This window comes from Nocardia sp. CA-107356 (assembly GCF_050946365.1).
GTDB lineage: Bacteria > Actinomycetota > Actinomycetes > Mycobacteriales > Mycobacteriaceae > Nocardia.
In genome coordinates this window covers 3,896,169-4,011,511 of the sequence record NZ_CP191992.1, presented here as the reverse complement: position 1 = coordinate 4,011,511, position 115,343 = coordinate 3,896,169, and the positions used below count along the sequence as shown (strand labels likewise).

General features: G+C 64.7%; 106 protein-coding genes and 9 pseudogenes (2 of these 115 cut by a window edge). 63 read left to right on the top strand and 52 right to left on the bottom strand.

Annotated features, from left to right (window positions below; translation table 11 throughout):
• The 3 genes in view from ACQP1G_RS17900 to ACQP1G_RS17890 are tightly spaced (at most 60 nt apart) and all read left to right on the top strand, a layout consistent with a single transcriptional unit that may run on beyond the window.
• Positions 1-131, top strand: partial view of an FGGY-family carbohydrate kinase gene (locus tag ACQP1G_RS17900; protein WP_433205378.1) — the end only. The gene continues 1,351 nt to the left of window position 1, outside the view; only the last 131 of its 1,482 coding nucleotides appear in the window; its start codon lies beyond the left edge, outside the window; its stop codon occupies positions 129-131.
• A gap of 60 nt (positions 132-191) precedes the next feature.
• Positions 192-656: a thioredoxin family protein gene (locus ACQP1G_RS17895; RefSeq protein WP_433205375.1), complete on the top strand. Its 465-nt coding sequence runs from the start codon at positions 192-194 to the stop codon at positions 654-656.
• Positions 653-1,681: a glycoside hydrolase family 172 protein gene (locus tag ACQP1G_RS17890; protein ID WP_433205372.1), complete on the top strand. Its 1,029-nt coding sequence runs from the start codon at positions 653-655 to the stop codon at positions 1,679-1,681. The genes ACQP1G_RS17895 and ACQP1G_RS17890 overlap by 4 nt, the downstream gene beginning before the upstream one ends.
• 186 nt (positions 1,682-1,867) lie before the next feature.
• On the opposite strand, the gene ACQP1G_RS17885 is transcribed toward ACQP1G_RS17890, so the two are convergent.
• The gene (locus tag ACQP1G_RS17885) at positions 1,868-2,824 is read right to left on the bottom strand and encodes a helix-turn-helix domain-containing protein (RefSeq protein WP_433205369.1); all 957 of its coding nucleotides are present in this window, start codon (positions 2,822-2,824) and stop codon (positions 1,868-1,870) included.
• A 1,095-nt stretch (positions 2,825-3,919) separates the two neighbouring features.
• Positions 3,920-4,435, bottom strand: a complete 516-nt coding sequence (locus ACQP1G_RS17880; protein WP_433205366.1) for a hypothetical protein — start codon at positions 4,433-4,435, stop codon at positions 3,920-3,922.
• Between the two features lie 68 nt (positions 4,436-4,503).
• Here ACQP1G_RS17880 and ACQP1G_RS17875 point away from each other — a divergent pair, with 68 nt between their 5' ends.
• The 8 genes from ACQP1G_RS17875 to ACQP1G_RS17840 all read left to right on the top strand — a co-directional run bounded on the left by ACQP1G_RS17875 (position 4,504) and on the right by ACQP1G_RS17840 (position 13,418).
• Positions 4,504-5,526 (top strand): zinc-dependent alcohol dehydrogenase family protein, encoded by a 1,023-nt coding sequence (locus ACQP1G_RS17875; RefSeq protein ID WP_433205363.1) that lies wholly within the window; start codon positions 4,504-4,506, stop codon positions 5,524-5,526.
• Positions 5,526-6,938: a xylulokinase gene (xylB, locus tag ACQP1G_RS17870; RefSeq protein WP_433205360.1), complete on the top strand. Its 1,413-nt coding sequence runs from the start codon at positions 5,526-5,528 to the stop codon at positions 6,936-6,938. The genes ACQP1G_RS17875 and xylB overlap by 1 nt, the downstream gene beginning before the upstream one ends.
• 129 nt (positions 6,939-7,067) lie before the next feature.
• Entirely contained in the window at positions 7,068-8,666 is a 1,599-nt protein-coding gene (locus ACQP1G_RS17865) for a hypothetical protein (RefSeq protein WP_433205358.1), read from the top strand.
• Positions 8,667-8,749: 83 nt separating this feature from the next.
• On the top strand, positions 8,750-10,483 hold the full coding sequence (locus ACQP1G_RS17860) for an N-acyl-D-amino-acid deacylase family protein (RefSeq protein WP_433205355.1): 1,734 nt from the start codon (positions 8,750-8,752) through the stop codon (positions 10,481-10,483).
• Between the two features lie 143 nt (positions 10,484-10,626).
• Positions 10,627-10,809, top strand: coding sequence for a hypothetical protein (locus tag ACQP1G_RS17855; RefSeq protein ID WP_433205352.1), 183 nt, complete (start codon positions 10,627-10,629; stop codon positions 10,807-10,809).
• 205 nt (positions 10,810-11,014) lie between these two features.
• Positions 11,015-11,737 carry a DUF998 domain-containing protein gene (locus tag ACQP1G_RS17850; RefSeq protein ID WP_433205349.1) on the top strand — a complete coding sequence of 241 codons (723 nt, stop codon included), beginning with the start codon at positions 11,015-11,017 and terminating at the stop codon, positions 11,735-11,737.
• A gap of 216 nt (positions 11,738-11,953) precedes the next feature.
• Positions 11,954-12,529, top strand: coding sequence for a hypothetical protein (locus tag ACQP1G_RS17845; protein WP_433205346.1), 576 nt, complete (start codon positions 11,954-11,956; stop codon positions 12,527-12,529).
• Between the two features lie 259 nt (positions 12,530-12,788).
• Positions 12,789-13,418 carry a maleylpyruvate isomerase family mycothiol-dependent enzyme gene (locus tag ACQP1G_RS17840; protein WP_433205343.1) on the top strand — a complete coding sequence of 210 codons (630 nt, stop codon included), beginning with the start codon at positions 12,789-12,791 and terminating at the stop codon, positions 13,416-13,418.
• A gap of 78 nt (positions 13,419-13,496) precedes the next feature.
• Here the strand turns inward: ACQP1G_RS17840 and ACQP1G_RS17835 are convergent, their stop codons facing one another.
• Both ACQP1G_RS17835 and ACQP1G_RS17830 read right to left on the bottom strand, forming a co-directional pair.
• Positions 13,497-14,435, bottom strand: a complete 939-nt coding sequence (locus ACQP1G_RS17835) for a tyrosine-protein phosphatase (RefSeq protein WP_433205340.1) — start codon at positions 14,433-14,435, stop codon at positions 13,497-13,499.
• A gap of 60 nt (positions 14,436-14,495) precedes the next feature.
• Complete coding sequence (locus tag ACQP1G_RS17830; RefSeq protein ID WP_433205337.1) at positions 14,496-16,934, bottom strand: PEP-utilizing enzyme; 2,439 nt, start codon at positions 16,932-16,934, stop codon at positions 14,496-14,498.
• 170 nt (positions 16,935-17,104) lie between these two features.
• Between ACQP1G_RS17830 and ACQP1G_RS17825 the strand changes: the two genes are divergently transcribed.
• The 5 genes from ACQP1G_RS17825 to ACQP1G_RS17805 all read left to right on the top strand — a co-directional run bounded on the left by ACQP1G_RS17825 (position 17,105) and on the right by ACQP1G_RS17805 (position 22,208).
• Positions 17,105-18,598: an FAD-dependent oxidoreductase gene (locus ACQP1G_RS17825; protein WP_433205334.1), complete on the top strand. Its 1,494-nt coding sequence runs from the start codon at positions 17,105-17,107 to the stop codon at positions 18,596-18,598.
• 136 nt (positions 18,599-18,734) lie between these two features.
• Positions 18,735-19,439 carry a response regulator transcription factor gene (locus ACQP1G_RS17820; RefSeq protein ID WP_433205331.1) on the top strand — a complete coding sequence of 235 codons (705 nt, stop codon included), beginning with the start codon at positions 18,735-18,737 and terminating at the stop codon, positions 19,437-19,439.
• Positions 19,440-19,583: 144 nt separating this feature from the next.
• Complete coding sequence (gene hsaA, locus ACQP1G_RS17815) at positions 19,584-20,750, top strand: 3-hydroxy-9,10-secoandrosta-1,3,5(10)-triene-9,17-dione monooxygenase oxygenase subunit (protein ID WP_433205328.1); 1,167 nt, start codon at positions 19,584-19,586, stop codon at positions 20,748-20,750.
• Positions 20,750-21,598, top strand: coding sequence for an alpha/beta fold hydrolase (locus ACQP1G_RS17810; protein ID WP_433205325.1), 849 nt, complete (start codon positions 20,750-20,752; stop codon positions 21,596-21,598). The genes hsaA and ACQP1G_RS17810 overlap by 1 nt, the downstream gene beginning before the upstream one ends.
• Positions 21,599-21,692: 94 nt before the next feature.
• Entirely contained in the window at positions 21,693-22,208 is a 516-nt protein-coding gene (locus tag ACQP1G_RS17805; RefSeq protein WP_433205322.1) for a DinB family protein, read from the top strand.
• A gap of 6 nt (positions 22,209-22,214) precedes the next feature.
• Here ACQP1G_RS17805 and ACQP1G_RS17800 read toward each other — a convergent pair whose 3' ends face one another.
• The 3 genes from ACQP1G_RS17800 to ACQP1G_RS17790 form a co-directional block, all read right to left on the bottom strand.
• A complete protein-coding gene (locus ACQP1G_RS17800; RefSeq protein ID WP_433205320.1) occupies positions 22,215-22,802 on the bottom strand; it encodes a response regulator transcription factor in 588 nt (195 codons plus the stop codon).
• On the bottom strand, positions 22,774-24,516 hold the full coding sequence (locus ACQP1G_RS17795) for an ATP-binding protein (RefSeq protein WP_433205317.1): 1,743 nt from the start codon (positions 24,514-24,516) through the stop codon (positions 22,774-22,776). The genes ACQP1G_RS17800 and ACQP1G_RS17795 overlap by 29 nt, the downstream gene beginning before the upstream one ends.
• 72 nt (positions 24,517-24,588) lie before the next feature.
• Positions 24,589-26,346, bottom strand: a complete 1,758-nt coding sequence (locus ACQP1G_RS17790) for a 2-isopropylmalate synthase (protein ID WP_433205314.1) — start codon at positions 26,344-26,346, stop codon at positions 24,589-24,591.
• Between the two features lie 159 nt (positions 26,347-26,505).
• Between ACQP1G_RS17790 and ACQP1G_RS17785 the strand changes: the two genes are divergently transcribed.
• The 4 genes from ACQP1G_RS17785 (at position 26,506) to ACQP1G_RS17770 (ending at position 29,781) form a co-directional block, all read left to right on the top strand.
• Positions 26,506-27,177 (top strand): FadR/GntR family transcriptional regulator, encoded by a 672-nt coding sequence (locus tag ACQP1G_RS17785; RefSeq protein ID WP_433205311.1) that lies wholly within the window; start codon positions 26,506-26,508, stop codon positions 27,175-27,177.
• Positions 27,178-27,250: 73 nt separating this feature from the next.
• On the top strand, positions 27,251-28,054 hold the full coding sequence (locus ACQP1G_RS17780) for an ABC transporter ATP-binding protein (protein ID WP_433205308.1): 804 nt from the start codon (positions 27,251-27,253) through the stop codon (positions 28,052-28,054).
• Positions 28,055-28,160: 106 nt separating this feature from the next.
• Positions 28,161-28,508, top strand: a complete 348-nt coding sequence (locus tag ACQP1G_RS17775; RefSeq protein WP_433205305.1) for a YciI family protein — start codon at positions 28,161-28,163, stop codon at positions 28,506-28,508.
• Between the two features lie 7 nt (positions 28,509-28,515).
• Positions 28,516-29,781, top strand: coding sequence for an RNA polymerase sigma factor (locus ACQP1G_RS17770; protein WP_433205302.1), 1,266 nt, complete (start codon positions 28,516-28,518; stop codon positions 29,779-29,781).
• Between the two features lie 139 nt (positions 29,782-29,920).
• Here the strand turns inward: ACQP1G_RS17770 and ACQP1G_RS17765 are convergent, their stop codons facing one another.
• Together ACQP1G_RS17765 and ACQP1G_RS17760 are read right to left on the bottom strand one after the other, a co-directional pair.
• Positions 29,921-30,415 carry a hypothetical protein gene (locus tag ACQP1G_RS17765; protein WP_433205299.1) on the bottom strand — a complete coding sequence of 165 codons (495 nt, stop codon included), beginning with the start codon at positions 30,413-30,415 and terminating at the stop codon, positions 29,921-29,923.
• A complete protein-coding gene (locus ACQP1G_RS17760) occupies positions 30,412-30,780 on the bottom strand; it encodes a hypothetical protein (protein ID WP_433205296.1) in 369 nt (122 codons plus the stop codon). Before ACQP1G_RS17760 ends, ACQP1G_RS17765 begins: the two co-directional genes overlap by 4 nt.
• A gap of 21 nt (positions 30,781-30,801) precedes the next feature.
• Between ACQP1G_RS17760 and ACQP1G_RS17755 the strand changes: the two genes are divergently transcribed.
• Complete coding sequence (locus ACQP1G_RS17755) at positions 30,802-31,389, top strand: TetR/AcrR family transcriptional regulator (RefSeq protein WP_433205293.1); 588 nt, start codon at positions 30,802-30,804, stop codon at positions 31,387-31,389.
• 21 nt (positions 31,390-31,410) lie between these two features.
• On the opposite strand, the gene ACQP1G_RS17750 is transcribed toward ACQP1G_RS17755, so the two are convergent.
• Both ACQP1G_RS17750 and ACQP1G_RS17745 read right to left on the bottom strand, forming a co-directional pair.
• On the bottom strand, positions 31,411-32,064 hold the full coding sequence (locus ACQP1G_RS17750; protein WP_433205291.1) for an HAD family hydrolase: 654 nt from the start codon (positions 32,062-32,064) through the stop codon (positions 31,411-31,413).
• A gap of 170 nt (positions 32,065-32,234) precedes the next feature.
• A complete protein-coding gene (locus ACQP1G_RS17745; protein ID WP_433205288.1) occupies positions 32,235-33,248 on the bottom strand; it encodes a GlxA family transcriptional regulator in 1,014 nt (337 codons plus the stop codon).
• A gap of 71 nt (positions 33,249-33,319) precedes the next feature.
• On the opposite strand from ACQP1G_RS17745, the gene ACQP1G_RS17740 reads away from it, so the two are divergent.
• Positions 33,320-34,741: an MFS transporter gene (locus ACQP1G_RS17740; protein ID WP_433205285.1), complete on the top strand. Its 1,422-nt coding sequence runs from the start codon at positions 33,320-33,322 to the stop codon at positions 34,739-34,741.
• 70 nt (positions 34,742-34,811) lie between these two features.
• The gene (locus ACQP1G_RS17735) at positions 34,812-35,483 is read left to right on the top strand and encodes a PaaI family thioesterase (protein ID WP_433205282.1); all 672 of its coding nucleotides are present in this window, start codon (positions 34,812-34,814) and stop codon (positions 35,481-35,483) included.
• Here the strand turns inward: ACQP1G_RS17735 and ACQP1G_RS17730 are convergent.
• From ACQP1G_RS17730 to ACQP1G_RS17715, 4 genes are all read right to left on the bottom strand, one after another.
• Complete coding sequence (locus ACQP1G_RS17730) at positions 35,464-36,933, bottom strand: flavin-containing monooxygenase (RefSeq protein WP_433205279.1); 1,470 nt, start codon at positions 36,931-36,933, stop codon at positions 35,464-35,466. The two genes, ACQP1G_RS17735 and ACQP1G_RS17730, sit on opposite strands and share 20 nt — an antisense overlap.
• 264 nt (positions 36,934-37,197) lie before the next feature.
• Positions 37,198-38,367, bottom strand: a complete 1,170-nt coding sequence (locus ACQP1G_RS17725) for a sulfotransferase family protein (protein WP_433205277.1) — start codon at positions 38,365-38,367, stop codon at positions 37,198-37,200.
• A gap of 4 nt (positions 38,368-38,371) precedes the next feature.
• Positions 38,372-39,148: an SDR family oxidoreductase gene (locus ACQP1G_RS17720; protein ID WP_433205274.1), complete on the bottom strand. Its 777-nt coding sequence runs from the start codon at positions 39,146-39,148 to the stop codon at positions 38,372-38,374.
• On the bottom strand, positions 39,148-40,311 hold the full coding sequence (locus ACQP1G_RS17715; protein ID WP_433205271.1) for a hypothetical protein: 1,164 nt from the start codon (positions 40,309-40,311) through the stop codon (positions 39,148-39,150). The genes ACQP1G_RS17720 and ACQP1G_RS17715 overlap by 1 nt, the downstream gene beginning before the upstream one ends.
• A gap of 123 nt (positions 40,312-40,434) precedes the next feature.
• Between ACQP1G_RS17715 and ACQP1G_RS17710 the strand changes: the two genes are divergently transcribed.
• From ACQP1G_RS17710 to cysC, 3 genes are read left to right on the top strand one after another with little or no spacing between them, the layout of a single operon-like run.
• Positions 40,435-41,322, top strand: coding sequence for a helix-turn-helix domain-containing protein (locus ACQP1G_RS17710; RefSeq protein ID WP_433205268.1), 888 nt, complete (start codon positions 40,435-40,437; stop codon positions 41,320-41,322).
• A gap of 32 nt (positions 41,323-41,354) precedes the next feature.
• Positions 41,355-42,287 carry a sulfate adenylyltransferase subunit CysD gene (gene cysD, locus ACQP1G_RS17705; protein WP_433205265.1) on the top strand — a complete coding sequence of 311 codons (933 nt, stop codon included), beginning with the start codon at positions 41,355-41,357 and terminating at the stop codon, positions 42,285-42,287.
• The gene (gene cysC / locus ACQP1G_RS17700; RefSeq protein WP_433205262.1) at positions 42,287-44,125 is read left to right on the top strand and encodes an adenylyl-sulfate kinase; all 1,839 of its coding nucleotides are present in this window, start codon (positions 42,287-42,289) and stop codon (positions 44,123-44,125) included. The genes cysD and cysC overlap by 1 nt, the downstream gene beginning before the upstream one ends.
• Positions 44,126-44,188: 63 nt before the next feature.
• On the opposite strand, the gene ACQP1G_RS17695 is transcribed toward cysC, so the two are convergent.
• Complete coding sequence (locus tag ACQP1G_RS17695; RefSeq protein WP_433205259.1) at positions 44,189-45,121, bottom strand: MerR family transcriptional regulator; 933 nt, start codon at positions 45,119-45,121, stop codon at positions 44,189-44,191.
• A 67-nt stretch (positions 45,122-45,188) separates the two neighbouring features.
• Positions 45,189-46,346, bottom strand: coding sequence for an epoxide hydrolase family protein (locus ACQP1G_RS17690; RefSeq protein WP_433205256.1), 1,158 nt, complete (start codon positions 46,344-46,346; stop codon positions 45,189-45,191).
• 113 nt (positions 46,347-46,459) lie between these two features.
• Between ACQP1G_RS17690 and ACQP1G_RS17685 the strand changes: the two genes are divergently transcribed.
• Positions 46,460-49,306, top strand: coding sequence for an ATP-binding protein (locus tag ACQP1G_RS17685; protein ID WP_433205253.1), 2,847 nt, complete (start codon positions 46,460-46,462; stop codon positions 49,304-49,306).
• 158 nt (positions 49,307-49,464) lie between these two features.
• Here ACQP1G_RS17685 and ACQP1G_RS17680 read toward each other — a convergent pair whose 3' ends face one another.
• On the bottom strand, positions 49,465-50,067 hold the full coding sequence (locus ACQP1G_RS17680) for a TetR/AcrR family transcriptional regulator (RefSeq protein WP_433205250.1): 603 nt from the start codon (positions 50,065-50,067) through the stop codon (positions 49,465-49,467).
• A gap of 91 nt (positions 50,068-50,158) precedes the next feature.
• On the opposite strand from ACQP1G_RS17680, the gene ACQP1G_RS17675 reads away from it, so the two are divergent.
• From ACQP1G_RS17675 to ACQP1G_RS17665, 3 genes are read left to right on the top strand one after another with little or no spacing between them, the layout of a single operon-like run.
• Positions 50,159-51,274: a hypothetical protein gene (locus tag ACQP1G_RS17675; protein ID WP_433205247.1), complete on the top strand. Its 1,116-nt coding sequence runs from the start codon at positions 50,159-50,161 to the stop codon at positions 51,272-51,274.
• 5 nt (positions 51,275-51,279) lie between these two features.
• Positions 51,280-52,314 carry a phosphotransferase family protein gene (locus ACQP1G_RS17670; RefSeq protein ID WP_433205244.1) on the top strand — a complete coding sequence of 345 codons (1,035 nt, stop codon included), beginning with the start codon at positions 51,280-51,282 and terminating at the stop codon, positions 52,312-52,314.
• 20 nt (positions 52,315-52,334) lie between these two features.
• The gene (locus tag ACQP1G_RS17665) at positions 52,335-53,327 is read left to right on the top strand and encodes a 1-aminocyclopropane-1-carboxylate deaminase/D-cysteine desulfhydrase (protein ID WP_433205241.1); all 993 of its coding nucleotides are present in this window, start codon (positions 52,335-52,337) and stop codon (positions 53,325-53,327) included.
• Here the strand turns inward: ACQP1G_RS17665 and ACQP1G_RS17660 are convergent.
• Positions 53,312-53,920: a QsdR family transcriptional regulator gene (locus tag ACQP1G_RS17660; RefSeq protein WP_433205238.1), complete on the bottom strand. Its 609-nt coding sequence runs from the start codon at positions 53,918-53,920 to the stop codon at positions 53,312-53,314. The two genes, ACQP1G_RS17665 and ACQP1G_RS17660, sit on opposite strands and share 16 nt — an antisense overlap.
• Positions 53,921-54,030: 110 nt before the next feature.
• On the opposite strand from ACQP1G_RS17660, the gene ACQP1G_RS17655 reads away from it, so the two are divergent.
• Positions 54,031-55,827: an acyl-CoA dehydrogenase gene (locus tag ACQP1G_RS17655; protein ID WP_433205235.1), complete on the top strand. Its 1,797-nt coding sequence runs from the start codon at positions 54,031-54,033 to the stop codon at positions 55,825-55,827.
• 42 nt (positions 55,828-55,869) lie between these two features.
• Here ACQP1G_RS17655 and ACQP1G_RS17650 read toward each other — a convergent pair whose 3' ends face one another.
• From ACQP1G_RS17650 to ACQP1G_RS17635, 4 genes are read right to left on the bottom strand one after another with little or no spacing between them, the layout of a single operon-like run.
• Entirely contained in the window at positions 55,870-56,415 is a 546-nt protein-coding gene (locus ACQP1G_RS17650; protein WP_433205232.1) for a hypothetical protein, read from the bottom strand.
• Positions 56,415-57,542 (bottom strand): hypothetical protein, encoded by a 1,128-nt coding sequence (locus ACQP1G_RS17645; protein WP_433205229.1) that lies wholly within the window; start codon positions 57,540-57,542, stop codon positions 56,415-56,417. The genes ACQP1G_RS17650 and ACQP1G_RS17645 overlap by 1 nt, the downstream gene beginning before the upstream one ends.
• 51 nt (positions 57,543-57,593) lie before the next feature.
• Positions 57,594-58,034 carry a FixH family protein gene (locus ACQP1G_RS17640; protein WP_433205226.1) on the bottom strand — a complete coding sequence of 147 codons (441 nt, stop codon included), beginning with the start codon at positions 58,032-58,034 and terminating at the stop codon, positions 57,594-57,596.
• Positions 58,031-59,623, bottom strand: coding sequence for a hypothetical protein (locus ACQP1G_RS17635; protein ID WP_433205223.1), 1,593 nt, complete (start codon positions 59,621-59,623; stop codon positions 58,031-58,033). The genes ACQP1G_RS17640 and ACQP1G_RS17635 overlap by 4 nt, the downstream gene beginning before the upstream one ends.
• Before the next feature lie 111 nt (positions 59,624-59,734).
• Between ACQP1G_RS17635 and ACQP1G_RS17630 the strand changes: the two genes are divergently transcribed.
• From ACQP1G_RS17630 to ACQP1G_RS17600, 7 genes are all read left to right on the top strand, one after another.
• Entirely contained in the window at positions 59,735-60,076 is a 342-nt protein-coding gene (locus ACQP1G_RS17630; RefSeq protein WP_433205220.1) for a hypothetical protein, read from the top strand.
• A 158-nt stretch (positions 60,077-60,234) separates the two neighbouring features.
• Complete coding sequence (locus ACQP1G_RS17625) at positions 60,235-61,020, top strand: GntR family transcriptional regulator (protein WP_433205217.1); 786 nt, start codon at positions 60,235-60,237, stop codon at positions 61,018-61,020.
• Positions 61,020-61,247: a 4Fe-4S dicluster domain-containing protein gene (locus ACQP1G_RS17620; RefSeq protein WP_030519968.1), complete on the top strand. Its 228-nt coding sequence runs from the start codon at positions 61,020-61,022 to the stop codon at positions 61,245-61,247. The genes ACQP1G_RS17625 and ACQP1G_RS17620 overlap by 1 nt, the downstream gene beginning before the upstream one ends.
• A 29-nt stretch (positions 61,248-61,276) precedes the next feature.
• Positions 61,277-62,704 carry an ABC transporter substrate-binding protein gene (locus ACQP1G_RS17615; protein WP_433205214.1) on the top strand — a complete coding sequence of 476 codons (1,428 nt, stop codon included), beginning with the start codon at positions 61,277-61,279 and terminating at the stop codon, positions 62,702-62,704.
• Entirely contained in the window at positions 62,701-63,594 is an 894-nt protein-coding gene (locus tag ACQP1G_RS17610) for an ABC transporter permease (RefSeq protein WP_433205211.1), read from the top strand. The genes ACQP1G_RS17615 and ACQP1G_RS17610 overlap by 4 nt, the downstream gene beginning before the upstream one ends.
• Positions 63,591-64,337, top strand: a complete 747-nt coding sequence (locus ACQP1G_RS17605) for an ABC transporter ATP-binding protein (RefSeq protein ID WP_433205208.1) — start codon at positions 63,591-63,593, stop codon at positions 64,335-64,337. The genes ACQP1G_RS17610 and ACQP1G_RS17605 overlap by 4 nt, the downstream gene beginning before the upstream one ends.
• Positions 64,334-67,021, top strand: coding sequence for a fumarate reductase/succinate dehydrogenase flavoprotein subunit (locus ACQP1G_RS17600; RefSeq protein ID WP_433205205.1), 2,688 nt, complete (start codon positions 64,334-64,336; stop codon positions 67,019-67,021). The genes ACQP1G_RS17605 and ACQP1G_RS17600 overlap by 4 nt, the downstream gene beginning before the upstream one ends.
• 154 nt (positions 67,022-67,175) lie before the next feature.
• Here ACQP1G_RS17600 and ACQP1G_RS17595 read toward each other — a convergent pair whose 3' ends face one another.
• A complete protein-coding gene (locus tag ACQP1G_RS17595) occupies positions 67,176-67,541 on the bottom strand; it encodes a hypothetical protein (RefSeq protein WP_433205202.1) in 366 nt (121 codons plus the stop codon).
• A gap of 120 nt (positions 67,542-67,661) precedes the next feature.
• Complete coding sequence (locus tag ACQP1G_RS17590) at positions 67,662-68,246, bottom strand: NAD-dependent epimerase/dehydratase family protein (protein ID WP_433205199.1); 585 nt, start codon at positions 68,244-68,246, stop codon at positions 67,662-67,664.
• Positions 68,247-68,350: 104 nt separating this feature from the next.
• On the opposite strand from ACQP1G_RS17590, the pseudogene ACQP1G_RS17585 reads away from it, so the two are divergent.
• The 4 genes and pseudogenes from ACQP1G_RS17585 to ACQP1G_RS17570 form a co-directional block, all read left to right on the top strand.
• Positions 68,351-68,554 (top strand): annotated as a pseudogene (locus ACQP1G_RS17585) (phosphoribosyltransferase); the annotation flags it as partial.
• Between the two features lie 93 nt (positions 68,555-68,647).
• Positions 68,648-69,121: a hypothetical protein gene (locus ACQP1G_RS17580; RefSeq protein WP_433205196.1), complete on the top strand. Its 474-nt coding sequence runs from the start codon at positions 68,648-68,650 to the stop codon at positions 69,119-69,121.
• Complete coding sequence (locus ACQP1G_RS17575) at positions 69,118-70,203, top strand: tyrosine-type recombinase/integrase (protein WP_433205193.1); 1,086 nt, start codon at positions 69,118-69,120, stop codon at positions 70,201-70,203. Before ACQP1G_RS17580 ends, ACQP1G_RS17575 begins: the two co-directional genes overlap by 4 nt.
• Before the next feature lie 1,394 nt (positions 70,204-71,597).
• Positions 71,598-72,065 (top strand): hypothetical protein, encoded by a 468-nt coding sequence (locus ACQP1G_RS17570; RefSeq protein WP_433205190.1) that lies wholly within the window; start codon positions 71,598-71,600, stop codon positions 72,063-72,065.
• Between the two features lie 85 nt (positions 72,066-72,150).
• On the opposite strand, the gene ACQP1G_RS17565 is transcribed toward ACQP1G_RS17570, so the two are convergent.
• Positions 72,151-72,606, bottom strand: a complete 456-nt coding sequence (locus ACQP1G_RS17565; protein ID WP_433205187.1) for a hypothetical protein — start codon at positions 72,604-72,606, stop codon at positions 72,151-72,153.
• Positions 72,607-72,845: 239 nt separating this feature from the next.
• Here ACQP1G_RS17565 and ACQP1G_RS17560 point away from each other — a divergent pair.
• The 4 genes and pseudogenes from ACQP1G_RS17560 to ACQP1G_RS17545 all read left to right on the top strand — a co-directional run bounded on the left by ACQP1G_RS17560 (position 72,846) and on the right by ACQP1G_RS17545 (position 76,992).
• Positions 72,846-73,951: pseudogene (locus ACQP1G_RS17560) on the top strand (IS110 family transposase).
• 69 nt (positions 73,952-74,020) lie between these two features.
• A pseudogene (locus ACQP1G_RS17555) lies at positions 74,021-75,137 on the top strand (IS3 family transposase).
• Between the two features lie 183 nt (positions 75,138-75,320).
• Complete coding sequence (locus tag ACQP1G_RS17550; protein ID WP_433205184.1) at positions 75,321-75,851, top strand: zeta toxin family protein; 531 nt, start codon at positions 75,321-75,323, stop codon at positions 75,849-75,851.
• Between the two features lie 136 nt (positions 75,852-75,987).
• Complete coding sequence (locus ACQP1G_RS17545) at positions 75,988-76,992, top strand: hypothetical protein (RefSeq protein ID WP_433205181.1); 1,005 nt, start codon at positions 75,988-75,990, stop codon at positions 76,990-76,992.
• A 315-nt stretch (positions 76,993-77,307) separates the two neighbouring features.
• On the opposite strand, the gene ACQP1G_RS17540 is transcribed toward ACQP1G_RS17545, so the two are convergent.
• Positions 77,308-77,442 carry a hypothetical protein gene (locus tag ACQP1G_RS17540; protein ID WP_433205178.1) on the bottom strand — a complete coding sequence of 45 codons (135 nt, stop codon included), beginning with the start codon at positions 77,440-77,442 and terminating at the stop codon, positions 77,308-77,310.
• A 404-nt stretch (positions 77,443-77,846) separates the two neighbouring features.
• On the opposite strand from ACQP1G_RS17540, the gene ACQP1G_RS17535 reads away from it, so the two are divergent.
• Positions 77,847-78,374, top strand: a complete 528-nt coding sequence (locus tag ACQP1G_RS17535; RefSeq protein WP_433205175.1) for a DUF6968 family protein — start codon at positions 77,847-77,849, stop codon at positions 78,372-78,374.
• Between the two features lie 269 nt (positions 78,375-78,643).
• Here the strand turns inward: ACQP1G_RS17535 and ACQP1G_RS17530 are convergent, their stop codons facing one another.
• Positions 78,644-78,808, bottom strand: coding sequence for a hypothetical protein (locus tag ACQP1G_RS17530; RefSeq protein ID WP_433205172.1), 165 nt, complete (start codon positions 78,806-78,808; stop codon positions 78,644-78,646).
• Between the two features lie 43 nt (positions 78,809-78,851).
• Here ACQP1G_RS17530 and ACQP1G_RS17525 point away from each other — a divergent pair.
• The 5 genes and pseudogenes from ACQP1G_RS17525 to ACQP1G_RS17505 all read left to right on the top strand — a co-directional run.
• Positions 78,852-78,920, top strand: a pseudogene (locus ACQP1G_RS17525) (ATP-binding protein); the annotation flags it as partial.
• Between the two features lie 1,487 nt (positions 78,921-80,407).
• Positions 80,408-80,641, top strand: coding sequence for a hypothetical protein (locus ACQP1G_RS17520; protein WP_433205169.1), 234 nt, complete (start codon positions 80,408-80,410; stop codon positions 80,639-80,641).
• Between the two features lie 530 nt (positions 80,642-81,171).
• Positions 81,172-81,753, top strand: coding sequence for a hypothetical protein (locus tag ACQP1G_RS17515; RefSeq protein WP_433205166.1), 582 nt, complete (start codon positions 81,172-81,174; stop codon positions 81,751-81,753).
• Positions 81,711-82,969, top strand: a protein-coding gene (locus ACQP1G_RS17510; protein ID WP_433191780.1) for an IS3 family transposase whose coding sequence is annotated in 2 segments (ribosomal slippage) — positions 81,711-81,984 and positions 81,984-82,969 — 1,260 coding nt in all. Because the reading frame shifts where the segments join, the coding sequence is not laid out codon by codon here. The genes ACQP1G_RS17515 and ACQP1G_RS17510 overlap by 43 nt, the downstream gene beginning before the upstream one ends.
• Positions 82,970-83,282: 313 nt before the next feature.
• The gene (locus ACQP1G_RS17505) at positions 83,283-83,576 is read left to right on the top strand and encodes a hypothetical protein (protein WP_433208604.1); all 294 of its coding nucleotides are present in this window, start codon (positions 83,283-83,285) and stop codon (positions 83,574-83,576) included.
• Between the two features lie 873 nt (positions 83,577-84,449).
• Here the strand turns inward: ACQP1G_RS17505 and ACQP1G_RS17500 are convergent.
• The 3 genes from ACQP1G_RS17500 to ACQP1G_RS17490 form a co-directional block, all read right to left on the bottom strand.
• On the bottom strand, positions 84,450-85,277 hold the full coding sequence (locus ACQP1G_RS17500) for a helix-turn-helix domain-containing protein (RefSeq protein ID WP_433205163.1): 828 nt from the start codon (positions 85,275-85,277) through the stop codon (positions 84,450-84,452).
• Between the two features lie 741 nt (positions 85,278-86,018).
• Complete coding sequence (locus ACQP1G_RS17495) at positions 86,019-86,420, bottom strand: hypothetical protein (RefSeq protein ID WP_433205160.1); 402 nt, start codon at positions 86,418-86,420, stop codon at positions 86,019-86,021.
• Between the two features lie 428 nt (positions 86,421-86,848).
• Complete coding sequence (locus ACQP1G_RS17490; RefSeq protein WP_433205157.1) at positions 86,849-87,838, bottom strand: NAD(P)/FAD-dependent oxidoreductase; 990 nt, start codon at positions 87,836-87,838, stop codon at positions 86,849-86,851.
• A 725-nt stretch (positions 87,839-88,563) separates the two neighbouring features.
• On the opposite strand from ACQP1G_RS17490, the gene ACQP1G_RS17485 reads away from it, so the two are divergent.
• From ACQP1G_RS17485 to ACQP1G_RS17470, 4 genes and pseudogenes are all read left to right on the top strand, one after another.
• Positions 88,564-88,857, top strand: coding sequence for a hypothetical protein (locus ACQP1G_RS17485; protein ID WP_433205154.1), 294 nt, complete (start codon positions 88,564-88,566; stop codon positions 88,855-88,857).
• Between the two features lie 132 nt (positions 88,858-88,989).
• A complete protein-coding gene (locus tag ACQP1G_RS17480) occupies positions 88,990-89,118 on the top strand; it encodes a hypothetical protein (protein WP_433205151.1) in 129 nt (42 codons plus the stop codon).
• Positions 89,119-89,582: 464 nt separating this feature from the next.
• On the top strand, positions 89,583-90,107 hold the full coding sequence (locus ACQP1G_RS17475) for a glyoxalase superfamily protein (RefSeq protein WP_433205148.1): 525 nt from the start codon (positions 89,583-89,585) through the stop codon (positions 90,105-90,107).
• 163 nt (positions 90,108-90,270) lie between these two features.
• Positions 90,271-91,165, top strand: a pseudogene (locus tag ACQP1G_RS17470) (IS5 family transposase).
• Between the two features lie 68 nt (positions 91,166-91,233).
• Here the strand turns inward: ACQP1G_RS17470 and istB are convergent.
• The 4 genes and pseudogenes from istB to ACQP1G_RS17450 all read right to left on the bottom strand — a co-directional run bounded on the left by istB (position 91,234) and on the right by ACQP1G_RS17450 (position 93,105).
• Positions 91,234-92,034: an IS21-like element helper ATPase IstB gene (gene istB, locus ACQP1G_RS17465; protein WP_433208601.1), complete on the bottom strand. Its 801-nt coding sequence runs from the start codon at positions 92,032-92,034 to the stop codon at positions 91,234-91,236.
• Entirely contained in the window at positions 92,031-92,327 is a 297-nt protein-coding gene (locus ACQP1G_RS17460; protein ID WP_433209608.1) for a hypothetical protein, read from the bottom strand. Before ACQP1G_RS17460 ends, istB begins: the two co-directional genes overlap by 4 nt.
• A 160-nt stretch (positions 92,328-92,487) precedes the next feature.
• Positions 92,488-92,637, bottom strand: a pseudogene (locus ACQP1G_RS17455) (Mu transposase domain-containing protein); the annotation flags it as partial.
• Between the two features lie 12 nt (positions 92,638-92,649).
• Positions 92,650-93,105, bottom strand: coding sequence for a hypothetical protein (locus ACQP1G_RS17450; protein ID WP_433205145.1), 456 nt, complete (start codon positions 93,103-93,105; stop codon positions 92,650-92,652).
• 630 nt (positions 93,106-93,735) lie between these two features.
• Here ACQP1G_RS17450 and ACQP1G_RS17445 point away from each other — a divergent pair.
• Positions 93,736-94,131, top strand: coding sequence for a hypothetical protein (locus ACQP1G_RS17445; protein ID WP_433205142.1), 396 nt, complete (start codon positions 93,736-93,738; stop codon positions 94,129-94,131).
• 10 nt (positions 94,132-94,141) lie between these two features.
• On the opposite strand, the gene ACQP1G_RS17440 is transcribed toward ACQP1G_RS17445, so the two are convergent.
• The 5 genes from ACQP1G_RS17440 to ACQP1G_RS17420 form a co-directional block, all read right to left on the bottom strand.
• Complete coding sequence (locus ACQP1G_RS17440; protein ID WP_433205139.1) at positions 94,142-95,245, bottom strand: serine/threonine-protein kinase; 1,104 nt, start codon at positions 95,243-95,245, stop codon at positions 94,142-94,144.
• Between the two features lie 509 nt (positions 95,246-95,754).
• A complete protein-coding gene (locus ACQP1G_RS17435) occupies positions 95,755-96,126 on the bottom strand; it encodes a DUF6907 domain-containing protein (protein ID WP_433205136.1) in 372 nt (123 codons plus the stop codon).
• A 660-nt stretch (positions 96,127-96,786) separates the two neighbouring features.
• Positions 96,787-98,256: a class I adenylate-forming enzyme family protein gene (locus tag ACQP1G_RS17430; protein ID WP_433205134.1), complete on the bottom strand. Its 1,470-nt coding sequence runs from the start codon at positions 98,254-98,256 to the stop codon at positions 96,787-96,789.
• Positions 98,253-98,411 (bottom strand): hypothetical protein, encoded by a 159-nt coding sequence (locus tag ACQP1G_RS17425; protein WP_433205131.1) that lies wholly within the window; start codon positions 98,409-98,411, stop codon positions 98,253-98,255. Before ACQP1G_RS17425 ends, ACQP1G_RS17430 begins: the two co-directional genes overlap by 4 nt.
• 70 nt (positions 98,412-98,481) lie before the next feature.
• The gene (locus ACQP1G_RS17420) at positions 98,482-98,913 is read right to left on the bottom strand and encodes a hypothetical protein (RefSeq protein ID WP_433205128.1); all 432 of its coding nucleotides are present in this window, start codon (positions 98,911-98,913) and stop codon (positions 98,482-98,484) included.
• Positions 98,914-99,056: 143 nt separating this feature from the next.
• Here ACQP1G_RS17420 and ACQP1G_RS17415 point away from each other — a divergent pair, with 143 nt between their 5' ends.
• Positions 99,057-99,371, top strand: coding sequence for a hypothetical protein (locus ACQP1G_RS17415; protein WP_433209605.1), 315 nt, complete (start codon positions 99,057-99,059; stop codon positions 99,369-99,371).
• Positions 99,372-99,483: 112 nt separating this feature from the next.
• Here the strand turns inward: ACQP1G_RS17415 and ACQP1G_RS17410 are convergent, their stop codons facing one another.
• Positions 99,484-100,530, bottom strand: a complete 1,047-nt coding sequence (locus tag ACQP1G_RS17410; protein WP_433205126.1) for a hypothetical protein — start codon at positions 100,528-100,530, stop codon at positions 99,484-99,486.
• Between the two features lie 807 nt (positions 100,531-101,337).
• Here ACQP1G_RS17410 and ACQP1G_RS17405 point away from each other — a divergent pair.
• From ACQP1G_RS17405 to ACQP1G_RS17390, 4 genes and pseudogenes are all read left to right on the top strand, one after another.
• Entirely contained in the window at positions 101,338-101,469 is a 132-nt protein-coding gene (locus tag ACQP1G_RS17405; RefSeq protein WP_433209602.1) for a hypothetical protein, read from the top strand.
• 575 nt (positions 101,470-102,044) lie between these two features.
• Positions 102,045-102,197 (top strand): hypothetical protein, encoded by a 153-nt coding sequence (locus ACQP1G_RS17400; protein WP_433205123.1) that lies wholly within the window; start codon positions 102,045-102,047, stop codon positions 102,195-102,197.
• Positions 102,198-102,866: 669 nt separating this feature from the next.
• The gene (locus ACQP1G_RS17395; RefSeq protein WP_433205120.1) at positions 102,867-103,100 is read left to right on the top strand and encodes a gas vesicle protein GvpG; all 234 of its coding nucleotides are present in this window, start codon (positions 102,867-102,869) and stop codon (positions 103,098-103,100) included.
• Between the two features lie 34 nt (positions 103,101-103,134).
• Positions 103,135-103,315 (top strand): annotated as a pseudogene (locus ACQP1G_RS17390) (ATP-binding protein); the annotation flags it as partial.
• Positions 103,316-103,730: 415 nt separating this feature from the next.
• Here the strand turns inward: ACQP1G_RS17390 and ACQP1G_RS17385 are convergent.
• From ACQP1G_RS17385 to ACQP1G_RS17350, 8 genes and pseudogenes are all read right to left on the bottom strand, one after another.
• A complete protein-coding gene (locus tag ACQP1G_RS17385) occupies positions 103,731-105,566 on the bottom strand; it encodes an acyl-CoA dehydrogenase (protein ID WP_433205117.1) in 1,836 nt (611 codons plus the stop codon).
• A 149-nt stretch (positions 105,567-105,715) separates the two neighbouring features.
• Positions 105,716-106,319 (bottom strand): annotated as a pseudogene (locus tag ACQP1G_RS17380) (carboxyl transferase domain-containing protein); the annotation flags it as partial.
• 317 nt (positions 106,320-106,636) lie between these two features.
• Entirely contained in the window at positions 106,637-107,092 is a 456-nt protein-coding gene (locus ACQP1G_RS17375; protein WP_433205114.1) for a DUF4254 domain-containing protein, read from the bottom strand.
• A gap of 399 nt (positions 107,093-107,491) precedes the next feature.
• Complete coding sequence (locus ACQP1G_RS17370) at positions 107,492-108,559, bottom strand: hypothetical protein (protein ID WP_433205111.1); 1,068 nt, start codon at positions 108,557-108,559, stop codon at positions 107,492-107,494.
• On the bottom strand, positions 108,559-108,939 hold the full coding sequence (locus ACQP1G_RS17365) for a hypothetical protein (RefSeq protein WP_433205108.1): 381 nt from the start codon (positions 108,937-108,939) through the stop codon (positions 108,559-108,561). Before ACQP1G_RS17365 ends, ACQP1G_RS17370 begins: the two co-directional genes overlap by 1 nt.
• Positions 108,940-108,963: 24 nt before the next feature.
• Complete coding sequence (locus tag ACQP1G_RS17360) at positions 108,964-109,761, bottom strand: transposase (RefSeq protein WP_433205105.1); 798 nt, start codon at positions 109,759-109,761, stop codon at positions 108,964-108,966.
• A complete protein-coding gene (locus ACQP1G_RS17355) occupies positions 109,730-110,314 on the bottom strand; it encodes an IS110 family transposase (protein WP_433205102.1) in 585 nt (194 codons plus the stop codon). Before ACQP1G_RS17355 ends, ACQP1G_RS17360 begins: the two co-directional genes overlap by 32 nt.
• 396 nt (positions 110,315-110,710) lie before the next feature.
• On the bottom strand, positions 110,711-111,088 hold the full coding sequence (locus ACQP1G_RS17350) for a glyoxalase superfamily protein (RefSeq protein ID WP_433205099.1): 378 nt from the start codon (positions 111,086-111,088) through the stop codon (positions 110,711-110,713).
• A gap of 123 nt (positions 111,089-111,211) precedes the next feature.
• Between ACQP1G_RS17350 and ACQP1G_RS17345 the strand changes: the two are divergent.
• Positions 111,212-112,125: pseudogene (locus ACQP1G_RS17345) on the top strand (IS982 family transposase).
• Between the two features lie 105 nt (positions 112,126-112,230).
• Here ACQP1G_RS17345 and ACQP1G_RS17340 read toward each other — a convergent pair.
• The 3 genes from ACQP1G_RS17340 to ACQP1G_RS17330 form a co-directional block, all read right to left on the bottom strand.
• Positions 112,231-113,817, bottom strand: coding sequence for a hypothetical protein (locus tag ACQP1G_RS17340; protein ID WP_433205096.1), 1,587 nt, complete (start codon positions 113,815-113,817; stop codon positions 112,231-112,233).
• A 147-nt stretch (positions 113,818-113,964) separates the two neighbouring features.
• Complete coding sequence (locus ACQP1G_RS17335) at positions 113,965-114,504, bottom strand: hypothetical protein (protein ID WP_433205093.1); 540 nt, start codon at positions 114,502-114,504, stop codon at positions 113,965-113,967.
• A gap of 31 nt (positions 114,505-114,535) precedes the next feature.
• A protein-coding gene (locus ACQP1G_RS17330) for a hypothetical protein (RefSeq protein WP_433205090.1) crosses the window boundary here: on the bottom strand, positions 114,536-115,343 show its end. The gene runs 7,922 nt beyond the window's last position; 808 of the gene's 8,730 nt are visible here — the last part of the coding sequence; its start codon lies off the right edge, out of view; it ends in the stop codon at positions 114,536-114,538.

Here is a 115,343-nt window from a genome sequence, read left to right as displayed (position 1 = left end):
TGGAGCCCGATCCGGAGCGCGCAGACATCTACGCTGCGTACTACCAGCGCTACCGCGAGATGTACGAATCCACCAGGCATATCGCGCATTTCCTTGCGGCGGAACAGCACCGATCCGTTCATCTCCCGTAAGCCTCATGCCTATGCGAGGATGCAAAGTTGCCGATAGGACAGTAATCGCGAGGAATCTCGATGCCGACCATGACCCTGACCCGAAACAACTTCGACGCGACCATCGCGAACAGTCATATCGTGCTGATCGACTGGGGTGCGCAATGGTGTGAGCCCTCGCGCCGCTTCGCCGAGGTCTTCGAGGCATCCTCGGACCTGCACCCCGAGATCGTCTACGCCATGGTCGATATCGACGCCGAGCAGCAACTGACGGAAATGGCCGAGATCGAGGCATATCCGACCCTCATGGCATTCCGCGAGGGCATGCTGGTGTATTCGCAGGCCGGGGCGCTGCCCGCCGAATCGATGGAGGAACTGGTGCAGCAGATCCGCTGGCTGGATATGGACCAGTTCCGGCGCGAACTCGCCCAGCTCTCGGCCAGCGTAACGGTCGGCGAACCCGAACAACCACAGACTGGCTTCACTTACCAGAAGCGCGCGGGACACGCCGCGGCGACCGACCGATACGGCTGGCCGGGGCTGTGACCACCTCGGGGTCGGAACTCTGGCGCCTCGATGGCGCACGCACCCGCTCGATCAGCGCCGAGAATCCGACCGGCGCCCCCGGTGCGGGCGGTCGTGCGACCGATGGCACCGGCGCGCACGCGGCGCGCCGACTCGGCCCCGGCTGGAAGATCTCACCGTCCATCCACCTCGGGGCGGGCGAAACCGCAACGCTGGCAGACATTTCCGGCCCCGGCATGCTTCGGCACTGCTGGCTCACGACCGACCGCACCGCGCTCGGGCTACTCACCTTGCGCATGTTCTGGGACGACCAGCCGGAGCCGTCGATCGATCTGCCGCTCGGCGATTTCTTCTGCAACGGCTGGGACGAATTGGCGCTGGTGCGATCGGAGATGGTGGTCGTCGCACCAGCCGGTGGCCTGAACAGCTACTGGCCCATGCCTTTTCGCGCGCACGCCCGCATCACACTGCACAACGGCAGTGACCGCTCGGTTCCGGTCTACTACCAATTCACCTACACCGAGCAGGACGTACCCGTGGCCGCCGGATATCTGCACGCGCTGCGCTGCGCCAGCACACCGCTCGGTGCGCCCGCCGTGCACACCATCCTCGACACGGTGCCCGGACCCGGCCGGTATGTCGGCACCTATCTGGCCATCCGGCCGGGCGCACCGGGCTGGTGGGGTGAGGGCGAGCTGAAGTTCTACCTCGACGGCGATACCACCCATCCGACGCTGTGCGGCACCGGCACCGAGGATTACTTCGGCGGCGCATGGAATTTCGACCTCGACGGCTCGTACCGCACGTATTCGACGCCCTATCTCGGACTGCACCAGGTGCTGCCACCCGACGAGATCTACCGGCCGCAGCAGCGATTCGGCATGTACCGCTGGCATATTCGCGATCCGATCTGCTACCAGCGCGAGTTGCGCGTGACGATGCAGGCGCTCGGCTGGCATGACGAAGGCACATACCTGCCGCTGGAAGACGCGGATATCGCGACGACGGCGCTGTGGTATCAGCGCCCAGTGAGGATCAGCACCTAGTAAAGAGTGTGCGGGCTGGTTTGCTCGGCCCTCGTCGCGTCGATCGGCGCGCCGCATCCATTGCTACCCGACAGCATGCGGCATCCGCTCGCTGCCGACGACCGGCGCAATCAGCCCCGGCAGGCCCTCACGTCACAGCGATACGGTCGAGCCGAGGCGCGGCAGAGTTCACGACAACACGCCTGGTCAACCGTGGCGGACATCGCGCGGGCTGGCGTCGAACCGACGACGGAAAGCCGTGCTGAAGACGCTGGCCGAGCTGAAGCCCAATCCCATGGCAATGTCTGTAATGCTCCGGTCGCGGTAGCCGGGACTGCGCAGGCGCGAATAGGCGAGTTGCAGACGTTCTTCCTTGATCAGTTCACTTGGTGTGGTGCCGGCATGCTGGAACGCGAGCTGGATTTGTCGGAGCGACCAGCCGAGGGCGCGGGCGATCTTCGCGCCTGTCAGGTCGGGGTCTTCGATATGAGTGCGAACGTAGTGTCGGACAGCGGCTTCCACGTCGGCGAGATGGCCGGGGCTGGTGGGCAGGTCGCCGATGATATGCATGCAGAGCAGTTCCACCAGGTGGGAAGAGGCGGTGTCGAATTGATGTCGAGTCAGGTCGCCGCCCTCGGCGAACAGCGCGGCGGCGAGGTCGGCGACCACCCTTCCGAGACCTGACGTGAGGTCGGCAGGAGTGGCGGCCAGCTCCGGCGTGTGGCCCAGGCGCTGGTCGACCTCTCGTCGGGGGATGGTCATCAGCAGTCCCCTGCTGCCATCACCCAGCGAAAATGCGAACGGTCGGTCGATGGTCACCAGACAACCGACACCCGATGGCAGACGCGCGTGTTCGCCGGCCTGCCAGAGGTCCACCTGCCCGGCGGTGGGGAGCAGCAGTCGAAAATCGTCGTCGGAGTCGCCGCGCACGAGTCCGGGGCTACGGTAGTAGGTCACCGCGTCGGACTCCCAGCCGATGAGCTGGTAGTCGGGGGTGCGCCGCAAGGTCGTGCGACCCTCGAAGTCGCTTCCATCCGGGAAGGCATAGCCCAGACGCCGGTGGTAGGAGTTGATCAACTCGGACCAGTAGTCTGCGCGCTCCTGCGGGGCGACGACGCGTGTCGTGGCGTTTTGGACGAAGACGGCCATGTCGTTCACCGTCATCACTTCCCTACTTCGTGATCGGTTCCCGTACCCGAGCACGCCAGCATCCGACGAGTCGGTGTTGGCCAGAATAGTCCGTGGCCGGCGTCATTGCCTCCGATGCCGGATCGTTGCTGGATCGCGGTCCACCCGGCGAACTCAGGATCTATTACCCCCTGACATCGAGATGGCCCCCGTGTCATTCAGTATCCCGACAACCGCCTATTCGTCGGGCACTGGCATCCAGAGCTCAGCGACCAACTGCCCCCGCCGTTACCCGATCCCGTAGCAGCGGCGAGCAGGATGTGCGGGTACGCCGACCGCGGCCACACGTCGACGTCCTCGGTCACCCGCACCGGAACCGCTCCAGGTCCACACCTTTGTGACCGCGGCCAACGTCGTTGTCGGGGCAGGTCAGGGTGTCGGACACTCGCACCTGGAGACGAATCCATCCAGGCTCCGGTGACGACGCTGTCAGCCGATCGACGGCCAGGTGATCCGACGGCATGCCGCGGGAGCTGCGATTTCAAGGCATCGAGCGTGAGACGCGACAATCGGGTCGGTCCGAGCTGTTCGGCTCATCGATGTGGCTCAGGGCTCCAGATACAGGCGCTCATTGGGTAGGCGTGGGTACCTGTGGGTGTCACCAGGGATCACCGCGACATGCTTCGGATAGCGGCGGGCGCGGCAATCTTCTATGAACAACAAAGCCGCAGTGGCGCAAGCCGCGAAATCGAAGCGCACATTACCGAGTTGCACTGTGAGGTGCACATCTGACTCATCGGGATATCGAGACATCCGATTGCCCACATCCGGGCAGTCCATGACTCCTCCTCGTGCACTTGCTGGAGCTGCGTATCCGAGCCACGCTATGAGCCGAACTGTGCGGCGGACTACCTGCTGCGCGAATGAAAGTTTGCACGGAGCGCACACGCCGCACTAACAGAGCGGACACGCCCTGACATCCGGTCGGGCGCCAGCGCTGCGGCAAGCAGCAAGTGGCCGTAAACGCTCGGGCACGTCGCGCATCTGGTCACCGACATACCAACGCGGGCAAGACCTTTGGATACACACCGCGGGGCGCCCCGCAGTTCGAACCGCTTTCGGAAAACGGGCTCAGCGCGGGTCCGGGTCCTCGTCATCTGGAAGGTCCATGGCTAGTAGCTCGTCGGCGCGGGCCAAGGCATCGTCCATCGCCGACTCGATGCCGTCCATGACCGACAACCCGTCCAGCAGTCCGGACAACTCGCGACGGGTGGCTTCCAATTCCGCGACGGCCGGGTCGACGCGATACCACCCGACACTGTCACGCCACCAAGGGTCCTCGTCGATCCACGCCCACATGACATCACGCACCAGCCGGGCGTCGGGGGTGTAGATCTGGTGGCACTCGTCCGCTCCGTCCGCGCGGTGCTCCAGTTCGTAGACGCCATCGGGGAGCAGGCGGGCCTGGATGTAGGCGTGGTCACCGCGGCTGACGACGATCGCGGGGCATTCGGGGTCGGGTGGTTCGTGCAGCAGATCGTCCAGTAGCGGATCCGTCAGGGCGGGCAAGGTGGTTCCGTCGCCCGTGCGGACGTGCACGTCGGCGTGCCGGTCCCGGTCGTCGTTCACCGCGACAGTCTGCCTCATCCGGAAATCCGGGGGCACGGCCGGGCAAAATGCAACGGGAGGCCGGTGTTCGGGTGCAAGGTAGTGCTATGCGCGCGGTCGTGATCGATACGCCAGGGAATTTCTCTGTGCGAACGGTGCCGGATCCGACGCCCGGCCCCGGTCAGGTCGTGGTGCGGGTGGACACGGTCGGGATCTGCGGTACCGATGTGCACATTGCCGACGGCGAGTTCCCGCCGACGCCCTATCCGATCGTGCCGGGTCACGAGTTCGCCGGTGCGGTGGTGGCACTGGGTCCCGGCACCGACATGCGAATCGGCGATACCGTCGCGGTCGATCCGTCGTTGTTCTGCGGCTCATGTCATTACTGTGCGATCGGGCGCGGAAATCTGTGCGAGCGCTGGGGTGCGATCGGCGATACCGTCGACGGCGCGATGGCCGAGTACGTCGCGGTGCCGGCCGCCAACTGCTATCGGCTACCCGAGGCCGTATCGGCCACACACGGCGCGCTCGTCGAGCCGTTGTCGTGTGCGGTGCACGCGTTCGACGTGCTGCCGCGCGCACTCGGCGCGCATTACCTGCTCTACGGAGCGGGCACCATGGGGTTGCTGATGTTGCAGCTCGCGCGGGTCGCCGGGGCCGCGTCGGTTTCGGTGGTCGATATCAATACCGCGCGACTAGAGGTGGCGCGCAAACTCGGCGCGGATGCCACCGCGACCGCCGCCGCCGAACTGGACCGCCCGCAGGGCTGGGAGGTGGTCATCGACTGCACCGGCGCGATCGCCGCCATCGAGGATGGGCTCGGCCGGGTGCGCCGGGGCGGGGTGTTCCAGCAGTTCGGGGTCGCGCCGGGGGCGGCGACCGCGTCGATTTCGCCGTTTCGGATATACAACGACGAGATCACCATCGTCGGTTCGATGGCGGTGCTGCACAGCTTCGGGCGGGCGGTCGAACTCATGGGCAAGGGCGTGATCGATGCGGACACCATGATCACCCATGGCTTCGGATTGCCCGAATTCGCCGATGCGCTACAGACTTTCCGTGACGGTACCGGTCGCAAGATACACATTCGGCCGGGCCAGGATTCGGACAGTACCGGGGTGCCCGCCTGATGGCCACCGTTGCTGGAGTCGATAGCTCTACCCAATCGTGCAAGGTCGTGCGCTGTGACGCGGATACCGGCGAGATCCTGGAGCAAGCGCACGCCCCGCATCCGGATGGCACCGAGGTTCCCGCCGAATCTTGGTGGCAGGCACTGTGTTCGGCCGGTGACGGGCTACTCGATCGGGCCGATGCGGTGGCAGTCGCAGGTCAGCAGCACGGGTTGGTCGCGGTCGACGTCGATGGTCAGCCGGTGCGGGATGCGTTGCTGTGGAACGATCTCCGCTCCGCGGACGCGGCCGAGGAGTTGATCGCCGAACTCGGCGGCCCGCAGGTATGGGCCGAGGCCGTCGGCAGTGTGCCGCTGGCCGCGTTCACCGTCGCCAAGCTGCGCTGGCTGGCCGATCATGAACCGGCACACGCCGACCGGACGCACCGGGTGCTGCTGCCGCACGACTACCTGACCTGGCGGCTGCGGGGTGGGCCGACCGATCGCGCCGTCGAACCGACCACCGACCGCGGCGACGCATCGGGCACCGGCTACTGGTCACCCGCTGCCGGAAGCTATCGCAAAGATCTTCTGGCCCAAGCCTTCCGGGGACGGACGCCGGAACTCCCCCGCGTCGCCGGACCGACCGAAGCGGTCGGACGCACGCCAGCGGGCGCGTTGGTCGCAGCGGGCACCGGTGACAATGCCGGTGCGGCACTCGGTTTGGGCATCGAAGACGGTGACGTCGTGATGTCACTCGGCACCAGTGGCACGGTCTACACCCGGGCCGCTGCGCCCAGCGCCGACGCCACCGGGGCGATCGCCGGATTCGCCGATGCGACCGGTGCCTTCCTACCGCTGGTCTGCACACTCAATGCCGCCCGCGTACTGGACTCCACCGCCGCCCTGCTCGGCGTGGATCTGACCGGGTTGGAAGCCCTTGCGCGCCAGGCACCGCCCGGTGCCGACGGCGTCGTGCTACTGCCCTATCTGTCCGGGGAACGCACCCCGAATCTGCCGCAGGCCACCGGAAGTCTGCACGGTCTGCGACCGGAAACCCTGCGCCCCAGCCATATTGCCCGCGCGGCGTTCGAGGGCATGCTCTGCAATGTGGCCGATGCGCTCGACCGGCTGCGCGCCGCCGGGATCCCGATCCACCGGGTGCTGCTCATCGGCGGTGCGTCCCGATCCAGCCTGGTCGCCGAACTCACCGCCCAGCTCATCGGGGTCACGGTCAGGGTCCCCGAGCCGAACGAATACGTCGCGCTGGGTGCCGCCCGGCAGGCGGCCTGGGTTCTCGGCGGCACGGCGCAACCACCACGCTGGTCCGCACGCACCATCGTCGAGGTTCGCGCACCCAGCGACGGTGGGGCGATCGGTCGGCGGATCCGGGCGGAGTACGAACGCACACGACGGGCCGTCTACCCTCGATGAGTACGCCGGCGAGCAGCGCCGATGCAATACCGGGCGAAACGTCGGTGGACGTCTGCGCGATGTTGTAGTACAAGCACAATCGCCTGCCGTCGAGTGAGGATCGGCGGCACTGCACCCCGGGGGATCGTCATGGAATCCGCGCACCCACAGCGCCGTCGGCTCATCGTCTATGTCGCCGGCCTTTCCGAACCGCCGCATGCGGCCAAGGACCTGTTCAACAAGCTGCGGCATGAGCCGGGATACGGGCCCGACGAGGCCATCTATTGGCAATTCCCGGAGCCGGTCACCCGGTTCAGCCGGGGCAGTTTGACCGCCCGCTGTCGCGATCTCGCCGATCGCATCGACGCGTACTGGACCGGACCGCGCCGGACCGCGGAGATCGTCCTCATCGGACACAGCATCGGCGGGGTCATGCTGCGCTACGCGTTCCTGCAGGCCTTGCGCGGTCTCGACGGCCCGCAATTGGCCTGGGCCGACGCGGTCACCCGCATCGTGCTACTCGCCGCGCCGAACCGCGGGGTAGATCTCAACCGCGCACCCTGGCCGTGCCGGGTGATGGCGAAGCTGCTGGCCCCGCTGCTAGGGACGTTCACCGTGCTCGACATGCTCTGCGGCACACCGTTCATCACCAACCTGCGCATCCAATGGCTGCGCGAGATAGCCGATCTCGGCGATAAGGCGCCGACCGTCGTGCAGGTGCGCGCCAGAAACGATTGGGCGGTGGACCGCGAGGACAGCCGAGATCTGGAATCCCTGCCGACCGGTGCGCAGAAGCTGATGCCCAACTCGACCCACGCCGATATCGCGTGCACCGGGCGCAAGGTTCGCGAGGACTACACCGGGCAGCGCTACGACATCCTGCGCTGGGCCATTACCGAGGATGTCGCCTCCACCGATCCCAGCCCACTGTCCGAGTACGAGGCGAACATCAAGTCGGTCGTGTTCGCACTGCACGGAATTCGGTCCGGCAATGGTGAATGGCCGACCGAGCTCGAGACCAAACTGCACGAGTTGGGGAACGATGTGCTCGTGGTGACGCCGTCGTACGGGCGGCTGTCGGCGTACGACTTCGCGCTGCCGTTCACCCGGCGTCGCAACCTGCGGTGGTTCGCCGATCAGTACAGCTACCATCTGGCGCGGCATCCCGGCGTTCCGTTCCATTTCGTCGGTCACAGCAACGGCACCTATCTGTTCGGACAATCGCTCAAACAGATTCCGGCAATGGAATTCCACAACGTCTTCCTGGCGGGCAGTGTGCTGCCCCGCGAATTCGACTGGGTGCGGTGCGCCGACAGCGGACAGATCCGCACGCTGGTCAATGTGTGCGCGAGCGCCGATAAACCCGTCGCCTGGCTGTGCAGCGCCCTGCGCGGGCTCGGTATGCGCGATGTCGGTGTCGGCGGATTCACCGGATTCGACTCCGTTCCACCCGGCACGCTGCAGGTGCGCTACATCAAGGGCGGTCACGGTGCGGCTCTGATGGACAAGCGGCTGCCCGGTGTCGTCGGTTTCGTCCACGACGGCGAACCGCCCTGCGAAGCCGAGCACACCGAACCAACCGAGTTCTTCGAGCTGATGTCACGTTCGGCGCCCATCGCGACCTGGGTGGCGGGTGCGGCGCTGATCGGCCTCGGCTGGCTCGCCGTCGCCACGCTCGGCCCGCTCATCGGCCTCGGCGTCGTCGGCGGACTGCTCGCGGCCGCCTACACTGGCCTCCAGGTCGCCTGATATTTCGCGAGAGCCCCGCGGCCGTGGGACCATGTAGGCGATACCGGCAGTACCGGATACCCGGATGGATGCGAGGGGCTGAGATGACTCGGTTCGACTTGGTGATTCGCGGCGGATCGGTATTCGATGGGCTCGGCAGCGCGCCGCGGGTCGCCGACGTCGGGATCACCGACGGTAAGGTCACCGTGATCAGCACCTCGGTACTGCCCGACGGTGTCCGGACAATGGATGCGGCGGGCAAGTGGGTGATGCCCGGAATGCTCGACGTGCACACGCATTACGACGCCGAGGTGCTCGGCAATCCCGGTCTCGGCGAATCCGTGCGGCACGGGGTCACCTCCGTGGTGTTCGGCAATTGCTCGCTCTCGACGGTGTACTGCGAGGCCGAGGACTGTGCCGATCTGTTCGCCCGAGTGGAGGCATTGCCTTGGGATGCCGTGCATTCCGCGGTCAAGGAGCATAAGGACTGGGACGGTCCGCACGCCTACGCTCGCGCACTCGCCGCGCGCCCGCTCGGGGCGAATGTGGCCGCGCTGCTGGGACATTCGGATATGCGGGTCGCGGTGCTCGGGCTGGCTCGGGCGGTCGACGCCGCCGCCCGGCCGACCGCTGCCGAACTGGATCGCATGCGGCATATGCTCGGTGCGGCGCTCGATGCCGGATTCCTCGGGCTCTCCACCATCCGCAGCTCATTCTCCAAACTGGAGGGCGTGCGCTTTCCGACCAGGCAGCTGCCATCGACCTACGCCACCTGGCACGAGTACCGGGTGCTGAACGACATTCTGCGGCAGCGCAATCGAATCCATCAGAGCACACCCAACCTCACCGCCCGCGCGGAGATCGTGCGCTACTTCGCCGAGAGCGCGGGCCGCCCTTTCCGCAAACCGCTGAAGACCACCCTCATCGCGGGCATGGACGTCAAGGCCGACCGCACCGTCGCGCGCGCCGCGACCACCGCGGCCTGGATCGCGAATACCGTTGGCGGAGCGGCATTCCGGTGGCAGCATCTGCCGGTGCCGTTCGAGGTGTACGCCGACGGCGTCGACCTGGTGGTCTTCGAGGAATTCGGCTCCGGCGTCGCCGCACTGAATATCCGCGATGTGATGAAGCGCGGGGAACTACTCGCCGACGAGTCCTACCGCCGACAGTTCCGCAAGGACCTCACCAAGAAATTCGGTCCCCGGGTGTGGCATCGCGACCTCTACGACGCGCAGATCGTCTCCTGCCCCGATCCCGAGGTCATCGGTAAGTCCTTCGGCGAGGTAGCCGATGAGCGCGCCATCCACCCGGCCGACGCACTGCTCGACCTCACCGTCGAATACGGCTCGCAGCTGCGCTGGCGCACCGTCATCGCCAACGACCGCGATGAGGTGATGGACCGGCTGCAACGCTCCCCCGTCGTCCAGGTCGGCTTCGCCGATTCCGGCGCTCACCTGCGCAATATGGCCTTCTACAATTTCGGCCTTCGCATGCTCGAGCGCGTGCACCGGCGCGGATTCATGCCACTCGAGACCGCCGTGCACCGGCTGACGGGCGAACTCGCCGACTGGTACGGCCTCGATACCGGCCGCCTCACCGAAGGCGCCCGCGCCGATATCGCGATCATCGACCCCACCGGTTTCGACGGCTCCACCAGCGCCTATGCCGAAGCTCCGGTCCCCGGTATCGCAGGTATGAACCGCATGGTCAACCGCAACGACCATGCCGTGGCCGCCACCATCGTCGGCGGTCATCTCCTCTACGAATACGGCGAATTCGCTCCCGGTTTCGGCACGACCATCCACGCGGGCACCTTCCTCGCTGCCCGAGGGAGCTGACCTATTCGCCTGCGGGTCGGTGGTGGAGACGGGATCACTGCATCGCACCACAAACGGGTCACCCGACTCGTCCTCCGAAATGATGACCTGCGCACCACCTTTCGGCCGACGAACGGCACCCGGCGTGGCGGCAGGATTACAGCATGCAGATACGACTCGCGACCATCTTCGGGGTATTGCTCGTTGTCGGTGGGGCAGCATTGTGGCTTTTCGCGCGGGACACCGAATTCTTCTGGTTCCGGGGTGGGCCACTCGGGGCCGTGCTCGTAGTGGTCGGGGCGATCGACATCGTCAGCGCGCGCAGGACGGACCGGCGGGGGCTTTGACGTGGATGTGCTTCTCGACGATCGACCCGACCGGGTCAGCAGCATCCGTGCACGCGCGAACATCGTTGACCGGGAGATCATTTCCCTCCTCGATTCTCGTGGCGAGACGCGGAGCATCTCCGAGCCGTCGGCTCCTTCGTGGAGCGCTACCCGAACCTCTGGAACGAAACAGTCGTCGACCATCTCATGAGAACAAGAAGGTGCATTGAATACGAGAGTTGGGGCCCGCCCGTCCGCGTCCGAAAACCGCGGAACGACGACCGCCAAGGTCGGCGCAGCGGCATGGGTGGTTGGCGCCGTACAGTTCCTGGTCGCGCAACTGATCGTAGGAGCCGATTGGGAAACGCCCTACAGCTGGAAAAACAACAACATCAGCGACTTGGGTAACGTCCATTGCCAGATCGCGGACGAGTCCCGTCCCCGGTATGTGTGCTCGCCACTGCACAGTGTCATGAACGCGTCCTTCATCGCCCTGGGTGTTCTCCTGCTGGTCGGCCTGCTACTGACCGGTGTCTGCTGGGGCCGAGGAGCGATTTCGCGAAGTGCCCGCATCCTGCTCGGCATGTGCGCTGGCGGGTGGCTCATGGTGGGATTCGTTCCCGCGGACGTCGACGAGAACCTCCACCTACTGGGTGCACTCTTCATCATGGGGTTGGGCAATATCGGACTCGTCTGCGCTGGATTTCTACCGCGGACGACCCCGTTCGGAAGGATGCGGCCCGTCACTGCTGTCATCGCCACCATCGCGCTGTTCGCAGCGTTTCTGTTCTTCGCCCAGCACGGTCCCGTTATCGGGATGGGCGGTATGGAACGAGTTGCGGCCTTCGCCGTGCCGGCATGGACGGTCGTCGTCGCAATCGCCATACTCCGCACTCGTGGCAGAGTCGGTGCGCATCCGGCGCCAGTCGCAGAGAATTCACCCGCATGACTCGCGAATCTCCGTCTCGGGGTTGCGCTCCGCATCCGCTGGGATCACGGGGTTCCGAGAGTCTTTGCACGTGACGAAAGATTCGCCGCGCCCACCGGCCAACCAGGGCGCACTTGCCGCGCCTACAGATACCAGCGCCCGATACGAGCTGACATGGACTGCGAAATGCACACCACTTCAGGTCCGACCGACTACGAACGATCATCAGGAGTGTCGATGAGCAAGGAAAAGACGTGCAGGCTACTGACAGGGTCCGCGATTGCCGCTGCGGCGGTCGGTTTCTCGGTCATCACCGCCTTCCCCGCCTCCGCCGAACAAGGCACAGCCAACGGCATCGACGTCACCATTTCACCGCAGGACCCGACCACCATCCGGCCGGGCGCAACGCCGATGCGCTTCACGGTCACACTGGCCAACACCACAACCACCGACAATCCCGAGGTGGGCTTGGTGGTGTCGCTGGGGCACTGTTCGTGTAATCCGAGCCCCGTCAAGATGATGCCCGCCGGGTCGATGCACATGCTCGATCCTGGTACCAACACCTGGCAGACGGTGCCCTACGTCGCCGAAGGAGGCGGCACCGACTTCCTCACCCGAACCCTCGTCGCCCCGTTCGCCCTCGAGCACGGACAGACCACCACCTACCAACTGGACGTGCAACTCGACACCAACCAGGCACTATCCATCAGCAGCGGCAACTCCTCCATCGACGTGACGATCACCGACCCCGCCACCAACACCGCGATCGGCCACACCCCCACGGCATCGCTGCCCATCACGGTCGAACCCTAGCCCGGCAACACCTGTCATCGCGGCGGCCTGGACCGAAGCCATGGTGACCGAAGCGCATGAACTTGGACTCGGGCAGGTGTAGCAATTCACAAAATGCTCTGGATTCGGCATGACCGCGCGTTCAACCGACTTGGTCCGGCCATCCGCCTGACGTCCAGGTTGCGGACCTGCGCTGCTGGCCGGTACCGATGAGTTTCGGGGTGGAGATTCGTCTCAGGTCATGGGAAGGACTGTATGTCGGACGGTTGAAGGAGGCTTGATGACGGAGACCGAGGTACGTGCGGCGATCGAGGCCGAGCGGAGTGAGTTGGCGGATCTGCTCGGTGGGCTGGATGCCGAGCAGTGGGATGAGCCGACATTGTGCGCGGGGTGGCGGGTGCGGGAGGTCGTCGCGCACAGCACCATGCCGTTTCGGCTGTCCACGCCGCGGTTCGCGCTCGAAATGCTCAAGGCGCGCGGAAATTTCAACAAGATGGCGGATAGGACGGCGCGGGCGGATGCGGCGGCGCTGACGGCCGAGGAGCTGGTAGCCGCGGTGCGGGACAACGTGCATCATCCGTGGAAGCCGCCGGGCGGCGGGTTCGCGGGCGCGTTGAGTCATGACGTCATTCACGGCTTGGACATCACCGTGGCGTTGGGGCTGGACCGGGTGGTCCCGGCCGATCGGATGCGGCTGGTGCTCGGGGCGCTCTCGCCGAGGAGCGTCAACTACTTCGGCGTCGATTTGGACGGGATCGAGTTGCGGGCCGACGATCTCGACTTCAATTACGGCTCCGGGTCCGTGCTCGCAGGTTCTGCTCAGGATTTGCTGCTGGTGTTGTGCGGCCGGACGCTGCCCGCGGGGAGTCTGCGCGGCGCTGCGGCCGAGCGATTCACCGAGACCGGGTAGTGCGCTGCGTGCCGGTGTCGCTGTCGTGGCGACACCGGCACGTCCCGGATCACAGTGCCCGGCAGCGGTATCCGAGGCTCAGTGCTTGGTCAGCAGCTTCGCCCGCAACGCATCCAGCGTCACACTGTCGACGCCGAGCCCGTCACTGAGGAACCGGTCGAACGACCCGTAGGACGTCTGCACCTGGTCGAAGGCCGCGTCCAAGAAGTCGCGCTGCACACCGAGAATGGGCTCCCACAGTGCGCGATCGGTCACCAGACCCTGGGCGACGAGCCCGTCGAGCAGTGCCTTGTTCCCGGCCGCCAGATTGTCATTGGATTCCAGGAAGTCGTGGTAGATCTGTCCCTTCGGCACGTCCAGCGCACTCATGAGGATGGCGGTCATCCAGCCGGTGCGGTCCTTGCCCGCCGTGCAGTGGTACAGCACCGCACCCTGCGCCGTCGCGATGTCGTTGAAGGCCTGCGCGAACTGGGCGCGCGCGGTCGGATTCGAGACGAACCAGGCGTAGTAGTCGCGCATGATCTCGGCGGCCTTACCACCGCCGAGCGCCTCCTGCTGCGCGGCCGGTCCGGCCTGGATCAGTCGCGCCACCATGAGGTAGAAGTCGTTGGCCGGATCGTAGACCGGCTGCTCGGTGCGGCGGATGGATGCCGGGAGCTTATCCGGATCGCGACCGGTTTCGGTCGGGCTGCGGAAGTCGATGACCTGAGTGATGTTGAGCGACACCAGCTTCTGCTGTTCGGTCGCATCGAGTTTTGCCAGTGCGTCGGATCGGTAGACGACGCCGGTCGCGAGCTTGTCGCCGCCCTTGGCCGGGTACCCGCCGATATCGCGGGCATTCGGCGCATGCGCCAGCCCCATCGGCCGGTCGGCCTGGCCCGGAGCACGCAGCACGGGCGCGGCCGGACCCGATAGCACCGGACCTGCCGATACCGGACCTGCCAGCGCCGGGAGAACGCCGACGAGCACTGCGGCCGCGGCCACAAGAGCGCCGCGGAAAGCGCGCGAATTCTTCACGAGGGGTGTTCCTTTCATCATGGACCGCACGTGGTCTGCGGCCCAAGTTCGGCGCCGCGCTCAGTCGGCCAGTAGGCTGACCGTCCCGGCCGCACCGTCCACGCGGACGCGCTGACCATCGGCGAGGCTGGTGGTGGCGGTCTTGGTGTCGACGACACACGGAATGCCGAACTCGCGAGCGACGATCGCGGCATGCGATGCGGAGCCGCCGATATCGGTGATCACGGCGGCGGCGTAGGCGAACATCGCGGTGTGTCCGGTGTCGGTCACCGCGGCGACCAGAATGTCGCCGGGCTCGATATCGTCGTCCAGCGACAGCACCAACTTCACCCGGCCCTCCACCACACCGGCGCAGACACCGATGCCGGTCAGGCTCTCGTCGGCGGTGAGGGCGGCGGCCTCGGCGACCGGTTCCCATTGTCCGGCAATGACATCCGGCATACGGATGGCTTGCATTCGAATCCGTTCCACGCGCCTGCGGGCCACCTTGTCGGCCGCATCCGCGGGGAGGCAGAAGATTTCGTCCAACGTCAGATAGCAGGCGTCATCGATATCGGACAGCCGACCGGCGCGAACGAGCCGATCCGCCCGCTCGCGCACGGCAAGTCGCAGGCAGTGCGTGATCCGGACGACGCCGTCGCGCGCTCGTTCCCGGGCAACGGTGGCTCCAGCGGCCATCTTGGCCGTGCGGCTCGGCGACGGATCCACGGGTTCGCGCTTGGGCGCGGGCATTTGCGCGGCGCGAGCCGCAGCGCTCACCAAGAGTGCGGGCCGGTCACCGAAGGTCGGATTGATCAGCTCGCATTCGCCCGGGCCACGATGTCCGATCTTCGCCAACTCCTCGTCGAGCGCGGCCGCGAAGGCAGGCGATTGCGCCCGCGCGGCGGCGATATCTCCGGCACGCGCCAGCTCGGCGAGATCGGGATCGGCACGGCACACTTCGGCGAGCCGCTCCACCGCGAGCATCGGCTTCGCCGATTCCAGACGGTTCAGGTCGATGGGGACCTCGCCCGCATCCTTGCCGCGCGCGTGGATGGCGGTGGCGGCGCCGGTCATCATCACGCCGATCGCCGCGGCCTGCCATGCCTGGTGTAGGCGGTCACGCCAGAGCAGGGCGCGTACGTGCAACTGCTCATCGGTCAGTGCGCGAATATCGCTGGCGTTCAACGATTCCGCATGCGAGGCGGCATTGATCAGCTCCGCCGTCTTCCCGAAGCGGCGCGCGGTGGCGATGACGCGGGAGGTCGCGCGCGCCGTCGCCAGACTGCTGGCGAGTCCGGTCGGCATCGGTGGCTTCCCGTGCGGCTGTAGGGCGATCTCGGCCGGAATATTGCCGTACGCGTCGCGGCGGATGCTGTCCTCGTCCCAGCCCGGCATATTCTCGGCGGCCAGCACACCGATCGAGGCATTGATATAGATGTGATGGCCGAGGACCGTGGTGACCCGACTCGTCCAGTGCTCCAAGGCGATTCCGTCGAGCGCGATCATCTCGCCCATGGCCTCGTTGCTGAGGCGGATCGCACCGGCCTGCAGGTCGATGGTCAGCGGGGTCAGCGGGCCGGGCAACGCCTCGGAGGTGTTGGTGGCGGTGTGCACCGGGTAGCGTGCGTCGACCCGATCATCGAATTCCCCCTCCAGACCCTCGGGCGCGATATCGGCCAGCGGGTGGTTGTCCGAGGTGGTGGCGCGGGCGGGAATCACGTGCGACGGCAATGCGATAGCGCCGCGGCGGGTGCGGAACCCGCCACCGTCGGACTTGCGACCGATCATGCCGCGCACCAGATCGGCCACCACCTCACGGGCCGTCCATCCGCAGCGAAAGCCCCATTTCTCCTGTGCGACAGTCGGATCCAGCAGCTGCTGCGGGCCGGACCAGCCGGGCACCCAGGATGAGTGCCGCACGCCTGCTTCTCTCAGCATGCGTCGTACCTCCGCAGCGGTGACCACACCGGAGGCCGCGAGGTCGACGATCTGCAGTCCATCGTCGCCCCGACCCGGCGGCAGTGCGGTGGCGGCCAGCACCAGGAAGCGGTCCAGGTCATCGCTGTGCAGCAACTGGAACCCGTCGACTGACCTGGAACCGAGGACCGGCTCCAGTGCACGGCGGGTTTCGTCACCGATCCGGCGCCCCGCTATCGGCGCGGTGCGCACCAGCACGCCGTCCACACCCTGCAGTGCGGCCTCGGCCCGGGTCTCGGTGGGCCGCGTCGAGCGCGTACCGGTGATCACCGGAACCACCACGCGCGCACCGGTATCGCGCGCCGCGGTGGCGATCTGGTCGATGCCATATCCGGCCAGATGCACGACGCTCGCGCATCCGTCGAGCGCTCGCGCACAGGCCGCGGGGTCGGTGGGATCTCCGGTCGTGAACTGCACCCGCGGATCGATGAAGCGATGCCACCGGCGGTCCAGTCCGGCCACTTCGTGCCCTGCGGCCAACAACATGCGCGCCACCGCGCGACCGCTCGGCTCGGTGATTCCGGTGACCAGGACCCGCATCGATTTCCACTCCTCACTGGCGCCGGAATAGGCAAACGTGACGCCGTTCACACACCATCGCGAGTGCGGGACGCGGCGATCGGTTCCAGTCCCACTGACCGGGAGCACCCGACTCGACCACCGAGATCATCGATTCCGCCACCCGGTCCGGCGGCGGAACCCTCGAAGCCATGACGGTCCGTAAACCGGTCGCGCCGCGCGCGGCCGCCGAGGTGAAGTCCTACGACATCGAGACCGACGTACTGGTCGTCGGATACGGCTGCGCGGGCGCCTGCGCCGCATACGAGGCGGCGACCGCCGGAGCCGAGGTTCTAGTGGTCGATCGGGCCGGTGGGCCGGGCGGCGCGTCGGCGATGTCGGGAGGTGAGATCTACCTGGGCGGCGGTACGCCGATCCAGCACGCGTGTGGATTCGACGACAGTCCCGAGCAGATGGCGGCGTTCCTGATCGCTGCGCTCGGTCCCGGTGCGGACCAGCAGAAGATCGTGCACTACAGCGAGCACAGCGTTGGGCATTTCCACTGGCTCGTCGATCGGGGTGTGCCGTTCAAGCCCAGTCTGTGGGATGCGCCCGCATGGGTGCCGCCCACCGATGACGGGCTGATGTGGCTCGGCGAGAACAGTTGGCCCTTTACCGAACTCGCCACGCCGGCCCCGCGCGGCCACCGGCCGACCGCGAATGACTTCGGCGGCAAGTTGCTGCTGGACTGCCTGGTGTCGGCTGCCGAATCCGTCGGTGTGACAGCACAATACGACACCTACGTGACGAATCTGATCGTGAGCGAGGACGGTTCGGTGGTCGGTGTGGTGGCCCGTCGCTACGGCAGCGAACTCACCATCCGGGCGCGTCGCGGCTGTGTGCTCACCACCGGCGGTTTCATCGACAACGACGATATGCTCGCCGCCCACGCACCGCGGCTGCTCGGTCATACCAAGGTCAGCGCGGGCACCGATGACGGCAGCGGTATCCGGATCGCGCAGGCCGCTGGCGCCGCCGTGCGGCATATGTCGGCCGGTCAGGTCGGCGCCTCATTGATCCCCGGCTTCGCCGCGCGCGGCATGATCGTCAACGACCGCGGCCAGCGCTTCGTCAACGAGGACACCTATCCCGGTCGCATCGGCCAAGCCGCGCTGTTCCGCCAGGGTATGAACGTGTGGGTGGTACTCGACGAACAGGGTTATGAGCAGGTGCCCGAGCGTGAGCGCTGGGGTGTGCGCCCGACCCACGTCGCTGAATCGATCGACGAACTCGACGAACAATTGGGCCTGCCGCCGGGCGCACTCGCCGCCACCATCACCCGCTACAACGAATTCGCCGCGCGCGGAGGCGATCCCGACTTCCACAAGGCTCGGCGCTGGCTTCGCCCACTGACACCCCCGCTGGCCGCCATCGACGTCAAGGCAGGCGTGCGCCCGCCATCGGAATCCGGTGACCGCCGCGGCACCGGGGCCTCCGTATTCACCCTGGGCGGGTTGCACACCACCATCGACGGCCACGTCCTCGATATCGACGGCACGCCCATCCCCCGCCTCTTCGCGGCCGGCCGCGCCAGCTCCGGCCTGCACGGCGAGGGCTACATCAGCGGCACCTCCCTGGGCGATGGCACCTTCTTCGGCCGCAGAGCCGGCGCCGCAGCAGCACGAAACCACCCTGTCGGAGGGTGAATTCCGCGGGCAGTCAGGGGGTTCCCGCAACACCTTCCCAGGGGTGGCAAGGCAATTACTTTGCACGCACGGTCGTCTGCGGCAACCATGCATAATCGCTGCTCTTCGGCGTGACCTGTGCGGGAAGGTGAGACGGATGCGGCTGATCATGATCGACGATGACCCCGATGGCGCCGACGCCCTGGCGGAAGCGCTCGAACTCCACGGACATCAAGTGGACCGCAAACACCGCGGTGCCGACCTGCTACTGGCCCACCACGGCTATCACGCCGTCATCCTCGGACTCACCCTGCCGGATATGGACGGCCTGCAGGTACTGCGCAAACTGCGCGAGGTCAGCTCGGTGCCGGTGGTGATCCTCGGCGAACAGGCCGACGAGCGTTCGATCGTGCTCGGATTGCACAGCGGAGCCGACGACTACCTTGTGAAACCGGCGCGCGTCGCCGAGTTGGCGGCCCGGTTGGAAGCGGTGACGCGCCGGGTCGGCGTCGCCACCGTCGCGCGGGGGAAGACGGTGGTCAACGACGACGTCCGGGTGGATCTGGCGGCGCGCCGGGTCGAGGTGGCCGGGCAGGCGGTCCCACTGACCCGGCTGGAGTTCGAGCTATTGCGCGTGCTGGTCGAGCGGCCCGGTATCGCGGTCAGCCGGGAACAGCTCATGGACTGTGTCTGGGGCGATTCGCTGCTCGCGGTATCGCGGAAACTCTATGTCCATATGGCCGCATTGCGCGCCAAACTGGATCGCCCCGAATTGATCACGAATATCCGCGGCTACGGCTACCGATGGGGTCCGGACCCCTACGAGACAGCCGCCGCGGAGAAGTTCCTGCACGCGGTGTAAGGCAGCGGATATCCGCAGCACCCTATGACCTCCCCTGTGTGTTCCGATCACCGGGACTGTTCCCCGCCGCGCTGCCGGCGCCGCCATAGCGTCGGATCTATGGCGCCGTTCGGCGAATCCGAGGAACACAGGAGGACACCCGCAATGACACACAAGGTGCTCGATCGGGTCCGGGATCTGCTCCCGGCGATTCGGGAGCGGGCCGCGGAGACCGATCTGGCGCGGCGGGTTCCCGTAGCGAGCATCCGGGAACTGACCGAGGCGGGGGTGTTCCGCATGCTGCAGCCGTCGCGCTTCGGCGGCGAGGAGGCCTCGCCGGTAGCGTTCTACGAAGTCATTCGCGCGATCGCGTCGGCATGCCCGTCCACTGGTTGGGTGTCGTCGGTACTCGGCGTGCACCCCTGGCAGCTCGCGCTTTTTCCGCTGGCGGCGCAGGAGGAGGTATGGGGTGCGGACTCCGATACGCTCATCTCCTCGTCGTACGCGCCGACCGGTCGCCTCACCCCGGTCGAAGGCGGTTACGAGGTCAGTGGACGGTGGAGTTTCTCCTCCGGCTGCGATCACGCCCAATGGGCGTTCCTCGGCGCACTCGCACCCGACGAACACGGCAATCCCAAGGACTATCTGACAATCCTGGTGCCGCGCGCGGATTATCGAATCGACGACGTCTGGCATGTGGTCGGCCTGTCCGGCACCGGCAGCAACGATATCGTCATCGAGAAGGCCTTCGTACCGCACCACCGCGCCTACAGCGCCACCGAACAATCGCAGCTGCGCGGACCCGGCCAGGAGGCCAATCCAGCTGCGCTGTACAAGATTCCGTTCGCCGGTGTCTTCTCCAACACCATCACCGCGCCCATTATCGGCGCCGCACAGGGCGCGTACGAGGCGCATATCGAGCGGATGCGCGAACGGGTGCGGCTGTCCTACGGTGGGCAGAAGGTCGGCGAGGACGCATTCGCGCATGTGCGGGTCGCCCGCGCGGGTTCCGAAATCGACGCCGCCATCCTGCAGATGGAACACAATATTTCCGAGCAATTGCGTTATGCCGAAGCGGGCGAAGAGATTCCGTACGAGGTGCGGCTGCGCACCCGGCGCGATCAGGTGCGCGGCACCGAACGTGCGATCCAGGCCATCGAGTTGCTGTTCGACAACTCCGGTGGCCACTCGATCCGCAAACCCAATCCGATCGAACGACATTGGCGCGACGCGCACGCGGGCAGTGTGCACGTGATCAACGATGTCGAACGGGCCTTGGCCATGTTCGGCCGCGGCGAATTCGGGCTGCCGGTCGAAGATCGGATGGTCTGATGGACGCGGCGGATACCAGTCGCCATATCACCGTCGACGGGCTGAAACTTCGCTACCACGAGGCGGGTTCGGGTCCACCGCTGGTGCTGTTGCACGGATCCGGTCCCGGGGTGTCGGGGTGGGCCAACTTCGGTGCGAACCTGCCCGTACTCGCCCAACACTTCCGCTGCCTGATCCTGGACCAGCCCGGCTTCGGCGCAAGCGAACGACCCGAGGTATATGAGCGCAACTACCTGCGCATCTCGGCCGACGCGGTGCTCGGGCTGCTCGATCAACTCGCCCTGCCCAGCGTCCACCTGCTCGGTAACTCCATGGGTGGCGCGGTGGCGACGTTGGTGGCGCTCGAACACGGCCAACGGGTCGATCGGCTGGTACTCATGGCACCCGGCGGCGTCGGTGTCAACGCACTGGGACCCGAACCGTCCGAGGGGATTCGGCGGCTGCTCGATTTCACCACCGAACCCACCCGGGAGCGGATGCTCGCTTGGCTACGGACAATGGTGTTCGACGAAGCGGTACTCACCGACGAACTCGTCGACAACCGATTGGCCACCGCCGCGGATCCGGCCGCCATCGCGGCGATCCGCGATGCCTATGCGACATTCGCGAATCCCGCTTTCGCGGAAGCGGTTCCGCTGTGGGCGCGGCTGCGCGCGCTGCGCCATGAGGTGCTGATGCTGTGGGGTCGCGACGATCGGGTCACTCCGGCCGAGGGTGCGCTGCTGCCCTCGCGTCAGCTACCCCGCGCCGATCTGCGGCTGTTCGGCCGGTGCGGGCATTGGGTGCAGATCGAACGCAAGGACGCGTTCGAGCGTGCGGTCATCGATTTCCTGACGTCAGGTTTGTAGCGCCCGGCCCACGGCGGCGTTGACATCATGGTGTCCGGCCGATCTCACGATAATTCGCGAGATCCGATCGTGGGTTCGGCGCTACAGTCGGCCGGTGATATGGACCGCACCCGAGATCACCCGAACCAAACCGCCGCTCATCGCCGATGAGCGGACCATGCTGCAATCCTGGCTCGACCTGCACCGTCGGACCCTACTGTGGAAATGCGCGAGGCTGGAGGCCGAGCAGTTGAAGCGTCGATGTGTCGCACCGTCGACGCTGTCGCTGCTCGGCCTGGTCCGGCATCTCGCCGAATGCGAACGCGGCTGGTTCCGCATCGCGACCCGCGGTGAACCGCTCTACTATCTCTACTGCAGCGAGGACAACCCCAACGGCGACTTCGACGATATCGCCGATGCCGACGCCGCCGCGGATCTCGCGGCGTTGCAGGCCGAGATCGAGTTGGCCGACGCCGCCGTCGCCGACCTGCCGCTCGAGCACGTCTTCACCTATCGCGCCACCGAATACAGTCTGCGCTGGGTTTATGTGCACATGATCGAGGAATACGCGCGCCACAACGGCCACGCCGATTTTCTACGCGAGCGCATCGACGGCGCGACCGGCGACTGAGCCGCGTCAGAACTCATTGCGGCTGACCCAGCCGGCGATCTGCGTGCGCGAGGTGAAGCCGAGTTTGGTGAGTATGTGGTCGACGTGGCTCTCCGCGGTCCGGATCGAAATCACCAGTTCGCTGGCGATATTCTTATTGCTGTAGCCTGCGGCGATCAGCTGCGCCACATCCCGCTCCCGACGGGTAAGGACATCTGCCGCAACGGATTTCGCCAGTTGCGCGGCAGGACGCGGTTGGGTGCCGAGGGCATAGTCGACCGCCTCGTCCAGCCCCAGCGCCGCGCCCGCATCGAAGGCGGAGCGAAACTCCTTCTCGCCCATCGCATCGCGCACCTGAAGGCGCACCTTATCGCCGACGAATTCGGTCATCTCATGGGCGAGCCGCTGGGTACTGCCGCGCCGCACCGTCGACGCGGCACCCATCAGCCGCGCCGCGCGGGGCAGATCGCCGTCGGCGGTCGCCGCCCACGCCAGCCCGTCGAATCCGGAGGCCGTCCACACGCACCGGTCGAACAGCCCGAACAGCTCGACGGCCTTGCGCAGATCGTCGATAGCCTTGTCCTGCTCACCTTTTCGCCAGTGGTTGGTCCCCACCGCCCAGTACCCCAACCCGCCGAGCAGATGCGAGCCGTACTCCTTCGTTATGGTGAGGAACCGGTCCGCGATGGCGCCCGCGCGTTCGTCGTCCAGCACCAGCGCGCACATAGGCGAACGCCAGGCTCTCCATCTCGACTCCGTGGTGCGCGCAGGCGCGCGCACTGTCGGACGCGGCCTCGGCGATATCGAGCGCCCGCGTCGGATCGTCGCTGGCGAATGCCAACAGCGCGGACAGCAGGGCATGTTCGACGACGACGTCTTCGGCATCGAGTTCGGTGGCGATTTCCAGACATTCACCGGCGAATCGAGTGGCCGTTTCGGGATCCGACAGCATAGCGGCGATCACCGAGGCGGCGGCCAGCGCACGCGCCCGATCCTTCGTATGGTCGAGATCCTTGTCCAGGGCTTCCAGGAGCCAGCGATAGCCCTCCAGCAGGAATCGGTAGTGCTCCCAGTACGGCCGCAGTTCCGTCGCGATTTCCAGTGCGCGATGGGCACTTTCCGGGTCGGCGAGCGAGAACTGCAGTGCCGCGCGCAGATTCGGATGTTCGCGGGCGACTTCGCGGAACCAGGTGACGTCCTCGCTGCCCCAATACGCGATCCGTCCGCGCCGCGCGACCCGGTGGTAGTGGTCGCGATGGCGTAGTCGCACCGCCCGCTCACCGCCGTGCGCGATCAGCCGCGCCAAGGCGAACTGGCGCAGCGGCTCGAGCATCGTGTACCGGCCGGTGCCGTCGGTGTCCTGTCGATGGCCCAGGACGGATTTGTCGACCAAACCGGTCAGCGCGTCCAGCAGCGCGTCCGGTGGATCGACGATGCAGACGGCCTCCGCGGCCTCGAGATCGAATCCGCCGGCGAAGACCGACAGCTGCTCCCATAGATGCTGTTCATCGGGGGTGCACAGGTCGTAGCTCCACCGGATCGCCGCCTCGAGGGTCTGCTGCCGCTCCGGCGCGGTCCGCAGTCCGGCGGTGAGCAGCCGCATCGCATCGTCCAAGCGCGCGAGCACCTGATCCGGCGTGAACACCCGCAACCGCAAGGCCGCCAGTTCCAACGCCAGCGGAATGCCCTCGAGGCGACGGCAGATCGCCGCGAGGGCCCCGCGGTTGGCCTCGGTGACCTCGAAGTCGGGGTTCGCGGCGACAGCCCGATCGATCAGCAACCGCAACGCGTCGCTGTCGTCCTGGGCCGGGCGAGGTGCCTCGGCATCCTCTGCCACCGCCGGCACCGCAAGCGGCGCCACCGGCATGACCTGTTCCCCCGACACCCCGAGCGGCTCGCGACTGGTCGCGAGGATCCGCACTTCCGTCGTCGCCGGAATCACTCGATCTACCAGGGCCGCGCACGCGTCGATCAGGTGCTCGCAATTGTCCAGGATCAACAGCAGACTCTTGTCCGCCAGATAGTCGGTCAGACTCACCACCGGCGACCTGGTGTCATCGCGCAGACCCAAGGTCTGCGCGACGCTCAACGCCACCAGCTCCCCGTCGTGCACATGCGCGACCTCGACCAACCACACACCGTCCGGAAAGGCGCGCCGCACTGCCTCCCCGACCCGCCGACTGAGCCGGGTCTTCCCTACGCCCCCCGGCCCGGTCAGCGTGAGCAGCCGCGTACTGGACAGCAGCTTGCGCGCCGTGGCGACCTCGGCGCCACGACCGACGAAGCTCGTCACCTCAGCGGGGAGGTTCCCTGTCTCGTGCCGCACCACGCTGCATACCTTTTCACGTGCGGCCGCCGTCCCGGGCATTTTGACCGAGATGTCGCATCCGCGGCCCTACCGCTAGTAGACCACCAGCGAATTCGCGGCTCGAATGACGGCGGCCAACGAGGCCGCGAGTACGGAATCGCTGCGTCCGCAGGCCCATCCGGTGCGCTCGCCGCTGCGGTACTCGAGGTAGGTGATCGCGGTGCCACTGTTCCCCGCGCCTATCGACTGCTGGGTCAGGCCGAGCACCTCGACCGGATGGCCGACCCGGGCCAACGCCGCGGTGAGCGCCTCGATCGGACCGACGCCGCGATGTTCGGTGGGCCCGCCGATGGTGAGTGTGACCTCGGTCAGTGCGTCGGCCCCCGCACCCGTGGTCCACCATTCCCGCAACCCGACCGCCCCTGTCGCGGTGTCCAGATATGTCGCCTCGAACAACTCGAGCAGTTCGGCGGCGGTGATCTCCAGACCGGTGTCATCGGTCCGCGCCTGGACGTGTCGCGCGAAATCGATCTGCAGTCGGCGAGGCAGTTCCAGACCGTATTCGGCGTGCAGCAGATATGCGATACCGCCCTTGCCGGACTGGGAATTCACCCGGATGACCGCGTCGTAGTTGCGGCCGATATCGGCCGGATCGATCGGCAGATACGGGACATGCCACTCGAGTTCGCGTTCGGCGATCCCGGTAGCGGAGGCCCGGTCACGGTGTTCGGCCATCCCCTTCTTGATCGCGTCCTGATGGGTGCCGGAGAACGCGGTGTGCACGAGATCGCCTACATACGGATGCCTTTCGTGGATGGGCATGCGCGTGCAGTACTCGACGGTCCGGCGGATCTCGTCGATATCGGAGAAATCGATCATCGGATCCACGCCCTGGGCATGCAGATTCAGTGCCAGGGTGGCGATATCGACATTGCCGGTGCGTTCACCGTTGCCGAAGACGCAGCCCTCCACTCGTTGGGCCCCCGCGAGTACCGCCAGTTCCGCGCAGGCGATGCCGGTGCCGCGGTCGTTGTGCGGGTGCACCGACAGGATCACACTCTCCCGCCTGGCCAGGTTCCTGTGCATATATTCGATCTGGTCGGCATAGACGTTCGGCGTCGCAACCTCCACGGTGGCAGGCAGATTCAGGATCACCGGGCGCCGCGGGGTGGCGTCCCACAGCGTTGTCATGCGGTCACAGATGTCGAGTACGAAATCCGGTTCGGTGGCGTTGAACACCTCGGGCGAGAATTCGAATCGCACATTCGGCAGATCACCGGCGAATTCGAGGACATCGCGACCACCGAACAGGATCAGCTCGCGCAGTTCGTCGGTATCCTTGTCCAGCACCACATTTCGCCATATCGGCGCGGTGGCCGTGTACATGTGGATAACGACCTCGTTACGGATACCGCGCACCGACGCCACCGTGCGCTCGATGAGATCGCGGCGGGCGGGGGTGAATACGACGATCGCGACATCCTCGGGCGCGATATCGGTTCGCGCGAGCAATCGGAGGAAATCGAAATCGGTCTGCGATGCGGAGGGGTAGCCGACCTCGATCTCCTTATAGCCCATGGCGACGAGCAGTTCGAAGAACCGCCGCTTACGCACCGGATCCATGGGTTCGGCCAGTGCCTGGTTGCCGTCGCGCAGATCGACCGGCACCCACAGCGGCGCGTGAGTGAGCCGGGCATCGGGCCAAGCACGCTCGGTGAGCGGCACGTCCACGCGATCGTAGATATCGCGATAGCGGTGCGATGGCATCCGCGAATGCCGCTGCCTGTTCCAGAGCGGGGCCGCATCCGCGGTCGCGCCGGAGGGTGTGGCGATGGTGGGGAAAGTGGTCATGATTGCTGCTTCCTGGCCGTCACAGAGAGAATGACCGGCCACGACGAAGCCCCACGGCGGGCGGCCGGTCGTTAGACCCCGCCGTGGCGGCTGAGCAGAAGCATGGTGCGCATGATTGCTAGACTATACACAACTCCTCAGACAAGTAGAGAGGTTCGGATGGTCTCGCAAGTACGGCGGCATCCACTCGCCGCGCAGGCGGCCGAACTCCTGCTGACCCGTATCCGAGACGGGGAATGGCCACTGGGACATCGCCTTCCGGGCGAGACAACCTTGGCCGCGCAGCTCGGTGTCGGTAGGTCCACACTGCGCGAGGCGATCCGCGAGCTGGCAGGCAAAGGCGTGCTGGACAGTCGCCAGGGCGCCGGAGTTTTCGTCACCGCCCTCGATGTCACCGAGGACTGGGACGTCGTGCTGCGCCGCGCCACCACCGCCGCGGTCATCGAGGCCCGCATCGCCATCGAGGCCGAGGCCGCCGCCCTGGCGGCACTGCGCCGCACCCCCGCCGACCTGCGCGCCATCCGCCGGGCCCTGGCCGCGCGGGAGGCGCGCGGTGAACCGGTCGCCGACCATGTGGACGCCGATATGGCCTTCCACCGCGCCGTCATCGTCGCCGCCCACAATGATGTGCTCACCCAACTCTTCGACACCTTCCTCCCGCGGCTTCGGGTTGCCATGATCGATATGCTCAAGATCCGCCCGGTCCCCTCCGAACCCGCCGACCACGACGCGCACATTCGGCTCACCGATGCGATCGCGCACCGAAATCCAAGTGCCGCAGCTGAATTCAGTCGATCCCATCTGACGACGCTGAAGGACGCGTTCTCGTGAGCGCCCGGCGGCCGCACCGCTCGACAACACTCACCGCCGATCCGATAGCAGCCGACTCGAACGGAGATCTCCCGTGACCGAAAGCCCGGTGCTCCAACTCACCGATGTCACCTTCCGCCGCGAGGGTAAGCAGATCATCGACGGCATCTCGCTGACCGTGCGCGCGGGCGAACACTGGGCGCTGCTCGGACCCAACGGCGCGGGTAAGAGCACCCTGCTCGGCTTCTGCGCCGCGGTCACCTTCCCGACCTCGGGCACCGTCGACATCCTCGGCCAGCGCATGGGCCGCGTCGACCTCGCCCCGCTGCGCCACTCGATCGGGCACGTCAACCCCCGCCATCCACTGCGCTATCCGCTGACCGTCCGCGAGGTCGTGCTCACCGGTATCACCGCCACGATCGACACCCCGATGCGTTGGACGCCGACGCCCGATGACCTGCGGCGCGCGGACGCCATGGTCGACACGGTCGGCCTGAAGGGCAAGGCCGAGGAGATCTGGCCGACACTGTCCCAGGGCGAACGCGGCCGGACCCTCATCGCCCGCGCCCTCATCGCCGAACCGCGTCTGCTGCTGCTCGACGAGCCGTCCACCGGACTCGATGTGGCGGCGCGCGAACAACTGCTGGAGACCATCGACGCACTCGACGAAACCCACCCCGAGGTCGCGTCGATCCTGGTCACGCACCACTTGGAGGAGCTGCCGAGTACCACGACCCACGCCCTGCTCATCGCCGACGGGCGCGCGGTCGCCTGCGGACCCGCCGCCGAAACCGTCACGACGCAGACCGTATCCGCCGCCTTCGACCACCCGGTGGCCGTGCGCTACGACGACGGCCGTTGGACGGCGCGTGCCGCGGTGCGCGCCTGGCCCGCGTAGCTCGGTTCCGGAAGAATTTCCGCGAGCATGTCGATTCGAGCCGATGCCGTTCGATGCGTTGAGGTGAGAGTCGGACAATGCCGACCACCGAATGAAGGATGGCCAGATGCGACACATGATGCTGATCCGAGTCGACCCGACCAATGCGCCGGCACCGGACGAGGCGCTGATCGAGCAGGTCAACAAGGTGATCGAGGAGATGACTAAGGCCGGGGTGCTGCTCGATACCGCCGGTCTGCACTCGATCACCGAGGCCACCAAGATCACCCAGTCCACCGGGAAGCAGACCGTGCTGGACGGTCCGTTCATAGAATCCAAGGAGGTCGTCGGGGGGTACTGCATCCTGCAGACGAAGTCGAAGGAGGAGGCGGTGGAATGGACCTCGCGATTCCTCGGCGTGCACGGGCCGGAGTGGGATATCGAGGTGGAGATTCGCCAGATCGCCGAGGGCTGATCCGCGCATGAGCCGGTCGCCCGAACAGATCCGAGATACCGTCGAGACCGTCTGGCGGATGGAGCGGCCGCGTCTGGTCGCCGGGCTCATCCGGATCGTCGGCGATATCGACGCCGCCGAGGAGCTCGCCCAGGACGCGCTGGTCGCGGCCCTGGAGCAGTGGCCGTGCGACGGTGTCCCGCCGAATCCGGGCGGCTGGCTCATGCTCACCGCGAAGCATCGGGCGATCGATCTGGTGCGGCGTAACCAGAACCTCGCGCGGAAGCTGACCTTGGTCGGTCACGAACTGCGGACCGACCAAGGTCGCGAGCCCGACGCGGCGGCCGAGGATATCGAGGACGATCTGCTGCGGATGATCTTCACAGCATGTCATCCGGTGCTGTCCGCACCGGCCAGAGTGGCGCTGACACTGCGATTGCTCGGCGGACTGACCACCGAGGAGATCGCCCGCGCCTTCGTCATACCGGAATCGACTGTCGCCCAGCGCATTGTGCGGGCCAAACGCACCATCGCCGCTCGGCGTGTGCCCTACCAGGTACCGCACGGTGATGAGCTGGCCAAGCGGTTGGACTCGGTCCTGGAGGTCGTCTACCTGATCTTCAACGAAGGTTATTCGGCGACCGCCGGTGATGATTGGATTCGCGTCGAATTATGTCAGGACGCACTGCGATCGGCGCGCATGCTGGCGAAGCTGATGCCCGATGAAGCCGAGACGCACGGCCTTGCCGCGCTGCTGGAGTTGCAGGCCTCGCGCTCCGCGGCCCGGATCGGTCCCGCGAAAACCGTTGTCCTGCTCGCGGATCAAGAGCGTTCGCACTGGGATCAGTTATTGATCCGCCGCGGTTTCGCCGCACTCGGACGCGCCCATGCGATCAGCCGGAATCACGGTCTGCCGCCCGGCCGATATGCGCTGCAGGCCGCGATCGCCGCGGTGCACGCCATGGCGCCGAGCACCGAGCAGACCGATTGGCGGCGTATCGCGGGACTGTATGCGGTTCTCGCCGAACGCTTTCCATCGCCGATTGTGGATTTGAACCGAGCCGTGGCGGTCAGTATGGTGCACGGCCCGGCCGCCGGACTCGAGTTGGTCGACGCACTGGCCGCCACCGGCGCGTTGGACAGCTATCACCTGCTGCCCGCTGTGCGCGGCGACCTGCTCGAGCGGCTCGGCCGCCACGACGAGGCGCGCGCCGAATTCGCCCGTGCGGCGGAGCTGACCGGCAATAACGCCGAACAGGCGCTATTGCTCGACCGTATGGCTGGATGCGAATAATGACGCATCCGACAATACAAACCGCGTAGCGCTCATTGGCGCGCACGGCAATGGGCGCACTCCCCGTTACGCGGCCAGATGCTGCACGATCGCGGCGACGTCCAGCCAGAGCCGAGGGCTAGCGCTCAGGCGCGGCGGATCAGCTGGACGCGCGCGCCTCGGCCTCCGCCAGCTCCTTCAGTGTCAGCAGCTGTTTGCGCATCATCACCACATCTCCGAGGGCCAAGGCGCGGGCGATGATCCACGGTGCGCCGCAATGCATTCGGACCGTCAAGCGGGTGCCGGTCCCTTCCGGTCGGACGGCGTAGGTGACGCAGACCTTGCCGGACACCAGAGTGATATGGCGGCACGAGACGAACGAGACGAGGGTGAACGTGGACATGAACCGCTGTCCCACTTCGAGTTCGATCAGCGCCGGATCGCGCTGCTGTGGGCTGCGCCTGCCGAAATTGTCGAGCAGGTCGTAACTGTATGGCGCGACCTGCAATTGACACAGCCAGGCGTAGACCACACCCGGCGGCGCATCGATGCTGATGGCCCGGTCCGCCCGCACCCCACCGGGTTGCACATCGTCACAGGGCAGCGGATGCTCACATTCGGCTTCGGTCGCACCCCAGACCAATCCCGTAATCACGCCGCGGCCGCGATTCGCCGGAGCATATCGCGCACCACGATCTTGTGACCGCCGCTGCCGATCACCAGCGCCCGATAGATCTTGCCGTGCAGACCCGGAAATTCGGCCCAGCTGCGAGCCCGCACCAGCGTCCGGCTCGGCCCTTGCTCGTCTAGTTCGAAGACCAGCGCATAGCGCGCGAACCAGTGCCGCCCCCGCAGCGCCAACCGACTCGGCTCCTCGGCCGCATCGATTACGAATCCGGTCGGGGCCTTCGATGGATCGTGCGGATCCTTACAGACAACTTTCAGCACGGCCTTCCACGCCCGATCGCGATTCGCGTCGACCGATCTGGCATGCTCATCTATGTAGGGCAATCGCTCCATATAGAAGGAACGTACTAGTACATGGCGCCACCTCGCAAGCACGACACCGACGTGATCCTCGACGCAGCGCGCACCCTCGTGCTCACCGACGGTCCCCGCGCCGCCAGCGTCGCGGCGATCGCTGCGGCCAGCGGCGCGCCGGTCGGCACCCTCTACCACCGCTTCGGCAATCGCAACGGCGTGCTGACCGCGGCCTGGCTGCGCGCGCTCGAGCGCTTCCAGGAGCGCGTCGAGGCCGCCGCCGACGATCCGGACTCGGTCGAGGCCGGAGTCGCGATGGCAGTGGCAAGCATCCACTTCGGGCGCGAATTACCGAACGACGCAAAGCTTTTGCTCAATCTGCGCCCCAGCGACCTGCTGGACGGCGGACCGGACGAGGAGTTCCGCGCCCGCCTCGACCGCATGAACGCACCGCTGTTCGACCACCTGCGCCGCATCGCCACTGACCTCTTCGGCCGCGACGGCGACCGCGAAGTCGACGCCATCAGCCGCGCGGTGGTCGACCTCCCCTACGCCGCCCTACGCCGCCACGCCCATGCCCTCCCCGACTGGCTCGAAACCGACCTCACCGCCGCCGCCCGCGCCCTCCTGGAGTCCTACCGCCCCTGACCTGGCACTCCAGCGGCTGATTCACTCGCCGGCGACGAGTTCGGGGGTGAGTTCGTCGAGGGTATCGATCACCTCGGCGGCCAAGGCGAGGGCGTCGGGGGCGGGCGGATACTCCGGGCGCGGTGCGGCGATGACGCGCATCCCGGCCGCATGTGCCGCGCGCAGCCCATTGCTCGAATCCTCGACAGCCGCGCACTCGGTGGACTTGTGCCGCAGAAACGCGGCCGCCGCGACATAAACGTCGGGCGCGGGCTTTCCCCGATCCACCTCCTCGGTCGAGAACGTGACGCTGAAGAATTCGATCAGACCGGTGCGGCCGAGCACCGTATCGATCAAGGTTCGCGGCGACGAACTCGCGACGGCCAATGGCCATTGCTCACTGATGCGCTGTACCGCCTCGACCGCTCCTGGCAGCAGCGGCACGGCCTGCTCGTAATGTTCGGCCATCCGCTCGATCACGTCATTGGCCACGGTGTCCGGTCTCTCACCGACACCCAGCTCAGCACTGAGATAGTCCGACCACTCCCCCGTGCTCATCCCCATCAACCGCTGCTGGGTATCCGGTAGCCACCGCCCGCCCTTCTCCGCGACATAACCGCGACGCACCTGCTCCCACACCGGCTCCGAATCGATCAGAACGCCGTCCATATCGAAGACAACTGCCGCAATGTGCATCCGGGACATAGCCTTTCGCCAGCAACGCCGATCGGGTGACGACCCGATGACCAACCCATCGACCCGCCCCGCGGTGGGGTTTTCGCCAAGACCTGATGAACAACAAGTACCCACACTAGGCCAGCCCATCCCACCACGCACCCGACAGCCACATCCACACCCGACGAGCGTCACGCACCCTCGTCCGCGCCGATCACCACCTCGTGCCGGTCAGCCCGATGTGACCGCCGGTACTCACTGGGCGAAATGCCCACCTCGCGACCGAAATGCGCACGCAAGTTGGCCGCGCTCCCCAACCCGCACCGCGCCGCGACCACATCGACGGGTAGGTCCGTGCCCTCGAGGAATTCCCTTGCGCGAATGAGTCTCTGGGTCAGCAGCCACTGCAGGGGTGTGCCGCCGAGTTCGGCATGGAAGCGGCGGGCCAACGTGCGTTCGCTCATGTTGGCGTGTTCGGCGAGATCGGCGACCGTCAGCGGTTCTTCGAGCTGTTGCAGCGCCCACTGGAGTGTGGCGGCGAGGCCGGAATCGCTCGCGCAGGCGGGCACCGGGGATTCGAGGTACTGCGCTTGGCCGCCCGCACGGTGTGGCGGCACCACCAAATTGCGCGCCGCCGCGTTGGCGGCCTGCGAGCCGAGATCCTTGCGAATGAGGTGGATGCACAGATCCATGCCCGCCATGGTGCCCGCACTGGTGCAGATCTGGCCGTCGTCGATATAGAGCACCGTGGGGTCGACATCGATCTCCGGATATCGCTCGATCAGGGCGGGCACATGCTTCCAGTGTGTTGCGGCGCGACGACCCTCGAGCAATCCGGCAGCGGCGAGGATGAACGCACCGGAGCACAATGACACGATCCGGGCGCCTCGCTCGTAGGCGGCGCGCACCGCCTCGACCAGGTCGGCGGGTGGGTCTCGGCGTACATCGGGGGTGGAGGGAACGATCACGGTATCGGCCGCGATCAGGTCGTCGTAGTCGTAATCGGTCAATGCCACGAACGGATCCCGCAGCGTCGCATGCCGAGTGTCACGTGGGCCGCACAGCTTGAACTCGTACCACCGTGCCCCGTCGACACCCGGCGGCGGTTCGAAGAACACCTGATACGGGATCGCCACCTCGAAGACCGGCTGACCGGGCGCGACGGCAACGGCCAAGGTTCCCGGACCGGTCGCCTTCGACTTCATGGCAGTAATCTAGCGCATGTTGGCATTCCTGACACTCGTCCGGTGAATCGCCGCCGCACATAGTCGATTTCATGCAAACGATCACCGCGGACCAAGCGCTACGCGAAGTGAATACACCGGTCGAATCACCGAATCCCCATCGCTGGCGCGTGCTCGCGGTCGCGTCCATAGCCCAATATCTGGCCATCCTCGACCTGCTCGCGGTCACCGTCGCCTTTCCGACGCTGCAATCCGCATTCGGCAATGCCACGGTGAGCTCGGTCTCCTGGGTCCTCAACGCCTACACGATCGTGATGGCGGCACTGCTGGTCCCGGCTGGACGCCTCGCCGACGACACCAGCCGCAAGCGCGGCTTCCTCGCGGGTATCGCACTGTTCGGGTTGGCATCCATCGCCTGCGGGCTGGCGCCGAATCTAGCCGCGCTCATAGCGGCCCGGGTGGTCCAGGCCATCGCCGCCGCGATACTGATCCCGACCGGACTCGGTCTCGTGCTGCCGTCCTTCGCCAAACGCGAACATCCGACGGTCATGGGTATATGGACCGCCATCGCGGCCGCGGGCGCGAGCAGCGGCCCGGTACTCGGCGGCCTGCTCCTACAGGCCGGGTGGCGCTGGATCTTCTTCCTGAATGTGCCGTTCACCGTGGCGGCCTTCCTCTTCGGACTGCGCGTGCTACCCGACATCCGCCAGCACGCCAACCGCCGACTCGATATGCTCGGCGCCGCATTGATTCTCGGGTCGACCGCCGCATTCACCACGGCATTCGTGCAGACATCGACCTGGGGATTCACCTCGGCCGCCACCCTGACCTGTCTGCTCGCCGCAGTACTGCTGACTGCGCTGTTCGCCGTGCACGTGCGTCGTCATCCGGATCCCGTGGTGAGCCCGGTTGTCCTGCGGCACAAGATGTTCCGCATCGCCGCCCTCGGCGTGTTCTGCTACTACCTGGCGTTCGCGGCCATGATCCTCGAAGCCACCATGTTCCTCACCGAACACTGGCACTACTCGGTGCTGCGGGCGAGCCTGGCGGTCGCGCCGGTTCCGCTCAGTTGCCTTGTGCTGTCGCCCTTTTCGGGCCGTTTCGTCAACCGCTTCGGCGCGCGCACATCGGCGGCACTCGGCGGTGCCACCATCGCGGCCGGCTCGGGCTGGTGGGCGCTCACCGCGGGCGCGACGACCGACTACTTCGTGATGTTCCTCCCCGGCGCCATCCTCGCGGGCGCGAGCACCGCACTCTTGCAGCCACCACTGTTCGGCGCATCGGCCCTGCTGCCCGCCGACCAGATCTCCTTGGCATCGGGCACCCTCATGATGGCCCGCCAGACCAGTTCCGCCCTCGGCGTCGCCATCCTCACCGCGATCCTCGGCCGCACCGCCCATCCGGACCTGTTCGACTTCCGCGCCGGGTGGCTGTACATGGTGGCGGTCGGCGCGCTGGCCACCGCCGCGGGCATCGCCTACCGACCCGGCAACACACGCGATCACCAGATATGAGGTCCGCTCGGTGAGCACGTCGTGTGAGCCCGCTGCGAGCATTCGGCGGGCAACCGATAACGTGTTCTATATGAGCGAACAGCAGGTCGGCAACTCGCTGCCGAGCCAGGAGCACCATGAGGGCGGGTTCCGGCCGATGTCGGCGCTGATCAACGCGCAGCTGGACGAACTCGATATTTCGCGCGGTGGGCCGCACTATGGCGCATTCGTCGAGCAGGTGCGCAGCCTGATGGATCGGGCCCGGCTGGCCTGCCCGTCCGATGAGCTGGCGCTGGAGACGATCGCCGTCCTCAAACAGCTCAACGACAAGCTGGACGCGGCGGTCGTCGACGAATGGTCCGCGCCGACCTGGACCAGGGTCGACCTGCCGTCCCGTGGCAATATCACGCTGCCACCATTCGTCATCGACAAGGCGGGCAAGGACGGCGTCCATGCCCGCATCACCTTCCGCACCTTCCACCTGGGCGGCAATAACGCCGCCCACGGTGGACAGGTCGCGGTCGGCTTCGACGATCTGCTCGGCATGGCCGCGGCGGTGCACGCGGGCGCGGTCACCCGCACCGCATCGATCACCGTCGACTACCGGTCCATCACCCCGCTGAACACCGAGCTGACGGTGCACGCCCGGGTCGAGCGACAGGAGGGCCGCAAGGTCTACGTGCGGGCCACCCTGCACGACGGCGATCGGCTCTGCGCCGAGGCGAGCGGCCTGTTCATCGTGCTCAAACCCGGGCAGCAGTGAGCCGGTAGTTCGCGGGGTCCGGGCGGCGCGCCATCAGTGCGCGGTGCCGCGCCGGAGTCCACGGCCATAGTTCCGGAACGCCGTCCTTGCCGAGATACCAGCTCTGACAGCCGGTCGCCCACACCGTATCGGGCATCGCGGCCCGCAGTTCCGCGTAGTAGCTGCTGGTGGCCTCGGCGGTCGGCTCCACCGTGTCGAATTCACCATCGTGCCAACGCCGGATCCAGCCGAGGATGTGCTCGGCCTGGGTCTCCGCAATCAGCGTCAGCGGATAGTTGCCGACCGGACTGTGCGGGCCGATCAGCAGGAACATATTCGGAAAGCCCGGCACCGCAACGGTTTCGAAGGCACGCGGCCCGTCCGCCCACACCTGATCCAGTGTCCGGCCGTCGATTCCGGTGATACCCATGGGCCGCATGAACGCGTGCGCGTCGAATCCTGTTGCCAGCACCAGCACATCGAGTTCGTGCAACCGCCCGTCAGCGGTGACGATGCCGCGCGGCTCGATATGACCGATCGCATCGGTGACGATCTCGACACCGTCGCGTTGCACGGCGCGATAGAAGTCGCCCGACACCACAAGTCGCTTGCACATCGGCTGGTAGTCCGGCGTCAACGCGGCGCGCAGCGCCGGATCGCGCACTGTGCGCAGGTTCGCCCGGCATATCCGGCCGACCAACTCACGCTTGAATCCGGGCTTGATGACGGCGTCGACCAGAAATTCGAAAATGTGCCGCGTTACCGCGAAACCGAACTCGTCCAGCGCGGGAAATCTGCGATGCGCGGCAATGGTCAGCCGCGAATATCGGCGATTCCGCAGCGGCAGGATCCACTGCGGTGTGCGCTGGAACATACTCAGGTGCCCGACATTTCCGGCGAGCGCCGTCACGATCTGCACACCGGTGGACCCGGTGCCGAGAACGCCGACACGCTTGCCCGCCAAGTCGACATCGTGATCCCACCGCGCCGAATGGAACATCGCACCCGCGAAATCGCCCAGACCGTTGATATCCGGTGTGCGCGGATGGTGCAGGATGCCGGTCGCGCAGAGCACGAAATCGAACCGCTCCGATGTGCCATCCGCGGTCGTCACCACCCAGCGCGCACCGTCGAATTCGGCCCCGACCACCGCGGTACCGAACCGCGTACGACCCGCCAGCCCGCAATCGTGCGCGACCTCGGCGAAGTAATCGCGAATCTCCGCGCCCGGCGAGAAGAAATGCGACCACCGCGGGTTCTTGGCGAAGGTGAACTGATAGAAGCGCGAGGGTACATCGCAGTTCAGCCCCGGATAGGTGTTCTCCCGCCAAGTGCCGCCGAACCGATCGGCCTTCTCGAAGAGAGTGAAGTCGTCGATGCCGTCGCGCTGCAGCGTGACGGCCATGCAGATACCCGACATCCCGGCCCCGATAATGGCGACCCGTGGGTTGCGCTGTCGCGTTCCAGCCATACGTAGATGCTATGACGCGACCCCCGCCGACAGAATGTGTCAACCCGACATATTCATGACATTTTCCGACATTCGGCCGTCTTGCTACCAGAGACCGGCCAGCGCTCGATCCTCGGTTACGCCGAGCCGGCCTGCTTCGCCCACGCCTTCATACGCTGGCATGGCATCGCACCTGGCCCCTACCGTCGGGCGCACCGACGAACCGAGATCAGGTGGCAGCGTCGACCGATGTCACCACAGCTGCCACCCGATCTCGATCGCCCGCTAGGCGGTGGGGAAGTGCTCGTTGCGGTATTCGGCGAAGCGGGTATCGACGTGGGCTGCCGTGAGGCCGAAGTCCTCGAGGGTGTAGCGGTGTGCGGGGCGGGCCGCACCGGAGGTGCTTTCCGAATGCAACTCCGTCATCGCGGCTTCGGCTTCAGTGCTCAGTGCCAGATCGAAGTGACGGTAGATCGACGCCACGGTGCCGATCGGGTCCGCGACGAAGTCGTCGTAGTACACATCGCAGAACTGGGCGGCGTTGTGCCGCTTGCGATCCGCGAGGAACCTATCCGCTCCCCTGGCCCACAGATCCAACTGTGCCGCACCGACGACCGGACCGCGGAATTTCTCCGACCACCCCGCCGACGCCTGCTCGTTGAGACTGCAGACCGAGGCGATGATGGTGCGCGGATCCCGGTGCATCTGGATCACCAGCGCATCCGGGTACACCTCGAAGATCGCGTCCAGCGCGAACAGATGGCTCGGGTTCTTCAACACCCAGCGCCGCCCGGCATCCGGCAGCCCGATCAACTGCAGATTCCGCCGATGCCTGCGATAGGCATCGGTCCAATCCTGTTCGCGCAGCCACTCGGAGTAGCCGGGCAGATAGCCGAGGCACTCATAGGACACCGACATCGCCGACTGCCGCAGCAACTGCCAGCACTCCTCCACCTGGTCCGCCGAAATATGGTGCACGCCCATGAATTCCGGATGTTCCACATGATGCTGCTCGAACGCCGCCTCGATCCGCTGGTACACCGGATTCGTCGCCCACGTCTCGCGCGGCGGCCGCGGCTGCGGCATCTCGGTCAGCCACATCTCCAGGCCCTGATGCGCGGGATCCGCATTGAGCAGTCGATGCACCGCCGTCGTACCCGAGCGTGGCAGACCGGTCACGAAGATCGGGCGCTCGATCGCCACCTCGGCGTAGTCCGGAAAGCGTTGCCACGCGGATTCACTGAGCAGTCGCGCGATGAGGGCCCCGCGCAGGAATGCCCGATTGACCTTATTGCCGAAGGGCGTCAACTCGGCGTCCTTGGCATAGGACTCGAGCAGCACGCGCAGACCCTCGCGGTAGCCGTCGTCGCCGAAGTCGCTCAATCCGACGACCTTGGTCGCCGAGGCGTGTAGATCGTCGATGGTGCCGACGTCGTCTCTGCCGATCACAATCATTCTCCTAGTGGTGGTACTCGCCGCCGTTGACATCCAGACACGCGCCGGTGATCGCCCGCGCCAGATGGGAGGCGAAAAAGACGACGGCGTCGGCGATCTCATCGGGTTCGGGCAGCTTGCGCAGATCGATGGTTTCGGCCGTCTCGGCGTATACCTCTTCGGCGGTGATCCCGCGCTGCTCGGCCAGATAGTTGAAGTACCACTTCAAGTTGTCGGCCCAGATATAGCCGGGCGCAACGGAATTCACCCGGATACCCTTCGGCCCCAGTTCGGTGGCCAGGCTCTGCGCCAGCGCGAGCAGACTCGCCTTGGCCATCTTGTACGGCCCGAAGGTGCGCCGCGAATGCCGAAGCACCGCCGAATTGATCATAACGACCGAACCCTTCGACTCGGTGAGCGCGGGCACGAACAGTCGCGTCAACCGCAGTGCGGCAAGCACATTGGTCTCGAATCCCGCGCGCACGTCATCGAGGTCGACATCGGCCAGATCGGTGATCGGCGGAATCGCGAAGGCGTTGTTCACCAGCGTATCGATCCGCCCGAACGCACTCTGCGCCGTCTCGACCAGATTCGCCACTGCCGCTTCGTCATTGATATCGGTCGGCACCACCACCGCGCGCCTGCCGAGTTCGGTGATCTCCTTGGCCACCTCGGTCAGCCGCGATTCGGTACGCGAGGCCAGTACCACATCGGCACCGGCACGCGCGCTCTGCACCGCGATGGCCCGCCCGAGCCCCGGACCGACTCCGGAGACGACAACGACCTTGTCCTGCAACAACATCAGCCCAGCATCCTCTCCGCGACGGCAACCTGACGTGCCGCGATCCGCGCCCGCCATTCCTCGGGCGTGACCAGAGCCTGCTGGTAGTACGGCAGCCGCTCGGGCAATTCGGCGACCGACACCACCTCCACCGTCGGCCCGTCCTCGGGCTTCAGGTCCCGCGAGAGCTGCTGCCAGCGGAACTGCAGGTACCCGCGCGCATGCCCGGTGCGCTCGATCCAGTTGGTCAGTCCCGGATCTCGCTCGCTGATCACGAGCCGGATCATCCCGTCCGGATCCACGCGCGCCTGGTCGGCGGTGAGGCTGGTCTGGTGGTTGATGTAGTCCAGCGACAGGTACCACATGCTGCCGAGTTGGAAACCCTGGTACGGCGCATCCGATTTCGGCACCGTGAGGATCATCGCTTGATCGTCGTCGAGTTCGTAATGGCCAACAGAGGAGAACTGGGTGGTGAGTCCGCCCGGGGTGGAGCGCGGCTCGGTCATCGTGTTGACCGGCAGGTTGAGATAGAACCACTTCGGAAACGCCAGGAAGGTATTCAGCCGCGAGACCAGCATCTTCCCCGCGATGTCGTAGCGCTTGCTCATCAGGTCCTTGGTCAGCGGTGGCGGTGCGTCGCCGATCGTGTCCACCCGCTGAATGCGAATCGTGCCCGGCTTCTCGGTCGCCCAGTCGCTGTACACCTCGCGCACCACGAGCATGGCGGAGTCGGGCGCGAGATGGACATAGCCGGGGCGCGCCTCGCCGGGGCCGAGACGCAGTTCGAAGGAGCCGTCGGCCGCGATATCGAGGGCGCGGGCATCGAAGGCGGTCTCACTGTCGGGCACGTCCACCGGCGAATAGTTGCCGTTGAGCACCTGGAAGCTGAGGTCACGGGTGGTGCCGCGAGTTCCGGTCACCACATATTCGGCGTCGGGACGCAGATATGAATGGAAGTAGAGGGTGTCCGGGTTGTCCAGACCCATCTTCGTGTACGGCCCGGTGGACATGACGAAGAACGGAAAGTCCCGCTCAAAGGCCCACGCCATTTGGATGGAGGCGCGGATACTGCCGGCGAGGTAGTCGTAGCCCTCGACGAGGTCCTGTTCGGTCCGGATATGCGGTGCGTCGGTGATGATCTGCTCGGCGGCGGCGATGGCTTCCGCGAACGACTGTGTCAGCAAGAGGCTTCCCGATCCTTTCGAGCGACCCGCAAGCGGTCGCTACGGTTGATCACTGTTCCAAATATGTACCAGTCTGGTACATTTCGATATGAGCAAGATTAGAACGTGTTCTAGGAGTTGTCCATGGTTGCCCGCAGATCCGCCCCTACCGCCCGGGTGGTCCAAGTACTGGATTTCTTCGTCGAACAGCGCGGCAAACGCTTCGGCCTGTCCGAACTGGCCCGCGAACTCGATCTGGCCAAGCCGACCTGCCTCGGCATCCTCACCGAATTGACTGCGGGCGGCTATCTGGTGCGTGCCGCGAATACCCCCACCTATAGCCTCGGACCTGCGCTTATCGCCGCGGGCAGGATCGCACAGGACAGCTTCGCCAGCTCGGCCATCGCCCGCACCGAACTCGAGGAACTCACCACGCTCTACCGCACCACCTGCACGGCATCCGCCGTCGTCGGCGAGCAGATCATGGTGTTGGAGAGCACCGGTCCCGGCCTGGTCAAGGTGGGTGCGGCCTACCACTTCGCGCCGCCCGTCGGGCTGATGTACGTGCTGTGGGATACCGACGCGGCCTTCGACACCTGGCTCGACAAGCCACCGACGGTGCCGCTGCAGCAGGACGAGGCCCGGCTGCGCCAGGTCGTCGCGGAGTGCCGACAGCGCGGCTACCTGGTCGAGAGCCTGACCGCGGCCGGTCGGCGGTTGTACTCTTTGCTGGCCGGGGTCGCCGCGCACGAGCTGCCCAAAGAGGTGCGCGAACTCGTCGGCGAGCTGGTGACCAGCCTCGGCGAGCGGGTCTATGTGGGCGCCGATCTGCGACCACGCAAGGAACACCCGGTCAGCCTGCTCGCGGCGCCGACCTACGGCGGGGACGGGAGGCAGAACATGGTGCTCACGATGTACGTCGGGGCTTCCATCACCGGTGCCGAAATCGACCGTCGCGGAACCGCACTCGTGGCCGCCGCCGACCGGGTGACCGTGCAATCGGGGGGTCGCAAGCCGGATTCCAACCATTGACCAATGACCGAAACGTGTTCTAGTTTTGTGATGTGAGCCAGTACGCAAAGTCGACGGCGAGCACCTACGAGCTGCCTCATCTGGACGCGCTCGAGGCCGAGTCGGCACATATATTCCGCGAAGTCGCCGCGACCTTCGAACGGCCCGTGCTGCTGTTCTCCGGTGGCAAGGATTCGGTGGTCATGCTGCATCTCGCGGCCAAGGCCTTCTGGCCCGCCCCGCTGCCGTTCCCGGTGCTGCACATCGACACCGGGCACAACTTCGACGAGGTCATCGAATACCGCGACCGCACGGTGCGACGGCTCGGCCTGCGACTCGTGGTCGGCAGCGTGCAGGACGATATCGACGCGGGCCGGGTCAAGGAGGAGACCGGGCCGCGCGCCTCCCGTAACCGTTTGCAGACAGCCACTTTGCTGCGCTCGATCCGCGAGGGCGGATACGACGCGGTCTTCGGCGGCGCGCGCCGGGACGAGGAGAAGGCGCGCGCCAAAGAGCGCGTATTCAGCTTCCGCGACGAGTACGGGCAGTGGGATCCGCGCAATCAGCGACCGGAACTATGGAGCCTCTACAACGGGCGACACAGCAAGGGCGAACACATCCGAGTGTTCCCGCTGTCCAACTGGACCGAGCTCGATATCTGGCACTACATCGCCGCCGAGGACATCGAGCTGCCACCGCTGTACTACGCACACCGCAGAGCCGTCGTGCAGCGCGACGGAATGCTGTTGGCGCACACCCGATTTCTCGAATTACTCGATGGCGAGCAGCCATATGAAAGCACGGTGCGATTCCGCACGGTCGGCGATGCGACCTGCACCGGATGTGTGGAGTCGACCGCGACCAACCCCGCGGAGGTGGTCGTAGAGGTCGCCGCCACCCGCGTCACCGAACGCGGTGCGACCCGCGCCGATGACCGCATTTCCGAGGCTGGCATGGAAGATCGTAAACGGGAAGGGTACTTCTGATGACGACCACCACCCTGTTGCGTCTGGCCACCGCGGGCAGTGTCGACGACGGTAAATCGACGCTGATCGGCCGTCTGCTGTTCGACTCCAAGACGATCTTCTCCGACCAGCTCGCCGCTGTTGAGCGGACCAGCCGGGCACGCGGCGACGACTATCCGGATCTGGCACTGCTCACCGACGGCCTGCGCGCCGAGCGCGAACAGGGCATCACCATCGATGTGGCGCATCGCTACTTCGCCACACCCCGACGCAAGTTCATCATCGCCGACACCCCCGGCCACATCCAGTACACGCGCAATATGGTCACCGGTGCCTCCACCGCCGATCTCGCGCTGATCCTGGTGGACGCACGCAAGGGCATCGTGGAACAGACGCGCCGCCATGCCTTCCTGGCAAGTCTGCTCGGTATCGCGCACCTGGTGTTGTGCGTGAACAAGATGGATCTGGCCGGGTGGTCACAGGACCGGTTCGAGGAGCTCAAGGAGGAATTCGTCGGCTTCGCAACGAAACTCGACGTCCCGGATCTGACCTTCATCCCGATGTCGGCGCTGCACGGGGACAATATCGTGCACCGCGGCGCGAGCATGCCCTGGTACGAGGGCTCTCCCCTGCTGCACCATTTGGAGGAGGTGCACATCGCCTCCGACCGCAATCTCATCGACGCGCGCTTCCCGGTGCAGTACGTAACCCGCAGGCACGCCGAGGATTTCCGTGGTTACGCCGGCACCGTATGCGGTGGCGTATTCAAGCCCGGCGATGAAGTCGCGGTGCTGCCTTCGGGATTCACCACCACGGTCGAGGCGATCTGGGGTCCGGGTGGCACGCCCGTCGCGGAAGCCTTTCCGCCGCAAGCCGTTACCATCCAGCTCGCCGACCATCTCGACGTGTCCCGTGGTGATCTCATCTGCCGCCCCGCGAACCGGCCGCACGTCGGACGCGATCTGGACGCGATGGTCTGCTGGTTCGCCGAGGACTCCGAACTCACCCCGGGCGCGACCTACACGATCCGGCACACCACCCGCACCGCCACCGCGGAGGTGCGGACCCTGGACTATCGGCTCGACGTCAATACCCTGCACCGCGATGAGAACGCGGATTCGTTGTCGCTCAACGAGATCGGGCGCATCCAGCTGCGCACTCGCCAGCCGCTGCTGTTCGATCCCTACCGGCGCAACCGCACCACCGGCAGCTTCATCCTCGTCGACGACACCACCAACAACACGGTCGCGGCCGGCATGATCACCGGCCCTACTCTGCCGTCGTCCCGCGTGGTCTGGCATGCCACCGCCGTAGGCCGCGACGAACGCCCGACCACGGGGCTGACCGTCTGGCTGACCGGCCTGTCGGGCTCCGGAAAGTCCTCTGTCGCCGTGGAATTGGAACGCCGCCTGGTCGCGGCAGGTCGCCCGGCTTTCCTACTCGACGGCGACAATCTGCGCCACGGTCTGAATGCCGACCTCGGCTTCGGCGCGGCCGATCGCGTGGAAAACATTCGCCGGGTAGGCGAAGTGGCCCGGCTGTTCGCCGAAGCCGGTGTCGTGGCGGTGGTTTCCCTCATCAGCCCCTACGCCGCCGACCGCAACAAGGTCCGCGCCGTACACGGGGCAGCGGGAATCCCGTTCGTCGAAGTCTTCGTGGACACACCCCTCGAGATCTGCGAATCCCGCGATCCCAAGGGCATGTACGCCAAGGCGCGTGCCGGGGAAATCCGCGGATTCACCGGTATCGACGATCCCTACGAGGCGCCAACGGGAGCCGAACTGGTGCTGCGTCCCGAGGACGGCGACCCCGCGGCCATGGCCGCGGCCATTCTCGCGAAGCTGGCGGATCTGGACTGACCAGCCTGCCCTTTCAGCGAATGCCGGGTCCGCCACTACGGTCCCGGCATTCGCCGGATGCGGTCAGGGCTTCGCACGCAGTGCGGCACCGAGCCAGTCGAACACCGGTACCAGGGTCGGCGGTACGGGCCAGCCGTTGATGACGGCGAGCAGTTGCCAATAGCGTTCGGCGCGCGGGTCTCCCGCGACCTCGAGCCGGGCCAGCAGCCAGCCTGGTAGCTCGGCGTCGTCCGCGCGATCGAAGGTCGCCGCGTATGCGGACCTCAACTCCTCGACAATGGGTTCGGCCGCAACGGAATCCGGCGCTATCCCTGATGCCAGAGCCCTGCCGACACGATCGCGTACGAGTTCGGTCAGCTCGTGGTGCAGACCGGTGGTGTCGCCCTCGGCGCGCTGCGCGGCCTGGTATTCCGCCATGCGGCGCACCGATGCACGGAAGTCGGGGTCTCGGGTGAGTTCGGCGAGTTCCACCCAGGCCCGCACCTGAGCGGGTTCCGGGTCGTCGGGCAGTTGCGGCACGGCCGAGCGGATGAGTTCGACGAATTCCGGGTCGGCATCGGTGCCGCCGAAGGTTTCTTCGACGAAATCGCTGATGAGGCGGCGCTTTTCGGCGTCGGAGAGTTCAACTAGCTTATGCATGAGTTCCATTTCCTCGGGGGTCGGGCCCCGCTCGGCGATTGCTCGTAACACCGTGCGCCGCACCCGAAGTGTGCTGATCTGGAATTCCAGCGCTTCGGCATGCGCGGCCGCGACCTCGGACACCGACAGCGTGCGTTCGAGCACATGTCGGATGGCGGGGAGATCAATGCCGAGTTCGCGCAGGGTCCGCACCAGTTGTAGGCGGACGAGTGCGTCGTCGTCGTAGAGCCGGTAGCCGGCGGGGCTGTGGGCGGTCGGCGACACGACACCGGTATCGGCATAGAACCGGATGGTCTTGACCGAGAGGCCGGTCCGCTCGGCCATCATGCCGATCGGATAAAGCGTGTCGCCGTCCATGCCCCTACCCTCCCGTCTCCCCTTGGTGGAGACGCAAATCCCAGCGCGATGCTATGGCCGGGCGCAATCAGCCGATAGTGCGGAAGAACTCGCGGATATCACCGACGAGCAGGTCAGGGACCTCGAGGGCCGGAAAGTGGCCGCCGGCGTAGAACTCCGACCAGTGCGTGATGTTGTGCGCCTTCTCCGCGAAACGGCGGATCGCGTAATCACCGTCCTTGAAGACCGCGACACCGGTGGGCACGATGCCTTGCGGCGCGGGTGCGAACATCGCGGCATCGTGGAAGCGCTCGTAGTAGAAGTTGGCGACGCTGCGGGCGGTATCGGTGAACCAGTAGATGCTCACATTCGCCAGGATCCGATCCTTGTCGACGCCTTGTTCCGGCAGTTCGTGCGACTGGTCGATCCACTCCTTGTACTTCTCGATGATCCAGCCGAGCTGTCCGGCCGGGGAATCGGCCACCAGCTGCGCGATGGTGTTCGGACGCGAACCCTTGAGCTTCATATAGGCGGAGCCGTCGTCCTGGAAGTTCTGCATGCGCGCCATCCGCTGCCGCTCGGCGTCGGTGAGCGCGGCCATATCGGCTGGATCGCCGGTCGGGAAGGTAACCAGCGCATTGACGTGCACGCCGAGCACATGCTCGCTGTCGAGCCGGGCCAGCCGCGGCGCGAGAAACGCACCGTGGTCACCACCCTGCACCCCGTACCGGTCGTAGCCGAGGCGAGCCATCAGCTCCGCAAGTGCCGCCGCGACCCGGCCGTCGTGCCAACCGGCCTCGGTGATCGGACCGGAGAAGCCGTGGCCCGGCAGTGACGGAATAACCAGGTGGAAGGCGGGCACCTCGGTGTGGCCGGATGCCTTCGGATCGGTCAGCGAGCCGATCACGTCCAAGAAGTCGAGCACCGAGCTGGGCCAACCGTGCAGCAACAGCAGCGGGGTGGCGTCGGCCGCGGCGGACCGCACGTGCAGGAAGTGCACATCCTGACCATCGATGGTGGTGATGAACTGCGGGTACTTATTGAGCTCCGCCTCGACCGCGCGCCAATCGAATTTCTCGGCCCAGTGGCCGGCGAGCTCCTGCAAATATGCGGTGGGCACGCCACGCTCCCAGCCGGTGCCGGGCAGGTCGTCGATCCAGCGGGTGCGGGCCAGCCGCTCGCGCAGATCGTCGATATCGGCCTGTGGGATTTCGATGCGGAGGGGGCGGATGTCGTTGTTCGTCATGCCACTAACCCTGCTGGTAACGGGGGTGTCCGCGAATCACGAGAATTCGTTATATTCGGCTCCGCTTGCTCTTTACGTTGTCACCTGGCCCATGATCCGGGCATGATCGCGTGGTGTTGAGCGTTCCCGACCGCGGTGCCTTTGTCGGACGAGCAGCCGAGGTCTCCGCGCTACAGCGCGCATATCAGGACGAGTCGGTGCATACGGTGCTGATCGCCGGTGAACCGGGCCTCGGTAAATCGCGGCTGGTCAACGAGTTCACTTCGCGGCTCGGCGCGAATGTGGTGGTGCTGGTCGCCCGGTGTCCGGAGTCCGGCGAGAATGCGGTGCCGTTCGCGCCGTTCGTCTCGATCATGCGTGGTCTGGTACGCCGGATCGGCGTGGCGGAGCTGGCCGCGCTGCTCCCGGTCCCGCGCCCGGCGCTATCGCGCTGGCTGCCCGAACTGGCGGTGCGGGCCGGATCGGCGGAGCCCGAGTCGGATCGGATCCGGTTGTTCGGCGAGATCCTCACGGTGCTGGAACAACTGGCACTCGTACGTCCGGTGGTGCTCGTCCTGGAGGACCTGCACTGGGCCGACGATTCGAGCCGGGAGCTGCTGGCCTTCCTGGTCGCCGATCTCGGCCAGCGCGATCTACAGCTGATCGGCACCTACCGGCCCACCGATTCGGAGCCGCTTCGTCGACACGTCGCCGGGCTGCGGCGGAATTCCGGTGTGCGCGTGCTGACTCCGCAGCCGCTGACCAAACATGAGGTCGGGCGCCAGCTGGCAGCAATGCTCGGCCGCGAGCCGGATCCCGGTGTCGGCACACGAGTCTTCCAGCGCAGCAAAGGAATTCCGCTGTTCGTCGAAGCACTCGGCCGTGCTCTGCAGGAGGATCCCGACCGTGCACCGGAGGATGCCCCTGCGGACCTGTCCGAACTGCTGCTCGGCTATCAATCCGGTCTGTCCGAAAACGCCAAGGCACTCTTGCGACTTGCTGCCGCCGCGGGTTCGCCGGTGCGTGGTGGGTTACTGGAATCCGCAACGGACCTGACCGATGATGCGCTGGACCTGGCGCTGCGCCAGTTGACCGAACAGCAGCTGCTACTCGCCACCGATGCCGGCTACGAGTTCCGACACAGCCTGATTCGCGATGCCGTCTACGACGACCTACTGCCTATCGAACGAAAGCGCTTACATACCAGACTTTCTGAGGCTTTGATCGCCGATGATACGACGCGGTCGGGCGACTGGCGGACCGGCGAGCTGGCCTACCACGCGCATGCCGCGGGCGATCTGCCACGCGCGCTCACGGCATCCTGGGGTGCCGCCACGAGCGCGGAATCCGAGGGGGCACAGCGCGAACGCCTGCGGCATCTGGACCGGGTGCTGGCACTATGGGATCGAGTGCCCGACGCGGCGATCCTGGTCGAGGCCGATCGCCTCGCCGTGCTGGAACGCGTTGTCGAGGCCTGCCATCTCGGTGGCATCGTCGAGCGTGGCGTCGCGGCGGCCGACGAGGCGCTGAAACTGCTGGATGCAACGACCGCACCAGAGCGTGCTGCCCGCCTGTACTACTACCGCGCGGGGCTGAAGAATCAGAGCAGCGCCGGATCCGTCTGCGATCTCGACCGGGCACTGGAGTTGTTGCCCGAGCAGCCGCCGACCGTCCTGCGTGGTGAAGTGCTCAGCGAACTCGCGGCAGCACGCGTCTTCAGCGGCGACGCGGACGGGGCCGCGCGCGCCGCCCGCGCCGTCGTCGCGATGGCCGAACAGACCGGCACGCCCTCGCTGGCGGCGCGCGGCTACGCCTATCAAGGTTTGGCGGCGGTCGCCCAGAATGGTTCCGCCGTTAGGTATTTCGAACGGGCCCATGCCGCAACCGCCGATCCACGGACGCTGTTGACCGTGGTGCTGTGGGAGTCGGCGGCGCTGGTCGCGGCGGGCCAGCACCATGCGGCAATCGAGGCGATCCAGCAGGGGTTGCGGGCGGCCCACGAAACCTTCCGTTTCGCCGAGGCCGGGCCCATCCTGCTGGTGAAATGGGCCCAGGCGTTGACCGCTCTGGGCCGCTGGCCCGAGGCGCTCGATCTCATCGACGAATCGCTCACCGGGCAAGTGCCGCCGCTGAGCAAGGCCGCACTACTGCTCTGCCACGCGAGAATCGCCCTGGCCCAGGGCTCTTCGGCGGCGGCAACGAGCAGCGCCGATGCCGCCGCGGCGCTATTGAGCGACGGACGCTGGGCACGCCAGTACCAGCTCCAATTACACACTGTGCGTACCGATATCGCGTTCGCGGTCGGAGACTCCCGCTGTGCGAGTGAGGTAATCACCGAGGCACTGGCGGCCGATGACCTCGCCACCCATCACCATGAGGTGTGGCCGCTGCTCGCGGCCGCGGCCCGGATCGAGGACACGACACCGGATCTCGCGTCGACCGCCGACCGATTGCCGATCACCAGCGCGGTAGATACGGCCTACCGCGCCGTCTTCACTGCCACTCGGAGCAGCGATCCCGCCACCTGGCACGCAGCAGTATCGGCTTGGCGCACCATCGGCCAGACCTACGATCTGGCCCGCAGCCTCCTCGGCTGCGCCGAAGCCGAACTGGCCGTGGGCAATCGCTCCGCAGTACGAGAACGCCTTCGCGAGGCCGCCGAACTGGCGATGGAATTGGGCGCGACACCATTGACCGAGGCAGCGGGGCAATTGGCCGAGCGTGCCGGGGTCGCACTCCGGGTGAGTCCCCAGGAGCCAGCAGCGGCACCGCCGAGAACCTTCGGCCTGACAGCACGTGAGACGGACGTATTGCGTCTGGTCGCACGGGGTTTGACCAATCGTCAGATCGCGGCCGAACTGTTCATCAGCGGCAATACCGCAGGCGTGCACGTATCGCGAATCCTCACCAAGCTCGGTACCGCGACACGAACCGAGGCTGCCGCCGTGGCCCGCAAACACGGCCTCCTCGAGCCCGACTGAGCGCGGCTCGACATCAATCCCCTTCGGCGCCGGGTCGTGCGGTACCCGGACCGCACAGCCGCTCACCATCGGTCATAGTGGCCTCCGCTTGGCCATCGCCGGATACAACCAGCACGAAACCCTCGCTCGTGGGCCTGCCGCGATTCGGGCGATCCCGGTCAGGTGGCGGCCCGAATAAGGGCCAGCAGGGCGTCGGCCGTTCGGGCGCAGAAGGTTTCGGCGTCGTCGGTGCCGTGTGTCAGTCCGCGCAACAATGTCCGTGCGACCAGGATTTCGAAAACCAGGTCCGCCGTTGCAGTTCCATCGGCGTCCGCGGGCATGGCCGAGCGAATTCGGGCCGTCAGCGCCTGACGGGCGGGTAGGTCGGCGCGATCGTGCAGGGCGCGGTAGCGGTCGGGCTCGCTGTGATAGGCCGAGATGAGACCGGGAATCGCGGCGCGAGTGGAGGGTTCCGCGATGCGGGCCAGAAAGATGCGCACCCACTCGATCAGGTCGGCATGTAGATCGTCGGTTTCGGCTGGGAGCCACAGGTTTTCGGAGCCGAAGACGGCGTCCTCGATCAGGGCCTCCTTACCGGGCCAGCGTCGGTAGATGGGTGCGGTCCCGACATTGGCGCGCCGGGCGACGGCGGTGATCGAGGTGTCCTGATAGCCGACCTCCGCTAGCAGTTCCCTGGTCGCGTCTAGGACGGCCCGATCGATCTGCGCATCGCGTGGCCGCCCGGCGGCGGACCTCGGGTTCGCGGAATCGGTGGACGTCATAGGGCGGAGCGTACCCGGCGGAATCGGCGAAACAATTACGTTGCGGTGTACAACGTAATATATTCGTGAGGTACCCGATAAAGGAGTCCGAATGCTCGTACCCGAAGACGAAATGCTGTCCCATCAACTCGCGACGACGTTCGATCACGTCGGACAGAGCGACCTGCGCTGGACCGAGCGCGTGGTGATGTACGGCTTCGACAAGTCCGGCGAGATCAGCGTGATGACAGGACTCGCGCGATTCCCCAACCGCAATGTCATGGACGCCTATGCCATGGTGACCGTCGGCGGCAAACAGGCGAAGGTGGTGCGTCTGTCGACCGAATACAACCATCGCGCGTCGACTCTCGGCGCATGGGACGTCGGCCCGTACGCCTACGAGGTGACCGAACCGCTGCTCGGCACCAGAGCCACGCTCGCGGACAACGATCACGCCCTGCGCCTGCGGCTGGATTTTCGCGGGACGTTCCCCGCCTACGAGCAGACACCTGCCTTCCATCGTTCCCGCGGGCGGGTGCGCGAGGACGCGCGGCGCTACTACCAGAACGGCACCGTCACCGGCTGGATCGACATCGATGGCAGGCGCATCGATATCGACCCCGATCAATGGTGGTTCGGCCGCGATCACTCCTGGGGCGTGCGGCACGGCCCCGGCGGCGGCAGCCTCGACGAGGGCGTGAGCCTGCAACCCTCCGAGGTTCCCGACGGCGTCCTCTACTACATGGGCATCTTCCAATTCGATGATGAACTTGTGCATTTCGCACAGCGCGAGACCAGCACCGGTGCACGCTGGCAATTCGAGGGCGAGGTGCTGTATCCGATCGCGACCGGACGGGACTCGACGCCGATCATCGATGTCGAGCACGATCTCGCCTTCGAACCGGATCTGCGCCTCGCCTCCGGCGGCACCTTCACCGTGCACCGCGCCGACCGCGCGTCCTCGATGCTCGAGGTGCGTCCGATCTGTCGTTTCTGGCCCGGTTTGGCGGGCTACAACGAGTACCGCGGCTACGCGTCGGGGATGTGGCGGGGTACGTCGTTCAGCGATGGATTCACCGTCGACATTACCGATCTCGACCAGGTCCGGCCGATCAGTCTGCTGAGCGAGACGCTGTGCGAGGTGCGGACGGGCGACAAGATCGGGCACGGACTGCTGGAGATGGTGTTCATGGGCAGCTACCCGCGCTACGGCTACACCGGCTGGTGAGCGGTATGAGCGTAACCCGGCTCACCCCGGACGAGCTACCAGCGCATCTGGAATCCCTTGTTCGCCAGCGTATCCCGGGTGCCGAGCGGGCGAATATCGCGAACTGGAAGCGCGCCGATCAGGGCTTTGCCTCCGACACCTACCTTTTCGATATCGAAGGGCTGAGTACCGCACCGGGCCACGCTGGTTTCGTCTTTCGCCGCCCGCCTGAGGTCGCCCTGTTCCCCGACTACGACCTGCGCAGGCAGTTCCTGGTGATGCGGCGCCTTGCCGCAACCGATATCCCGGTCCCCACAGTGCGCTGGATAGATACCGACCCGAATCCGCTCGGTACGCCGTATTTCGTCATGGACCGGATCGACGGCGGCCGGACACCGAGCGATGTCCCGACCTACCACGAGGCCGGGATGTATTTCGAGGCGACACCCGAAGAGCGAGCGTCGATGTGGTGGTCCTGTGTCGACACCATGACGCGGGTCCACCGGCTCGATCCGGCCGCACTGCGCCTGGAGTTCCTGCGCATGCCCGGATTCGGTACCGAACCGCTCGAACAAGCGGTCAACTATCTGGATCGGGCGGTGCACTGGGCCAGCCCCACTCCGTCGCCGATCTTCGACCGGTCGATCGCCTGGTTGCGCGAAAATCGCTACCAACCCGAACATGTCACGCTGTGCTGGGGCGATAGCCGCCTGTCGAATATCCTCTACGGCGACGATCTCTCGGTCATCGGCGTCCTCGACTGGGAGATCGCCCACCTCGGCGATCACGAGGCCGATCTCGCCTGGCTGCTCCTGACGGACTGGCTGTGCAGCGACTTCCAGGGCCGGGCGCGGCTGCCCGGCACGCCGACACGGGCCGAGACCATCGCCGGATACGAGGCACGCACCGGCTGGCCGGTGCGCAACCTGCGTTTCAATGAAATCCTCTGCGCGGTCCTACTTTCCGTACCCCTGCTGCGCATGTCCAGCCAGCTCGGCATGGGCGATCTCTCTCAGGTCTGCGCGGCGCGCCTCGACCAGCTGCTCGCCGAAGGGAGCTGAACCGCGATAATGGTCCGACTATGACCGATTCCCTGCTCCACCAGCGCTTCCCCGAACTGGCCAGCACGTTGCCGTTCGCACGACTCGGTGTCGCACCGACGCCGGTCCGCCCGCTGGATCTCGGCACCTCCAGCACCGTGTGGTGCAAGGACGACAGCGGGTACGGATCCGGCGGCTGGGGTGGCAATAAGATCCGCAAGCTGGAGTGGCTGTTGCCCGAGGCGCGACGGCGCGGCGCCCGCACCGTCCTCACCTTCGGTGGCACCGGCACCAACTGGGGTCTGGCCACAGCGCTCTACGGCAGAGAATTCGGCATCGACACCGCACTGGCGCTGGTCGATCAACCGATGGACGACCACGTCCGTGCGCAGCTCCGGCGACTGGAAAACTCCGGCGCCACCTTACATTTCACACACAGCAAGCTGCGCACCGTCCTCGCCGCGCCGTGGTTGCTGCTGCGGCATATGCACGGCCGCACCCCGCCGTACCTGCTGCCCGTCGGCGGATCGTCGCCGATCGGCACGCTCGGCTACGTCGAGGGCGCCCTGGAACTGGCGGTGCAGATCGCCGCGGGCGAGCTACCCGAACCGGCACATCTGGTGACCGCCGTCGGATCCGGTGGCACGGCCGCGGGTTTGGCGCTCGGCCTACGGCTGGCCGGATTGCGCACCCGCGTCGTCGGTGTCGTGGTCAACGACTCGCTCCCGCTCGACGCGCGACGCATCGTCGGGCTGGCCAACAGCGCCGCGGCGGTGCTGCGCGCACGCGGCGCGGAATTCGCCGCGCCCGATCTGCTCGCGGACGACGTGACGATGGTGCGCGACTGGATCGGTCCCGGCTACGGTCATGAAACTCCGGCGGCTGTCGCCGCGAAGAAACTCGCCGCGACCACCGGGCTGGAATTGGAAACCGTCTACACCGCAAAGGCTTTGGCCGGGCTCCTGGAGATGGATACTCGCGGCGACTTCGGCGGCGGACCGGTGCTGTTCCTCAATACCTATGGGCCGCGCTGATCCGGATCGAGCCCGAGAATCACGGCCAGCACCGCACGCAACCGATCCACATCGCCCCGAATGCCCGTCACCGCATCCTGATACAGGAATGCCTCGATGAGCCGGACCAGCGCATAGGCGAAAGTCGGTGTATCGACCCGGTTCTGATAACCGTCCTCGATCGCGTCATCGAGGATCTCGGCGACCACCCCGACCACCTTCGGCTGCACCGGTCCGTCGCTGGTGGTGATGATGCGGCCCGCGGTGGCCTGTTCGGTCGCGATGAAATACCGATATGCCTCGCTGCGCGTCATCCAGCGCGCCACCCGGTCGAGCATGGCGAGCACGCGCGGCGCGCCGGATCCATCGACGCGGGTGTGGGCCGCAACGACCATCCGCTCGAATTCCGACACCATGACCGCGCCGAGCAGACCGTCCCGGGAACCGAACCACCGGTAGATGGTCGCCCGCGACAGACCCAGTTCGGCCGCGATCGCCTGCACGTCGACCCGCTCGGACGCGAGGAACTGGGCACTCGCCGCGGCCAGCACCTGCGCCGGGGAGGCGGCGGCAGGACGGCCGACCGGACGAGCGGCACCGGAGGTTGTGGTCATCCCAGCCCTGGGATCGATTCGCGACACATGCGTAGTAACGTACCAAATCGACCCGGACGAGCAGCACGCCCGTCTGGGCCAGTGCTCCGCCACCGCGAGAGGATGTGCCCGTGCGCTCGACATTGATCTCCCGCAGGGACCTGGATTTCCTGCTCTATGAATGGCTGCGGGTCGAGGAGCTGACGGCGCTGCCGCGGTTCAGCGAACACTCCCGGGAAACCTTCGACGGTTTCCTCGACCTGTGCGAGGATCTCGCCACCCAGCAGTTCGCGCCGCACAACAAGCGCAATGACAGCAATGAGCCGACCTTCGACGGCGAGCGGGTCACCATCATCCCGGAGGTCAAGGCCGCGATCGAGGCCTTCGGCAAGGCGAATCTCATCGGCGCCGCCATGGATGAGCAGATCGGCGGGCTGCAACTGCCCGCCACCCTGGAGGCGGCCGGGTTCTGCTGGTTCCAGGCGGCCAATGTCGGCACCGCGGGCTATCTCTTCCTGACCGTCGGCAATGCCAATCTCCTTGCCGCACACGGCACTCCGGATCAGGTCGATCGCTTCGTCAAGCCCATGATCGAGGGCAGGTTCACCGGGACGATGTGCCTGTCGGAGCCGCAGGCCGGTTCATCGCTGGCCGATATCGTCACCCGCGCCGAACCGCAGGCCAACGGCACCTACCGGCTGTTCGGCTCGAAAATGTGGATCTCCGGCGGCGATCACGAGCTGACCGACAATATCGTGCACCTCGTACTCGCCAAGATTCCGGGCGGACCGGCCGGAACCAAGGGCATCTCGCTGTTCATCGTGCCGAAATTCCTGGTGGCCGCGGATGGTTCGCTCGGTTCGCGCAACGATGTGGTGCTGGCCGGGCTGAACCACAAGATGGGATACCGCGGCACCACCAATACGGTGCTGAACTTCGGCGAGGGCAAGCACACTCCGGACGGTGCGGCCGGAGCGGTGGGTTATCTCGTCGGCGAACCGCACCGCGGCCTGTCCTACATGTTCCACATGATGAACGAGGCGCGGCTCGGTGTCGGGCTCGGCGCAACAGCCTTGGGCTACACCGGATATCTGAAATCGCTGGACTACGCCCGTGAACGCCGTCAGGGTCGCGCGGCCACCGCCAAGGACCCGTCCGCACCCCAGGTGCCGATCATCGAGCACCCGGACGTGCGGCGAATGTTGTTGGCGCAGAAGGCCTATGTCGAGGGTGCGCTCGGTCTGCTGCTCTACTGCAACCGGCTCGTCGATCTGGAACGCACCACCACGGATCTGGCCGCGAAACGCAACCACACCCTGCTACTGGAAATCCTCACGGGTGTGGCCAAGAGCTGGCCATCGCAATGGTGTCTGGAGGCCAATAGCCTCGCCATCCAGGTGCACGGCGGCTACGGCTACACCCGCGAATACGACGTCGAACAGCACTACCGCGACAACCGGCTGAACCCCATCCACGAGGGCACCCACGGCATCCAGGGTCTGGATCTCTTGGGCCGCAAGGTGATCCAGCACGACGGGGGGAGCCTGCGGCTGCTGGCCGCACAGATCGAGCGCACCGTGCTCGCGGCCACCGAGGCGGGCGGCGAGTGGACCGAATTCGGCGGTCAACTCGATGCGGTCTGGCAGCGCCTGCTCACCGTCACCGGCTGGATGTTCGCTTCCGGTGATATCGCCGCCGCGATGGCGAATTCGAGTATCTACCTGGAGGCATTCGGCCATGTGGTGGTCGCGTGGATCTGGCTCGAGCAGGCGCTGGCCGCACACGACAAGCAGGGCGATTTCTACGACGGCAAGCGCGCGGCGGCCCGCTACTTCTTCCGCTACGAATTGCCGAGGACGGCACCGCAATTGGATCTGCTGGAGCTGATGGACCGAACCACGCTGGATATGCACGACGCGTGGTTCTGATCCGCTCGGTGCGCGTGATCGGACTGCGGCACGTTCGTTGGCTCAGACGATCAGTGGTCGGTGGCCGGGCCGGGTGCGGCGCCAGGCCACCGCGAGGAATATGACCAGGCCGAGCAAGGGCAGGGTGCCGATCGTCCAGCTCAGTGGCAGGGGCGGTCCGGGTTGGTCGAGGACCGTCACATTGCCGAGGGTCCCTTCGCCGTGTCCGAGCGGACCGTCGATCACGAAGGTAAAGGTGTAGGTGCCCGGGGCGTCGAAGGCCTTGACATCCAGACCCCAGGAGTCGCGTTTGCGGGGATGGCGGACCAGCGGCGTCGCGCGGCGGCCTGGTCTGACCGCGGGTCCGGTCAACCGCAGCGTCCCGGACTTATCGGCGATACCGCCGTCGGGCATGAAGGTGAGGTCCAGCGATTTCATCGCGCGGATGGGCCAGCTGGAGAACCCGACGGTGACGCCGTACGGACCCGCCTGCACGCGCTCGGTATGCACGATCTCGACCGGCGCGTAGGCGGACGCGGGGGCGATCGCGATCAGGGACAGGGTGATCGTCGTCAGTACGGTGACGACGAGTCTGCGCAGTACGGGCATCACGCCTCCCGCACTGCGGGCAGCATGGTGGTGAACCGGCCGCCCAGGAATCCGGCGAGCAGACCCAGCGGAATGCCGAGGAGCGTGATCGTCACGATGTCGCCGAATGCGATGTGCCTCGTGGCATGGGTGAGGTCCAGCTGGAGCGGAAAGGTCACACCGACGATCACGCCGGTCACGACACCGGCCGCCAACACGATCTTCCTGGCGTCGAAACCACGGTTGTGGGCCAACCAGAACAGCGCCTCGACTGCGGCGGCCGCGACAATCAGGAACATCGGCATCATGGCCGGCAGGGCCGGCGCCCGCCCCGTGAGACCGTCACGCAGCGGCAGACCGATCGCCGACGCGTAGGTGTGCGCGGCCCAGGGCGAGAACCACCACAGCATCGCCTGCATCGCGCCGAGTGCGACGGCAATCGCAATGGCGGCGCCCGCACGAGCCAGCAGCGCCGCGCCGAGGATGAGCAACATCGGTCCGAACAGCACGATGCCGAGGATCGTCGGATCGGCGGGCAGGTCGAGGTTGTTCAATGCGTTGGTGGTAATCGGCGCGAAGGTGATCAGGATCGGAATCGCGAGGACGATGCCGATCCGACCCGAGCGGTGGTCGCGGTGGGCCGCGAAGACGATGATGCTGCCGATCATGGTGAGCGAGATCGACAGGAACAGCGCCACGTGTGACGGGGTGTTGAGTACCGCGTCGAAGCCGTAGATCGAATGCCATTCCAGATCGAGCAGGCCGTACAGCAGGAACAAAGCGGCGCCAGCACCGGCGATCATATAGCCGAGCGGTGCGGTGAGGTTACTGCCGAAGACCCGGATGGGGGTGCCGCCGAGTATCGGCACGGGCCGACCGGCACGTTGGGCCGCGGTGGCGATGAGCACCATAGCGAGGCTGGCGAATCCGGATATGGCGCTACCGGAGTACAGGAGTAGATGCGGCAGGGTGAAGAAGGTGTCGGGTCCGACTTCGTCGTGCCACTGGATATCCCAGCTGAGACCGACCAAAGTAACTGCGGTGCCGACTAAAACGACCCAAGCGCCGATCCGGGCGGCGATGCCGTTATCGGAGGCTGCCGGTCCGGCATCGGCTGCGGTCGCATCGGGTGGTGCTGACGTGCTCATAGCGGTCCTCATCTCTCGTACTCCGACGTTCTTCCTGTCCTGCACGTGTTCTCAGCCACCGACCCAGAGCGGTACCGTGAGTTCGTCGACGCCGTCGTGGTCGTCGATCGAAAGCCGAAGTTCCCACGGGCCGGTCATCATCAGTGGCACCGCAACGGCGTGGAAACGTCCTGGGCCTGCGGCCACTGCCGTGACGGACTGCCCCGCGTAGCCCATCAGCGGCTGGTTCACCTGAATCCGCACTGCGGCATGATCTTTCGTAACGCCGGTGCGGTCGGTGACGGCGATGTCGATATCGGTGCTGCCGATTCGAAGGCTGTCGATGGTGACCGTGACGAGATGGTGCGGGGTACCGGATTTCAGCACGAGCGGGCCGGACTGGCTCGGCCAGAGCAGCCAGGCGATGGCGGCGATCACGATGACCAGCGCCGCTCCCCCTGCCAGGAGCACCCGGCGATCGGTGGTCCGGGCGGCGGATTCGGTCACGCTCATGACTGTGCTCCCGTCGCGACATCGAGGATGACCGGGACCGTGAGCACGGTATAGCGCCTTTCGACCTGGATCCAGAGTCGATACCGGCCCGCGAGCGGGAAGGTGTAGGTGAAGGGAACGTCGGGTCCGTACGCGGCGACCGTCTCGTCGGGTGCGCTTTCGCCATTGACGGGCGGCATGAGCATGGTGCCCCGGCTCGCAGCGGGCTCGGTCATATCCATACCCGGCATATCCATACCCGGCATGCCCTGCATCGAGGTCGCGCCCATCGAATGCGCGTGCCCCCAGATGGGTGAGTCCTGCACGGCCGCGGCGATATCCGCGGCCGCTGGCAGTGGACCCGCCATGATCATGTGCCCGACCATGCCGAGCCACGGCTGTAGGTCGGCAGCGTCGCCGAACTCGGCGGTAATGGTGGTCGGCGCGCCGGCCACCGGCGTGGTCGTCCTGATGGTGACCGGATTTCCATCGATGACGGTCGCGGTGTTCTTGTCACCGCTACCGAGATGCACCGGGGCGCTGGATGATTGCGGTGCCCCGGCACCGGGCAGAACTGTGAAACCGCTTGCCGCGCGGACCATCTGCACGCCACCACCGCGCCGCGCCAACTCCGCGGACAGCGCGTATCGCCCGGCCTCCGGCGACCCCAAATGAACCTGGTAGCGACCGGGTCCGATCCGAATCGGATGCAGATGCGCCAGTTGCCCGGTCGGTCCCACCACGAGCAGATGCATCAGCGCACTGTCATGTACGAGCAGATCATCGACCGGCGCACCGGTGGCGGCGTCGATCAGCACCAAGTCGAGATCGCCTGGCCGCCCGGCATTTACGGGCCCACCCGCAACGGTGAGCAGGACCGGCGGCCGCGAGAAATCCGATATCAATGGCTGATTCAGGGCGTAAGGATCACTGACATTGTCCACCGTCGGATCGAGCTGCCCGCCTGGTTGCGGAGGTAGCGGCAGCGAGGACGACAGCAATGCCGCGGTCACCGATACCGCGACCCCGGCCACCATCCCGGCGGCCGGAAGCAGCGCCCACCCGCTACGCCGAGCACGAATCGCGAGCACCAATGCGACGGGCAGCAGCACACCCGCGACCAGAAACCCGCCATAGACCAGACGTTCGGGTGGCGAGGTCACCTGCGCGGGCACGACGAAGGGAATCCGCGCCACCCGCGCACCATCGCCGACGGCCAATTCCCACGGCCCGGCCCGATCCATGGGCACGGTGGCCGAATACATTCCGGGAGCGGCGCCGAGGTCGACGACCGCCTCGGCGGTGGGCGCGCCCGGCGCGGGCAGTGTCGATCGTGTCGTCGCACCCGTCGGCCGCACCGCGAGGGTGAGCCGCCCGGCGGCGGTACCGGCGTGGGTGACCACATCCACGCGCAACGGCCCCGGCACGCTGGTCACCCGGCGCAATACGATCGTGAGCTCTCGATCACCGAGCGATTGTGCGACCGAAATATCCGCACCCGACGCGGACGAATCGGCGAACGCCGAACCCATCCCGAACGACACCAATAACGCACACACCCCCGCGACCAGCAGAGCGCGACCGCGAACAACACCGGCAACAACAGCCACGCCCGCCATGGTAGGGATGCGACCCCATGAGAACATCACCCCCAGCGGGGATTTCGACTCCCCCGCCGGAGTGATGCCGCACCAGCCGAGCATCCGGATAATCCCCGAGCGATGACGATGACGGTCACCCGGGTGCCATCCCCGCCGGTATGGCGCAACCGGGCCGCACTCACGCTGCGATACGCCCGGGGTGCTCATATCCCACGTGGCCAGGTCACCGAGGTCACGGGCGCCCTGGCCACCGTGGCGATGCAGACCGCGCACGCGGTGCTGGCGGCGCGCGGCGAATGGACCACCAATGAGAAGCGTCTGCTGCGGCGGGCGGGGCTGCGTGGTGTCGACACGATCGTGGCCGGACTGCGCCCGGAGCCAACGGCCCTGGTGGAGGCGATCGTCGAGACCGAGGCATTGTTCCGCACCGCCCTCGCCGACCCGTCATTCGAATCTGCGTGATCAAAACTCACCGACCGTGAACAGGGTGGCGCAATCGCCACTCCGGGATCCATCTGCCCAGGTCAGGGCCGGTGGCAGGCGGCGGAATAACATCCCTTGATTTGCCCGGCCCGCACGGCGGGTCTCGAGTGCTCGCCAGCCAACTATCGTCGCTGTCCATGCAGGTCAGCGAGAGAAAGGCGGCGGAGGTGGGAGCCGAGGCGACGCCCGTGCGACGGTTGCGGGCCGACCAGGCGCGCCGGATAGCCGACGTGCTGCGTCATCAGATCCATGCGGGGGCATTCGACGAGGCGCTGCCGAGTGAACAGCAGCTCGTCGCGGAATACGACGCGTCCCGCAATACCGTGCGGGACGCGCTCGCACTGCTCAAGGACGAAGGTCTGATCGATCGGGTGCCGAAGGTGGGCACCCGGGTCGCCCGGCGCAAATACGACCACGGGCTGGACGCGCTACTCGGACTGCAGGAGACGCTGAAGGGCCACGGCACGGTGCGCAACGAGGTGCGCGCGGCGATGCATATCACCGCGCCACCCGCCGTGGCGCGCAAACTGGGGCTGAATCCCGGAGAGCGCGTGGTCTATATCGAGCGACTGCGCTATCTCGCGGATCTGCCGCTGAGCCTGGATCTCACCTATCTCGCACCCGATATCGGCACCGAGGTCCTCGGGCACGATCTCGAGACCAACGACATCTTCGTGCTCATCGAACAGATCAGCGGCGGGCCGCTGGGCTCGGCCGACCTTGCGCTGGAAGCGATCACCGCCGACGCACACACCGCCGCCACCCTGGAAGCGCCCGAGGGCGCCGCGCTGCTGATGCTCGAACGGCTCACCCGTCTCGACGACGGCCGACCGGTGGATCTGGAGTACATCCGCATGCGCGGAGATCGAATCACTATGCGCGGCAGTCTGATCCGCGGCACATCCGAATGGAAGGTCATCTGATGGCACTGGCGAACCAACGCACCGATATTCCGGTGACCATCGACGAATCCCTGTGCATCCAGGGCTGCACGCTGTGCGTGGAGATCTGCCCGCTCGACTCGCTGGCCATCAACCCGGACAACGGTAAGGCCTTCATGCACGTCGACGAGTGCTGGTACTGCGGCCCGTGCGCGGCCCGGTGTCCCACCGGTGCCGTCACCGTCAATATGCCCTATCTGCTCCGCTGAAACATCTGCATCGAATCCGGAAGTCTCCCATGAAGAAACGCCTCGCTCCCCTGCTCCTCGCCGTCGCACTGGCCGCGGCGGGCTGCTCGCTGCAGAGTTCGGACAACACCCCCGCCGGAACCGTCAAGGTGGTCGTCGGCTACCAGTCCAAGACCATCAACACCGTCACCGCGGGCACTCTACTGAAGGCCCAGGGCTATCTGGAGCAGCGCCTACAGCAGATCACCGACAGCGGCGGCGCCAAGTACCAGGTGGAGTGGCAGGACTACGACACCGGCGCGCCGATCACCGCGCAGATGCTCGCCGAAAAGATCGATATCGGCTCGATGGGCGATTATCCGTTGCTGATCAACGGATCTCGCACACAGGCCAATGACCGGGCGAAAACGGCGCTGGTATCGGTGACCGGATACAACCCGAAGGGCGCACTCAATATGGTTGTGGTGCCCCAGGATTCGACGGCGAACGCGATCAGCGACCTGGCCGGGCAGAAGATTTCGGCCAGCGTCGGCTCGGCGGGACACGGCACCCTGGTGCAGGCGCTCTCCCGCGCGGGTGTCGATCCGGCCAAGGGCGTCGAGGTGCTCAACCAGCAGCCGCAGGTCGGGGCCACCGCATTGGAATCGCATCAGGTCGGCGCGCTCGCGCAGTTCGTGGCGTGGCCCGGACTGCTGGTCTTCCAGAACAAGGCGAAACTGCTCTACGACGGTGCCGAATTGGGTGTGCCCACCTTCCACGGCGTGGTTGCGCGGCGCTCCTACACCGCCGATCATCCCGAGGTACTGCGGGCCTTTCTCGCCGCCCAGCTCGATGCCACCAAGTTCTTGAACGACAAGCCGTTCGAGGCCGCCAAGATCGTCGCCGACGGTTCGGGGTTGCCGCAGGAAGTCGTGTACCTCTACAACGGCCCGGGCGGAACGTCTTTCGACACCACACTGAAGCCGAGTTTGATCGATGCGTTCAAAGGCGATGTGCAGTACCTGAAGTCGATCGGCGACTTCGCCGAACTCGATATCGACAAATTCGTCGATCCCGCGCCACTGCGCACAGCCTTCGCAGAGAACGGCGCAGGCGACTACGACCAGGCGGTGGCGAACACCGCCAACCCGAGCCGCGTCACCGGCACCGACCCGATCTGCGGGCGGGCCGTGAACAATTCGGCGCAGGCCGGTGAGCTGTGGCTCGACGGTACCGAGCGCCCGCAGCCCGCCGCGGATCCGACCTGCCTGCTGCGCGCGGTCCAGGCGGCCAAGGCGCAGGGCAAGCTCATCCGCGCCGCCTATGTGCCCGATGCCGAACTCGGCACCCGCTGGTTCGCCGATAAGGCGGTGTGGTTACGCGATGGCGACAGCTTCCTGCCGTTCACCACACCCGCTGCCGCGCAGCGCTACCGGCAGGCACACCCCACCGCGACCGCGATCTCCTACGACCAGGCCGTCACGGAAGTCCGACGATGACGGCATCGCGCAGCGATACGTCGACCGGTGGTGGCCGCACGACGGGCGAGCGCACCGCGGCCCTGGTCGGCCCCACCGTGGCCGATCGCGAGGAGACCGTCGCGGCCCGCGGGAGTTCCGTGTGGCGCACTCGTGTGCTCCAGGTAGCGTCGGTCGCGACCGCGATCGGACTGTGGCAACTGCTCACCGCCAATAATGTGCGGTGGTGGCTGCGCTTCGACACGCTTCCGACGGTCACCGAGATCGTTCGCGAATTCGGCAAGCAGCTGCAATCGGATCAGTTCTACGTCGATGTCGCGCAATCGCTGATCCGGATTCTCACCGGATTCGGGCTCGCGGCAGTGGTCGGCGTGGTCGCGGGCATCGGTCTCGGCCGCTCCGGACTCTTCGCCGCCGTGCTCGGACCGCTCACCGAACTGGCGCGGCCGATCCCGGCCATCGCGTTGGTGCCGGTGGCGATCCTGCTGTTCCCGAGCGACGAGTCGGGCATCGTCTTCATCACGTTCATGGCGTCGCTGTTCCCGGTGCTCGTCAGCACCAGGCACGCGGTGCGTGCGCTGCCGACCATCTGGGAGGACGCGCTGCGCACGCTGGGCGCCTCGCGCACCGATGTCCTGGTGCGGGTGGTACTTCCGGGCATCCTGCCCGGCGTGTTCAGCGGTCTGTCGGTGGGCATGGGCGTGGCATGGATCTGTCTGATCTCGGCCGAGATGATCTCCGGGCGGCTCGGCATCGGCTACCGGACGTGGCAGGCCTACACCATCGTCGACTATCCGGCGGTATTCGTCGGCATGATCACCATCGGCATCCTCGGCTTCGGCACCTCCGGAATCGTGGAACTGGCCGGACGCCGGATCACCCGCTGGCTGCCGAGGGAGGTCACCGAATGACCGCGACAACCGCACCCGCCACCGCGACAGCAACCGGAATGCGGTTGAGCCTGGACGGAATTCGCATCGCCTACAGCGGCAAGCCGGTGCTCGACGACCTCGAGCTGGCCATCACCCCCGGCGAGATCCTGGTCGTGGTCGGCAAATCCGGCTGCGGCAAATCGACGCTGCTGCGCGCGATCGCCGGACTGCGCAAGCCGGACCGGGGTGTGATCCGCGCCGACGGCATTGCGGTGACCGGACCGTCCGCCGATCGTGCCCTGGTCTTCCAGGACGATGCGCTGCTGCCCTGGCGCACCGTGCGCCAGAACATCGAGCTCGCACTGCAATTGCGCAAGGTGTCACGGACCGAACGCAAGGCGAACGCCCGGCATTGGGTGGACGAGGTCGGACTCACCGGCTATGCCGACTATCTTCCGCGTGATCTCTCCGGCGGCATGCGGCAGCGAGTTCAGTTGGCGCGCAGCCTCGCCGGGTCGCCGCGCGCGGTGCTGATGGACGAGCCGTTCGGCGCACTCGACACCCAGACCCGGGCGACCATGCAGCGCTTGCTGATCGACACCTGGCGCGCCCATCCGACCACCATCGTATTCGTCACCCACGACCTGGACGAGGCACTACTGCTCGGCGACCGCATCGCGGTGCTGGGCGACGGTGCGCTGCGCGGCCTTATCGATGTACCCGAGCCGCGTACATCGGTGGACCGCCGGTCCGTGCACGCCGAAATCTTGGAGAAGCTGTGAACATTCCCGAGCTATCCGACCGGATCCGGCTCGACTGCGATGTGCTCGTCATAGGCGGCGGCACCGCGGGGACCATGGCCGCGCTGACCGCCGCCGAGGCGGGCGCCGATGTGCTGCTGCTGGAGAAGGCGCATGTGCGGCACTCCGGCGCACTCGCCATGGGCATGGACGGGGTGAACAATGCGGTGATTCCGGGCAAGGCCGAACCGCAGGACTACGTTGCCGAGATCACCAGGGCCAATGACGGAATCGTCAACCAGCGCACCATCTATCAGACTGCCACCCGCGGCTTCGCCATGGTGCAGCGACTCGAGCGCTACGGCGTGAAATTCGAGAAGGACGAGTACGGCGAGTACGCGGTGCGCCGGGTGCACCGGTCCGGGTCCTATGTGCTGCCGATGCCCGAGGGCAAAGATGTGAAGAAGGCGCTGTATCGCGTACTGCGCCAACGCAAGATGCGCGAGCGGATCCGCATCGAGAACCGGCTCATGCCGGTGCGGGTGCTCACCGACGCGGGCCGCGCGGTCGGCGCCGCCGCATTGCATACGCGCACCGGCGAATTCGTGGCGGTCGGCGCGAAGGCGGTGATCCTGGCGACCGGACCGTCCGGCCGATTGGGGCTGCCCGCATCGGGCTATCTGTACGGTACCTACGAGAATCCCACCAACGCGGGCGACGGGTATTCGATGGCCTATCACGCGGGCGCGGAGCTCAGCGGTATCGAATGCTTCCAGATCAATCCGCTGATCAAGGATTACAACGGTCCGGCCTGCGCCTATGTCGCCAATCCGTTCGGCGGGTACCAGGTGAACGCGCACGGCGAGCGTTTCGTCGACTCCGACTATTGGTCGGGGCAGATGATGTCGGAAGTCAAGCGTGAGATCGAATCCGCCCGCGGACCCATCTATCTCAAGGTGTCGCATCTGCCCGACGAGACCCTGTCGACGCTCGAAGGTATTCTGCACACCACCGAACGTCCGACCCGTGGCACCTTCCACGCCAATCGCGGCCACGACTACCGCACCCACGATATCGAAATGCACATCTCCGAAATCGGTTTGTGTGGTGGACATTCCGCATCCGGCGTCTGGGTCGACGAGCATGCGCGTACCACTGTTCCCGGGCTCTACGCGGCGGGCGATCTGGCCTGCGTACCCCACAACTACATGATCGGGGCATTCGTCTTCGGTGACCTGGCAGGTGGGCATGCCGCATCCACGTTGTCCGACGTCGATGCCCCGGGCGACCTTCCGGAATCCCAGCTGGCCGCGGCGCACGAGTTGATCTATCGACCGCTGCGGCAGCCGGACGGCCCGCCCCAGCCCCAGGTCGAGTACAAGCTGCGCCGATTCGTCAACGACTATGTGGCGCCGCCGAAAACGGCCGCGAAACTGTCCATCGCGGTCGAGACCTTCGAGCGGATGCGCGGTGAGATCGCCGAAATCGGCGCACGCACACCGCATGAGCTCATGCGCGCAGTCGAGGTCTCCTTCATCCGCGACTGCGCCGAAATGGCGGCACGCAGCTCGCTGACCCGGACCGAATCCCGCTGGGGGCTCTACCATGAGCGCGCCGATCTGCCGCAGCGCGATGACAACGAGTGGCGCTATCACCTGAACCTGCACAAGAACTCCGACGGGGCGATGGAATTCCTCAAGCGCCCGGTGGCGCCGTACCTGGTTCCGGTGCCCGGACTCGACGACTTACCCTCGGCCGATTCGACTGTCGTCCCGGTTCGGCAACCGGATCTCATCGGTGGCCGCGCACCGACCGACGCACCACGCACCGTCCGCACCTCGACGACACCGCCCTCGCCCCGGCTCGTCACCCTGCTCGCCTTGGATTCGCCTACGGTGCAAGACATTTCGTCCTACCTCACCGATCCGGAGGCGGGTGTTCGAGTGGCGGCGCTTTCGGTGCTGACCGAGAACACCCCCGAGGGATTCGCACCGATTCTCATCGGCGCACTCGATGACACCGCGGCATCTGTCCGCGCGGCCGCCGCGGCGAGTCTGCGCGAACTCGTGGAGGTACTGCCCGATTGGCACGGCCTCGCCGACCGACTCGACTCCCCCGATCCGGTGGTCCGCGCGACCGTCGTCGATCTGCTGCGCGCCCGGCGATCCGGATCGACCGCGCAATTCGTCGCGGCACTGACCGATTCGGATCACCGGGTGCGCATCGAAGCGGTGCGAGCGCTGGTATCACTCGATGACCGGCAGGCCGTCTCCGCGGCGGCCAGCGATGAGAACCGTGAGGTCCGCATCGCCGTCGCGCACGGATTGTCGACGATCGGCGGCCACGGCGCGAGCACCGCACGCGAACTCGCCGAGGATCCGGATCCGCTCGTGCGCGCCGCCGCCCTGGCAGCCTTCGCCAATCTCATTGTCGTACCGGATGATGCAAAACTTCTCGCCGATGCGCTCGGACACTCCGCATGGCAGGTCCGGGTCGGCGCGGCCCGTGGCCTCGCGGGCACGAACCCAGATTTCGCGATCACCCCGCTGTCGGATGCCCTGCGCGATCCACACCTCGACGTGCGCAAGGCGGCGGTATTGTCACTGGCCGCCTGGCCACAGAACGGGGCGGCGCACGATGCGCTGAAGCTGGCGATCGATGACACCGACGCGGACGTGCGCGCCTACGCTCGCCGTGCCTTGGACAGTGCACACCCTGTGTCGTAGCCGCACACCGCTCATGCGGGCTGTGTCGCCGCTACCGGGGCGCGGCACTGCGCGGCCAGCCTCTCGGCAGCGCGGGCCGCAGCCTCCCCGGGCCGCATCGCGACGGAGTTGCTGCGGCCGTCGACCGCGCCCTGGAGCCTGAGTCGAAATCAGTTTACGCGCAGCGGAATTGGAAGCTTGCGACCGGTGCCGTGCCGGGTGCCACGTCGACCTGAACGTAGGCGATGCTCGCCAGCTCGCAGCCGGAGGGAACGGAGGTGACCTGCGCCTGGTAGCAGCCGTTCGGGAAGTTCTGCGTCACCGTTCCGTCGCGGCCGGTCGTCAAGGTTGCCAGCACCGGTCCGGCGGAGCACGTGGTGATGCCGACTGTGGCGCCCGTGACCGGTATCTGATCGGTGCCGGTGGTCGCCTGCACCTTCAGCGGACCGTCGCCGGGTGCCTGAGCACCCGCCGCGCCAACGGGCAGCATCGCCACCAGTGCGGCACCGAGTACGGATGTGACGAGCAGCGTGTTGCGCAAGCGAGTCTCCTTCGGTGGGTGTGAGCGGATCCGGGCGATCGGCCATGTGCCACCGTATTCCAAACCGACCGGCACGGCTACGACCCGCGACCGCCTGTCGTCGCACGCTCGCGCCACGGCTCAGGCGGAATCCGCGATAACCACGATGCCGCTCGGCGCATCCACCAGCGAAACCGTCCGCGCGGCAGCATCATCCACGTGCACGCGCGGATGGCCGGGCAGCTCGGCTTCGTAATACGTGCCCGGACCATAGAATTGGCCGTACTTCACGACCACACCGCCGATATCGAGCACCGCGGCCTCGTGTGCCTCGATCACCGCGCCGCGACCGGCGGGCGGCTCCCACGCGATGCTCTGAGCGAGAAAGCGTTTCGCGCCCGCGGCCTCGGCGGCGGCGATCAGATTGCGGGTGCCTTCGTCCCGGATGCGCGCATTCGCACCGGCGAGTTCCGGCAGCAGCGCCGCATCGTCGGGCAGGTCGGTGAGCTGGTGCATCACCAGGTCGGGACCGAAGGCGACGACCGCGGCGGTGAGCGCGTCGAGGTCGTACGCATCGCAGACGATGGGTTCCGCACCGACGGCGCGCACCTGATCGACCTTGGCCGCCGACCGGGTCATCCCCGCCACCTCGTGTCCGGCCTCGATCAACAAGGGCAGCAACCGAATTCCGATGACGCCGGTCGCACCGGCCAGAAAGATCCGCACCCGACCACCTTAATTCCCGGATGAATGCCGTCCATGCGCTGGGGAACACCCTGTAGCTGGTCGTATGCTCTAGGGCCAGCGGTAGCGAGGGAGATGGAGGATCCATGGCGGATCGGGAAGTGCTGACCTGGGAACTGTTCGGGACGGCGAGCCGCGAGCTGGCGACCGAGATCGCCAAGGACGGGTTCGAACCGGATCTGATCCTCTCGATTGCGCGCGGCGGTCTGTTCGTCGCGGGTGCGCTCGGCTACGCACTGGACGTGAAGAACCTGCACGTGATGAACGTCGATTCAGACACGTTCTTGGGGCGAGCTCACCCCCTCCAGGGTGCTAAAACGGCGGCCTGACCCCGACCTGCCCGCGCATCCTCGTCCGCAGGAGTTACGGCGAGGAGGATGCGCATGGTGACCGGCCGCCCGCTCGCACCTACGATCGCTGCGCTGCCCGCCGGCGATCGCGTCGAGCGAGCTGACACCGAACCCAGTACCTGCCCCGCGATGCCGCTGCCGACGCTGCACAGCCCGCTGCCTGAGGCCACGAGTTACCGGCTGCGACCCGTGGACACCGCCGGGCGCATCAACGACCAGGAGTTGGTCGATTCCATGGGCTGGCATCCCGGCGACCGCCTCGGTTGGTCTGTCCGCGACGACCTCGCTTTCCTGTCTCTGAACCTCGACGGCGCGGCGCGGATCACGGTGCAGCGGTGCTTGCGACTGCCCGCCGAACTGCGTCACGCGACCGGCATCCGGTCCGGCGATCGAGTCCTGTTGGCCCCCGCCCCTGCCTGCGGAATCCTCGTTCTGTTCTCACCGAGGGCTCTGCACGACATGGCGCAGCGCCGCATCATTGACGCGTCGGGTGGTGAGCTGCGATGACCGATCACACGACCCGCCAGGCGAATCTCGAAGCCGCGGCGCTGCTGCTGGAGCGGCTCGATCTCACCGCGCGAGACCTTCAGGACATGGCCGCCGGGTCCAGGACGTCTGTTCCCACCTTCGCCGCCTACATCCGCGCGGTCTACACCGCCATGCCGGCCGGAAACACCCGCTACGCCTACAACGTCTACTGGACCAAGCTTCTGGACATGTCCGGATGGGCCGACCGGCGGATCGACGAGCCCACGGTCACCGAATTGCAGGCCGTCGTAGAACATTTCAAAGTATCTCGCCAGCGCCGCCGCAACAGCCGCGAAGGACGCCAGACCGGCCGCATGGCCGTCGCGGCACTGCGCTACCTCTACCGGCAGGCAGAGTACGACGGATATATACGGCCTGGGACAAGCCCGGCAGCCCGACTGGTGAAACCCCGCCAGGTGCCGTCCACCCGCCGCGCGCTGCCGGAGCAGGTACTGGCCGACATCATCAGGGTCGCCTCGACAACGGGCAACGACCCCGAGCTCGACACGCTGGTGCTGCGGTTGCACTTGGAAACGGCATGTCGGCAAGGCGGCGCTATCCATCTGCGCGTTCAGGACCTCGACGCGACGCAATGCGTGATTCTGCTGCATGAGAAGGGGGGAACCGAACGCTGGCAACCGGTGACTCCCACGCTGATGGCGGGCTTGCTCCGCCATGCCCGAGAACGTGGCGCATCCGTCGCGGAGCCATTGCTGCGATACCGCAATGGACGACCGATCCAACCCCGCCGCTACGACTATTTGTGGCGCCGTCTGCGACAGCACCTTCCAGTGGTGGAAACGCACGGAATCACGGCGCATTGGCTGCGACATACGACGCTGACCTGGGTGGAGCGCAACTACGGCAAAGCCGTCGCTTTCGCATACGCCGGGCACACCGGCGCCAGCGGAACAGTCACCGACATCTACACCCGCGCTGGTATCGAGGAAGTCGCCCAAGCTCTCTCGAAACTCACCGGTGAGCCACATCCGCTCACGTGTGACACCAACGACTGGACGTCGGCCGCGCCATCGTCCCCGAGCAAGGGAACTCTTCGATGACGTCAATTCACCCATCGGTCGGGTCCGCACGAGCCGGTCCGACACCGCGATCTCCGACGGTGATGATGATGTCGTCACCTGGTCGGAAATTGATGCAGACCGATGCTTTGCCCGAAGTGGGTCAAGAATGCACGGGCACGCTCGGCCGAGCAAGACGCGGAAGCGCTGTATCTGGCGAAGTCGAACCAAACTGACAACTCGGCAGCTCAGCGGAAACAGGCGATTGTGTAGGACAGCTGTCCAAGAGGTGTTGTGGTGGTTGAACTACGCGCCGCTCCGAGACTGCTTAGCTAGGATGGCACCGGCCAATGGACGTGGGGACGTCCGCTCGGCAACCGGGGAAGTGACCCGCCTAACGACACAACAGCGCGGGCGGGTCACACCTCCCATGAACAGTAAAGATGGGTCGAGTCGGGAACCTGCGGTCGACGTCTTCCGCCGAGCACGAACTACTGCCACCCTTCGACTCGATTCTGATGCCCGTCGAAATCACTGTCTCAGTTCCGCTGGCAGACGCGTGGGGGTCCGGTCACCGACCTCTTCGGCGTCTCGTAAAGCGGACACGCCGACAGATCCCAGCCGTCAGCTCTCGTCAATTGCGATTGGCCATCGAATCATGAGAGCCGCCACCTGCCCGACCGCGAAATCCGAATGAGCCCCGGACCGGTCTGCGACGGTTCGAGGCTCATTCAGGGGTATTCGCGCCTACCAACCGATCGCTCAGTGATTGACGACACCAAAGTATCCCACGCCCGGCACACCTGCGAAATCCGCTGTACTTGCGTCAGTCCAGTCTCGGACTGGCTTCAGCGGCACCGATGCTCCCTTCGCGGCTTCACGGCCCGTGACCCGATGCCGCCTCCCCGAGGAGGAGCCAAGCATGACACTGGGTTTCCACGGATAGCCTGTCTCGACACCACAACCGTTCGCTGTTTCGGCAAAGGAGCAGACGAGAAGATCGGTGACCCGTCGGCGACAACGGCCCGGTCCGACGTCCGAGTCCTTTCCGAGAATCACAACAGCCATTCATGTCGGCAGCGAGTCTCGCCCCACCGAAACACTTACTACACAGATCAATTCGACGCTTTCATCCTGGCACCAATGACAAGGAGCGACCGTGTCTGATTTAGACACCCACTCTCGACAGCACGCCGTCACCAGTGCTGGATCCTGCACAGACATTTCTTTGCAGGTACCAGCACCACAGACGCGCAACGACAACGCAGCGACTTGGAAAGGGGCTCACCGCATGGATATCGACATCACGTGTCCGCACTGCCGCCGACTAGACGTCGTTCAGAGCGTGCCAGCCGTGCACTCCGACGGGGTATCCACCAGTTCCGGGACCGATCTCTACTCCGGGGGTCGGCGTAGCCGCCACCAGTCTCGTTCCGGTGATCGGCATAGCGACGGTCGAACGTATCCACACCACCGCGTTGGCTCGCAGCCTGGCCCGTGAGCCCAGCAGGCGTCCGGTGGCGGGGATAACCACACTCGGCCTGCTGTTGCTACTCCCTGCTCTGTTGGTCGTCGTTGTCGGCATGGCGTCCGTGGCCACCTCGGATGCCCCTGACACAACGGACGTAGTCGTACTGGCTGGCGCAGCCCTGTTTGTCGGCGCGATCGCGGCGCCTGGCTTACTCGTGCTCGGTGTCGCGGTATTACGAGGCCGCCGCAACGGGCGTATTTCTCGCGGCCGTCGCACCGCTCACGCTGTCTGGCAGGCAGCGTTCTACTGCCACCGCTGCGGCCTAGCGTTCTGGCCCCTATCACCGGCACCAGGTGTTCCCGCCAGGCAGGCGTTCGCGCCTCAGCACTTCCGATGGTTCGTCTGGAACGCAGGCGACTACGCCAATATCTAACTGTTCCAAGGGATTAGCAGAGGCCGCTCATCGCGCGTACCGCTGCCTCGTGCTCCGAAAAGCGCCCGGCCCCAAGCGTACGGTCTCAAGTAACCTCATCACGCGGTGACCCGATCGCGGGTGCCAGCACACTGGACTCCATCACTGGGTGGCGCGGTTCGCCGACTTCGCCTGCGAGCGTTTCTTCTATGACATTGACAGCGACATGTCGACCGTCCTGCTCAGGCTGCACCGTCGGCGTCATGGTGGCCTTCTCCGGTGATGCGCTCAGCGGCATTTCCTCGGATGCTGCGCGTCCGGCGTTGATCAATTGCCGCGCATGCTTGGTGCTGATTTCGAGCAGTTCGGCGACATCGTCGTCGCTTTGCCCTTGGTCCCGGATTAGTGCGGCGGCAACAGCTTGGTCCGCATGATGGAGGGCTATCTCCTCAGCCGCTCGTGATTCGACCGCGCGGATCTGCTGGCGCAGTACCTCGATCTCTTGATCACGTTTGGTCTCGCACGCCGTGATCGCCTGCCAATCGTAGAGGTAGCGTTTCACTGCGTCCGCGATCGTTCGCTCTCGCCGACGGGCCAACTCTCGTCGTTCACGGACACGAGCGCGCGAGCGTTCCAATCGCTCAAGGACTTCCGGTGATTGAGCTGTCCGCGGGGGCCGCGGCGGGCGACGCGAAAACAAGGCCAGCCTCCTGGATCGGCCGCGCCTGCTGACTCTCCCGCTACAGATCGTACTCCAGTGTCCCCCAACGACGTCGCCCATCGGAAGGACTTCCGCCGTCAATGTCGATCGTCGCAGAGCAGTACGAACTTGTCATCGGTGTCGACACGCACCCCGCAAACCACGCAATATCGGTCGTCACCGACTCGACCGGCGCTGCAGTCGACGAAGCGAGCTTCCCGGCCAGCGCGGCCGGATCGGATCGGGCCCGAACATGGATCACACGTCGGGCCGGTGAACACACCACCCTTGTGGTCATCGAGGGCATCGGCTCGTACGGCGCCGGCCTTGCCACGCGCCTCCTCGCAGCGGGGCTGCCTGTGGTGGAGCCCTCCGCGATGGCGGCCGCCGATCGGCGCGGCACCGGCAAGACCGACAAGCTCGACGCCGTCCGCATAGCCAGATCGGTGTTGCCGGTCGACGTCAGTCGACTGCGCCGACCGCGCGATGGCGGGCCCCGAGTCGCGATGCGTGTTCTCCTGATCGCACGCGAACAGATGACCAGCGAACGTACCCGCACCATCAATGCGTTGACCGCACTGGTTCGTACCGTGGAGCTCGGTATCGACGCACGGAAACCGTTGACAGGCAAGCAGATCGAAATCATGGCGGCTTGGCGTACACGCCCCTGCGACGATGCCGCCACCCGAACCTGCCGGGCCGAGGCGGTACGGCTGGCCACCGGGATCAGGGCGCTGGACATCGAGCTGCGCGACAACCGCAAAACCCTCGATACGCTCCTCGAAACCACCGCACCGGACCTGACCGCGACGCCCGGCGTCGGGGCCGTCGTCGCCGCCTCCGTCTGATCGCCTGGTCGCATCCAGGGCGAGTACGGTCCGAGGCTGCCTTCGCAGCCCTCGCCGGAACCTGCCCGGTCCCAGCATCATCGGGAAACACCGTGCGCCACAGGCTCAACCGCGGCGGCGACCGCCACCTGAACCGAGCACTAACAACCATCGTTATCGTGCGGATGCGCATCGATCCCGCCACCCGCGCCTACGTCACCCGCCGACGAGCCCAGGGCCGCACGACCAAGGAAATCATGCGCAGCCTGAAACGCTACATCTCCAGGCAACTCTTCCGGATCCTCACAGACCGATCCTGGCAGGAGCAACGGGATGCCTTTCAAACCATAGCGCGAATCGCCAAGGTCGCTCTGACCTGACCCCGTGATTTCGGTGAGGGCGTGTGAGAGCCTTGCAGCCCGCGTGGCGGGCAGGAAGGCTCGATAGCCTTGGCGACACGCAAGAGGCATACCCCTGAGCAGGTCGTGCGCAAGCTGGCCGAGGCCGATCGACTGCTGGGCGAGGGCAAAGAGGTCGCCGATGTGTGCCGTGCCCTGCAGATCACCGAAGCCACCTACTACCGATGGCGCAACCAGTTCGGTGGTCTCAAGGCCGACGACGCCAAGCGACTCAAGGACCTCGAACGCGAAAACTCCACCCTGAAACCGCTTCTCGCGGAGGCGGAGCTGGAGAAGGCCGCATTGAAGGAGATCGCCAATGACTGGAAACTTCTGAACCCGGAACGCCAGGCGGGCGGCCGTGGCGCACTTGATGCGCGTGCTGCAAGTCAGCGAACGGTTTGCCTGCCGGGTGACCGGGCAGCGCCGAAGTACCCAACGCCGAGCCCTGCCCGCACAGACCGCCGCAGATCCCGATGCGGCGCTTCGCAATTGGTTACGTGACTGGGCCCGCGCCCATCCACGACAGGGTTTCCGCCGCGCCTATCACGATGCTCGCGCCGAGGGCTGGACGGTCAACCACAAGAAGATCCAACGCCTGTGGCGCGAGGAAGGACTGCGGGTGCCACAGCGGCGGCGACGCAAACGAATCGGTGCCTCCACAGTCACCACCACCACCGCAGATGCACCGAACCTCATGTGGGCGAACGACTTTCAGTTCGATGCCACCGAAGGTGGGCGCCCGGTCAAGATCGTCTCGATCGTCGACGAGCACACCCATGAATGCCTCGGTGGTCTGGTCGAACGCTCGATCACCGCCGATCGCTCATCGACGAGCTCGACCGGATTGCCGTCGACCGCGGCTATCCCGCAGTCCTGCGCTGCGACAACGGACCCGAACTGGCCTGCGCGGCTATAGCCGACTGAGCCGGTGAGCGGGTCGGTCTGGCGTTCATCCCACCCGGCCAGCCCTGGCGAAACGGCTACATCGAATCGTTCAACGCTCCGCCTGCGCGACGAATGCCTCAAGCGCAACAGCTTCTGATCCCTCACCCAGGCCCGCGTCGTGATCAGCGACTGGAAGAACGAATGCAACCACCGCCGAAGACATTCCGCACTGGGCTACCAAACCTCAGCCGGATACGCTGCAGTCTGCATCCACCGATAACCGGCTCTCACACTTGGACCGAACTCTGGGGTCCCGTCAGCCCCAGCGGCGGACGATCCGGCCGAGCATGAGAGCAGCGACCTTCGAGCCGACTCCGACACACGTCGAACGGTGAGAAGCTATGGTTTGCGGAAAGCCGCACCGGCAGAGAGGAAGTGGTCATGATCGGCAAGGAGGTGTGCTGTGCTGAGTAAGCAGAATAGGTTCCGATTGACCGCTCAACCAGGCGCGGGTAAAAGCACTCTCGCCCGTGTAATCGGTGATGAATACCCATCGGATCAGAAACCTGTGACATTCGACGCGGACGCATTCCGCTCGTTCTACCCGGGATACGAGGAAATCAAAGCACACAACTCACGGCAGGACGAGGACGCGATCGTCCTGGCGGATGCCCGCAGATGGTTCGAGATGACTTTCGACTATCTCACAGACATGGGCGCGAACGTCATCGCCGAAACCGGACTGCGTCCGGAAGTTACCGACCGCTACCTCAACGTGCTCACCACGGAAAAAGATTCTCCGAAACTGGGAACCAATCAGCCGCAGCTGCCGTCAAGCCCTGTGACAAAACAAGTTTCGGGTCTGCGAGGGTCCGGAACTGCGCTGCAGCTGTTCACAGTTCAGAATACGGGGGAACACGTCATGAACCTTTTCCGCACGGTCGGGTCTGCCCGCGCAGGCGACTCTTCTCGGCCGCTCTGCCGGATTCAGTGAATGGACCCACGACCGCACTCGCCATCGCGGAAAGAAGTATGCGACATCGGTTTTTCCGACTGACCGCGGCGCTGACCGGATCCGGGCAGCCACGTCGAGGCCGGCGGGCAGATTCGGTCGAACGCTTCTCTTCGCAGTGACCTTGACGATCGCTTTGATCACGAGCGTGCTGGCCTCCGGTACCGCACAAGCTTCGTATCAGCCGTGCACCAATTACAGGGTCACGACTCAATGGGGCAGAGTCGAAGTCGACACCAGGCCGGCGGATGGGGACTCCATCAGCAACGTTGCATGGGCCATGTTCCTCAACAACATCGCCGACATCCCCGGTAGGTATGACTACCAGGTATTGGTCAACGGCAAGTCCATCCTGACGGATACGATCCAGAAGGAGGACAACCTGCACATCACGATCCCCCGGTATCAAATGGGGCATTACGTTTACGAGTCAGGGGACGAAATCCATGTAATCGCCTCGCACGCCGCCGGCAAAGTCCTCTACGTGATCCCATCAACCGTTGCACGGTCCCCTATTCGGCAGGATAGCTACATGGATCAGGAGATATCGAGGCGCGGCGCCGACCTGCTGGCGAGCGACATCGAGTCGGCTCTCGGTTTGGAGGTACACATCGACGAGACGATCCCCGAGCGTCTCCGCCGACAACCTTCCCCACCGTCATGGTGGATCGAATTCACCATCCCGGCCTTGAACGTCCTGGTTGGCTGTACCCCCGGCGAGCACACCCCCAGCGGTGTGGCGTGCGAACTCGCCCGGCGCATTCACGACGATGTCCTTTCCCGCAGCGGAAAGGTCTGGCCTGCCGACCCCGAGGGTGGGGACCAGCCGTTGCTCCCAACCTACGACGGGTGGCACGGGCCGGGCGGCTTGATACCGTACGGGCAGGTCAAGGCGGCGAAGGATCCTGATCCGAACCTCGACGGCGTGGTCCGATGGTGGCTGCCCCACAGCTACGACGGCCTCATCGCCAGCCACTCCGGCGACGACGTATGGTTCTCCATCTGGCATTACCAGGGCGACGTGCAACGCATCACGCCGGGCTCGCCGGTGACATGGCTCATCAGCGAAGGTCGACACGGAAAGTACCGCAAGGCAAGCGAAGTCCGGCCAGCTCAGCCGTAACCGATTGGACCGGCTCACCGACGGACAGTAGATCGCCGAGCAGCAGCGCTGTGCCGTGCTCACCCCCGCTAAACGCGCCGCCGAAATCGCGGCGGGACCGCTTCGGCCACCCTCGGGACGCGGCAGTCGCGACCGACGCACCGCCGAACCCGACCATCTACGCACGCCGCCGCCGTTGCCGTACGAACCGCCGAGCCGGGACCTGGCTACGGCCGGTCCCCAGGTGGTGTCGGGGGTTGAGGCTGGCCGCTGCGTGACCCGGACCGCCGTGACGACTGATCAGCGGGGCATCCGGCCGGACAGCCCGTAGGATCGTCATACCCTGCCGCTGTCGATAGTGCGAGTCCACCGCTCGACCTCACCGAAGGTGTCGTGCTCGACCAGCTTTCCGGCGACCAGCAGCGCCAACGATGCCCGCGGACCTGTTCCGGCCTCCGGCTCGCCTAGCAACGGCCCCTCGGGCCGCCAGACAGGGCCCGACAGGTAGCTGCGAATTTGTCATGTATTTTATAAACGCGTTCTCCAAAGTTTATAGATCCACCGGGTAGAATGAGAAATTACGGCCACCGTAAGCGGCCCGAGAGACGCGAGTAGTTTCGATCTCAACTCAACGATATGGGGATTGTTGTGCGCAAATTTCGGATAACCTTCGTTGCAATAGCGCTGGCTGTCGCAGCTTTCGTCGGCGACAGTGGAGTCAGTTGAGCTGAGGATTACTGCGACGACGGGTTTCGTAAACTGAATTACGAATGTACGCTCATATACAACAAAGGAAGGTACCAAAGTTATGGCGAAATGCCGTGAGGCAGCTCAGCAATGGTATGCGGACTGTGTTTCACGGACCTGCCGACCCGATGCCGCACATTTCGATCTATCAGGGGCTACACTCGGCCGGTACGATCTGCCAACGGCCACAATCGGCCGACAAAGCCGCTGACAGCGACAAGGAGACCATGTCTAACCTCGGCATGGGCAGCGACATCGGGGATCCGATGGCTGCACGTGAGTTGGAGAGCGATACGGGCCGCATCCTGGTTGAGATCGGGGCTCCACGGAGAATGCCTGATAATCGCCCGGCTCGCTGGATGTGTGGGCTGCGAATCACCGGCCTGAAGCAGGAACCTGTGGTGGTGTGGGCTCCGGGTGAGGACTCGATGTTCGCATTGATTCAAGCTTTGCGAATCGCTGGTGACCAGCTCAATAATGCGGGTGTTCATCTGACTCATTTCGGAAGTGAGAACTTGATGATGCCGACAACGCAACCCGATGGAAATATCATGATTGAGCGGATCACAGAAGAAGAACTCGCGGCTGTCCTGGGACCGGCGGACGCGGCTGATTTGATGCATAAAATGGATTCACTCAACAAAGGAACGGAGTAGCTACCCGAGTCCTCGCTGCATGACCCGCGATATCAACCGCCCGCTTCACACAACGGAATGCCTGTCTCTGTCTCGATGGCCAACGTGTTCCTCTTCCGGTCCCAGACTATTCGACGCCCGACCGTCCGCTGTGGCGACGTGCGGCGGATCGGTGTCGGCCTGGAAGTGTTGCGGGGTTGGCCAAGGTAAGCCAGAAACCGGCAACGAGATGATCTTGAGCCGGGTGTCCGGTAGCGAGCCCGTGTAGCGCCTGGTCAGTGGCTGTGCGCCTATGCCTGCGCGGTGGCCAGCTCGTCGTGCTCGCGGAGCATGCGCAGGACGGTGGCCGGTGATGGGTGCCGGCCTTTCTTCTTGCCCTTGGTGATAACCAGGCGCGCGGCGATGTCGCGCAGGCTGTGGTTCTGCTCGCGCAGGTGGAGGGCGAGGGTGAGCATGGCGTCGTCGGTGACGGCGACGACGCCGATGTTCTTGCCGCGGGCGCGGCTGGACAGGTTGCTGCACCGGTCGGTCGTGATCAACCTCGACGGCGAGTCCTACCGCCTGCGCGTCTGTCGAGTCAGACCGTGAACGGAGACCAGGCGGTGGACATATCGCGAGCAAGTCAGCCACACCGGCGACAGACAGTTGACGAGTCACCCCGCCCGGTCACCTGCGGGACGTTACGGGGTAGCGAACCCCGACCACGAACCGCTGCGTATAGATAAGTCGACAGTTGATTACGCGAGGTCACCAGTGTCGACCCTCATCGACTGGGGCCGTTACGCCGAACTCTACGACTACGACGCCGACAACGACGAAATCACCGCCGACCCCGCTTCCGAAGAATTCGCCCTCGCCTGCTCGGAGCGAACCTCGGCGACTGGTCCGCCTCCCCCACCGCCGACCACGGCCTCGGTGCAGGCACGGCCCTCACCAGCGTTGTTTTTCTGGCCGCGATCCTCGGGGCCTTGCCGCGCTTGTAGACGATGCGATACCCGAACGCCTCTTTCCCATGCGGCTTACCGTCGAGAAACTTCTGTTTGAACTACTGCATCGAATCGAAACGATTCTGTTCGGGCTGAAACTCGTTGTCGACCGCTTCTTGCGCCAGAATCCGGCGATCCCGCGGACTATTCCATGTCATAGAGCTGCCCGCCCGAATACCAGAACACACCAACTTCGCGCACATCTCCAGCAATAACGCGAAATCCAGCAACTGACGATTCGCCCGCAACGAGGACCACGTCACCAGCACCCACCGCTTGCCCTCCGGCGCGGGCTCGGCCAGACCGGCTACCAGATCCTTGTAGCCGGGGCGCTGCAGGCCGTGTGCCGTGTAGCGCCGATATCGGTATCAGCGGTAACACGCAGGTTCTCCCACCCGAACCGCGCGCACTCCCCGCGCCCTGACTTCACCTGTTGCGGCACCGACAGACCCTTGTTATTGGATTGGGAATTCCGGCCATCGATCCACGGGTCAGATCGGGAAAATCCTTGGGATTCAACGGCATACGACCAGCGTACGCCGCAGGCACCCCTAACTGAAGTTCTCCACGATCAACCGACCGTTCGTTCCAGCCAAGTGAGCTACATGAATCGGTAGCCATACCCCTTATGGTTGCAGCGTCCGGTCCGTACACCCGATACAGGCGGGATGATCTGCGGCGATGCTGAAATCGTTGCCCACTCTCATTGGTGGGGAGGATCCCGCTGGAGTAACATTCGGCGCCTGACTTAAGGTTAGGGGGGATGGAATCGGCTGGATCAGGTCGAGTTCGAGATATTGCGGAAACCATGAATGCGAATAGGAAATCTGGTGCGCCATAAGTGCGTGTCTGTCGGTATGTCGAGCGCGCGTGCCGATGCGTACAGCTAGCACCACATGGACGGAACTATCACCATGCTGGATGTTGAGCCGAAGGCATCGCAACATGTCGGCATCCGTACATTGCGGCTTATCGCAATCAGGACACTACGAAGAGTCTTTGTAGCAAGCAGGCGACAGCGCGGCTGATAGCGGTGGGCTGCTTCTGCAAGGTGTAGTTCTAAGGCTCGTGAATGTGGATGCTAACCGGGCCAATGAATATTCTGTCAGTGGGATTACTGCGAGGAAAAAGGTTAATGCCACTGGTCGCTCAAGATGTGTCCGGCAATTTGCCCGCAATGCGATGATCGACAGGGTCGATCCGACGGTTGAAGCATCAATTGACAGTAAGGAAGTTGTTGAGGGGCTGAAAGGCATCGAGCAGTCGTCAGGAAGCATAAGAATCGGGCCAATCGCCCGCTGACGCTAGGGTGAATCTCGCAAGGGTATTGAGATGGATACAGTTCGTACAAGTAGGGTTCGTGGAGTAGGACAGCCACCAATGCCGCGCCGAGAGTTTGCGGTGCGATTCGGTGCGCTCTACTCGGCGGGTGGCAGTCCCCCGCTTCGGATGCTCGCCGAGCAGCCGCGTAACCGTGCCCGCACTCCGAAAAGCTCTGATCGCCCGGTATTCGTGACGGCGCAGCGGATCAGCGATTGGAAAGCGGGGAGAAATGTGCCGCCTCGATTCGAGGCGCTACTCCCGGTACTGGTCGTTCTCATGGCGGGATACCGCCGACGCAAAACCGATGAGAATCCACATGATCCGACCAGTTCATCGCGCACGGGACCGCAAACAAGAACGAGAACCTGCAGGTTCTCATGTTTGATTGCGTTTTCTCGCCAATGTCGCGCCGATCTTGCGCTCGCGCAAAGTCTATGCGAATGCGATGGCATGTCCACCAAACGGCCGTGTTGGACCGACACGTCGTCCCTACCACCGAGGTGATCGAAATGCGCTTGTCAGACATCTCTGCGACTGAAATCGAGCAGATGACCATGGCGGAGAGGGGGCGACTAATGCAATATGTACAAGTCAAGGTGCGGCAGGAAATTCCGGACTGTCGGCCACCATTCGCCGCTATTGAATCTACCCTCGAATTCTTCGATCTCCGCGGCTGGGGACAACCTGGTACCTGGATCTCTGTGGTCGACTCGCATGTGCTGGCAGCCGTTGTGCATAGCGTCTGCGCGATGTCGGATGCGACGGGCGATACCAGCGGCAATCCGGCTGTGCTGGCCTGGACCGAGTATCTGAATCGGCTACGTACAGATCCTCATTGGCAACACACGAACCGCGATGACCATGATTCGGCGTGGGCACACGCCGAGCATGTGGCAACGGAATACGGGCGCGGACAAGCGGAGGCTTTGGGGATCAAGCATGACGAAGTGCAATTCCGTTGGTATCTGTTGTCGAGCATGTATCGATCATGGATGGTTGAACCGCCCCGACTTTCTGGCCGCTTCCTTCTTTGTGAAGGATGTGGGCCATGCCCAAGCGTTATCCGATCGAGCAGCGTGAGCGTGCGGTGAAGATGGTGCTGGAGCGACTCGACGGGTATCCGTCGGCGTATGCCGCCTGCCAGGCGCTCGCTCCGAAGCTCGGCATCCACGCCGAGACCCTGCGTGTCTGGGTGAAGCAGGCCCAGATCGACACCGGGAAGGCTCCCGGGGTGACGAGCGCCGAGCAGGTGCGGATCAAGGAGCTCGAACGAGAAGTCCGAGATCTGAAGGAGGCCAACGAGATTCTGAAAGCGGCCTCGATTTTCTTCGCGCGGGAGATCGACCCGCGCCGCCGTTGATCTGTGAGTTCATCGATCAGATGCGTGCTGTGGGTTACCGGGTCGATCCGATCTGTCGCGTGCTCACCGAGCAGGGCGTGCAGGTCGCCGGACGCACCTATCGGAACTGGAAGACCGCGCCTGCGTCGGCGCGGACGGTAACCGACGCGCTGCTGACCGACGCGCTGCTGGCCACCGTCGGCACTCCCGAAGGATTGTATGGGCGCCGCAAGATGACCCCGTTTCTGCGTCGTCAGGGCCACAGGGTCGGGATCGGCACCGTCGACCGGCTCATGCGTGACGAAGGCCTGTCGGGCGTGGTCCGCGGTGGCAAACACCGCACCACAATCGCAGGGAAAGGCGCCGGGCATCGCCGAGCCCCGGACCTTCTCGACCGCGACTTCACCGCGCCCGAGCCAAATCGCAAGTGGGTCACCGATTTTACTTACGTGCCCACCTGGACCGGGTTCGTATATGTGGCGTTCGTCATCGACTGCTTCTCCCGCTCCATCGTGGGCTGGCAGGCGGCCACGATCAAGGACACCGCGATGGTTGCAGCCGCGCTGAAGATGGCGCTGTGGCGACGAGACCACGACGGTCACGCTGTGCCCGAAGGGTTGATACATCACAGCGACGCCGGGTCGCAATATACTGCGATAGCCTTCGCGGAAACACTTGTCACCGAAGGCATCTCGGCCTCGATCGGCAGTGTAGGCGATGCCTATGACAATGCCCTGGCCGAGTCCACGATCGGATTGTTCAAAACCGAAGCCGTCGCCGGGGATAGTCCGTTTCTCGCTGGGCCGTTGCGGTCCCTCGACGACGTCGAGTACGCGACGATGGAATGGGTCGACTGGTACAACAATCGGCGGTTGCACAGCCTGCTCGGGCACGTCCCACCCGCCGAGTACGAGACCGCCTATTACGCTCGACAACAGCCATCCCAGCCGGTGGTAACTCAACCATGAAGCCGGCCGGAAAGTCGGGGCGGTTCAGGTCGACCCACCGTCGTGGTGGTTGCTGCGTGTCACGCATCTCCCGATCGTCTCCTGGTACACCGACGTGACCAGGCGAGCTCCGGTGCGGTGTGGCGCCGAACTCGCATGGGGCATAGCGGCGCTCGATCCGACGGCGATCGCCGGATCGTTGGTGCGGATGACAGGCGCATGCCTGCTCGATTCCCTCAGCTCAGTTGCGGCGCCGAAGAAGCTGGCGCTGCACGGGAAAGCGCAACGTCCGAGAGGAAGCCTGGCGCAGAGTCGATGAAAGAAATCTCAGCGAATCCTCAGTTCGTCGCAGCCATGGCCGCAAAGTCCGGCGAGTACCTACACTGGTCAGTCATATCGCGGGCGCGAACGGATCGTTGCGTTGAGTGGTGCAACCGGCGTAGGCAAGACCTCGTTGCTCCAGGCCGGCTTGGTTCCTATCCTGGAGGCGCGTCGTGGGCGTGGGGACCGTCGTACTCGGTGCGGATCCGTTGGAATCCCTTACGGATGGTCTCCAACTTGTCGAGTTCGTCAGCCGTGCCGGAGGGCAACCCACCGCTCAGCGCCTGATAATCATCGACCGAATTGAGCGGTTTTTCGCCGCGAGTGCGGACGACGACACTCGGCAGTCCTTTGGAGCTTGATCGCTATTGCCATCGCCAATGCCGACGGCGCACCCATGGCGGCGAGGAAGAAAACCGCGGATAACGCGAACCAGGGCAAGGAGACGTCCCGGTTCGGCTCACGGAACGCCGCGACGACGGCAAGGGCCGTGACAAGAAGCGGGATGGCCTTGATCCAGACGTCCGGTGGGACGCTGGCTGGGTTCGGGCACCAGAGCTCCGCGCGAGATCAGTGGTGTGGGTTTGCTCGATCGTCGCCGATCCGAATACCGGTACCACGCCCGATGATGCGATGCCGACGCCGGTGTAATGGTCCGCGCTGTAGACGGTTTGGACTCCCATAGCACGGATAGCAGAGACGCTCTGGACCCAGTCGATCCGGCCACAGGTAGGGCATGAGATGTCGATGTCCATGAGCAGGTCCCCTCCCGACGGTGTTACGCCGCGGTGAGGTCTGCTGCGCAAACGCCGCTGCTGGTATCCGGCGTTTCGGTGGATGATCTCGAAAAGATTCAGCCCCCTGGATAGGCCGTTGCCGAGTAGCGATGCCAGGATCATGTTGGATTGATGGTGTATTCGGTTCCACAGCAAGACCTTTCGTTGATGCGCAGACGTCGTTGCCGTCGTGTTGGTCTGTGGTTGCCGCAGATAGGCCTAATGATCGCGCGCAGACAACTGGGCGTCTGATACGGGGCTCTGTGTTAAGTCGAGAAGATCACGGGTGTTGAACGGTGCTGACGGGCCGATAGGACTGTCAGCACCGTTCTGTTGCTGGTCGTCATTGAAGGTACTCGTCATGTGGAGGTTGAAAAGCGCTCGTGTCCCAAGAGTTTTGGGCTCTACGAGATCGGTGGTCCGGAATATTCTCGTGGGAAACCGCAGGAGAGGAAGATGTCCGCCGCGCCGAAGTGGTCGCTGGTTTGCACACTCATCGAGAACGGTTCGCCGGTCGTCGGTTCCCGCCAGTGCAAGAGGACGCCGGGCGGACGGCTGTAGGCGACTGCCATCGTGTTCTCCCAGTGCTGGTTGAAGTCGGGGTTCTGGCGCAATCGCTCGAGGAGTTGTGTAGCTCGGGGGGATTTGCGGTGACGTCCCAGTACCGCACGCGCGGTGGCGACGATATGGGGCGCTTCGCGGTTCCATTCGACGACCACTTCCTGAGCTGCGGGACTGAAATACCAGCTCAGGACGTTACCGCCACCCTGATGGAGTCCAGGGAAGGTATGCAACGCGGATGGGTTGGCGGCCAGGACATCCCAGATGTGGTCGATGAATATCGCTCGTACGCCAGTGCGTTCGTGATAGTCCAGGACATCGAGTTCCCCCGAGGTGATCAGGCGGGTTCGGAGTGCGTCCAGATGAGCGAGATCGACTGCGGGTGCCCACAGTTCGAGGAGATGTCGTTGCTGCATGTCGTCGAGTTGGTAGGCGTTGCTGATGCAGTGAACAACCGTCCGATCGGGTGAGAACCGCTGGTTCTCGATCGTTCTGAGGTAGGAAAGGCTGATCTTGGCGCGCTGCGCCGCCTGCTCCTGGGTGAGGCCTCGATGCCTCCGCACATCCCGAACCCAGTCGAAGAAGTCCGGCATCTGCGCTTGGGGCGGCGCCCCTACGTCCCGTCGGCGTGGTCCGGTTCCATCCGGTCCATGCCCTGAATTCGTGCTCATTTGACGCCCCCTCCCATGGGTGTCTTCCGCCGCGCTATCGCCGACAGATACGATAAAGAGTTGCCCCCGAGACGATCTAGGACTACCACGACTCATTCCATCCGGCAACATTGAATACGCCACCCGATTGCGGCAGATTCGCCTCCCGCGTACCGATCGCGTGCTGTCTACCGAATAAACAGGTGATTCCGGGAGATGTGCCGATAAATCTCACTAACAATCGGCGTTGTTGTTTGCTGGAGTTTGCGCAGGTGAGGTAACTGAGCGGAACCGGCAATGCGCTCATCGAGCGCCTCGCCGAGTTCGCGGAGTTCGCGGTCGTGCGGGCGCGGCGGCCCATTTGCCCGACACAGGACCGCCGCGGAGCCGTCCCCGGACAGCCTTGGATCAGGGATGCGGCAGCAGCGACAGGACGATGTTGATGACGTTACCCAGCGCCGCGGTGCCGTTCGCGGCGAGAGCGGAGCCACTGTTGAGTAAGTTCAGGATGCCGGCCATATTTGGTCCTTCCGTTTGCGATGTGCGCCTATCGCACACCAAATTCATTGCAGTGCTGACGAACGCACCAATCTTCGTCGCGTGAGAACAAGGGCCGCATGCGGATGACTGTCCACACACGAACTCTCGAACACCTTCCGCCTAGGCTGTCTTGGACATCTGATTCCTCTCTGACGGTCAATCGGCCGAAATGATGTTGAGTGACCGATGCGCGACAGGCAACCAGTGGACATCGTTATCGTGTCAAAAGTCCTGCTCTGGGTGGTGAATTCGATGTCCGAACCGGACATGATTTGGAGCGGCTCGACATGAGTCCACTACGCCCCGGTCGATCTTGCCGCCGGTGATCATCGTGATGGCTTGCTGCCCGCGTAAGGCGTGCACCGCGCCAGTCGCTCCGCACAACACACCGCGTATCCCGAGCACTGCCATTAGTCCAACAACCGCCGCGGCCTCGACCGGATCACCAACGGCACTGCTGATCAACGGGATTTCTTGCTCAATCCAGCGATCGTGCACCAGGACGGCACGGTCAGCGAAAGAGACTGCCTCGTGTTCAGTTGAATTTGACCGACCAGGGGCAGTCCCCAGTCGATATCGTGCGAAAGTGAGAATCAACGGTCGAACCGTCATCGCCTCGGCCATGGTATGAGGCTCTGCGATCACCTGGCGTCGCCGCCTTGAGCGACTGCGGCGATGACACGTCCATGAATAGCTCCTTGTTACGGTGCAAGCCACTCCTCAGTCCATCGGCGTCAATCGAGTGCGTTATGTCTATCGACCGCTCGACAGACCTGCGGCGATGTCAGAATGTTGCAGGTGATCCGAGTTCACACCAGACCATCGTTCGGTGCCCGGTATGGTATCGACCCCAATCAACAACCACACAACCCGCGGCAGCTTGACCGAATTCAGGGCTGTGAATCTCCCCGTTCCGTCGGAGTGCGTGCGAACCCATATCCGACTATGCACGGTCCGGATCCGCATGAGCCGATGTTCGGCCCAAGACCGCAGCGGCACGGTCGGCAACTACCGCAGCGCCGCCGCCGAGGACCAGTCGTGCGAGGCGTCCACTATCGATGGGGATACCTCCGAAGTGCTGACACCCCAAGTAGCTGGCATAGGGGTCGCTCCATGTGTGACCTCGAGTTCGCATAGAACGCTGTCACCCCTCGGCCTCTCACGCGCGGATCACGCCCCCATCGCGAACAGCGAAGTGTTCTCCTCCACATCGACAACGAGGTGTCGTGCTCAAGGTGACGCACGAGGAACTGTGCCGCCAGATCCCCGTACTCGATTGCTTGGGCAATGCCCTCGCCGGTGATGGGATCGATGCCCGCCGCCTCGCCGATCAGCATCAGCGCGCCTTGCGAGAACGTGCCCGTGGGTTCGCATCCCCGTTCGGCATACCGCTTCTTCTTATAGCGCGCGAGGTCGAGCCTCATCGCGGCGAGCCGCTTACCCAAAACGGCCGTCAAGTCGACCTGCTCGTCACCCATGCGGAGGCGATAGATCCCGCGAGAGACCATAGGCTCACCACCGACTTCGGTAGGGAAGTCCCAGCTGTAGCCGGGGTAGCTCCGGTCGGAGCCGTCGAAATGGATGAAGCCGCGATCGCGATCACCCGCAATCGGCTCGGTGTCCACTTCCAATACCTGTGCTCGAAACATGTCTCGTGTGAGCTCCATCAACCGGCGCACGACACTGCCCACGCCGTCGGCGCCGACCACCACTGCGGCATCGAGGGTACCGCGCGAGGTCTCCACGTGTGCTCCGTGCTTTTGGCGCGAGATCGACGTGACGCGCATGTCCTCCACGACCGTTACACCGGTCTCGCGTGCCAGGCTGGCGAGCACCGCGTCGAATTCCATCCGCCGGACGACGCGCCCGATTCCTCCGACGTAAGCCGAGATCTCACCCGCGCCGACGCGAATCGATATGCCGTCAATCTGCGCGGATGGAACGTCGGGAGAAGCGTCCAGCTTGCGAAGAATGCGTTCTCCCCAGCCTCCGACCGCGCCTGCGCAATATTTCTCCCGCGGATATCGAGCCGCTTCGAGCACGATGGTTCGATGTCGAAGCTCGGGGGCTCGGCGGGCCAAAGAAAGTGCGGCGGTCAACCCGCCGGCCCGCCGCCGGCAATGACCAAGTCGCCGTCCGTAAATCCCATAATTAAGGTCCCCTGAGTTCTTCAATGCGTAGGATCAGCGCTTCCTTGGAATGCATCCTGTAAGTAATAGACTCCTCCGATAGTTGAACGCGTTCTACTGTGACGAGCTGGAGAGATCTTATTCCAACGCATAGGGGGAGGGCCTATTATGACGAGGGTCATAGATGACATTTTGTGTGGGACAGGCATAAAAATGTCTGTCCGGACCGGACGGGCAAGGCGCGAACGATTACATGTGTCTGACGATGGTTGGTGCTGCCTGCGTTGCGGTTCGCTCGTTCAGGATTCTGATGAACTAATGGTTAGCCACTGAGTATGTCCGATCCGGACAGCGATAATATCGCGATGACCAGGGCAAATATGGCCGGCTAAGTAGATTTCGGTTTCCCTCGAATTCGTGTCTCGTTAAGCTCCGTTCAAAGTATCGGGGAAGTAAGGGGCAGGCACGTCGGTGTCGTGCGGCTCGACGCCTCGAGCGGCAGTTCGATGACCACACTCTCGGCCGAGATTGACGCCGTCCGCGCGCTAACTCCATCACGGGACGTATCACACGGCGTCATCGGTGGCGCACGGTGACATCGGCAAATTATCGCCCACCGTGACCATGAGAGGGATCCGATGAAATCGAAGCTTGAGTTCGTGCTCGCCGTTATCGTTGCGTTCGGCTTGATATGCCTGGTTCTCGCGCTGATCCTGACTAAAGGACCGACCATCCGGTCCATGTACACAGGGTATGAATTTCATTGCTCCGGTTCGGGAATGAGCCGCATTACCAGCGCCATCATGCTGCCCGCCTTCGTTCGGGTGTTATCTGAATGTGACCTGGATGCAAGAGGTCGCCAAAGAGGCCCTGGGCGGCAATTGGTCGACAGTTCGGTTGCCGGTTCTGGCGCCGGGCCGTTCACGGCCTGAGCCACCACCGTCATCCGTGGCGGTGCGAGTCTCGGCCACGATCGCTGGGTAGCCCGTCGCCGGGATCGGCGCAGTGGTTCGGATTTCGCGACGGTGGCCACCGTCGGCGGTGGCGCGGAGCGCCGGCCAGGTGTGAGCGCAGTTGCTGGTAGCGGCTGGAACGGACACCAGCTGATGCTGTCGGTCATGGGCGCGGTCGCCGAGGGCGACGACGTGGCCGGTGCCGAGGTGGCCAGGATCGACCGCCATTGCCGGGCGTAGGTGGCTCGCCGGAACTCGTTGATGTCGACCATGTCGATGTCCTTCCTATCGGTGCGTTCACTTCTGATTACGTGGTTCGAGGAAGAACGTAGGGAGCAGGGGTGCAGCATATTGCAATTCTCAATCCAGGATCACCAATGCCATTGGGCTACAACACATCTGGCCGATGCGCGTCATGCAGCAGGTCCGTCTCGCCAAGTGTTCTGGCCCCGACTTCTTCACTAAAACTGGCCCCAGGTAGGTCGCTGTGTATGGTGACGATGTCTCCTGTCACGAAGGGGTTGAAGTTCGATCCCAGGTGAAGTAGCATCGGCGCAGGTTTTGATGTGACCTGCCGCCCGCGCCGACTTTGGCATGGTGAACACATCGTTTCGGTCACCACTCATCTGCGACAAACGGTGTCTCGACAACTCAGCAACGCGGGCACTGATTGAGCACGGGCACCGGATTACGTAGGTGAATTCATGGACATGACCATTGACGAGGCCAAACGAGCCGCTCGGGTGCTGCGTGACCAGTTGCCCGGAACTGGCCTCACGCATTCCAGGGCTTTGGAGATCGTGGCCCAACAGGCGGGCTATCAGGACTGGAACACCGCATCTGCCAAACTCCTCACGCGAGCCGGCATGGATGCTCCGATCCCCGTGCTGCGCAGCTTGGACGAGGCGCGAGCTCGGGAGTTCTATATCGACTACCTGCACTTCTCCATCGAGTGGGAACACCGCTTCAAAGGTGAGCTGCCGCTTTACATGCGGCTTCGCCGCGGCCGCTTTGTCCTCGACTTGTCCGAGCACCACGGCGATGGCACGCCCGGTTCGATGATCTGGGTGCCTGTCGATGACGTCGAAGCGCTGCAGCGGGAGTTAGTTGCCACGGGGTATCCCCGGATGAGTCCGGGGATCGAAGCCGACTCTCCGGGTGGGCCCACGATGGAGGTCATCGACCCGTTCTCCAACACCATCAGGTTCTGCCAGACGCCAGCCCACTAGGCCCTGTTTCGAAAGTGGTTTGGGTGGTGGGCGCCGCTGTGTGGCGCCCACCAACTGGATAGATCGAATGACGTTGCCTGCGTGGGCGTGTCGGTGGTCTGACGGAGTGAGGTCTCCGGTAGATGGTTCAGCGACGAAGAAAAACCTGAATACCGGAGACCTCGTGACCAGGGTAGCGGTGACGAGGCGGGCGGATCTGACCGACGCGCAGTGGGCGCGGTTGGAGCCGTTGCTGCCTCGTGGCAAGAAGGCGGGTCGCCCGCCGAAGCGGACGAAACGGCAGCTCATCGACGGGATCCGGTGGCGCACTCGGGTGGGCTCACCCTGGCGTGATGTGCCGGAGTGTTACGGGCCGTGGCAGACGGTGTACGGGCTGTTCCGCCGCTGGCAACGTGTGGTGGGTGTTGATCTGGAAGATGTTGCAGGCGTTCGCTGATGCCGGCCGCCGCATCACCTGGCGGGTGAGCGTGGACTCCACCATCGCGCGGGCGCATCGGCACGCCGCCGGAGCCCAACACGACGGCCGCGCCCAGGCCGAGCCACCCGGCGGGGTCGATACCGAGCCCGCCGATCATGGGCTCGGGCGTTCCCGGGGCGGCTGGACCACCAAGACTCACCTGGCCTGCGAGCAGGGCCGCAAGGTGCTGTCACTGCTGATCACCGCCGGTCGACGCGCCGACTGCCCACAGTTCACTGCGATGCTCGAAGCGATCTCGGTGCCGCGTCTGGGCAAGGGAAGGCCACGGACCCGCCCCGACGAAGCGCTGGCCGACAAGGCCTACAGCTCCCGCGCCAACCGCCGTTACCTGCGTCGACGCGGGATCACCGCGACGATTCCGATCAAGGCTGACCAGGCCGCCAACCGCAAGAACAAAGGCTCCGCCGGTGGTCGGCCACCGGCCTTCGACCCCGAGCGATACAAGCAGCGTCACGCCGTCGAGTGCGGCATCGGCCAACTGAAGGAAAACCGTGCCATGGCAACCAGATACGACTGTGCCGCCCGCTACCAGGCGACCATCCATATCACCGCCATCAACCAATGGCTCCGACACGGCTGAGGGCGGGCACAAACCCGCCCTCACCTACTTTCAAAACAGGGCCTAGGCGACTGTCTCCGCAGCGCAGCCTAGGCAGGCTTACGGCTCCGGCTGCGTGTGGTCTTGCTCGTGCGAAGGCGGTAGGACTGGGTGCCGGTCTCGATAATGTGAGCGTTGAAGGTGACGCGGTCGACGATGGCCGAGACGAGGCACGGGTCGGGGAAGACGGTGCCCCATTCACTGAAGGGCAGGTTGGTGGCGATCGCGATGGAGGCTCGTTCTTCGCGTTCGGTGATGATCTGGAACAGCAATTCCGCTCCGCGAGGGTCGATTTGGACGTATCCCAACTCGTCGAGGCAGAGCAGATCCAGGCGTCCGTAGCGTGCGACGACTCGGGATAGGACGCGTTCGTCGGCGGCTTCGACGAGTTCGTTGACCAGTTGTGCGGTGGTGATGTAGCGGACGCGGCGGCCTTGTTCGCAGGCCGCTAACCCGAGTCCAATGAGGAGGTGGCGCTGGCCGGTGCCGGAGTCGCCGAGCAGCACGATCGGTTCCCCGGCGTCCATGTACTGCCCGGCTGCGAGTTGGCCCAGGGTGGTGGCTCCGATCGTGGGGACGGCATCAATGTTGAAGTCCGAGAGGCGTTTTAGTCTCGGAAACTTGGCGTCGTTGATGTGGCGGGTCCGGCGTCGTTCGGTGCGGTCGTCGACCTCTGCGGCCAGGACATCGGCGAGGTAACGCAGATGGGTTTGGCGCTCCCGGTCGGCGAGCTCGGCGAGGCGGCCCGCTTCCGCGCGGACGGTGGGCAGTTGCAGCTCGCGTGCCGCTGCGCCGATCGAGGCGTGCGCGGCGGCATCGCCGGTCGTGGTCTTGCTGGTTGTGGTTGTCAAGATCCGCTCCTGGTGAGTAGGTCGTCGTAATCGGTCAGAGAGGGTGCGGGCCGGTCGTAGCGGGCCAGCGCGCCGATCGGCGCGACCGCGGTGGTGTCGCGGCGGGCATCGATCAACGCGGCCTCGTGATCCAGACATCCCGAGGCGACGGCCCGGTCCATCGCGGCTGTCAACGCCGACGCGGTCATGGTCCGGTGAGCGAGCAGGATCCCGATCAGGGCGCGGGTGCCAGTGCGTCGCCCGCGGCGGCGTCGGGCCGCGTCCCAGTAGGCATGGTGGGCGGTGGTGAACACCGCCGCGGGTTTTTGCTTGCGCGAGCGCAGTCGCTCCGGGCAATGCACCGGGCTTGGACTTGAGGACCTCAAGATCGTGATCGAGAGTGAAGACGTCGACGTACCGTCCGACCGCCCGTTCGTGACGGGCGACTATCCTTGGCCTGTCGTAGATTTCGACTGTCCGCGCGGACAAACGGACCGGTAGGCGTCGCCCGGCGTAACGCGCCGGGACGGAATAGAAGCACTGCCGCACCGACACCCCGGCCCGGTTATCCACCCGCGCCTGAAGCAGTCGCGCGCAGTCGAACACCTCGACCGGCAACCCCATCAGCGCCCCACCTCAGTGGCGAACGCGGCCCCGATGGTGATCGGGTCGACCGGTGATCACCTGATCGTCGTCCAGCCGATCACCTTCGACGATCAACTCGTTGAGCGCTGCCAGCGAGGCAACCTTGGGCACCGGGACGAGATGGCGTCGGCGGAAACGGCCGATTTCTCCCTCCACGCCGCCCTTCTCATGCGCACCGTCGACGCCGGGGCGGCAGAAGAAGGAATCGAGGTTGTCGTAACAGACCCGGCCCGGAACGCCGCCGAAATAGTCAATGGCCAACACATGACCCTCCAGAAAGGCTTCCTGCGCCTGAGTCGCGAACGCAACGTGAAAAGCCCTGCCCGAGTGGGACAGTCGCATCACGAACATCCAGCACTTCACGACCACGCCTGCGATCGTCGAGTAGAACTTACCGAAGTCGACTTCAGCCTCGGCTCCGACCAGATGCGTCTGCGGGATCGACACCTCATGCTGCAACAGCCCGAGTTCGACCCCGCCGGCGCGCGACGTAACGCGAGACCATCACCTCCGAGAGCGTCGCCTGATGTTCGGCGACCAGGCGCTGCCAAACCCGCCGGGCTGCGTGGCGCGGCCTTGTCCTCCATGAGCCAGGCGTCGATCACCGTGACCCACGGATCGATCGCCGGCTTACGCCGAGCGGAATAAGTCTTGCGCGGCGGCGGAATCGAGGCCGCGAGTGCTTGTCGAACCGTCCGACGGTGCACGCCATGGCGATCTGCAAGCTCACGGATCGACAATTCATCGAGTCGGCGGTCTCTTCTGATCTGCTCGAAACAGTTCCACTCGTGACCGCATCCTGACTGACCTCCCTGACGACGACCGATAGGGACGATCTGAACGAGGGTGGGGCCAATATTCATGACGACACACCGCACCCACCCGGCGGGAATGATCACCACCCCGATGGGGCTAGCATTCGTGCAGAACGAGCCAAAGTGGCGCCAGGTAAGGTGATCACACTCGAGCGGGCCACCAGTCGGGGGTGATTTCGGGAAGACTGGGTGTGAAGTCGCCGAGGCTCATTCGGGTTGACGTCGGACCGCCTCTGGAAACCCGGAGCCGCTACGCTGCCGAATGAATACCGCGGGCAGATCGCCGCCGCGCTCGATGTCCTCGTGTCCTCAGGCCGAGCGGGAGCGCGCCGACCGCAGCGGCGCGGGCGCGGAGTGTGTCGACCGGCTGCTTGTCGAGCTGCGTTCGATGGCCGAGCAGACGCACGTCCTCGAGGTGACGCGGACGATCCGCGATACCCTCGCCCGTCGATGGTCGGGCCCCTGGCCGGGCGAGGATATCGTGGCTATCGCGGACGCCGACCTCGCGACGATGCGCCGGATCCTGAACGTGCTCACCGCGCGGACAGAACTAATAATTCCTGCAATTCCCCAGTGGAGGGCCGGTGGGATGCTCAGGTTGTTCATCGCCATGGCAGTCCTTCGTCCGCCGCGCCGACGGCCACCGACTGATGGATGAGCGACCCCTCTTATTGCGGTCGGTCATCCCTACGCTGCGAGGACTGCCGTTTGTCAATCCAAACAGTGATGTTGTACAGCCCCGAGAAAATGCTGATGAAGCCGACCACGAGCGGGATGCCGGAGTTGATATCCGCGTGATGCCCAGCACGGTTGTAGATCCAATTAAATACCACAAGGCACCCGACGCCGAAGAGACAGTTGAAGATGCCGTCTACGAGATCGGATATCGAACCAGTCTTTGGGGTGTCTGTAGGCGGGGTGTTGGTTGTGTCGTGGTGGGTGAGTGCGGTGGCTGCGGCGGTGGCGAGGTCGGTGCACGTGTCGTAGCGGTCGTTCGGGTGTTTGGCCAGGGCTTTGGCGATGATGGTGTCGAGCGCGGCCGGGAGTGTGGGGTTGGTGGTGCTGGGTTGGGGGATGGTGATGTTGAGGTGGCCGTTCATGAGTTGAAGGACGTCTTGGCCGCTGTATGGCGGCGTGCCGGTGAGCATCTGGTAGAGCATGCAGCCCAGGGAGTAGACATCGGCGCGGCGGTCTACCTGTGCGTTCGGGTCGAATCGTTCGGGGGCGACGTAGTGGAAGCTGGCCAGGACTTCCCCGGTGTGTGTTGGTCCGGTGAGGTCGTCGATGGATTTCGCGATTCCGAAATCGACGAGTCTGGCGTGATCGCCGGGGATGGTGAGCATGATATTGGCGGGTTTGACGTCGCGGTGCAGGACCCCGGCATGGTGGGCGTGATCGAGCGCGGCCGCCGCTTCGGTGATGATGCGTACGGCCCGTTCGGTGGGCATCGCTCCGGCATGCAGTTCGGTGGCCAGGTCGACGCCGTGGACGTATCGCATGGACAGCCACAGTCGCCCGCGCTCGGTGCCGCGGGTGTAGACGGTGACGATGTTCGGATGCTCCAGTTGCGCGAGGAGCTCGGCTTCACGTTCGAACCGGCGCCGGACATCGCTGTCGCCGCTCACCGTGGGGGTGAGAACTTTCAACGCGACCCGACGTCCTAGACCCAGATCGGTGGCGAGGTACACCTCGCCACTCCCACCGGACCCGAGCAGCCGCTCGATCCGGTGCCCGGCGAATACCTCCCCCGCCACGAACCCTTGCTGCCCCACCTGCACGCCTTTCCCGACATCCACTGTTGAGCTTGACGATACGGCGATCCAGCGTGAGCGGGCACGACTGCTCGACGCCCTTCATCCTGAACAACTTCCTTACTGCTGATTGATGTATCGAGCTTTGGATCGACTCTGCCGATCATGGCATCACAGGGACATTGCCGGAATCATCTCGAGCGAGCAGTAGCGTTAACCTTCTTCCTCGCGGCAATCCCGCTCGAATTCCACCGATTTGCGCAGTCGGCGCGCCGTAGCAATCGCGACCGCAAACCCGTCCGGGAGTGTCTGGGGCAATCGCTGAATGCTTACACAACAGTCGCGAGACTACGTCTCTGATCTGATGAATTTCATCATTGACTGCCATATTTCATGGTTGCCATTCGATACCGGGATCACTAGTTCTTCGTCGCATCCCCGCAAGCCCGTCAGCTGTGCAGCCCCACCGATCGTTCGCCCTGACACCTCACCGCCAGCCGTACCCATCCGATCTACCGGCGGCGCTGTAGTCATTGCAGACCGTCATGGACATCGGCGGCATCGAGCAAATGCGCCGCGACCTTGCACGCCTGCGCGTCGGTCACATCGGCCACCGCGCCCGGCAATATCAACTCCAGGAATACATAACGGGCCCTGTCCACATCCACCGCCTTCACCCGCACTCCAACCTCAGCACCCGATCGCTCAGGCCCCGACACCTTCACCGACATCTCAGGACCGCGATGCTCCACCAGTCCACCCGGGTCCGACGGATCCAGGTCATGATGATCGACACACCACAACGGACGGCACATCTCGACCGCGGCCGCCACACCACACACTTCCGTCCCCACGATCAACCGCTCAGCCACCGCTCGCGCCTGCTCAGACGTCAACTCCACATAACCAAGACCTGGTGCCACGAGACCGATCACGCGGTGTCGCACACCATCACAGTCCACCGCAACCAACTGCACAAACACCCGCCGCACACCCGACGAGACCATCCCGGAAACCGGAACCGACAATTCCGGGCCGAAATGCACACCACAATCACACGGCCGATCCGGATCGCGATGCCGATCACACCACGCCGGACACGAAAGAACAATGGCCACAATCGATCCCTCCCATGGTGAACGAAGCCGGCCGGACTTGAGCCCCGCCGCACCCACAAGGCGATAAGACCCTAAATTATTTCCATCAAGGCATTGAAGATCGATGCAGATAATCGATGAAATCGTGAATATCTGCGACCGACCGCCGCAGCGACTCGCACAACCGATCTCAAGCCGATACGTCCAGCGATCCAGGTATCCGCACAGCAGACGCTAACCGGTATCGCCGTCAAATGCAATGGGGAATTTCCGAAAGACGCTATGAGACAACCGGATATACAGTCACGACCGCGATCGTGTTGGCCTCGCTCTCGCAAATGTCCGGTCCGGACGCAAATAATCCAACCCATGACCTAGAGTCCAGCATCCCGACTCCGCGAAAACCGGGGTACATCAAAGTCTCCGGACTCACCGGGGGATTCAAACCAACCAATTTCGGCAAGTTCACTCGGGAAACGCCACACCCATGCGTTCGGCCACCAATGCACGAAGTTGCTGTTTGAGGACCTTTCCGGTTGCGTTTTTCGGAAGATCGCTGACGATGTGGACGTACCGCGGCTTCTTGAACGAGGCGAGATAGCGCCGGCAGAAGGCGGCTAGCTCGTCCCCGTCGGGACGGTGGCCGGACACGGGAACGACTACCGCGCAAATGGATTCGCCCCACTCGCTGTCGGGGACGCCGATCACCGCCACCTCGCGGATGTGCGGATGGGTAAGCAGGACCTCCTCGACTTCGCGGGGATAGACGTTCGAGCCGCCGGTGATGATGACGTCCTTGGCTCGGTCAGTCAGATAGAGATAGCCGGCTTCATCGAGATGGCCGATGTCTCCGGTGCGCAGCCAGCCGTCCGCCAAGGTCCGTGCCGTCGAGGTTTCATCCGACCAGTAGCCGCGCATTACGACATCACCCCGAACAAGGATCTCGCCGCCGTCTGCGACACGGACTTCTACTCCAGTGAAGGTGCGACCGCATGATCCGAGCCGCGACTCATCGGTCTCCTCGGCGCGCATTGCCGCGATGGTCATGGGTGCCTCGCCCTGGCCGTAGATCTGGGTGACGATTGGGCCGAGTACCTGCCGTGCGGCCCGGAGGTCGTCGCGGTAAAGCGGGGCCCCGCCCACCACGATCGACCGCAACGACGCCAAGTCGTTACTGCTGCCGCGCGCAGCATCGACGATACGTTTGAGCATGGTCGGTGCGAGAAACGCGCCGTGGGTGACGCGGTGCCGTTCGACGAGACAGAGATACTCGGCCGGATCGAACCGCTTCGACTTCTGGATGACATTTGTCGCGCCGTGCCCAGTGCTGGGGAGCAAATAGAGGCCGCTTCCGTGCGTTAGCGGTGCGGCGTGGAGGAACGTGCTGCCGGCCGCGACCGGGTCGACGTCGGCGTAGTAGTTCAACGTCATCGCCAACAGGTTGCGGTGGGTCAGCGTTGCACCCTTGGGTCGACCGGTCGTACCGGATGTGTAGAAAAGCCAAGCAGGATCATCGGAACTGGTCTCCCACATCGCCATCGCTGCGCCGGATGCCAAGACTTCGGTGCTCACCACGTGTGTGCCCAGGGGCAACACGCCTACGACCTGCTCGGTCTGCGGTGCCACAAATCCTGCGGCCACGGCGCTGTGGCTCGCGATATAGCCCACCTCGTCGGGATGCAGATGCCAGTTGACCGGAACGGCTACGAAGCCGCCCCAGAAACATGCCCAGAGCATTTCCACCAGCTCGGGACAGTTCGGGACATCGATAAGCACACGGTCGCCGGCTACCAGACCGAGAGTGTGTAGGCCCCCCGCCAACCGACCGACCCGGTCGACAACTTCGGTATAGCTCGCGGCGGCGTCGCCGTACACCCAGGCCGCGTTCCCTGGGCCAGCATCGGCGCCTTTGACCAGCAGCTGTGCGATATTCATCGAGACTGCATCCGCTCGGTCATGCGACGGCTACGACGAAAAACGATTCGCTCGGACATCGACATGCGGTCGATCTCTTCAGCGGTCGCGTCGAGCGCCGTGGCAGCTGCTTCTGAAGTACGGATTGTCGTCGCAATGTGCAGTGTTGTGGTCATGTCAAATCGTCTTAGAGCATCTTTCTATCTAATACCGCCGATGCCGATGCGGGAAGCGAATCGGCATCGGCTACTGCAACCAACCCTGACGGTTCTTCCTCTCGAAGTACTCGTCGTCCGCAGACTGAATCTCCTCCTCAGTCATTGTCGGGGCGCCTGATATGTAGGCTGGTTGCCGTTCTCCGGCTTGCCCTTTCACGACGTCGCGAACACGGAGATCGACTCCCTGCCAGAGCTTTTCAGCCTTCGCGGTCGCCTCCTCGAGAGCCTTCCCGTGACAGTCGAGCAACACGGTAGCGAGTTGCGCGCTCGACCGCTGCATTGCGCTCGGCACGATTTCCAGGTCGGTTATGACGCCGCGTATGTCGACTTCGACGGTGACGCCGAAGGCACCGCAACGGCCACGCAAGCCAGCCATAGCGTCCGACACTGACTGGATGCCTCGCCGGATCTCGGCGAGCTCGAACTCTGGCCGCTGCTCCCAATCTCCAATGTTCGTCATAACTGTTGTTCCTCGTCAGACTCGTCAGTCATGTTCGGTACCTCTTCGATAGCGCGATGCAGCCGACTCGAATATCGGGCAATTGACATAGGATTGGCAAGATCGCAGGGAGCGGGATCGTATCTAAAGCGCAGGTCGGGGAGGTGAATTCGGCGTCCGAACCGGACAGCTGGTACGGCTTGCGCATGACCTATTTCGACTTCCTCGAGATCCGGTACAAGGTCGCCCTGCATGAGTTGACCGGCCGTGTGGTCGAGTGCCCGATAGATGAGATGAACCGGCCCGCGATGTCGGTGGACACCTTGGTGCGGATCCCGCCGACCGAGATCGGAATGGAGCAGTTCTTCGCCGGGTGGCGCGAGGAGTTGGTCACCTGTCGCAAGTTCGCTTCGGCCGCGCGCAACTACATGGGCGTGGTGTCAGCCACGCCCGGTGGGCTGGCACCGTCGCAGTGGTGACCAGTTCGTCCAGCCGGACCTGCTGTGGTGGAATGCGGAACCAGTCTGGTGGGTCGGCCGGTGTTCGGGTGCGGTTTGCAGTCGCCGCCCGCTGGAAAACGCGGCGTCATATCTACATGCGCAACGGCCGAAGCATCAGGCGGTCCAGTTCAGGGCCGAGTTCGCTGACACCGAAGTCGTTCTCGAAGAGCACGGCCGCTTCGCCGACGGCCAGATCGGGTGACGTACACAGAATGGTGTCACCTCCGTTGCCCGTCAACCACAGCATCGCGGTCGACGCGATGACTTCCTCCCCGTCCCAGTCCGGAATGCCGTCGGGCCAGCCCGCCCACGCGGCGAAAGTAGACATGTACGAGGGTTGGGCGAGGCCGAACGATTCGCCGTCGAGCATGGTGAAGCCAGGATGGACGTCGCTCAGAAACCGGCGCACCGCCGGTGGCAGCGTCTCCCAAAACGGTGGCGTCGGCCCGGTGGAGATGCGCGGATCCCACCCCACCCAAACCACATTGTCACCGTCCGCGGCCTCGACAAAGTACAGCAGCGCGGGACCCTCCGCGTACCAGTAGCAGACCCGCACGTCGCGCAGCCTGGTGTGCAGTGCGGTGGCGAAACCCGGCACCATGTCCAGGAAGTCTGGATTCCACCGCATCAACGCCAACAGCGCCCGCTCCGCCGGGTCCGCAGACGCCGCGATGTCACGCAACGGTCCTGCCATGTCGGCAGCAGGCGAATCAAACATGGCGATCGGACCTCGGCCACCGCCCAACAGCTCTTGGAGCTTGGGGACGCCCGAGACCGTCGACGGAGCCCCGAACTCGAGTTGGTCGAGCAAGCGGGAGTCGCCGGCTGCGGCTGTGGCGACGATGCGGTGGAGGTCGGCGCGCACCCTGTTCTCCAGCTGCACCTGCTCGGCCCGGTAATCGAGATCGACCCCTCTCAGCAACGTGGCACTGCGGCCGCGCTGCATCCAGTACACCCGTCGAGATACCCACTGGAGATTCGCCGGCGTGAAGGCCACACGTTGGCTCTGCTCCACCGTCAGGTCGGCGAAGCCCGGGATCTCCACGATCTCGGACAGCGGAATGATTCGTGCCGCTACCACCGCGGCCTCGAACTTGCCCTTGCCGATCGTGGCGGGAACCGAAAACTCACCCTGCATGGCTTCGAAGGTAATGGTGTCGTTTGGATCGCATTCAGGCGAACTCCGTTTTGGGTGATTTTTTGGTCCGGCCGGTGTGATGTCGACTGGCCTCTTGAGGAGTTTGCCTCTGCGGCAGACTGCACCGACACGGACAAGGACGACCCTCGAATCACCCGAGACATCGAATGAAGCCTAGCGAGGTGAGCAGTAAAGGGAAACCGCAGTTAGCGGTAGCTGGACCTGTTTGCAATGGCCACGGCGCAAATATTGGCGTCCGGACCGGACATTTGCGAGAGCGAGGCCAACACGATCGCGGTCGTGACTGTTATCTGGTTGTCTCGTAGCGCCTTTCGGAAATTCCCCATTGCATTTGACGGTGATACCGGTTAGCGTCTGCCATACCGAACACGGTCACGGCAATAGACTTGGGCAAGCGCCTCGGGGAGGGGGCGGCACGGCAAAGATACCTGGATCACTGGACGTATCGGATTGAGATCGGTTGTGCGAGTCGCTGCGACGGTCGGTTGCTATTTCTCGGATATTTTGCCGCCCCCCCGGGGGAATCGCTGCGTCTCGGAGGTTCGCAGGCGGGACGTAATGCATAACGAATTCTTGGGGAAGTTACCCCTCGGAACCCATAAGACGACATGCCGCGTCGAAACAGAATGAGATGTGGGCAAACGACAACCAGACGAAGGGGTCGGTGCCCGACCATAACGGTCGCGGTGAATCGCGAGTGCTCTTGGGGGCCACCGGCTCGGTGAGGAATCCGGCGCGCTCCTTGCCATGTTCGGCGGCTTAATCCCGTTAGCTGTGGTCGGCTGTTTGGCAGGCATCGTTGCGGTCGGTGCACTGGGTGCCCTCGCAGGTCAGTTGTTCGTCTCGGCACCAGCGGCGATACTGGCCGCAATCCAGTACTTCACCATGATCAACCAACCGTTCGTTCCAGCCAAGTGAGTTAAATGAATCGGTAACCATACCCCTCACGGTTACCGCGCAATCCCGTCCGGTACGCAGAGCCGGACGGGTTTGCGATCACAATTGCTACGGCGCGCCGACTGTGCAAATCGATGGAATTCGAGTGACATTGCCGCGAGGAAGAAGGCTAACGCTGCTGCTCGCTCGAGATGATTCCGGCAATGTACCTGCAATGCCATGATCGGCAGAATCGATCCAAAGCTCGATAATTCCGAAGTTTTGCGGCGACTTCGAATTGATGGCTGTGCATCGAGCCGTGATCCGCTCCTCGTTAACCGACGCTTGCTCGTCCATCAATATTGACCAACTGACTGCGTTCCCCGCCGAGGACTCCTCTCGTCTCTCGGCGGGAGCGCCGCGTGCCCGCCGAGTGACCCCTTGACTCGGCGGGCACGCACAGCTTCACCCTGTGGCTGAAAGATCCGGCCGCCTTTTCGACGATCAATATCGTCATCGGGCCTGATGACCGAGTCGATCGCCGCCTACGCGTGGGCACGACTCCAGAGCCATGGCGGTGTGGGGCGTGGGAGTCCCCGCAGTGACTGTGGGGCGGTGTGCGGTCAAGTTCCCTCGCCTCGATCGAGGTCGTGGAAATACCGGTGGCCGGTCCATTCCTGCCCGGATTCCAGCGCCGCGTAGAACTCGGTGTCATCCGGCAGCGTCGGGGCGTGGGCGTAGATCCCACCCTGGTGGTCGCGGTAGAATAAGCCGGGTTGCTGCACCGATCCGCGGCGAGTTCGGCATGGTAGGTACGGCGGGTGATGAGCCCCAAACCTCGCTGGTGCGCCGATCCAGATCATTGGTGTGATCCAGAGCGGGTAGTTCATCTGCTATGGCAGGCGCGCAAACGGCTCACCGGCATGCGCGAGCAGCCATGCGGTCCATGCCGGAATCAACGGCTACGCGGCCAGAGCCCGCTCGCCGAACCCGCTGTGGGATCCAGGCTCGTTTGGGTCGTGCTGCACCGCCGCAGTCGACTGGGCGACCGTGGCAGTCGTGCTGGTTGTGATCACGCCCCTTCCGATGCCCATCTTCCATAGTCGGAAACTATAAGTATCGGTGAGGTCGCGAACGCCGGTTTGATCCACGTGTCCAGCACGAACCGGGCACGATGAACGAGACCAGGCCTGGGCACGAGACCACCGATCATCGGGTTCCGGCGCATAGAGCAACGACGTTCGGCGCAGCCTCGGCAAGCAACTGTTGGGGCGGGGCGGACGGCGGTCAGGGGTGTCCGTGGCCATTGACAACGGGTCGGTGGCGGGCGCTGTCCACATCGTGAGGAGAGAATCGATGGTCGAGTTGATCGTCAGTCTCGCGTGGAGCCGGTGAGCTGCCGTGCCGGAATCGCATAGCCACCGCCGAAGGAGCGAGCCGTGGGGTTGATCTCACCGATCGTTACGCTGCCGCTGACGGCGATCAGAGGGATGATCCGGCTCACCGAAGCCATTCGAGATCAGGCCGAGCAGCAGACACGACCCGACTCGGCAGCCATCCGCGGCGAACTCGAACGGATCGCCGAGGCCGCGGCCGCAGGAGAACTGTCGGAGCTGGAGAAGACCGCAGCCCAGCGAGAGGTCTTTCACCGTATGGTGCGCTACGGGCCATGACCCCACACCACGCCGCAGTCCCAGCGACGATGACCAACGCGAGGAGAAGAACTTCGTCGCCATCGCCTCCAACGACACCTACTCCGGCTGGACCAAAACCTTCACCGACCCCGGCTCTCTCCGCGATCGTCGACCGACTCACCTTCGGCGGCCACATCATCGAAACCGGCACCGACTACTACCGCCTCGCCCACACCCGCGCCGCCAAGGGCTGACCTACTCATCGGTCGATCTGTTCGGCTCCTCGCCGGGCAGATCGGCCAGGAAATCTGTTATACGGTTCCAAATTTCTTCATGCGGTGCACCGTGCTCGGTCAAATCACCCAAGGTCCCGCACCTTGTCGATGGCGTTTCGTATGCGAGTGACTGCGAAAGGATCCTGCGACCAGTGTTCGTGGTCGACTCGGAGTGTCACGACCAGCAAGTCACCAGGAAAAAGACCGCCTCCGGCCAGCGGGTCCATTGCAATTGGTGCAACACGCGCAGCAGTAGGACATCGACACCTGCTGTTTCACTCATGGAAGACCTGCTGCGGTGCGGAACCGAACAGCTCTAGGCACTTTGCCGGCCAGCCGTAGCGGGCACCGTCGACGAACTCGCAGAACGTCTTGTGCGCGTCGACGAGAGATTTCAGAAGGCTGCTTCGTCGAGCTCCATGATGTCGTTGTCCAGGTTCGACAGGATGGCGCGGGTCGCGGTCAGCTCGGGCAGCACGTTGCGGGCGAAGAACTGCGCGACGCCGACCTTGCCGGTGTAGAACGCTTCATCGGCGCCGGTCACGCCGTTGTCGAGGGCCTTGATGGCAACCTCGGCCTGACGCAGCAGCTGCCAGCCGATCAGCAGATCGCCCACGGCCATCAGGAAGCGCACCGAACCCAGGCCGACCTTGTACAGCTCGGTCTGATCCTGCTGTGCACCCATCAGGTGCCCGGTCAGGGTGGCGGCCATGGCCTGCACATCCTCGAGCGCGGTCGCCAGCAGCTTGCGCTCGGCCTTGAGGCGACCGTTGCCCGCCTCGGACTCGATGAACTTCTGCACCTGCCCGGCCACGTGGGCCAGTGCGACGCCGCGGTCACGGGCGATCTTGCGGAAGAAGAAGTCCTGCGCCTGGATGGCGGTGGTGCCCTCGTACAGCGAGTCGATCTTCGCGTCGCGGATGTACTGCTCGATCGGGTAGTCCTGCAGGAAGCCGGAGCCACCGAAGGTCTGCAGCGATTCGGTCAGGTACTGGTAGGCCCGCTCGGAACCGACACCCTTGACGATCGGCAGCAGCAGATCGTTCACACGCGCGGCCAGATCGGCATCCGCACCCGAAACCTGTTCGGCGACAACCGGATCCTGGTGCGCGGCGGTGTAGAGGTAGATGGCACGCAGACCCTCGGCGTAGGCCTTCTGGATGGCCAGACTGCGGCGCACATCCGGATGGCGCAGTATCGGTACCTTGGGGGCCGACGGGTCGGACATGCGGGTCATGTCGGGACCCTGGAGTCTGGTTTTCGCGAATTCGAGTGCGTTCAGGTAGCCGGTCGACAGTGTTGCTGCGGCTTTGGTGCCGACCATCATGCGCGCCGCTTGGATGATCTGGAACATCTGCGCGATGCCGTTGTGTACCTCGCCGACCAGCCAGCCCTTGGCCGGGACACCGTGGCCGCCGAAGGTGACCTCGCAGGTGGCCGAGACCTTCAGGCCCATCTTGTGCTCGACGCCTGTGACGAAGACGCCGTTGCGCTCGCCCAGCTCACCGGTCTGCGGGTCGAAGTGGAACTTCGGCACGAAGAACAGCGACAGGCCCTTCGTGCCGGGGTTGGCGCCCTCGGGGCGGGCCAACACAAGATGCATGATGTTCGGGAACAGATCATCGGAATCGGCGGAAGTGATGAACCGCTTCACGCCTTCGATGTGCCAGGAGCCGTCGGGCTGCCGGATCGCCTTGGTACGACCGGCACCCACATCGGAGCCGGCGTCGGGCTCGGTGAGCGCCATGGTGGCGCCCCAGCCCTGATCGACTGCGATCTTCGCCCAGCCCTTCTGCTCCTCGGTGGCGTTGTTGAAGAAGATGTTCGCGAAATTCGTTCCCGCCATCCCGTACATGTACGCGGCGGGCTGCGCGCCCAGAATGAGCTCGGCTATCGCCCAGAACACCACGCGTGGTATCTCATGACCCCCGAGTTCGACGGCGACGCCCAGCCTGTCCCAGCCGGTGCTATGCAGGGCCTGGTAGCTTTTCTTGAACGACTCCGGCAGCGTGACGCTGTAGGTATCCGGATCGAAGATCGGCGGGTTGCGGTCGGCGTCGGCGAACGACTCACCCAGCGGCCCCTCGGCCAGACGACGGACTTCACTCAATATCTGCCGGATCTGCACGGCATCCAGGGTGCCGGGCAAATCATCGAGAACCTGATCGAGACCGAGGACCTCGAAAAGATTGAACTCGATGTCTTTGATATTGCTTCGATAATGACTCATGATATGTAGCTCGGCTTTCATTTTGTTATGCGTTGTTTCGATGATGCCGACGTCTTATCTGCGAGTATCCGAAGCTCGGCCTCTGAGACCTTCCTTCTGAGACACATCAATCAACTTCAATAATGCATATCATCTATCTTGTCGGCGGTTCAGAGCGGCCAGATCAACCGCCTACCGGTGCTGGGAGGGCATGTTTTGTCTCGCAACAGCTTCAGGGCCTTGCGTAGCTCGAGCCAGATCGTTGCGGGCTCGATAACAGCGTCGATGTAGCCACGCTCTGCCGCAACCCACGCAGTTGCGACGGTCTCGTTGTACGTGTCGATTATGTGCTGGCGAATCACGTACGCGTTTTCGCCTGCGGCGTCGAGCTGTTTGCGACCGATTATGCCGACCGCGCTTTCTGCATCCATCACTGCAATACGCGCGGTCGGCCATGCCAGATTGATGTCGGCGCCGAGCTGTTTTGCACCCCATCACCGCATATCCACCGCCGAAAGCTTTGCGGACGACCACCGTCACAATCGGCACTGTCGCCAAGCTAATGGAGAAGAAGAACCTGCCACCGCGCTTGATGACGCCTATCTCTTCCTCCTCAACCCCCGGCAGGACACCCGGCGTATCGACGACGAAGTTCAACGGCAGATTGAAAGCATCGCATAGCTGATTGAAATGCGCCGCCTTGTCAGCGCTGCGGGCGTCGATCGCAACGGAAAGCACCATCGACTGATTTGTGACAACCCCCACTGAATTCCCGACGGAACAGTTTCGAATGGGAAATGCGGCGGAATGACGTCCCCGCCTTCTCGGATAGCCAACGCTACGCGTTTCGGTGGGCACGTACCTGGGCAGCTCGTCCAGGTGTGCGACGTGGTGACCGTATCGCCTGAGTCCACCTACACCAGGTCTAAGCCGTTCCAATGGGTGGGTGGGATTGGGCGGCGCGTAACCCTTGTCAGCACGGGAACCGCTGGCGAGAATGCAGTACGCGAATTGGGCTCCTGGGTTCGGAGGCCACCTGAATCCTTGGAACATGTCCCTACCAACTCGAAAGTTTGTGCCGCACGACCCGATCAGGGCCACGCCTTGCTAATTACGGGCACACGTTTGATTCCGGAGCACAGATCGTTGACGAGATCTTGGTAGCCGTTGGCAATATCGTCAAGCTGTGTCCAGATGTCTTCGAACGACACGTCGTCCGGTTCGTCTTCAGCCTCCGACAGCATGGCCGATATCCAAGCCAGCCGGTCGACGACGGAGCCGACGGTCTCGGTGTGCAGGAATGCCTCCGCGTCCGGAATGGGGGTTGCCCCCTCAACCCACCGGTCGATGCCACGCATGAGCATGATTCGCCTATCAGCGAAAAGCCCCCATTGGGCCGCCTCGGTGAACGTGACCGCCCCTTGATGCAACCGCATCAGCGTATAAGCGGCGTTGAGCATCGGGTGAAACTCGTACTCCCAGCCGCGGATGGCCGCTAGGAGTTGGTCTCTACCGGGAATACTCTTCGCGGTTGCCGATGCCGACATCGCACTCACCTCCTGCGTGCAAAGGCGACCGAAGCCCGCCGCCCGAAATGACGTCGGCCGACCGCTTGGACCGAGGCGTATTCGGCCGACGCCCCGCGTCGAGCACAACAAGCCAACTGCCCTGCCGGACCGGCATCGACCCGAACCCCACCACGACGTCCTCCTAATCCTCACACAGTTAATCCGCGGTATGTGTGATCGGACTCCGCCACCGCGGTTGGCTTGGTGAATACCCAACATGTGCAGATCGGTAGGCAGCCGCGCATCGGCAACCCATAGGTGGCGGCATCCACAACATGCAGCGCTCCGATCCTGCGGACGCGATAACCTCCAGTCCTAGGGGTCGGGATTGGTAAAATCATCGGCGAGAAAGTGGCGCTAACTAGATGGATATTCATTTCAGTCGGGATCGGTCACCGCGAACTCATCTCTTATGGGCTTTTCGGGCGAGCCGGGACGAACGGAATCGAGCGACAGCACAGTCGCCGCCGTCAATTCAGGCTGGATTGCTACGGACTCATCGGAGTTGGGTTGGTCTGCGGTCGAGATGCTGGTGGTCTCGGAACTCTGCAGGCCATCCTCGACCATCGACCGAATCACCTCTCCGGGGTCCACCCCCACTGGTTTGGTGACCTGACGTGGGATGGAACCGCTGGCACTGAAGATCCGTTGGAGCACACCGTCGAGCTGAGCCATGTAGCCGGCCAGCTCGCCGTGTGTGGCATTGACGACTGCGACCGCAAGGCCGAGGTTCTCGGTGGCAGACGCAATCAAGGCGGCCTGCGTGGTCGGCCGCATGATTGTGGGTGCTGCCGCCGCCATCGACACCGCGAACGATCGGACGATAGCGGTGAGGCGGACATTCCCAGTCTGCACCACCGCGGCGGCCTGCTCGAGTACGTTGAAGATGTCGAGGCTATAGTCTTTGGTGTCCTCGCCGCGCAAATTCGTGTTCCGCCAAGCAGTTCGAGCACCGCTCACCGGTTTGCTCAGCCAGGTCAAATCGACCGTCTTCTCGCCATCCACTCCCACTTTCATCTCCACATCGATGACCTTGGAAGATTTGGAGAGAATTGTCGCTAGGTCGAGCGCGCTCGAGTCGCCGGCGCCGAGGCTGCACAGCAGGTCGAGGAACGGTTTGAGCAGCAGATCAGCACCCGGTAAGCCAGGTAGTGCGTGCCCTTGCATCAGCACACCGACGGGGTCGACAGGCTGAGGCGATGACTGAGGCTGTGCGGGCACAGCTGTGGCCAACGGCACCGGGCCCACGGTGGCGGGCACTTTATTCAACGCATCGTCTGCGCTGGGCACGACGTCTTGGGCACCGTTGAGGGTGCCGCACACGCGGCTGTGGAGGATCGGCCCGGGTGGTCGTCCCTGAAGGGCTGCGGGATGGTCAGCCGCAGCGGCGGGATCGTCGGCGGGGGCAATCAGTCCGGTGTCGTAGACGGAGAGAAGCGGTCGCATCAGTGGCCTTCGACCTCATTGCCGCCGACCGCGAGTGAGCCCATGAAGCTGTCGTCGAAAATGGCTACCGAACCGAACGCAGTTGCTGGCAGACGGTTGGACCGTACCGCAGACTCGTCGACGTCTGTGGTATGCAGCGTCAATACGCCGAGGGATTCGGTTGAAGAATCGCCGCTGACGAGACCGACCGCCGGTGTTTTACCGGACACATGGCTCATCCTATCGATGTTCCCCGCATTCGTGATGTCGTCCGACGCCAGTGTTCTAGCCACTATGCGGACCGCGTTGGGCACCACAGAGAGATTACCCATTGAACTGCCCCAATTATCCTCACGGTCGGTTTTACGAACTTCGAGTGCAGCGACCGCGGCTTCGACCACTTGTCTTTCCGCGCTATCCCCGAATCACCCGAGACGTCGAACGAAGCCTAGCGAGGTGAACAGTAAAGGGAAACCGCAGTTAGCGGTAGCTGGACCTGTTTGCAATGGCCACAGCGCGAATATTGGCGTCCGTTCCGGACATTTTCGACGATAAACACTCTGATTCCTGGTGCCGGCCTGCCGGTTCTCGATGATCCAGGATGCGAGAGCGAGGCCAACACGATCGCGGTCGTGACTGTTATCCGGTTGTCTCGTAGCGCCTTTCGGAAATTCCCCATTGCATTTGACGGCGATACCGGTTGAGACGCGGCAGAGGTCGCGATCCCATTTCTCGGTGGCGCCAGAGCCTGCTGGCATCATCGGAAGGGACGGTGATGTTCGAAACTGCCACAGCACACACGAAGTAGAACAGGCTACTGAGCCGGGCCTACACCGCCACTTGCCAGCCGAGGAGTTGATGCCTGGGGAGAACTTCGCCCAGGAACACAGGTGCCCCGCGGTCGGGAACCGGGACATGTCGAGCCCGACCTCGGCGATGATGATCGCGGCGGCGACCGGCCCGATGCCAGGGATCTCATCCAGGCGCGCAGCCGCCGGGGCGAAAGGGGTCAACTGCGCCTCGATCTGTTCGTCGAGGGCGGCGATGTCGGCGGTGATACCGTCTATCCGGACCAGCATCCGGGCCAGCAGAAACCGGTGGTGGTCGCCGAAGTGACCGTTGAACGCCTCCTCCAGCTGGCCGATCTTGGTGCGCATCCGCGACCGCGCTTTTTGCACCAGCACCTTCGGATCACGCTCGCCGCTGATCAACGCGGCCATCATCTCTCGTCCGGACACCCCGAAAATATCCGCGCCACCACCGAAAGCTTGATGCACGCATCCTCGAGGAGTTCTCGACCCGGTTCTTCTCCGCCGTGCGTGCCCCGATGAGATCGATCCAGTAACGGGTCAGATCCCGCAGCCGCCGGATCGGCACCGGTGGTACGAAACTGGGGCGCAGCATCTGACGTTCGGCGACCTTGCACAACCAGACCGCGTCGAGCACATCGGTTTTGGGCCGGCCCGGCAGATGCCTGACATCGCGGGCGTTGACCAGCCACGGCTGCAGCCCGTGCGCCTCGAACAAGTAGAACACCGGCTTCCAATAATCCGACGTCGCCTCCATCACCACCCGCTCGATACCCAACTCGACCAGATGATTGGCCAACTCCGTCAACAACTGGGTCATCGTCGAATGCGTCGAAACCTCCTGCAACCCTCTGCCCGAGGCACCATCCGCGGGAACCCGGACACAGCACACCACTTCGGCCTTGCCGATATCCAGGGCAGCAACCCTGGCAATGATCTGTTCCTCATCATGGGATTCAGCCAACATCGCTGTCCGTCCTCACCGCCGGAACCGGTACTTCCTGGGGTGGTCGCCCCGTGGAATCACACAGGGAAAGCAGAATCTAATCCTCGTGCTCTACAAACAACGACGGCAACAATGAAGGGCTCACACGCGACCCCAACGCCCGACTAGACGACGGCCTCGAAGGACTATAGAGAGACGGCGTCGACAAGGCGACCACCACACAATTTTCAGCCCGGAACGGGCGCCCCACCAGGGACAACTTGGCTAGATGACTGATTCCAAGGCGGGCTCGCGGAGCGCGGTAGACCTGCACGCGGGAGGAGTGTTGGCGGTTCGGGTTTCGACCGGTCCGGTCGCCAGACACGCGTGATGTCGACGATGGATGGCGGTGGTAGTTGATCGCCCGATTGGGCCAGGCTAGTCAGGCTGGGCGAAGCGCAGGGTATTGCCGAACGGATCGATGACCGCGAATCCCGGTCCGCCGGGCCCGTTCTCGGGAGCACCGGGCCGGGCATAACCGTAATCCTTGGCAGCCAATTCGGCATGCAGCCGGTGAATATCGCTGACGGCGATCCACACCACCGTGCCGGGAGTGCCGTCGCCGTGGTGCTCGCTCAGATGAATCACGGCATCCGACCGCGACAGCTGCGCGTAGAGCGGCAGCCCCGACTCGAACCGATGCTCCCAGTCGAGGGTGAACCCGAGATAGTCGCGATAGAACTCGTACGCCTTACTGACATCGAAGATCCGCAGGACTGGCACGGGCACAACGAATCGAACCGAGTCTGCAGCCATGCCTGCGCATGCTATCCGATGCCAACCTTTGGCCAGTGCTGGTACGAACAAGTCTGTGTTGCAGCCGGTTTCGCGGGCGTGTCCTGCCGGGGACACGGGACGAGGGCGTTGTAGATCGCAGTTGTGGACAACGACATCAACACCCTCGCCACTGCACTGTATGTCATCATCGACAACCTGCTGAAGGCCCGACCCGACCTCACCCCGCCACGCCCGGCCGGTCGGGATCGCGCCGAAACTCACCGACGCCGAACTGGTCACCTGGGCGGTGATGCAGGCGCTGCTCGGATTGACCTCCGAAGCCCGGTGGCTGCGGTACGCCCACGCTCACCGGCGGTACCTGTTCCGGCATCTGCCCGAACAACCCGGCTACAACAAGCGCCTCCGCAAAGCCGTCGCCCTTATCCCAGCCGCAATCAGGGCCCTGGCGTTCGACACCACACTGTGGACCGACCGTGTGTGGGTCGTGGACTCCACTCCGGTCGAGTGCGGACGCTCTCGCGAGACGGTCAAGCGTTCCGACCTGGCCGGAATGGGCGAGTACGGCTTCTGCGCCTCGCACTCGCGCTACTTCTGGGGCTTGGGGTTGCACATGATTGCCACCCTCGCCGGACTGCCGATCGGGTTCGCGTTGAACGGCGCCGAGGCCGACGAACGCGAGGTCCTGATGGGCATCCTGCACGCCGACCTGCCCTCGTCGCCGACCGTTCGGGCCAAACGGTGATCGGCGACAAGAACTACTGCGGTACCAGCGTCGAAACCGAACTAGCCGACACCGGACTGCGGCTGCTGCGCCCGACCCGCAAGGGCGAGCCCGAGCGCCCGGGATCGGCGCTGTTAAACCGCTGCGTCAGGTCGTCGAGTCGATCGTCGACACCTTCAAACGCCAACTCGACATGGAACGACACGGCGGCCACACCATCGCCGGGGTCACCGTACGCGTGCTGCAACGCATCCTCGCCCTCAACGCCGCCATCTGGCACAGCGACAAGACTGATGCACCAATCCACCGCTCACTGACCGCGTTTGACCACTGACCCCTTGGAATCAACCATCTCGGCGCTGGTTCTCGGTGGCGTCGAGTGTGCATCTGCTTGTTGTCGCAGTGCCCGAGTATCAATCACATCGAGAATTCCATCCGATCACGCGCCCACCGCCCCATGCCGTTGTTGGAACCGCTGCTCGAATTCCGCGATGTACACCGACGGGGCCACCGACGACGAAGACTGTTCCAGCACACCGTCATCGGCGATGTAGAAGATCGCCCGGCCGATCGAGATCTCGCCGGGACGCGTCGGCACGAACACCATCCAACCCACGCTGAGGCGATCCGCCCGCAACTCGTCCAGCGGATACCCGGATGTGTCCAGACCACGATCGAGGATGAACTGCCGGACCTGAGCGATCGCGTACTGCTGCGACATCGGTCCCGGCAGCGTCATGGCGGCACCAGCCAGAGTGAGCTGATAGAAGGCGCCGTCGACATCGAAGCCTTCGTCGTCACCGAACACATCAACGAGTGTGTCGCGGGTGACCACACCCACCTCGGCCGCCGCGATCAAAGTCGCGACGGCCGCACGCTGCCGATCGGTCGGCTCCTCGGCGACCAATCGGATGACCACATCGGCCACCGTGTCAGCGGTCCAGATGCCCGGCACCGCGGCACCGAGCCGATCCGCAGCTACCGATTCACCACGATGCCACCGGCCGCCCTCATACCAGTAGCAGAACGACAACAAGCCGCTGGCTCCCCGCGGATTCAGCACGGGATTCGCGACCCACTCCGGAGCGCCTGCGTACAGTTGCGGCAGCGCCCCGTCGCCGTTGTAGGCAACATCCAGTTCCGGCGCATTCCATACGCCGCCCGACAGCACGGCACGTCCGCCCGGCAGGGAGTACAGCGTGGAACCACTGCGTGTGGCGCCCTCGAACCAGCCCAATGCCGGCAATACCCGTGGGCCCCACTGCGATTGGGCGGCAACGAAGGCCGCTGCGATCACTGCCCAGCGCGACCACATCACTGGGAACGCCGGAAAATCGTTCTCGCACACCACTGATTGCACATCTTCCGCGCGGTCGGCCGAAGCCTGTGCAGCCGCGGCCTGCGGTGTCCGCGACTGCCGACCGGCATGGCCGAGATAGGCGGCCATCCAGACCGGCAGCGAGTTGCGCGGGTACGTCTCCAGGTCGGCGGCGTAGATCTGCGGCGGGAACAATTGATCCTCGGGGAACGGCTCGTCGCCATAGTCGTAGTCGACCTCGAGTTCACCGGTCACGTTGAGCGACAAGACGAAACGCCACCAGGGTCCGTCGCCGAGTTGCGCCGACAGCTGCCGATGCTCCCGGACCAAGGCGAGTACATCCTCGGCCGGCTGCACCCGCACCGACCGCTGCTGATCATCGGAGAACGAGATCACCGCGACCTCGGCGGCCGTCGTCAACGCGAAGACCGCATCGAGCCGACTCCACCCCTGCGGACCCCCAGCTGCGAGCCCGCGCGCGATCCGATGCGTAATCTCCTTCGCCTGCCCGGCGATATCGACCTCCGGTTGCGGAGCCCCACCCATCAAGGTGAAACCCACATCGGGGACATCACCCTCTAGCGAATCCGCCATGAACGCTACATCCGGGCCCGGCTCTGTCGCGTGCTCGCTCTCCGGAACCGATTCGGCACCGAGCGCAGGATCCAGCGGCTGGTTGTGGCGCGCCTCGTCGTCTGGGCCGTTCACGTCGCCGCAATCTCCTCATTTGCACCCCCGGCCCCGCCAACGCCCACAGGCGTGCCTTTTGGCGCGAGCCCTGTCATCGTCCATCCTGACACAGCCGCATCTTCCGCGACCTACAAGCGGCGCTCCAATACCCCAAGTTCTGCATGATTATGAGCTTCGATTCTCCTCCACTGGCTGCGTGGGCCGAGCGCCATCCGCTGTTCGGTCGAGTCTGCTGACCGATGCCCAGTTCCCGAATTCGGGCACCGGCTCCCAGCACATGTCCACCGACACCTCCGCTATATCCGACACCCAGCACTGACCGGTATTTCCGTCCCAGATATCGGCTTGCACGGTGCCGTCTGGTCGAAGTTGTAGCGCATGGATCACATTCGCGTCGTCAGGGCCGCGCTGGTCGTCGCTGCTGTACTGCCAACTCGTCATGGTGAACAGGAACATTCGCCCCTCATCCACCCGCCGGAATTCGTGCCACAACTGCAGCCGCTTTTGATCATCGAGGAAGCTTACGCTGAATTGATTCTCACGCCAGTTGATATCGAGTACGGCATCGGGGCTGGCGACATCTCCCAGAACAACCACGTACGACGACCCGCTGCAGTCGTACGAGCGTGCCGTGTCCGCGCTCATGACACCAAGCGGCCGGGAATGATCCGGGTCCCAGAATTTGCAGTAGGCCACCTGCGCCATCGAATCTCCTCCAAGTGCGATCGCATCAATTTCACGACAACGTGAAAATCCGATCCCGACGCACCGGATCCGACAACACATCACGAATCAACAACCCCAGATCAGCATCTGCAGCCACCACCGGATACCGGAACTCACCCACCACAACCCCAAACGTAGTCACCACGAAACGCGACTCCGAACCCAGCTCAGACCACACGACACCGATCGCCGGATCATCCAGATCAATAACCTGATCACCGACACGCACCCCCAAACCATCAACACCGCGATAAAACACCACCACCACACCACCAAAATCACCGTAAACTCCCCACACACCACCCACAGCCATCGCCACCTCACACAACTCCCCCGTCACCGGATCGAACTCCGCGAGCGCACCGAACCCGATCGGGCTGACCAAGATCCGATCCTGCATCGCACCACCCACACCACCTCCCTGCCGCCAGCGACGACCGCCCAATGACCGACGGTTCTCCACCCCTGCGGCCGTCGCCGACCCGAACGGCGGCACCAACGGCACACCCGGCACTCCCGCGCCGACACCGGTCCCCGAACCAGTATCGGACAGCACGACTCCCGGCCACCCAGGATGGCCATCTCCCACCCCACCCGACGAACCCGACCCAGCCCCCGGCAACCGCAGAAACGGAAACCCCGCCACAGCAGGCAACTGCGGAAGATCCGGAAGCAACCGCAATCCACCATCCGACGGCACCGGAACACCCCGACCAACAGACGGATTCACCTCCGCCCCCTCCGAACCACCCCGAACCTGAGAAGAGTCCGGGACACCAAGACCATCCCCCGAACCCGAACCAGTCGTCCCCGGCCAC

What these genes read in the sequence shown, in the direction of transcription:
- ACQP1G_RS17895 (WP_433205375.1), top strand. Translation starts at nt 192, where the DNA reads ATGCCGACCATGACCCTGACCCGAAACAACTTCGACGCGACCATCGCG.
- ACQP1G_RS17885 (WP_433205369.1), bottom strand. Translation starts at nt 2,824, where the DNA reads ATGACGGTGAACGACATGGCCGTCTTCGTCCAAAACGCCACGACACGC.
- ACQP1G_RS17880 (WP_433205366.1), bottom strand. Translation starts at nt 4,435, where the DNA reads ATGAGGCAGACTGTCGCGGTGAACGACGACCGGGACCGGCACGCCGAC.
- ACQP1G_RS17875 (WP_433205363.1), top strand. Translation starts at nt 4,504, where the DNA reads ATGCGCGCGGTCGTGATCGATACGCCAGGGAATTTCTCTGTGCGAACG.
- xylB (WP_433205360.1), top strand. Translation starts at nt 5,526, where the DNA reads ATGGCCACCGTTGCTGGAGTCGATAGCTCTACCCAATCGTGCAAGGTC.
- ACQP1G_RS17865 (WP_433205358.1), top strand. Translation starts at nt 7,068, where the DNA reads ATGGAATCCGCGCACCCACAGCGCCGTCGGCTCATCGTCTATGTCGCC.
- ACQP1G_RS17860 (WP_433205355.1), top strand. Translation starts at nt 8,750, where the DNA reads ATGACTCGGTTCGACTTGGTGATTCGCGGCGGATCGGTATTCGATGGG.
- ACQP1G_RS17855 (WP_433205352.1), top strand. Translation starts at nt 10,627, where the DNA reads ATGCAGATACGACTCGCGACCATCTTCGGGGTATTGCTCGTTGTCGGT.
- ACQP1G_RS17845 (WP_433205346.1), top strand. Translation starts at nt 11,954, where the DNA reads ATGAGCAAGGAAAAGACGTGCAGGCTACTGACAGGGTCCGCGATTGCC.
- ACQP1G_RS17840 (WP_433205343.1), top strand. Translation starts at nt 12,789, where the DNA reads ATGACGGAGACCGAGGTACGTGCGGCGATCGAGGCCGAGCGGAGTGAG.
- ACQP1G_RS17830 (WP_433205337.1), bottom strand. Translation starts at nt 16,934, where the DNA reads ATGCGGGTCCTGGTCACCGGAATCACCGAGCCGAGCGGTCGCGCGGTG.
- ACQP1G_RS17825 (WP_433205334.1), top strand. Translation starts at nt 17,105, where the DNA reads ATGACGGTCCGTAAACCGGTCGCGCCGCGCGCGGCCGCCGAGGTGAAG.
- ACQP1G_RS17820 (WP_433205331.1), top strand. Translation starts at nt 18,735, where the DNA reads ATGCGGCTGATCATGATCGACGATGACCCCGATGGCGCCGACGCCCTG.
- hsaA (WP_433205328.1), top strand. Translation starts at nt 19,584, where the DNA reads ATGACACACAAGGTGCTCGATCGGGTCCGGGATCTGCTCCCGGCGATT.
- ACQP1G_RS17810 (WP_433205325.1), top strand. Translation starts at nt 20,750, where the DNA reads ATGGACGCGGCGGATACCAGTCGCCATATCACCGTCGACGGGCTGAAA.
- ACQP1G_RS17790 (WP_433205314.1), bottom strand. Translation starts at nt 26,346, where the DNA reads ATGACCACTTTCCCCACCATCGCCACACCCTCCGGCGCGACCGCGGAT.
- ACQP1G_RS17785 (WP_433205311.1), top strand. Translation starts at nt 26,506, where the DNA reads ATGGTCTCGCAAGTACGGCGGCATCCACTCGCCGCGCAGGCGGCCGAA.
- ACQP1G_RS17775 (WP_433205305.1), top strand. Translation starts at nt 28,161, where the DNA reads ATGCGACACATGATGCTGATCCGAGTCGACCCGACCAATGCGCCGGCA.
- ACQP1G_RS17770 (WP_433205302.1), top strand. Translation starts at nt 28,516, where the DNA reads ATGAGCCGGTCGCCCGAACAGATCCGAGATACCGTCGAGACCGTCTGG.
- ACQP1G_RS17760 (WP_433205296.1), bottom strand. Translation starts at nt 30,780, where the DNA reads ATGGAGCGATTGCCCTACATAGATGAGCATGCCAGATCGGTCGACGCG.
- ACQP1G_RS17755 (WP_433205293.1), top strand. Translation starts at nt 30,802, where the DNA reads ATGGCGCCACCTCGCAAGCACGACACCGACGTGATCCTCGACGCAGCG.
- ACQP1G_RS17750 (WP_433205291.1), bottom strand. Translation starts at nt 32,064, where the DNA reads ATGCACATTGCGGCAGTTGTCTTCGATATGGACGGCGTTCTGATCGAT.
- ACQP1G_RS17745 (WP_433205288.1), bottom strand. Translation starts at nt 33,248, where the DNA reads ATGAAGTCGAAGGCGACCGGTCCGGGAACCTTGGCCGTTGCCGTCGCG.
- ACQP1G_RS17740 (WP_433205285.1), top strand. Translation starts at nt 33,320, where the DNA reads ATGCAAACGATCACCGCGGACCAAGCGCTACGCGAAGTGAATACACCG.
- ACQP1G_RS17735 (WP_433205282.1), top strand. Translation starts at nt 34,812, where the DNA reads ATGAGCGAACAGCAGGTCGGCAACTCGCTGCCGAGCCAGGAGCACCAT.
- ACQP1G_RS17730 (WP_433205279.1), bottom strand. Translation starts at nt 36,933, where the DNA reads ATGGCTGGAACGCGACAGCGCAACCCACGGGTCGCCATTATCGGGGCC.
- ACQP1G_RS17725 (WP_433205277.1), bottom strand. Translation starts at nt 38,367, where the DNA reads ATGATTGTGATCGGCAGAGACGACGTCGGCACCATCGACGATCTACAC.
- ACQP1G_RS17720 (WP_433205274.1), bottom strand. Translation starts at nt 39,148, where the DNA reads ATGTTGTTGCAGGACAAGGTCGTTGTCGTCTCCGGAGTCGGTCCGGGG.
- ACQP1G_RS17710 (WP_433205268.1), top strand. Translation starts at nt 40,435, where the DNA reads ATGGTTGCCCGCAGATCCGCCCCTACCGCCCGGGTGGTCCAAGTACTG.
- cysC (WP_433205262.1), top strand. Translation starts at nt 42,287, where the DNA reads ATGACGACCACCACCCTGTTGCGTCTGGCCACCGCGGGCAGTGTCGAC.
- ACQP1G_RS17695 (WP_433205259.1), bottom strand. Translation starts at nt 45,121, where the DNA reads ATGGACGGCGACACGCTTTATCCGATCGGCATGATGGCCGAGCGGACC.
- ACQP1G_RS17690 (WP_433205256.1), bottom strand. Translation starts at nt 46,346, where the DNA reads ATGACGAACAACGACATCCGCCCCCTCCGCATCGAAATCCCACAGGCC.
- ACQP1G_RS17680 (WP_433205250.1), bottom strand. Translation starts at nt 50,067, where the DNA reads ATGACGTCCACCGATTCCGCGAACCCGAGGTCCGCCGCCGGGCGGCCA.
- ACQP1G_RS17675 (WP_433205247.1), top strand. Translation starts at nt 50,159, where the DNA reads ATGCTCGTACCCGAAGACGAAATGCTGTCCCATCAACTCGCGACGACG.
- ACQP1G_RS17670 (WP_433205244.1), top strand. Translation starts at nt 51,280, where the DNA reads ATGAGCGTAACCCGGCTCACCCCGGACGAGCTACCAGCGCATCTGGAA.
- ACQP1G_RS17665 (WP_433205241.1), top strand. Translation starts at nt 52,335, where the DNA reads ATGACCGATTCCCTGCTCCACCAGCGCTTCCCCGAACTGGCCAGCACG.
- ACQP1G_RS17660 (WP_433205238.1), bottom strand. Translation starts at nt 53,920, where the DNA reads ATGACCACAACCTCCGGTGCCGCTCGTCCGGTCGGCCGTCCTGCCGCC.
- ACQP1G_RS17650 (WP_433205232.1), bottom strand. Translation starts at nt 56,415, where the DNA reads ATGCCCGTACTGCGCAGACTCGTCGTCACCGTACTGACGACGATCACC.
- ACQP1G_RS17645 (WP_433205229.1), bottom strand. Translation starts at nt 57,542, where the DNA reads ATGAGCACGTCAGCACCACCCGATGCGACCGCAGCCGATGCCGGACCG.
- ACQP1G_RS17640 (WP_433205226.1), bottom strand. Translation starts at nt 58,034, where the DNA reads ATGAGCGTGACCGAATCCGCCGCCCGGACCACCGATCGCCGGGTGCTC.
- ACQP1G_RS17630 (WP_433205220.1), top strand. Translation starts at nt 59,735, where the DNA reads ATGACGATGACGGTCACCCGGGTGCCATCCCCGCCGGTATGGCGCAAC.
- ACQP1G_RS17625 (WP_433205217.1), top strand. Translation starts at nt 60,235, where the DNA reads ATGCAGGTCAGCGAGAGAAAGGCGGCGGAGGTGGGAGCCGAGGCGACG.
- ACQP1G_RS17620 (WP_030519968.1), top strand. Translation starts at nt 61,020, where the DNA reads ATGGCACTGGCGAACCAACGCACCGATATTCCGGTGACCATCGACGAA.
- ACQP1G_RS17615 (WP_433205214.1), top strand. Translation starts at nt 61,277, where the DNA reads ATGAAGAAACGCCTCGCTCCCCTGCTCCTCGCCGTCGCACTGGCCGCG.
- ACQP1G_RS17610 (WP_433205211.1), top strand. Translation starts at nt 62,701, where the DNA reads ATGACGGCATCGCGCAGCGATACGTCGACCGGTGGTGGCCGCACGACG.
- ACQP1G_RS17605 (WP_433205208.1), top strand. Translation starts at nt 63,591, where the DNA reads ATGACCGCGACAACCGCACCCGCCACCGCGACAGCAACCGGAATGCGG.
- ACQP1G_RS17580 (WP_433205196.1), top strand. Translation starts at nt 68,648, where the DNA reads ATGGTGACCGGCCGCCCGCTCGCACCTACGATCGCTGCGCTGCCCGCC.
- ACQP1G_RS17575 (WP_433205193.1), top strand. Translation starts at nt 69,118, where the DNA reads ATGACCGATCACACGACCCGCCAGGCGAATCTCGAAGCCGCGGCGCTG.
- ACQP1G_RS17535 (WP_433205175.1), top strand. Translation starts at nt 77,847, where the DNA reads ATGCCGCACATTTCGATCTATCAGGGGCTACACTCGGCCGGTACGATC.
- ACQP1G_RS17530 (WP_433205172.1), bottom strand. Translation starts at nt 78,808, where the DNA reads ATGCTCACCCTCGCCCTCCACCTGCGCGAGCAGAACCACAGCCTGCGC.
- ACQP1G_RS17515 (WP_433205166.1), top strand. Translation starts at nt 81,172, where the DNA reads ATGCGCTTGTCAGACATCTCTGCGACTGAAATCGAGCAGATGACCATG.
- ACQP1G_RS17500 (WP_433205163.1), bottom strand. Translation starts at nt 85,277, where the DNA reads ATGAGCACGAATTCAGGGCATGGACCGGATGGAACCGGACCACGCCGA.
- ACQP1G_RS17495 (WP_433205160.1), bottom strand. Translation starts at nt 86,420, where the DNA reads ATGGCCGAGGCGATGACGGTTCGACCGTTGATTCTCACTTTCGCACGA.
- ACQP1G_RS17485 (WP_433205154.1), top strand. Translation starts at nt 88,564, where the DNA reads ATGAAATCGAAGCTTGAGTTCGTGCTCGCCGTTATCGTTGCGTTCGGC.
- ACQP1G_RS17475 (WP_433205148.1), top strand. Translation starts at nt 89,583, where the DNA reads ATGGACATGACCATTGACGAGGCCAAACGAGCCGCTCGGGTGCTGCGT.
- ACQP1G_RS17445 (WP_433205142.1), top strand. Translation starts at nt 93,736, where the DNA reads ATGAATACCGCGGGCAGATCGCCGCCGCGCTCGATGTCCTCGTGTCCT.
- ACQP1G_RS17430 (WP_433205134.1), bottom strand. Translation starts at nt 98,256, where the DNA reads ATGAATATCGCACAGCTGCTGGTCAAAGGCGCCGATGCTGGCCCAGGG.
- ACQP1G_RS17425 (WP_433205131.1), bottom strand. Translation starts at nt 98,411, where the DNA reads ATGACCACAACACTGCACATTGCGACGACAATCCGTACTTCAGAAGCA.
- ACQP1G_RS17420 (WP_433205128.1), bottom strand. Translation starts at nt 98,913, where the DNA reads ATGACGAACATTGGAGATTGGGAGCAGCGGCCAGAGTTCGAGCTCGCC.
- ACQP1G_RS17410 (WP_433205126.1), bottom strand. Translation starts at nt 100,530, where the DNA reads ATGCAGGGTGAGTTTTCGGTTCCCGCCACGATCGGCAAGGGCAAGTTC.
- ACQP1G_RS17385 (WP_433205117.1), bottom strand. Translation starts at nt 105,566, where the DNA reads ATGAGTCATTATCGAAGCAATATCAAAGACATCGAGTTCAATCTTTTC.
- ACQP1G_RS17375 (WP_433205114.1), bottom strand. Translation starts at nt 107,092, where the DNA reads ATGTCGGCATCGGCAACCGCGAAGAGTATTCCCGGTAGAGACCAACTC.
- ACQP1G_RS17370 (WP_433205111.1), bottom strand. Translation starts at nt 108,559, where the DNA reads ATGCGACCGCTTCTCTCCGTCTACGACACCGGACTGATTGCCCCCGCC.
- ACQP1G_RS17360 (WP_433205105.1), bottom strand. Translation starts at nt 109,761, where the DNA reads ATGATGGCCGCGTTGATCAGCGGCGAGCGTGATCCGAAGGTGCTGGTG.
- ACQP1G_RS17355 (WP_433205102.1), bottom strand. Translation starts at nt 110,314, where the DNA reads ATGTTGGCTGAATCCCATGATGAGGAACAGATCATTGCCAGGGTTGCT.
- ACQP1G_RS17350 (WP_433205099.1), bottom strand. Translation starts at nt 111,088, where the DNA reads ATGGCTGCAGACTCGGTTCGATTCGTTGTGCCCGTGCCAGTCCTGCGG.
- ACQP1G_RS17335 (WP_433205093.1), bottom strand. Translation starts at nt 114,504, where the DNA reads ATGGCGCAGGTGGCCTACTGCAAATTCTGGGACCCGGATCATTCCCGG.